Annotated in this window: 105 protein-coding genes, 1 tRNA gene and 1 riboswitch (2 of these 107 running past the window's edge); of the genes, 66 read left to right on the top strand and 40 right to left on the bottom strand. The window is 67.5% G+C overall.

The window, feature by feature from the left end:
- The 10 genes from OXG79_10005 to OXG79_10050 form a co-directional block, all read left to right on the top strand.
- Nucleotides 1-434, top strand: the 3' end of a protein-coding gene (locus OXG79_10005; protein ID MCY3784106.1) for an ABC transporter ATP-binding protein. It extends 538 nt beyond the left edge of the window; 434 of the gene's 972 nt are visible here — the last part of the coding sequence; its start codon lies off the left edge, out of view; it ends in the stop codon at nt 432-434.
- Nucleotides 435-845: 411 nt separating this feature from the next.
- Entirely contained in the window at nt 846-1,670 is an 825-nt protein-coding gene (locus OXG79_10010) for an FCD domain-containing protein (protein MCY3784107.1), read from the top strand.
- 288 nt (nt 1,671-1,958) lie between these two features.
- Nucleotides 1,959-3,653 (top strand): ABC transporter substrate-binding protein, encoded by a 1,695-nt coding sequence (locus OXG79_10015; protein ID MCY3784108.1) that lies wholly within the window; start codon nt 1,959-1,961, stop codon nt 3,651-3,653.
- A 160-nt stretch (nt 3,654-3,813) separates the two neighbouring features.
- Nucleotides 3,814-4,830 (top strand): ABC transporter permease, encoded by a 1,017-nt coding sequence (locus OXG79_10020; GenBank protein MCY3784109.1) that lies wholly within the window; start codon nt 3,814-3,816, stop codon nt 4,828-4,830.
- A gap of 49 nt (nt 4,831-4,879) precedes the next feature.
- Nucleotides 4,880-5,734, top strand: a complete 855-nt coding sequence (locus tag OXG79_10025; GenBank protein MCY3784110.1) for an ABC transporter permease — start codon at nt 4,880-4,882, stop codon at nt 5,732-5,734.
- Nucleotides 5,731-6,729 (top strand): ABC transporter ATP-binding protein, encoded by a 999-nt coding sequence (locus tag OXG79_10030; GenBank protein ID MCY3784111.1) that lies wholly within the window; start codon nt 5,731-5,733, stop codon nt 6,727-6,729. Before OXG79_10025 ends, OXG79_10030 begins: the two co-directional genes overlap by 4 nt.
- Nucleotides 6,710-7,726, top strand: coding sequence for an ABC transporter ATP-binding protein (locus tag OXG79_10035; GenBank protein MCY3784112.1), 1,017 nt, complete (start codon nt 6,710-6,712; stop codon nt 7,724-7,726). The genes OXG79_10030 and OXG79_10035 overlap by 20 nt, the downstream gene beginning before the upstream one ends.
- Nucleotides 7,723-9,762 carry a hydantoinase/oxoprolinase family protein gene (locus tag OXG79_10040; protein ID MCY3784113.1) on the top strand — a complete coding sequence of 680 codons (2,040 nt, stop codon included), beginning with the start codon at nt 7,723-7,725 and terminating at the stop codon, nt 9,760-9,762. Before OXG79_10035 ends, OXG79_10040 begins: the two co-directional genes overlap by 4 nt.
- A complete protein-coding gene (locus OXG79_10045; protein ID MCY3784114.1) occupies nt 9,752-11,554 on the top strand; it encodes a hydantoinase B/oxoprolinase family protein in 1,803 nt (600 codons plus the stop codon). Before OXG79_10040 ends, OXG79_10045 begins: the two co-directional genes overlap by 11 nt.
- Nucleotides 11,551-12,525: an amidohydrolase family protein gene (locus tag OXG79_10050; protein MCY3784115.1), complete on the top strand. Its 975-nt coding sequence runs from the start codon at nt 11,551-11,553 to the stop codon at nt 12,523-12,525. Before OXG79_10045 ends, OXG79_10050 begins: the two co-directional genes overlap by 4 nt.
- Before the next feature lie 129 nt (nt 12,526-12,654).
- Here OXG79_10050 and OXG79_10055 read toward each other — a convergent pair whose 3' ends face one another.
- On the bottom strand, nt 12,655-15,495 hold the full coding sequence (locus tag OXG79_10055; GenBank protein ID MCY3784116.1) for an FtsX-like permease family protein: 2,841 nt from the start codon (nt 15,493-15,495) through the stop codon (nt 12,655-12,657).
- Between the two features lie 2 nt (nt 15,496-15,497).
- Nucleotides 15,498-17,111: an efflux RND transporter periplasmic adaptor subunit gene (locus OXG79_10060; protein MCY3784117.1), complete on the bottom strand. Its 1,614-nt coding sequence runs from the start codon at nt 17,109-17,111 to the stop codon at nt 15,498-15,500.
- A 237-nt stretch (nt 17,112-17,348) separates the two neighbouring features.
- Between OXG79_10060 and OXG79_10065 the strand changes: the two genes are divergently transcribed.
- Nucleotides 17,349-19,298 (top strand): hypothetical protein, encoded by a 1,950-nt coding sequence (locus OXG79_10065; protein ID MCY3784118.1) that lies wholly within the window; start codon nt 17,349-17,351, stop codon nt 19,296-19,298.
- Here the strand turns inward: OXG79_10065 and OXG79_10070 are convergent.
- The 5 genes from OXG79_10070 to bcp all read right to left on the bottom strand — a co-directional run bounded on the left by OXG79_10070 (nt 19,295) and on the right by bcp (nt 25,226).
- Nucleotides 19,295-20,335: an ABC transporter permease gene (locus tag OXG79_10070; GenBank protein ID MCY3784119.1), complete on the bottom strand. Its 1,041-nt coding sequence runs from the start codon at nt 20,333-20,335 to the stop codon at nt 19,295-19,297. The genes OXG79_10065 and OXG79_10070 overlap by 4 nt on opposite strands.
- 100 nt (nt 20,336-20,435) lie before the next feature.
- Nucleotides 20,436-21,446, bottom strand: a complete 1,011-nt coding sequence (locus OXG79_10075; GenBank protein ID MCY3784120.1) for an ABC transporter permease — start codon at nt 21,444-21,446, stop codon at nt 20,436-20,438.
- A 494-nt stretch (nt 21,447-21,940) separates the two neighbouring features.
- Nucleotides 21,941-24,079, bottom strand: coding sequence for an ABC transporter substrate-binding protein (locus OXG79_10080; GenBank protein ID MCY3784121.1), 2,139 nt, complete (start codon nt 24,077-24,079; stop codon nt 21,941-21,943).
- A gap of 569 nt (nt 24,080-24,648) precedes the next feature.
- Nucleotides 24,649-24,721: transfer RNA gene (locus OXG79_10085), tRNA-Thr, on the bottom strand.
- 40 nt (nt 24,722-24,761) lie between these two features.
- Entirely contained in the window at nt 24,762-25,226 is a 465-nt protein-coding gene (gene bcp, locus OXG79_10090) for a thioredoxin-dependent thiol peroxidase (protein ID MCY3784122.1), read from the bottom strand.
- A 125-nt stretch (nt 25,227-25,351) separates the two neighbouring features.
- On the opposite strand from bcp, the gene OXG79_10095 reads away from it, so the two are divergent.
- Entirely contained in the window at nt 25,352-26,128 is a 777-nt protein-coding gene (locus tag OXG79_10095) for a glucose 1-dehydrogenase (GenBank protein MCY3784123.1), read from the top strand.
- A gap of 135 nt (nt 26,129-26,263) precedes the next feature.
- Here the strand turns inward: OXG79_10095 and OXG79_10100 are convergent, their stop codons facing one another.
- Together OXG79_10100 and moaD are read right to left on the bottom strand one after the other, a co-directional pair.
- Complete coding sequence (locus OXG79_10100) at nt 26,264-26,683, bottom strand: molybdenum cofactor biosynthesis protein MoaE (GenBank protein MCY3784124.1); 420 nt, start codon at nt 26,681-26,683, stop codon at nt 26,264-26,266.
- Nucleotides 26,680-26,985: a molybdopterin converting factor subunit 1 gene (moaD, locus tag OXG79_10105; protein MCY3784125.1), complete on the bottom strand. Its 306-nt coding sequence runs from the start codon at nt 26,983-26,985 to the stop codon at nt 26,680-26,682. Before moaD ends, OXG79_10100 begins: the two co-directional genes overlap by 4 nt.
- 74 nt (nt 26,986-27,059) lie before the next feature.
- On the opposite strand from moaD, the gene OXG79_10110 reads away from it, so the two are divergent.
- A complete protein-coding gene (locus OXG79_10110) occupies nt 27,060-27,590 on the top strand; it encodes a molybdenum cofactor biosynthesis protein MoaB (GenBank protein ID MCY3784126.1) in 531 nt (176 codons plus the stop codon).
- 9 nt (nt 27,591-27,599) lie between these two features.
- On the opposite strand, the gene def is transcribed toward OXG79_10110, so the two are convergent.
- Nucleotides 27,600-28,151 (bottom strand): peptide deformylase, encoded by a 552-nt coding sequence (gene def / locus OXG79_10115; protein MCY3784127.1) that lies wholly within the window; start codon nt 28,149-28,151, stop codon nt 27,600-27,602.
- 115 nt (nt 28,152-28,266) lie between these two features.
- On the opposite strand from def, the gene OXG79_10120 reads away from it, so the two are divergent.
- Genes OXG79_10120 through OXG79_10145 form a run of 6 tightly spaced genes read left to right on the top strand, consistent with a single transcriptional unit; the run spans nt 28,267 to nt 32,542 of the window.
- Entirely contained in the window at nt 28,267-29,634 is a 1,368-nt protein-coding gene (locus OXG79_10120; protein MCY3784128.1) for an aminotransferase class III-fold pyridoxal phosphate-dependent enzyme, read from the top strand.
- Nucleotides 29,631-30,203 carry a GNAT family protein gene (locus OXG79_10125; protein MCY3784129.1) on the top strand — a complete coding sequence of 191 codons (573 nt, stop codon included), beginning with the start codon at nt 29,631-29,633 and terminating at the stop codon, nt 30,201-30,203. Before OXG79_10120 ends, OXG79_10125 begins: the two co-directional genes overlap by 4 nt.
- Nucleotides 30,200-30,790 carry a GNAT family protein gene (locus OXG79_10130; protein MCY3784130.1) on the top strand — a complete coding sequence of 197 codons (591 nt, stop codon included), beginning with the start codon at nt 30,200-30,202 and terminating at the stop codon, nt 30,788-30,790. The genes OXG79_10125 and OXG79_10130 overlap by 4 nt, the downstream gene beginning before the upstream one ends.
- On the top strand, nt 30,787-31,380 hold the full coding sequence (locus tag OXG79_10135) for a GNAT family protein (protein ID MCY3784131.1): 594 nt from the start codon (nt 30,787-30,789) through the stop codon (nt 31,378-31,380). The genes OXG79_10130 and OXG79_10135 overlap by 4 nt, the downstream gene beginning before the upstream one ends.
- On the top strand, nt 31,377-31,949 hold the full coding sequence (locus OXG79_10140; protein ID MCY3784132.1) for a GNAT family protein: 573 nt from the start codon (nt 31,377-31,379) through the stop codon (nt 31,947-31,949). The genes OXG79_10135 and OXG79_10140 overlap by 4 nt, the downstream gene beginning before the upstream one ends.
- The gene (locus OXG79_10145; protein MCY3784133.1) at nt 31,946-32,542 is read left to right on the top strand and encodes a GNAT family protein; all 597 of its coding nucleotides are present in this window, start codon (nt 31,946-31,948) and stop codon (nt 32,540-32,542) included. Before OXG79_10140 ends, OXG79_10145 begins: the two co-directional genes overlap by 4 nt.
- Nucleotides 32,543-32,708: 166 nt before the next feature.
- Here the strand turns inward: OXG79_10145 and OXG79_10150 are convergent, their stop codons facing one another.
- The gene (locus OXG79_10150) at nt 32,709-33,575 is read right to left on the bottom strand and encodes a cytochrome c biogenesis protein CcdA (GenBank protein ID MCY3784134.1); all 867 of its coding nucleotides are present in this window, start codon (nt 33,573-33,575) and stop codon (nt 32,709-32,711) included.
- Nucleotides 33,572-34,354: a TlpA disulfide reductase family protein gene (locus OXG79_10155; protein MCY3784135.1), complete on the bottom strand. Its 783-nt coding sequence runs from the start codon at nt 34,352-34,354 to the stop codon at nt 33,572-33,574. Before OXG79_10155 ends, OXG79_10150 begins: the two co-directional genes overlap by 4 nt.
- Nucleotides 34,355-34,569: 215 nt before the next feature.
- On the opposite strand from OXG79_10155, the gene OXG79_10160 reads away from it, so the two are divergent.
- Nucleotides 34,570-35,205: a TlpA disulfide reductase family protein gene (locus OXG79_10160; protein MCY3784136.1), complete on the top strand. Its 636-nt coding sequence runs from the start codon at nt 34,570-34,572 to the stop codon at nt 35,203-35,205.
- 205 nt (nt 35,206-35,410) lie between these two features.
- Here the strand turns inward: OXG79_10160 and OXG79_10165 are convergent, their stop codons facing one another.
- On the bottom strand, nt 35,411-35,722 hold the full coding sequence (locus OXG79_10165) for a hypothetical protein (protein ID MCY3784137.1): 312 nt from the start codon (nt 35,720-35,722) through the stop codon (nt 35,411-35,413).
- A 215-nt stretch (nt 35,723-35,937) separates the two neighbouring features.
- Here OXG79_10165 and OXG79_10170 point away from each other — a divergent pair, with 215 nt between their 5' ends.
- A complete protein-coding gene (locus OXG79_10170; protein ID MCY3784138.1) occupies nt 35,938-36,696 on the top strand; it encodes an endonuclease/exonuclease/phosphatase family protein in 759 nt (252 codons plus the stop codon).
- Here the strand turns inward: OXG79_10170 and OXG79_10175 are convergent.
- The 4 genes from OXG79_10175 to OXG79_10190 form a co-directional block, all read right to left on the bottom strand.
- Complete coding sequence (locus OXG79_10175) at nt 36,693-37,766, bottom strand: Gfo/Idh/MocA family oxidoreductase (protein MCY3784139.1); 1,074 nt, start codon at nt 37,764-37,766, stop codon at nt 36,693-36,695. The two genes, OXG79_10170 and OXG79_10175, sit on opposite strands and share 4 nt — an antisense overlap.
- 84 nt (nt 37,767-37,850) lie before the next feature.
- Entirely contained in the window at nt 37,851-39,065 is a 1,215-nt protein-coding gene (locus OXG79_10180; GenBank protein MCY3784140.1) for a hypothetical protein, read from the bottom strand.
- Nucleotides 39,062-41,263: an MMPL family transporter gene (locus OXG79_10185; GenBank protein MCY3784141.1), complete on the bottom strand. Its 2,202-nt coding sequence runs from the start codon at nt 41,261-41,263 to the stop codon at nt 39,062-39,064. The genes OXG79_10180 and OXG79_10185 overlap by 4 nt, the downstream gene beginning before the upstream one ends.
- Complete coding sequence (locus OXG79_10190) at nt 41,264-41,494, bottom strand: hypothetical protein (protein ID MCY3784142.1); 231 nt, start codon at nt 41,492-41,494, stop codon at nt 41,264-41,266.
- Here OXG79_10190 and OXG79_10195 point away from each other — a divergent pair.
- A complete protein-coding gene (locus tag OXG79_10195; protein ID MCY3784143.1) occupies nt 41,482-42,735 on the top strand; it encodes an MFS transporter in 1,254 nt (417 codons plus the stop codon). The two genes, OXG79_10190 and OXG79_10195, sit on opposite strands and share 13 nt — an antisense overlap.
- Here the strand turns inward: OXG79_10195 and OXG79_10200 are convergent.
- Complete coding sequence (locus OXG79_10200; protein ID MCY3784144.1) at nt 42,710-44,122, bottom strand: aldehyde dehydrogenase family protein; 1,413 nt, start codon at nt 44,120-44,122, stop codon at nt 42,710-42,712. The genes OXG79_10195 and OXG79_10200 overlap by 26 nt on opposite strands.
- Before the next feature lie 276 nt (nt 44,123-44,398).
- Between OXG79_10200 and OXG79_10205 the strand changes: the two genes are divergently transcribed.
- The 31 genes from OXG79_10205 (at nt 44,399) to OXG79_10355 (ending at nt 76,307) form a co-directional block, all read left to right on the top strand.
- Nucleotides 44,399-44,695, top strand: coding sequence for a hypothetical protein (locus tag OXG79_10205; GenBank protein ID MCY3784145.1), 297 nt, complete (start codon nt 44,399-44,401; stop codon nt 44,693-44,695).
- A 48-nt stretch (nt 44,696-44,743) separates the two neighbouring features.
- Entirely contained in the window at nt 44,744-45,325 is a 582-nt protein-coding gene (locus OXG79_10210) for a cytochrome c3 family protein (GenBank protein MCY3784146.1), read from the top strand.
- 13 nt (nt 45,326-45,338) lie between these two features.
- Nucleotides 45,339-47,543 (top strand): molybdopterin-dependent oxidoreductase, encoded by a 2,205-nt coding sequence (locus OXG79_10215; GenBank protein MCY3784147.1) that lies wholly within the window; start codon nt 45,339-45,341, stop codon nt 47,541-47,543.
- A 94-nt stretch (nt 47,544-47,637) separates the two neighbouring features.
- Nucleotides 47,638-48,342: a 4Fe-4S dicluster domain-containing protein gene (locus tag OXG79_10220; protein MCY3784148.1), complete on the top strand. Its 705-nt coding sequence runs from the start codon at nt 47,638-47,640 to the stop codon at nt 48,340-48,342.
- Complete coding sequence (locus OXG79_10225; protein ID MCY3784149.1) at nt 48,339-49,697, top strand: hypothetical protein; 1,359 nt, start codon at nt 48,339-48,341, stop codon at nt 49,695-49,697. Before OXG79_10220 ends, OXG79_10225 begins: the two co-directional genes overlap by 4 nt.
- Nucleotides 49,698-49,704: 7 nt before the next feature.
- Nucleotides 49,705-51,081: a polysulfide reductase NrfD gene (nrfD, locus tag OXG79_10230; GenBank protein ID MCY3784150.1), complete on the top strand. Its 1,377-nt coding sequence runs from the start codon at nt 49,705-49,707 to the stop codon at nt 51,079-51,081.
- Between the two features lie 9 nt (nt 51,082-51,090).
- On the top strand, nt 51,091-51,648 hold the full coding sequence (locus OXG79_10235; protein ID MCY3784151.1) for a DUF3341 domain-containing protein: 558 nt from the start codon (nt 51,091-51,093) through the stop codon (nt 51,646-51,648).
- A complete protein-coding gene (locus OXG79_10240; protein MCY3784152.1) occupies nt 51,648-52,181 on the top strand; it encodes a cytochrome c in 534 nt (177 codons plus the stop codon). Before OXG79_10235 ends, OXG79_10240 begins: the two co-directional genes overlap by 1 nt.
- A gap of 136 nt (nt 52,182-52,317) precedes the next feature.
- On the top strand, nt 52,318-52,782 hold the full coding sequence (locus tag OXG79_10245) for a hypothetical protein (protein MCY3784153.1): 465 nt from the start codon (nt 52,318-52,320) through the stop codon (nt 52,780-52,782).
- A gap of 32 nt (nt 52,783-52,814) precedes the next feature.
- Entirely contained in the window at nt 52,815-53,282 is a 468-nt protein-coding gene (locus tag OXG79_10250) for a cytochrome c maturation protein CcmE (protein ID MCY3784154.1), read from the top strand.
- Between the two features lie 47 nt (nt 53,283-53,329).
- Nucleotides 53,330-54,700: a heme ABC exporter ATP-binding protein CcmA gene (ccmA, locus tag OXG79_10255; GenBank protein MCY3784155.1), complete on the top strand. Its 1,371-nt coding sequence runs from the start codon at nt 53,330-53,332 to the stop codon at nt 54,698-54,700.
- A 12-nt stretch (nt 54,701-54,712) separates the two neighbouring features.
- Nucleotides 54,713-55,489 (top strand): cytochrome c biogenesis protein CcsA, encoded by a 777-nt coding sequence (gene ccsA / locus OXG79_10260; protein MCY3784156.1) that lies wholly within the window; start codon nt 54,713-54,715, stop codon nt 55,487-55,489.
- Complete coding sequence (locus OXG79_10265; protein ID MCY3784157.1) at nt 55,486-55,647, top strand: CcmD family protein; 162 nt, start codon at nt 55,486-55,488, stop codon at nt 55,645-55,647. Before ccsA (OXG79_10260) ends, OXG79_10265 begins: the two co-directional genes overlap by 4 nt.
- Before the next feature lie 133 nt (nt 55,648-55,780).
- Entirely contained in the window at nt 55,781-57,778 is a 1,998-nt protein-coding gene (gene ccsA / locus OXG79_10270; GenBank protein MCY3784158.1) for a cytochrome c biogenesis protein CcsA, read from the top strand.
- Nucleotides 57,775-58,251 (top strand): cytochrome c-type biogenesis protein CcmH, encoded by a 477-nt coding sequence (locus OXG79_10275; GenBank protein ID MCY3784159.1) that lies wholly within the window; start codon nt 57,775-57,777, stop codon nt 58,249-58,251. Before ccsA (OXG79_10270) ends, OXG79_10275 begins: the two co-directional genes overlap by 4 nt.
- Nucleotides 58,248-59,501: a hypothetical protein gene (locus tag OXG79_10280; protein MCY3784160.1), complete on the top strand. Its 1,254-nt coding sequence runs from the start codon at nt 58,248-58,250 to the stop codon at nt 59,499-59,501. The genes OXG79_10275 and OXG79_10280 overlap by 4 nt, the downstream gene beginning before the upstream one ends.
- Entirely contained in the window at nt 59,492-60,700 is a 1,209-nt protein-coding gene (locus OXG79_10285; GenBank protein ID MCY3784161.1) for a hypothetical protein, read from the top strand. Before OXG79_10280 ends, OXG79_10285 begins: the two co-directional genes overlap by 10 nt.
- A gap of 29 nt (nt 60,701-60,729) precedes the next feature.
- Nucleotides 60,730-62,529 (top strand): fumarate reductase (quinol) flavoprotein subunit, encoded by a 1,800-nt coding sequence (gene frdA / locus OXG79_10290; protein ID MCY3784162.1) that lies wholly within the window; start codon nt 60,730-60,732, stop codon nt 62,527-62,529.
- The gene (locus tag OXG79_10295; protein ID MCY3784163.1) at nt 62,526-63,284 is read left to right on the top strand and encodes a succinate dehydrogenase/fumarate reductase iron-sulfur subunit; all 759 of its coding nucleotides are present in this window, start codon (nt 62,526-62,528) and stop codon (nt 63,282-63,284) included. Before frdA ends, OXG79_10295 begins: the two co-directional genes overlap by 4 nt.
- Nucleotides 63,281-63,676 (top strand): fumarate reductase subunit C, encoded by a 396-nt coding sequence (locus OXG79_10300; protein ID MCY3784164.1) that lies wholly within the window; start codon nt 63,281-63,283, stop codon nt 63,674-63,676. Before OXG79_10295 ends, OXG79_10300 begins: the two co-directional genes overlap by 4 nt.
- Complete coding sequence (locus OXG79_10305; GenBank protein ID MCY3784165.1) at nt 63,673-64,035, top strand: fumarate reductase subunit D; 363 nt, start codon at nt 63,673-63,675, stop codon at nt 64,033-64,035. The genes OXG79_10300 and OXG79_10305 overlap by 4 nt, the downstream gene beginning before the upstream one ends.
- A gap of 203 nt (nt 64,036-64,238) precedes the next feature.
- A complete protein-coding gene (locus OXG79_10310; GenBank protein ID MCY3784166.1) occupies nt 64,239-65,126 on the top strand; it encodes a xanthine dehydrogenase family protein subunit M in 888 nt (295 codons plus the stop codon).
- Complete coding sequence (locus tag OXG79_10315; GenBank protein MCY3784167.1) at nt 65,116-65,613, top strand: (2Fe-2S)-binding protein; 498 nt, start codon at nt 65,116-65,118, stop codon at nt 65,611-65,613. Before OXG79_10310 ends, OXG79_10315 begins: the two co-directional genes overlap by 11 nt.
- A gap of 2 nt (nt 65,614-65,615) precedes the next feature.
- A complete protein-coding gene (locus tag OXG79_10320) occupies nt 65,616-67,928 on the top strand; it encodes a xanthine dehydrogenase family protein molybdopterin-binding subunit (protein ID MCY3784168.1) in 2,313 nt (770 codons plus the stop codon).
- Nucleotides 67,929-67,997: 69 nt separating this feature from the next.
- Entirely contained in the window at nt 67,998-68,339 is a 342-nt protein-coding gene (locus OXG79_10325) for a MoaD/ThiS family protein (GenBank protein ID MCY3784169.1), read from the top strand.
- A 12-nt stretch (nt 68,340-68,351) separates the two neighbouring features.
- Nucleotides 68,352-70,622: a xanthine dehydrogenase family protein molybdopterin-binding subunit gene (locus OXG79_10330; GenBank protein MCY3784170.1), complete on the top strand. Its 2,271-nt coding sequence runs from the start codon at nt 68,352-68,354 to the stop codon at nt 70,620-70,622.
- 60 nt (nt 70,623-70,682) lie between these two features.
- The gene (locus OXG79_10335) at nt 70,683-72,449 is read left to right on the top strand and encodes an ABC transporter ATP-binding protein (GenBank protein ID MCY3784171.1); all 1,767 of its coding nucleotides are present in this window, start codon (nt 70,683-70,685) and stop codon (nt 72,447-72,449) included.
- A gap of 37 nt (nt 72,450-72,486) precedes the next feature.
- Nucleotides 72,487-73,245, top strand: a complete 759-nt coding sequence (locus OXG79_10340; protein MCY3784172.1) for an SDR family NAD(P)-dependent oxidoreductase — start codon at nt 72,487-72,489, stop codon at nt 73,243-73,245.
- Between the two features lie 218 nt (nt 73,246-73,463).
- The gene (locus tag OXG79_10345; protein ID MCY3784173.1) at nt 73,464-74,630 is read left to right on the top strand and encodes an NAD(P) transhydrogenase subunit alpha; all 1,167 of its coding nucleotides are present in this window, start codon (nt 73,464-73,466) and stop codon (nt 74,628-74,630) included.
- Entirely contained in the window at nt 74,631-74,915 is a 285-nt protein-coding gene (locus tag OXG79_10350; GenBank protein MCY3784174.1) for an NAD(P) transhydrogenase subunit alpha, read from the top strand.
- A 3-nt stretch (nt 74,916-74,918) separates the two neighbouring features.
- Nucleotides 74,919-76,307, top strand: coding sequence for an NAD(P)(+) transhydrogenase (Re/Si-specific) subunit beta (locus tag OXG79_10355; GenBank protein MCY3784175.1), 1,389 nt, complete (start codon nt 74,919-74,921; stop codon nt 76,305-76,307).
- A gap of 6 nt (nt 76,308-76,313) precedes the next feature.
- On the opposite strand, the gene OXG79_10360 is transcribed toward OXG79_10355, so the two are convergent.
- From OXG79_10360 to OXG79_10375, 4 genes are all read right to left on the bottom strand, one after another.
- Nucleotides 76,314-79,424 carry a protein kinase gene (locus tag OXG79_10360; GenBank protein ID MCY3784176.1) on the bottom strand — a complete coding sequence of 1,037 codons (3,111 nt, stop codon included), beginning with the start codon at nt 79,422-79,424 and terminating at the stop codon, nt 76,314-76,316.
- An 84-nt stretch (nt 79,425-79,508) separates the two neighbouring features.
- Nucleotides 79,509-80,300, bottom strand: coding sequence for an ABC transporter permease (locus tag OXG79_10365; protein MCY3784177.1), 792 nt, complete (start codon nt 80,298-80,300; stop codon nt 79,509-79,511).
- A 20-nt stretch (nt 80,301-80,320) separates the two neighbouring features.
- A complete protein-coding gene (locus OXG79_10370) occupies nt 80,321-81,280 on the bottom strand; it encodes an ATP-binding cassette domain-containing protein (protein ID MCY3784178.1) in 960 nt (319 codons plus the stop codon).
- A gap of 158 nt (nt 81,281-81,438) precedes the next feature.
- The gene (locus OXG79_10375) at nt 81,439-83,241 is read right to left on the bottom strand and encodes a molybdopterin-dependent oxidoreductase (GenBank protein MCY3784179.1); all 1,803 of its coding nucleotides are present in this window, start codon (nt 83,239-83,241) and stop codon (nt 81,439-81,441) included.
- 295 nt (nt 83,242-83,536) lie between these two features.
- On the opposite strand from OXG79_10375, the gene OXG79_10380 reads away from it, so the two are divergent.
- Complete coding sequence (locus OXG79_10380) at nt 83,537-83,950, top strand: DUF1761 domain-containing protein (GenBank protein MCY3784180.1); 414 nt, start codon at nt 83,537-83,539, stop codon at nt 83,948-83,950.
- Between the two features lie 21 nt (nt 83,951-83,971).
- Nucleotides 83,972-84,868 (top strand): dTDP-4-dehydrorhamnose reductase, encoded by an 897-nt coding sequence (gene rfbD / locus OXG79_10385; GenBank protein ID MCY3784181.1) that lies wholly within the window; start codon nt 83,972-83,974, stop codon nt 84,866-84,868.
- A gap of 16 nt (nt 84,869-84,884) precedes the next feature.
- Here the strand turns inward: rfbD and OXG79_10390 are convergent, their stop codons facing one another.
- The 8 genes from OXG79_10390 to OXG79_10425 form a co-directional block, all read right to left on the bottom strand.
- Entirely contained in the window at nt 84,885-85,703 is an 819-nt protein-coding gene (locus OXG79_10390; protein MCY3784182.1) for a hypothetical protein, read from the bottom strand.
- Between the two features lie 16 nt (nt 85,704-85,719).
- Nucleotides 85,720-87,147, bottom strand: coding sequence for a dihydrolipoyl dehydrogenase (gene lpdA / locus OXG79_10395; protein ID MCY3784183.1), 1,428 nt, complete (start codon nt 87,145-87,147; stop codon nt 85,720-85,722).
- A 6-nt stretch (nt 87,148-87,153) separates the two neighbouring features.
- Entirely contained in the window at nt 87,154-88,467 is a 1,314-nt protein-coding gene (locus tag OXG79_10400; GenBank protein MCY3784184.1) for a dihydrolipoamide acetyltransferase family protein, read from the bottom strand.
- Nucleotides 88,468-88,510: 43 nt separating this feature from the next.
- Nucleotides 88,511-91,210: a pyruvate dehydrogenase (acetyl-transferring), homodimeric type gene (gene aceE / locus OXG79_10405; protein ID MCY3784185.1), complete on the bottom strand. Its 2,700-nt coding sequence runs from the start codon at nt 91,208-91,210 to the stop codon at nt 88,511-88,513.
- Nucleotides 91,211-91,365: 155 nt separating this feature from the next.
- The gene (gene lipA, locus OXG79_10410; protein MCY3784186.1) at nt 91,366-92,262 is read right to left on the bottom strand and encodes a lipoyl synthase; all 897 of its coding nucleotides are present in this window, start codon (nt 92,260-92,262) and stop codon (nt 91,366-91,368) included.
- Nucleotides 92,252-92,938 carry a lipoyl(octanoyl) transferase LipB gene (lipB, locus tag OXG79_10415; protein ID MCY3784187.1) on the bottom strand — a complete coding sequence of 229 codons (687 nt, stop codon included), beginning with the start codon at nt 92,936-92,938 and terminating at the stop codon, nt 92,252-92,254. Before lipB ends, lipA begins: the two co-directional genes overlap by 11 nt.
- A 79-nt stretch (nt 92,939-93,017) precedes the next feature.
- Nucleotides 93,018-94,430 (bottom strand): CUAEP/CCAEP-tail radical SAM protein, encoded by a 1,413-nt coding sequence (locus OXG79_10420; GenBank protein MCY3784188.1) that lies wholly within the window; start codon nt 94,428-94,430, stop codon nt 93,018-93,020.
- Nucleotides 94,430-95,698, bottom strand: coding sequence for an ATP-grasp domain-containing protein (locus tag OXG79_10425; GenBank protein ID MCY3784189.1), 1,269 nt, complete (start codon nt 95,696-95,698; stop codon nt 94,430-94,432). The genes OXG79_10420 and OXG79_10425 overlap by 1 nt, the downstream gene beginning before the upstream one ends.
- Nucleotides 95,699-95,754: 56 nt before the next feature.
- Here OXG79_10425 and OXG79_10430 point away from each other — a divergent pair, with 56 nt between their 5' ends.
- Nucleotides 95,755-96,408, top strand: a complete 654-nt coding sequence (locus OXG79_10430) for a NifU family protein (GenBank protein ID MCY3784190.1) — start codon at nt 95,755-95,757, stop codon at nt 96,406-96,408.
- A gap of 13 nt (nt 96,409-96,421) precedes the next feature.
- Here OXG79_10430 and OXG79_10435 read toward each other — a convergent pair whose 3' ends face one another.
- The 5 genes from OXG79_10435 to moaA form a co-directional block, all read right to left on the bottom strand.
- Complete coding sequence (locus tag OXG79_10435) at nt 96,422-97,213, bottom strand: DUF1365 domain-containing protein (protein MCY3784191.1); 792 nt, start codon at nt 97,211-97,213, stop codon at nt 96,422-96,424.
- Nucleotides 97,210-98,451 carry an FAD-dependent oxidoreductase gene (locus OXG79_10440; protein MCY3784192.1) on the bottom strand — a complete coding sequence of 414 codons (1,242 nt, stop codon included), beginning with the start codon at nt 98,449-98,451 and terminating at the stop codon, nt 97,210-97,212. Before OXG79_10440 ends, OXG79_10435 begins: the two co-directional genes overlap by 4 nt.
- 71 nt (nt 98,452-98,522) lie before the next feature.
- Entirely contained in the window at nt 98,523-99,527 is a 1,005-nt protein-coding gene (locus OXG79_10445) for a cyclopropane-fatty-acyl-phospholipid synthase (GenBank protein ID MCY3784193.1), read from the bottom strand.
- A gap of 37 nt (nt 99,528-99,564) precedes the next feature.
- Nucleotides 99,565-100,356: a DUF1295 domain-containing protein gene (locus OXG79_10450; protein ID MCY3784194.1), complete on the bottom strand. Its 792-nt coding sequence runs from the start codon at nt 100,354-100,356 to the stop codon at nt 99,565-99,567.
- Between the two features lie 49 nt (nt 100,357-100,405).
- Complete coding sequence (gene moaA / locus OXG79_10455; GenBank protein MCY3784195.1) at nt 100,406-101,434, bottom strand: GTP 3',8-cyclase MoaA; 1,029 nt, start codon at nt 101,432-101,434, stop codon at nt 100,406-100,408.
- A gap of 119 nt (nt 101,435-101,553) precedes the next feature.
- Here moaA and OXG79_10460 point away from each other — a divergent pair, with 119 nt between their 5' ends.
- The 6 genes from OXG79_10460 (at nt 101,554) to OXG79_10485 (ending at nt 106,943) form a co-directional block, all read left to right on the top strand.
- On the top strand, nt 101,554-102,423 hold the full coding sequence (locus OXG79_10460; GenBank protein ID MCY3784196.1) for an SMP-30/gluconolactonase/LRE family protein: 870 nt from the start codon (nt 101,554-101,556) through the stop codon (nt 102,421-102,423).
- A 140-nt stretch (nt 102,424-102,563) separates the two neighbouring features.
- A riboswitch (TPP riboswitch) is annotated at nt 102,564-102,679 on the top strand.
- Nucleotides 102,680-102,729: 50 nt separating this feature from the next.
- Nucleotides 102,730-103,035 (top strand): thiamine-binding protein, encoded by a 306-nt coding sequence (locus OXG79_10465; protein MCY3784197.1) that lies wholly within the window; start codon nt 102,730-102,732, stop codon nt 103,033-103,035.
- A gap of 325 nt (nt 103,036-103,360) precedes the next feature.
- A complete protein-coding gene (locus tag OXG79_10470) occupies nt 103,361-104,155 on the top strand; it encodes an ABC transporter permease (protein MCY3784198.1) in 795 nt (264 codons plus the stop codon).
- Entirely contained in the window at nt 104,152-105,144 is a 993-nt protein-coding gene (locus tag OXG79_10475; protein ID MCY3784199.1) for an ABC transporter substrate-binding protein, read from the top strand. The genes OXG79_10470 and OXG79_10475 overlap by 4 nt, the downstream gene beginning before the upstream one ends.
- Nucleotides 105,145-105,160: 16 nt before the next feature.
- Complete coding sequence (locus OXG79_10480; protein MCY3784200.1) at nt 105,161-105,949, top strand: ABC transporter ATP-binding protein; 789 nt, start codon at nt 105,161-105,163, stop codon at nt 105,947-105,949.
- A gap of 382 nt (nt 105,950-106,331) precedes the next feature.
- Complete coding sequence (locus OXG79_10485) at nt 106,332-106,943, top strand: hypothetical protein (GenBank protein MCY3784201.1); 612 nt, start codon at nt 106,332-106,334, stop codon at nt 106,941-106,943.
- A gap of 48 nt (nt 106,944-106,991) precedes the next feature.
- Here OXG79_10485 and OXG79_10490 read toward each other — a convergent pair whose 3' ends face one another.
- The gene (locus OXG79_10490) at nt 106,992-107,837 is read right to left on the bottom strand and encodes a creatininase family protein (protein MCY3784202.1); all 846 of its coding nucleotides are present in this window, start codon (nt 107,835-107,837) and stop codon (nt 106,992-106,994) included.
- A 212-nt stretch (nt 107,838-108,049) separates the two neighbouring features.
- Between OXG79_10490 and OXG79_10495 the strand changes: the two genes are divergently transcribed.
- Nucleotides 108,050-108,976 carry a polysaccharide deacetylase family protein gene (locus tag OXG79_10495; GenBank protein MCY3784203.1) on the top strand — a complete coding sequence of 309 codons (927 nt, stop codon included), beginning with the start codon at nt 108,050-108,052 and terminating at the stop codon, nt 108,974-108,976.
- A gap of 29 nt (nt 108,977-109,005) precedes the next feature.
- On the opposite strand, the gene OXG79_10500 is transcribed toward OXG79_10495, so the two are convergent.
- Entirely contained in the window at nt 109,006-109,977 is a 972-nt protein-coding gene (locus tag OXG79_10500) for an aldo/keto reductase (GenBank protein ID MCY3784204.1), read from the bottom strand.
- A 243-nt stretch (nt 109,978-110,220) separates the two neighbouring features.
- Between OXG79_10500 and OXG79_10505 the strand changes: the two genes are divergently transcribed.
- Nucleotides 110,221-111,015 (top strand): sugar phosphate isomerase/epimerase, encoded by a 795-nt coding sequence (locus OXG79_10505; GenBank protein ID MCY3784205.1) that lies wholly within the window; start codon nt 110,221-110,223, stop codon nt 111,013-111,015.
- On the opposite strand, the gene OXG79_10510 is transcribed toward OXG79_10505, so the two are convergent.
- From OXG79_10510 to OXG79_10520, 3 genes are read right to left on the bottom strand one after another with little or no spacing between them, the layout of a single operon-like run.
- The gene (locus OXG79_10510; protein MCY3784206.1) at nt 111,012-112,121 is read right to left on the bottom strand and encodes a mandelate racemase/muconate lactonizing enzyme family protein; all 1,110 of its coding nucleotides are present in this window, start codon (nt 112,119-112,121) and stop codon (nt 111,012-111,014) included. The two genes, OXG79_10505 and OXG79_10510, sit on opposite strands and share 4 nt — an antisense overlap.
- Before the next feature lie 53 nt (nt 112,122-112,174).
- On the bottom strand, nt 112,175-113,074 hold the full coding sequence (locus tag OXG79_10515) for a dihydrodipicolinate synthase family protein (protein ID MCY3784207.1): 900 nt from the start codon (nt 113,072-113,074) through the stop codon (nt 112,175-112,177).
- Nucleotides 113,067-113,852 (bottom strand): SGNH/GDSL hydrolase family protein, encoded by a 786-nt coding sequence (locus OXG79_10520; GenBank protein ID MCY3784208.1) that lies wholly within the window; start codon nt 113,850-113,852, stop codon nt 113,067-113,069. The genes OXG79_10515 and OXG79_10520 overlap by 8 nt, the downstream gene beginning before the upstream one ends.
- A gap of 82 nt (nt 113,853-113,934) precedes the next feature.
- On the opposite strand from OXG79_10520, the gene OXG79_10525 reads away from it, so the two are divergent.
- The gene (locus OXG79_10525) at nt 113,935-114,798 is read left to right on the top strand and encodes a TIM barrel protein (protein ID MCY3784209.1); all 864 of its coding nucleotides are present in this window, start codon (nt 113,935-113,937) and stop codon (nt 114,796-114,798) included.
- Nucleotides 114,795-115,343: the 5' portion of an SDR family NAD(P)-dependent oxidoreductase gene (locus OXG79_10530; GenBank protein ID MCY3784210.1), read on the top strand. It continues 195 nt past the right edge of the window; only the first 549 of its 744 coding nucleotides appear in the window; the start codon lies at nt 114,795-114,797; its stop codon lies beyond the right edge, outside the window. The genes OXG79_10525 and OXG79_10530 overlap by 4 nt, the downstream gene beginning before the upstream one ends.

A 115,343-nucleotide genomic window follows, 5' to 3' on the forward strand; every position in this document is an offset into this window, starting at 1 on the left:
TCGTCGCCGACGAGCCGCTCTCCGCGCTCGATGTGTCGGTGCAGGCGCAGATTCTGCGGCTGCTGGAGCGCATTCGCGAGCGCCGGCATCTCGCCATGCTCTTCGTCTCGCACGACTTGGCGGTTGTGCGCTACCTGTGCGATCGCGTCGCCGTCATGTACCTGGGCCGAATCGTCGAATCGGGCCCGGTCGACCAGGTGTTCGAGCATCCGCGTCATCCTTACACGGTGGCGCTGCTTTCGGCGGTTCCCAGCACCCGCCGGCGGACGGACGTCCCGATAGAGCTGGCGGGCGAAGTGCCCAGCGCGGCAGACATCCCGCCCGGCTGCCCCTTCCATCCACGGTGCTGGAAGGCGCAGGACAAGTGCCGCACCGTGCTCCCGCAGCTCGACCCGCTCGATCGGGCGCACGTCGCGTGCCATTTCCCGGAGTAGGCCGGTAGGGGCCTCGAAGTCAGAGTCCCGCACGTCACCGACCCCGAGCCGCATGATCGCGACCGCCCACACCCAGAATTGAACCAGGGACCTCGTCCTTGCCAAGGATTTCGCTGCCAGCGCTGTGGCACCCACCGGTAGACCCCGAGCGAATCGCGCCAAACTATGGTGTGGTGGGTTTTCGGCAGTCTCTGGTTGCCCCGCTCGAGCGACCCGAAAGGGCGTGCAGGCGACTTGGATGTGTCTGAAATCCCCCTCAGCGACCGTGGACACGACCCGATAGTCGCCGCAAACGGAAGACCCATGCGCCCTGAGTCAGCATGAATCATTATCTCGTTCCCGAAATTCTTGACAGCTGAATAGTTCGGGTGCCATATTCAGCATGTCATCTGATGACCCAATGACCTCAAGATGGCGCGGCCGATTCGATCCCGTCTGCATGACGAAGTCGTGGTGGCGTATACCGGCCGCATCGTGCGGGAAGAGCTAGCTCCCGGCGACTTTCTCCCCCCCGAGCCCATCATGGGCGACGAGTTCGGGATCAGCCGCGCGGTCGTGCGAGAGGCCCTTCGGATCCTCGCCGCTCGCGGCCTGGTGGGAGTTCACCACGGCATCGGCACGATCGTGCGCGAGCCGCATGACTGGAACGTTCTCGATCCTGGGGTCACCGAGGCGTTTCACGAGAGTCCACAGTTTCCCGCGCTGGTGGACGAGATGCTCGAAGCGCGCCGCGCGGTTGAGGTCCAGGCAGCGGCGCTCGCGGCGCAGCACGCCGTGCCGGAACACAAACGCAGGATCGATGAAGCGCTGGCGGCAATCCCCACGGCAATTGGCGACGATCCGATGCTCTTCAACCAGCGGGACATCGAGCTCCACGCGGCAATCCTCGAGGCGACGGAAAACCGTTTTCTCTACCGTGCGCTCTCGCCGCTGTTTCCGCTGCTGCGAACCGTAATCCGGCTATCCACGCAGGGGAGCGAATCGGACCCCGTGGCCTACGCCGCCCAATCTCACGCTGAGATCGTCGCCGCCATCACTCGCGAGGACGCCGACGCGGCCGCGGATGCAATGTCGCGACACCTTTCGCGGACCGAGTCCGACATTCGCCGCGCGATGAATCGACTCCTTGACGAGTCGGAAGACGGAGGGCGGATTCGCGCCGGCCGGCGGCCGAACGCGATCAAATCGATGGACCAGTCGCTAGTGCTGGAAGGAGGCGCCCATCGCGAAGCCTGAGAGGTAAATGGCCGACGTTCGGGATTGTGACGACGACCAAGGCGCAGGAGTCGATGGCTCTCGGCCAGATCGAGGAAATGTGGCGGGAACTCAGGCGCTCTGCCAGCCGCCCACCGGCGGGCAGAACGAGCGTTTTTGTACCCGAGAAGATTTACGGCGCAGCGAGAGACTCCCACCCCTGATGCGGGTCGCGCACACCCGACGGCGTTGATTGGGAGGTTGGAGATGCATGCGAAATTGATGTCCCGACGACAGGCCCTTCGAGCCGCGATTCTCGGAACGGCCGGAATGGGAGCAGCCGCCGTCTTGGCTGCCTGTGGCGAAGAAAAAGTTGTCGAAAAGGTCGTGACGCAGGAGGTGATCAAGGAAGTCGAGGTCATCAAGGAAGTTCCAGTTGAAGTCATGGTCCCCGGAGGCGCCGAGGAGCAGGTCTTGCGTTTCGGTACTTCGGCGGAAATGGGCTCCTTGGACAACCAGGCCGACCCGAACTCCGAGCCGAGCCGGGCGGTGATCGCCAACATCCTCGAGAACCTGACGCGCTACGGCTACAAGGCCACGAGCAAGGGAACCCGCACGAAGGACCACAACTCGGTGGTGCCGTGGCTGGCCGAGGGCTACGAGATTGCAGACGACGCCAAATCCGTCACCTATCGGCTACGCCAGGGAATCACCTTCGGTGACGGCACGCCGCTGACGGCCCAGGACGTCGCCTACAGCATGGAGCGATCGCTCACCATTCCCGGAATTCCGGCCTTCATTCTGGGCGTGATCGGCAACTTCACGGCGGAGACCAAGCCGGAAGTCATCGACGACATGACCGTGAAGATGCACCTCACCCCAGGGGCAAATTCGTTCACCATTCTGTCAGCGACCGAGATGGGCCCATATGCGCCGATCATGAACAGCAAGGCGCTGCAGGCCCACGCGACCAGCAACGATCCCTGGGCGCAGGAGTGGGCGGCGACCGTGGAGGGCGCGGCGTCAATCGGCACCGGCCCTTGGATTGTCGAGGAGTTCGAGTCGACGCGCTTCCTCTTGCGCGGCCGGCAGGACTACTGGGGCGGCTCCGACTACTCGGCCCGGCCCGCCGTCGGGGCGATCGAGGGCACCGTGATCACCGATGCCACCCAGCGGGCGCTGCTGCTGCGCGAGGGCGCCATCGACATGACGGAACAACTCCTGCTAAAGGATTTGAAGGAGTTTGACGACGATCCGGCCTTCACCGTGCATCACGCTCCGGGCAGCGAGCATCACTACCTGGCGCTGAACATGAGCGAGCCGCCGTTCGACGACGTGCGCGTGCGTCAGGCGCTCAACCACGCCCTGCCGCGACAGCAGCTCGTCGACCAGTTGACGTTTGGGTTCGCCCGCGCCGCCGAGGGTCCGGTGCCGTCAATCTGCTTTGGCTACCAGCCGTACTACCAGCAGTACGAATACAACCTGGACAAGGCCAGACAGCTGATCCAGGACGCCGGCCACTCGGATGGCTTCAGCTTCACCGTGAGCCAGGACGAGAGCTCGGCCATTCAAGGGCAGGCTCTCCAGGTGCTGGCGGGCGAGCTGAGCAAGATCAACGTCAACATGGAGATCCAGCGGCTCTCGTCGGCGGCGGTGTTGGAGGGTTGCGACCTGCGAGAGGATGGGACCCAGCAGGCCCAGTGCGTCGCGGCGACCATGAACTGGCCGCCCCTGATTTTCGACGCGGCCTATTTCATGATCTTCGGCTACAAGTCCGACTCGCGATCCAACTGGAGCCGGTGGGGCACGTCGGAGACCGACGACCTGATTACGGCTGCCGTGGCGGAGTTGGATGCGTCGAGCAAGTTCGAGCAGGTCGCCGAGATCCAGCAGCGCATCGCCGACCAATCGCCGCGCGTGCCGTTCCTGGACGTCGACTCACACGTGGTCAGCACGAACAACGTGGAGGACGTCCGCATCATGGACGTGTGGCCGCGGTTCGAGGACATCCGTGTGACGAGTTGAGGCGCGATTCGGGGAAGTCTCCCGGGCGAGGGTCTTGCCAAACAGGGGGAAGGCCCTCGCCCATCCCCAGCGTTTCCCGCAGCGCCGTGTCGCTGCACGGCTCGACCAGTTTGGCTGATTGCGGTCGTGGAAGGGTGCGAGATCAGGAGATGCGAGCACGATGACGCGACGACGATATTTGGCGCGGCGGCTGGCGCTGCTGGTGCTCGTCGTCTTCGGCATCTCGATCGTCGCATTCCTCCTGGTGCACGTGCTCCCCGGCGACCCCGCGCGTTCGCGGCTGGGGGTCTTCGCCACGGAGGAGCTCATACAGCTGAAGCGGGCCGAGATGGGGCTCGACAAGTCGCTGCCGGAGCAATACGTCACCTACATGGGCAACGTGTTTCGGGGGGATCTTGGAGATTCCTGGCGCACCCACAATCCGGTGGCCGAGGACTTCGTCGAACGGTTCCCGGCGACCATTGAGCTGGCCCTCGCCGCGTTGCTGATCGCCGTGGTGCTGGGTGTTTCCCTCGGCGTCGCCGCCGCGCTTCGGCGCAACGGTCCGTTCGATCACCTGGCCACGTTGCTCGGCATCCTGGGCATCTCCGCGCCGGTGTTTTGGATCGGCCTGCTCCTGATCATCGCGTTCGTGACCCAGCTGCACCTCCTGCCGGCGCCGCTGGGCCGACTGGCATCGGACGTGGAGGCGCCCGCGCAGATCACGGGTCTCTACGTGGTCGACAGCCTGCTGACCGCCAATTGGGAGGCCCTGAGATCGAGCCTGCTCTATCTGGTGCTGCCGGCCGTCACGCTGGGCATCCTGCCGCTGGCGCCGATCACGCGCATGACGCGCGCCGCGATGATCGAGGCTCTGGATTCGGACTTCGTGCGCACAGCGCGAGCGTTGGGTCTCTCGCGCATGCAAGTCGTGGTCAAGATCGCCTTGCGCAACGCATTGATTCCGGTGGTTTCCATGGTGGGCCTGCAGCTCGGCTACCTGGTTGGGGGCGCGGTGCTGGTTGAGATCGTTTTCACCTGGAGCGGTATTGGGCTCTATCTCTACCGCAGCGTGATCGGGCTCGACTTTGCACCTATCCAGAGCCTGGTCCTCGTCGTGGGGGTCTTGTTCGCGCTGATCAACCTGGCGGTCGACATGCTCTACTTCGCCATCGATCCGCGGATCCGAGTGCGCTGACGTGGCCACCGCCGAACTCTCCCCGAGCCGACGACGCGGTGCTCTCGATGTGTCGGGCCGGCGCGTTGCCGCCGTGTGGTATCAGCTGAGCCAGAACACGCTCACGGTCGTCGGTCTGACGCTGATTGCGATCGTGGTGGTGTTCGCCATTTTCGCGCCCCTGATCGCTCCGGCGAATCCGGTGAGCGGCGACCTGCTCAACACCACGCAACCGCCTTCGTCGGAACACCTCATGGGCACGGATCAGTTCGGCCGTGACATCTTCTCGCGGGTGGTGCACGGGGCGCGGGTCGACCTGGCGGTAGCGGGCATCGTGGTGTCCGTCGCCTTCGTGATGAGCGTGGTGCTGGGCGCCCTGGCCGGGTTCGCCGGTCGGGTGGCGGACGAACTGGTCATGCGAGCCATGGATGTCGTGTTTTCGTTTCCGCCGTTGATTCTGGCCATCGGCATCGCAGTGACGATCCAGCAAGGCGGCATGCTCAGCTTGGTGGTGGCGCTGACGGTCATTGCCATTCCACCAATGGTGCGGATCACGCGGGCCGAGATTCTCCACCGCAAAGAGAGTCTCTATGTGGAAGCTGCCCGCGCCATCGGCAGCTCACCGCTACGGGTGCTCGCGGTTCACTTGGTGCCCAACTCGCTGCCGCCGCTGGTGGTGCAAGCCACGTTGACGTTTGGCTACGTGATCCTGGAAACGGCCGGGCTGAGCTTCATAGGCGTCGGCGTCAAACCGCCGGCGCCCGAGTGGGGAATCATGGTGAGTGAGGGTTCGCCTTACGTCCGCACGGGCGAGTGGTGGATCTCGCTGTTTCCCGGGCTGATGATCTTCGTGACCGTGCTCGGGTTCAACCTGGTCGGCAACGGCTTGCTGGACGTGCTCAACCCCCGGCGGCGCCGACAATGAGCGCCAACGGCCCGCTGCTCCGAGTCTCCGAGCTGCAGGTGCACTTCCGCACCCGCGACGGCTCCCTCGAGGCCGTGGACCGAATCAACTTTGAGATCGGGGCCAACGAGGTCTTTGGTCTCGTCGGCGAGAGCGGTTCCGGCAAGTCGGTCACCGCGCTCTCGATCCTGGGGCTGGTGCCATCTCCCGGGCGCATCGTCGGCGGCGACATCGTGTTTGGCGGGCGCAACCTGCGCGAGCTCCCGGAGCGCGTGGTACGCACCATCCGCGGAGGCGAGATCGGGATGATCTTCCAGAATCCCCGGGCCTCCCTGGATCCGGTGCGCACGGTGGCGGTGCAGTTGTCCCGCGCGCTGCGCGCCCATCATGATCTTGGCCGCGGCGAAGTCCGTCGCCGGTCGGTTCAGATGTTGCGGGACCTTGGCATGCCCGACCCCGAGTCGGCGCTCACGCGATACCCGCATCAGCTCTCGGGGGGAATGTGCCAGCGTGTGATGGTCGCCATGATGCTGTCGTCGCGTCCGCGACTGTTGATTGCCGATGAGCCGACCACGGCGCTGGACGAAACCGTGGGCGCACAGCTCTTGGAGCACCTCCGGCGATTCAAGGAGGAGCACGCCGCCTCGATCCTGTTGATCACCCACGACATGGGCGTGATTGCCGAGATGTGTGATCGCGTTGGCGTCATGCACGCCGGGCACATCGTCGAGGTGGGGCCGGTCGGCGCCGTCTTTCGCGATCCCCGCCACCCGTACACGCGGGCGCTCTTGGATTCGACCTTGCGTATCGACCGCGACAGCCCGCTGTCGGACATCGAACGCATTCCCGGCGTCGTGCCCAACCTGCTGCATCCGCCGCCGGGCTGCCGTTTCGCCGACCGCTGCGCGCACGTGCTGCCGGCCTGCCGGCCGGCGAAACCCCCGAGGCTTGAAGTAGCGCCCGGGCACCACGTCCTCTGCCAGGAGACGGTTATCCGTGAATTCGCCGCTGCTTAGCGTCACCAAGCTATTCAAGTATTTCGCGTCGCACGGTCAGCGCGAGCTCCGGGGGACGCCCGAGCAGTTGCGACAGGACGGGCCAGTGCGCGCGGTGGACGGAGTGACGTTCGAGGTGCACTCGCACGAGACCTTTGGATTGGTGGGGGAAAGCGGGTGCGGCAAGTCCACCCTGGGGAGATGCATCCTGCGGCTGCTCGAGCCCACGTCTGGATCGGTGGCGTTCGGCGAGGTGGACGTGACGCGGGCCGCCGGCCAGCAGTTGCGCGACCTGCGTCAGCGGATGCAGATCGTCTTCCAGGACGCGGGCCAATCGCTGAGCCCGATGCGCACCGTGCGCGCCACGCTGGCCGAGCCGCTGCGCATTCACGGCCTGGCACGCGGCGAGAACGCGGCGCGGCGCGTGCTCGAGCTCCTGGGCCAAGTGGGGCTCGAACCGATGCACCGCAGCCGCTATCCCCATCAACTGAGCGGGGGGCAGCAGCAGCGGGTGGCGATCGCGCGGGCGCTGGCGACCGAGCCCGACTTCATCGTCCTGGATGAACCGACCTCGGCGCTGGACTCATCCCTGAAGCTCACCGTGGTCGATCTGCTCCAACAGGTCCAAGATGCGACCGGGGTTTCCTACCTGCTGATCTCGCACGACCTCACCATCGTGCGGCACACGTGCGACCGCGTGGCGGTGATGTATCTCGGGGCAATCGTGGAAATCGCCGCCACCGCGCAAGTCTTCGACGACGCCTTGCATCCGTACACGCAGGCACTGATCGCGTCGATCCCGATCCCGGATCCTTTCACCAAACGCGAGCGCATTCTGCTGCCGGGAGAACCGCCCAGCCCCGCCAACATTCCCACCGGATGCCGGTTTCAGACGCGCTGCTCCTTCGTGATGGAGCGCTGTCGGCACGAGGAGCCGTCGCTGCTGGACGCCAAGCCCGGCCATCGGGTCGCCTGCTTCCTCTATTCCGAGGCCGAGCGCGAGGCGGCGCCAGCATGAGCCGGAGCCTGGCAGTCGACATTGGAGGCACATTCACCGACCTGGTGCTGTTGGACCACGAGACGCGGGAGCTGCGAGTCGCCAAGTCGTCCTCGAGCCCCGACGCGCTGGCGGAAGGCGTGCTGGCGTGCCTGGCGAGCGCCGGCGCGGAGCTTGCCGAGGTCGAGTTTTTCGTTCACGGCACCACAGTTGGTCTCAATGCCGTTCTCGAGGGAAAGGGCGTCCCGACTGGGCTGGTGACCACCCGGGGCTTTCGCGATATCTACGCGATCGGGCGCATGGACAAGCCCGACATGTACAGCTACGTCTACGAGAAGCCTCGACCGCTGGTGCCGCGGGACCGAGTGTTCGAGGTCGACGCGCGAATCGACGCGTTCGGCCAGGTGCTCGTGCCGCTGGACGCCGCCGAGGTCGAGGCACTGGCGGAGGCGCTCGAGGATCGCGGAGTGCGCTCAGTGGCGGTGTGCACCCTGCACGCCTATGCCAATCCGGCGCATGAGCTGGAGATCAGGCGAATCCTCGCACGGCGCCTCCACGGGGTGAGCATTTCGCTTTCTCACGAAGTGAGCGGGGAATGGCGCGAATACGAGCGCACCAGCACGGTGGTGATGAACGCCTACTTGCAGCCGTTGATCACGGCGTACTTGGAGGACCTGGAGCGACAGCTGGCCGGGCGCGGGTATCACCGCTCGCTGTATGTGATGCAGTGCAACGGCGGCATCATGAACGCGGCCTTGGCCAAGGCCCGGTCGATCCAGACGCTGCTGTCGGGCCCGGCGGGCGGCGCAATCGGCGCCTCGCAGGTGGCGCGTCGGCTCGGCGACGCCAAGATCATCAGCCTGGACATGGGCGGCACCAGCTGCGACGTGAGTCTGGTCATCGACGGCGACGTGGGCTTGACCACCGACACCGAGATCAACCGGCTGCCCGTGCTGGTGCCCATGCTGCAAGTGAACGCCATCGGCGCGGGCGGAGGCTCGCTGGCGCGGGTGGAGATCGACGGCTCCCTGCGAGTGGGCCCGCAGAGCGCCGGCGCGCAGCCGGGTCCGGCGTGCTATGGACGCGGCGGACGCGAGCCGACCGTCACCGATGCCAACCTGGTGTTGGGGCGCATCGGCGCGGATACGTTCGCCCATCTCGGCCTTCAGATCCAGCCCGATCTGGCCGCCGAGGCGGTGACCCGCGGGGTGGCTCAGCCCCTCGGCATGAACGTCGAGCAAGCGGCTGAAGGGATCGTGCGGCTGGTGACGAACCACATGGCCAACGCCGTGCGCGAGATCACCATTGGCCGCGGGCTGTCGCCCAAGGACTTCAGCCTGCTCGCGTTCGGCGGGGCGGGACCAATGCACGCCGTGGGCATCGCGCGGGAAATGGGCATTTCGAAAGTGATTGTTCCGCCGGCGCCGGGAACGTTTTCCGCATGGGGCATGTTGTTCGCGGATTTTCGGCAAGACTTGGTTCGCACCGTCGTACTCGCCGTCGAGCCGGGCTCGCTGGGCGAGATCGAGTCGCTATTCGCCGAGTTGGAGGCCGGCGGCCGCACCCTGCTCATGCGGCAAGACGTGCTCGAGGACTCGCACGAGTTCGTGCGTCAGGTGGACCTGCGCTACCGGGGACAGGAGCACACGTTGACACTGCCGGCACCGCCGGAGTTTGGCCCGAGCTCGGTCAAGGAATCGTTCGATGAGGCGCATCGCCGCGTCTACGGCTACGACCTGGCCGAGCCGATTGAGATCGTCAATCTGCGCCTGGCCGCGCGCGGCGCCACTGACCGGCCGGAGCTCAAGCCGATTGAGGCCGCCGAGCCGGGTTCGCGACTAACGCCCTTTCGCCGGTCGCCGGTCTACTTCGAGGACGCCTATTGCGACACGCCGCATTTCAATCGCGGCGATCTGCGCGCCGGTCACGCACTCAGCGGTCCGGCAATCGTCAGCGAGGCCAGCAGCACGACCGTAATACCGCCGCGCGCACGGCTGACCGTCGACGCCTACGGCTTCTTGATCGTCGACACGGAGGGGGGCGCGCATGGCAGCTGACGCAGTGACGATCGAGTTGATCCGCAACGCGCTGATTTCGGTGACGGGCGAGATGCGGACCAAGATCATGCGATCAGCGTTCAGCCCGATCATCTACGAGTCGCTGGATTTCTCGGTCGCGTTCTTCAACGAGCGGGTGGAGACGCTGGCCCAGGCCGACGGACTGCCGTACTTCCTGTGCGACCTGCCCAACGCGGTGCGGGCGGTGATCGAGGACGTGGGCGGGGTCGAGCACATGCACGCCGGCGATGTCTTCCTCGTCAACGATCCCTATCGCTGCTCGCAGCACCCGCAAGACGTCAGCATCGTCAAGCCCGCCTACTACCGGGAGGTGCTCTTCGGCTTCACCGCGGTGCGGGTGCATCTGATCGATCTGGGCGGCAAGGCCGGCTTCGCGAGCACCGACGCCACCGAGATCTTCCAAGAGGGCCTGGTGATTCCGACGGTACACCTGCACGTCGAAGGGCGGCTCAATGAGGAGATCGTGCGGCTGATGTCGGCCAACAGCCGCATGTCGCGGTCCACCATGCTCGGCGACCTGCAGGCGCAGGTGGGCGCCTGCATCGTGGGTGAAGAGCGTCTCGTCGAGGTGATCGACCGCTACGGCTACGACCTGTACCGCGAGTGCTGCGACGCGCTGCTGGTGCAGGGCGAGGCCTACGCCCGCGCCAAGGTCCAAGAGATCCCCGACGGCAGGTACTCGGCGGAGCTGTTCTTGGATGACGACGGAGTCAACCGCGACGTGCCGGTCCGAATCGAGGTGACGCTGATCGTCGACGAGTCGGACATGGTGGTGGACCTGACCGGTTCGAGCGGCCCGTGCGCCGGGCCCTACAACATGAACCCGAACTACACCAACGCCATTTGTCGGATTGCGTTCAAGAGCCTGACGAGCCCGCATGAGCCGTCGAACGAAGGGCACTTTCGGCCCGTTCAAGCGCAGGTGCCTGCCGAATCGGTCTTCAACGCCCGGCGGCCGTCGCCCGTGTTCTGGGGTTTCAAAACGGCGGGCACCCTGGTCGATTGCATTCGCCGCGCCGCGACGCAGGCGGTGGTTGAGCAGCCGATGGCGGGCAACTACGGCTGGAGCTGCGGCGCCCACGTGTTCGGTGAAGATCCCTCCGACGGCAGCTTCTTCGCCATGGTGGACGAAGCCGGCGGCGGCTGGGGCGCGCGGCCAGGCGCCGACGGTGAGGACGCCATGGTGATGGGGGGCATTCGCAACAACCCGGTTGAGGTCTCCGAGCGAAAGTTCCCTGTGAGGGTGGAGGCCTACGAGCTCCGGGCAGGGTCGGGCGGGGCCGGAGCGTTTCGCGGCGGCCTTGGCGTGCGGCGAGCGACCCGCCTGCTGGCCGACGTGCGCCTGGTGGCGAACTTCGAACGCTCGCAGTGTCTGCCCTGGGGGTTGCACGGCGGACAGCCGGGGCGGGGCAGCTTCATCGAGCTTCACTCCCCGGACGACCACGTGGAGCGGGTGCAGAAGTGCACCAACCATGCACTGCCAGCCGGATCGCGCATGGTCTATTTCACCGGTGGAGGCGGCGGCTACGGGGACCCGCGCGAGCGTGCGATCGAGCGGGTGGTGGACGACCTGCGTCGCGGCCACATCACGCCGGCTGAGGCGGAGTCCGACTATGCGGTGTGCGTCGACCAGGACACCGGGCAGGTCGATGAGGCGAAGTCGCGCTTGCTGAGAGCCGGACAGGGACGATCTGACGAATCAGGGGAGTTAGCCGCGGAGGGTGCCATCGAGGCGCGCCACCCGCTCGCTGGAGAAACGAGGGAAGGATGATCATCGACACCCAAGTGCACATCTTGGAGAAGGCCCACGCCAACGATCGCGGCGTGCGGATGCACTACACCTGGCACCCGATGTCGGCCGAGCTGCTGCTCGACGAGATGGACTACGCCGGCGTGGATAAGTGCTTCTTCATCAGCTACACGGCGGAGGACATCTGGCCGGACCTGGGCGACGCCTGGAACGATCCGACGGCCAACCGCATCACCAAGGAATATTTCCTCGACGCGCTGCCCGGAAACACCGACCGCCTGATCTGGTTCACCGATCACATCAACCCGGATCGACCGGGGTATCTCGACCGGATCCGGGAGGACCTCGACGCAGGGGCTGTGGGGCTCAAGATGTTCCCGGCCTATAGGGGACACTTGCCGTCCGATCCCGGCCTGTGCAAGGTCTACGAGCTGTGCGCCGAGCGCGACGTGCCGATCATCATGGCATGGGAACGCTGGAACGATCCGCGCCTGCGGGCCTGTGTGTCGGACTACCAGGAGTTTCTGGACCTGTTCGAGCCGGTCGCGCGTGACTTCCCGACGGTGAAGTTCCTACTCACCCATTGGGGCTGCTTCACCTGGGGCGACCTGTGGCTGCAAAACTGCCGCCCGCCGTTTCCGCTGCTTGACCCGTTCGTGCGGTTGCTGAACCGGCACGAGCACCTCTACACCGACATCGCCGCCGTCACGATCTTTTTCGGCGATGAGATGGCGTGGACCAACGGCCGCATGGAAGGCGCGGAGTGGGAGTACCCCTACGCCAACGGTCTTGCCCTGCTCGAAGGGCTGGTGAAGGGCGCGGGCGCGGAGCGTGTCATGTGGGGCACGGACTGGCCGTGGACCGACGGCCGCTGCACCTACAAGCAAAACCTCACTATGGTCTCCACGCATGCGGACTTTCTATCCGACGAGGAGAAGCGGCTCGTCCTGGGCGTCAACGCGGCGAAGTTCGCCGGGCTGTCTATCGACTGAGGGCTGATTGCGGCCGCGGTAACAGCGGCCACGGTCACGGCGCTAAAGCCATGCGTTTCTGCCCACGGGCCAAAGCCGCCGACGTCGACGCTACGGACCGCTGGTGCTCGGAGGAGGGAAACGCGAGGTCTACTCGTCCCCGAACTTGATGGCGGCATGCGTGCGGATGCCCCACAGCCTCCGCATGGTCACGGCCAGCACCAACGCAAGCGCGATGCCGAGCACCACGAATAGCTTGCCCAAGTCATCCCAGGCCGTGACAGCCACGAAAGGCGGCATTCTGTCCAGTCGTTCTCCGTGGAGCTGCATGAATGGCGTAAACAGCGCGCCCGTGAGGATCCCCAGCGCGGTGCCGGCCGCCGTTCCCAGCACGACCAGGAAGCCGTGCTCGAAAACGATGAGCGCCACCATCTGGCGCCGTGCAATCCCCATGGCGCGCAGGATTCCGAATTCCGGGAGTTGACGCCGGAACGATATGAGGGCGTAGGTCGCGAGGCTGGCCACCGTCAGCAGCACGGAAATCACAAACCCTGCCGAGAGAATCCCGAACGTTCCGATCCGCGTGGCGTCGTTGCGGGCGCTCGCGAGCAATTCCCGCGCATCGAACGCCTTAATCACGCGGTAGCCCAGCTCTCGAAGACCGCTGACAAGCTCGCCGGCTCCCACGCCAGGATGAAGTCGCGCGAGCACGTTCCACGGAGATTCCCCCAAGTACCGTTCGAGGCGCCCGAGGTCCGCCACCACGAAGAAGCCGTCGTTGGGAAAGTGGGTGGGGAACGTGTCGATGACGCCCGCCGCAAAAAACCCCAGCTCAACCTCGCCGACTGCGACGTTCACGGAGTCGCCCACTTGCAGATCGGGGAGCTCCGCCAGGAGTCGGCGATCGACCAGCAAGGCCCGATCGTCGATGATCATCGCGTTCATCAGCGCCTCGAGTGACGCGGGTGCGAAATCCCGGCGCCACGCCACCGTCTGGGCGAACGGACCCGGGTCCACGCCGTAGACCGTCACCGTGCGGGAGTAGGCCAAGGGTCCGCCCAACAGTCTGACCACAGCGTCATCGCGCCAGAGGCGAGCCGCCCGGTCCACCGCGGCAGCGCCCCCGGCGTTGGCGTCCAGATGCCCCTCGATCGGGGGCATGTGCCAGATCCCCTGGCCGTCATCGAACTCGCCGTACTCCTCGAAGAAGGCATCCGCGCCGATCTGGTAGTACGCGCCGTCTTCCAGATTCCGGTTGATGGTGGCCGCCATCGACGCGCCGAACGTGCCGGTGGCAAAGGTCAACATGAGCAGGATCATCAGTCCCGTGAATGGACCCGCGCGCCGTCCCATCTGCCGCAAGCCCAGAAACAACACGACGCCACCCATGCGCGACGCCGCCCATGTCAGGCAACGGACGATCCACGGGACCAGCCGCAGGAAGACCAAGGCGCTCGCCAGGATGAAGACGATGGGGATGAGCACAAGCAGGGTTCGCGAGAAGGGTTCGGCCTCGGGACCTAAGTCCGGCAGGGCATCCCAACTGCGCAACGTGGCGTAGCCATAGAGAGCCAGCCCCAGCAGCCCGAGGTCAAGAAAGAATCGCTGATAGAACGGCCCGCGCCGGGCCCGCGCGACCTGCTGCCGATGGGTCACGATCGATCGACGCGCGGCGCCGACTACCGGCGCCAGGATGGCGAGAATCCCCAACCCCGCGGTGGCCGCGGCCAGCCCAAAGTGGCCTGCCGTCAGCTCCAGTCGCAGGTCGGCCCGATTCGTAAACTCGAGGAAGCCGAGCGTCTTTCCAATCGCCTGGGCGATTCCCATGCCCAGAAACGGCCCCACGGCGATCGCCAGTCCGGCCAGCGGAAGAGTCTCAAGGAGATAGACGGCGACGACTTGCCGCGTGCTGGCGCCGCGGCTCTTGAGCACGGCGATCTCGGCACGTTGCCCGTCCACGACCATCCCGGTCGAGAGCGCCATGAAATAGAGGACGAGGCCCACGACGGGAGCGCTGAGGACGAACAACGTGAGCTCGACCGTCATTCGCTGCTGGTCCGCGGCGACCAGAATGCGGTCCAGGCGCGTTTCCACCCTCGCGTTGGGTGCCACGGTCCCCGCCAGCGGGTCGAGTTGGCGCAACCCGCCGATGATGCGCTGGTAGTTGGCGGCACGAATGGCGTCCGGGTCGAAGTTCGAGTACCAGACCGCCTCGCCGTAGAGGCTGGGTCGAAGGACGAGGAGACCGCTCACGAACGCATCGCGGTCAACGATCACCGCGCCTTGGTCGAAATCGCCGGGCTCTTTGAACCAAAAGATCGAGTCGGAGTCCGTGGGGACGAAGCGGCCCACGATCTCCACACGGACGACAAATGACCCGGTGGCGCGGGCGTCGCTGTGGGTCAGCTCGATGTGGTCGCCAAGCAGCAGACCGTGGTCATCCATCGCGCGCGACGACATCATCCCTTCGAGGAGCACGAACCGCGCGCCGGATGCGCCCTGGGCCGTCCTGACCGGATCGGCCGGCAGCCGCCCTTCCAGCAGCTCGACGTTGTCGGCCATCCCCGTCATGGTGGCGAGGTATCCGAAAATGAATGAGGACGGCCGCAGCGGCTCACCGGTCGACGCAAACGCTTCGACGGGCATCCGGTCCGACTCGAGATAGCTCACCCGTTGGCGTTCGGGCAGTCCGACGCGATCGGCGAGCTGCGTACTCAACACCTCGGAGGCGCGCTGATACCCCTCTCGCCCCATCGCCGGCTGGCGGGTCCGGCCTTCGGAGTGGCGCACGACGACGCTGGACGCCAGCGGGAGGCGCGCGTGCTCGATCTCGCGTCTGAGCAAGGCATCGCTGAAACCCGCGGCAAACAGCGGCACCGCGGTCACCAGGGCCACGCTGACCCACATGCCGACGGCCACGATCAGGATCGCGGGCCCACTGCTGCGCAGGCGCCGAAGCACCAGTGCCGCGAGCGCCCGCGTGAACGTCACGGTCAGTAGGACTCGAAGATGACGGCGCCTTCCTCGACCCCGTCAATGATCTCGATCTCGGAGTCACTGCGAATGCCGGTGCGCACCGGCAGGCTGCGGCGCCGCCCATCGATGAGCGCCTCGACGAAGTGGCGCAAGTTCACGGTACGGACGGCCGTGATGGGGACCTTCAGGACGTGATCCTTGACCTGCAGGGTGATCGTCATGAACGCGCGCATCCCGATCTCGACATCCGCGTCGGCCCAATCCGCGGTGATCTTCGCTTCGTCGATGCGCACGGTGCCGCCGCCCGGCGTCCCGACCTCGTGCGGCAACACGGCAACCCGTCCCTGGAAGACCGTCCCCTCCAGTCCACCCACGACCACGTCCACCGCCTGGCCCACCGCAAGCTGGGACTGATACCCGCGAGGCACGCTGGCGCGCACCACCAGCGTGCTTGCATCGGCCATCTCAACGATCGCCTCACCCGGTTGCACTTGGGTGCCGGGCACGCGCGGCACGTACGTCACCACGCCGTCGAACGGAGCCGTGAGTTGGTGGTCGTCCGTGGGCGCGGTCAACTCCGCCAGCCTCGAACGGGCAGCCACAGCCGCTTCGCGTAGCGTCGCGACATCATGAGCCGCACCAAGCTCGGCATTCTCGATAGCAGCGAGGGATCGCTGGGCCGCGTCGCGCCGGAGAACGGTGGCCTGCTGGACCGTCCGCGCATGCTTGATCGTGGCCTCGTCCGCTCCGGACCGGAGGGCTTCCAATTCGGCTTCGGCGCTGGCAAGCAAAGCCTCGGCGCTTGCCGTCGACGCCCGCGCGACCTGCAGCGCGGGCGGACCCTCCGAACGCTCAAGCAGGGAGAGTTCGTAGCGCGCGCCGGCCAAGGCGAGCGTGACGGCGGCCACGGACTGCTCGGCCGCTGCCAACGCTTCGGCGGAAGCCGGCGGGCTCTGGCCTTGCAGGCGCCGCAGCTCGTCCTGGGCGCTCATCAGCCGGAGCGCATGGAACTCAACGTCGGCGCTGGCGGCGTCGATGGCCGCCGGCAGCGTCTCCTCGATGCGGCGCACCTCCGCCCGGCGACCGGCAACCGCAGCCTCCGCCGTGGCAACCGCTGCCTGCGCGGAGGCAAGGCTTGCCGCCGAAGGTCCGGCGAGCAACGCCTCAAGCGCTTGCTGCCGGGCAAAGACTTGGCTCTGGGCCAGCAGCAGCGCCTCTTCGGCCGCCGCCTGTTGCTCGAAGAGCTCGGTTTCGGCGGTGGTGAGCTGCTGCTCGGCGCTCTCGAGCTCCTCCCGCGCCGCCGCGATTTCTTCCGCCCTGGCACCGGTGTCCAGCTCCGCTACCACCTCCCCGGCCCGCACCGCATCGCCACGCCGCACGTGGACCACGTCGAGCAGTCCCGGGACGTCGAACGCGAGAGCCGTCTCCAGTTCGGCCGCCACTCGGCCGTCCAGCCGGATGTCTTGCTGGATGCGGCCTCGCTGGACCTCGACCGTGGGACGGTCGAGATAGCTCGGGGGCGCCATGATCAGCGCCGGGGCGCTCGATTCGCTCTCGGTAACGAAGTCGCAGCCGGTCACAGCGAGACACGCCAGGGCCAAAGCCCCGAGGGCGCGGATGCCATTCCTCACGTCGGCCACCCGAGTCACGGACCGCCCGGCAACGCTGTTCTCGCCGGTGAAGTCGATTCTACCGGCAGGCCCGGTGCCGCAGAATCCGTGGAGACCGCGTTTGCTCGCCGCCGCTAGAAAGCCCGTGGTGTACGCGAACGGAACGTCCCGGCGCCTGGCGGACCCTCCAGCAAGTACTCTCCACATGCGGATCCCGCACGAGAGTCAACGACCGTGCGGCCGGGTCTGGAGTCGCTGATGACGCACCCTGAATCGCCGCAGGCTTGGACGCCGCTGACGACGGCCGAGGGCGGCACGGTGACGACACTGGCAGCTGGCCCGCCCGGTGCGGACGGCCAGGTCGTGATCGCCGGAACCCTTGGTGGGCTATTTGTAGGGCGCGACTGTGGGAATTCATGGGAGAAGGTGGGTGCGCTGGGCGGCCGCTTCATACAGGCGGCTGCCGTCTCACCCGCGTTTGACGCTGATTCCACGCTGATTGTCGGCACCGCCGGCTCTGGCGCCTTCCTCTCGGTGGACGGCGGAGCGTCGTGGCGTGTGCAGGAGTTCTGGGGCCAAAGGCCCGACGTCACGGCCCTGGCGTTCTCACCGACTTTCGCGAGCGACGGCATGATCCTGGCTGGTACCAGCGAGGACGGCGTGTACGTCACCACCAACCGGGGGCGCACCTGGAATGCCGCCAACCTTGGTCTCGCCAATCTATCCGTCAATGCGCTCGCCGCTTACCTCGCGCCTGAGGGGGACGGGTTGCTGTTCGCCGGCACGTCGACTGGCCTGTATCAATGGGTCGGCGAGGCACGGCAATGGTTCGCCGTCGCGGGCTATCCGGCCGGCCAGCCAGTCCAGGCCATCGTCTTCGCGCCGAGCCCAAGCGAGCGTGCGCTGTTCGTGGGAACCGAGGGTAGGGGGCTCTGGCGGTCCATCGACGGCAACGCGGTGCATCGGCTGGAGACCGTGGACGCCGATTCCAGCGTCAATGCCATCGCCGTGTCGGCGGACTTCAGCGCCGACGGGACACTGATGATTGCCACAGCCGAGCGTGGCCTCATGCGGTCGCACGATCGAGGGGACTCGTGGCAGCCGCTGGCGGGTGCCGCGGATGCGAATGCGGCCCTCGCCCTTCTTAGCTGCGGCAGCCCGGACGGCCCGGTGTGGCTGGCCGGTCTGCATGAGCGCGGCGTCTTGCGTTCGGCGGACTGGGGCAAGTCTTGGCAGCCTTCAAACGTTGGTGTGTCGAGCCGGCCAGTCCTAGCGCTGGCGTTGTCCCCTGGCTTTGCGTCCGACGGCACGCTCCTTGTCGGCACGGCGGCCGAAGGCGTGCTGAGATCCATCGACGACGGACTGACCTGGTCCCCCGCCAGTGACGGGTTGGAGGAACCGAGCATCACGTCGCTGGCCTTCTCACCGACGTTCCCGGCTGATCGCCGGGTATTGGCGATCGCCGGGGCGAGCCTCGTGGAAAGCCGCGACGGCGGGCAGGCGTGGGCGCCGGTGGCCGGTCTGCCAGGAGACGTCATGCCGCTGAGCCTGGCCGTCGCATCGGATGCACCCGCCGGCCATGCCATCGCGGTTGGGGGCTCGGACGGCGCCTTGGCGCTATCGCGCGACGGCGGCAAGTCGTGGTCGCGGTCCGCTGAGGACTTCGCCAGCAAGAGCTTGGTGACCGTGGCGTTCTCGCCGAACTACGCCTTCGACAGCACGCTGTTTGCGGCCACCGCGGGCGAGGGAACCGTTGCGGTGTATCGCTCAACGAATCGCGGCGCCACCTGGAGTCAGATCCTCGAACACGCCGGCGACGGCTGGGTCTCGCTGGCAATCCCAGTCGCCTACCGCGCCAAAGACGACTTCATAGCCGTCGCCACCGGTCGTGCGGTGATCACACCGGCTGGGCGCCAGGTGCAGTCCTGGCACGCGACGCGACTAACCGAGGAGCGCCCATCCGTCCTCGCGGTGAGGGCTTCGGCGCGGTTCGCCACCAACGACACCCTATATGCCGCCACGAGCCGCGGCGTCTGGCGATCGTCGGACCGCGGCCGCAATTGGCGCCGACTCTCGGCCGGCATGGGAGCGCCGCCGGTGACCAGTCTGGCCCTCGCGCCTGACCAAGCGGGCAAGGACATGCTGGTCGCCGGAACACTCCAGGGCAGCGTGTGGCGCCTGCGGGATGCCAGTGCGTCGCGGGACTAGGTGTATGGATCGGCTGCGTCGCGCAAGCCATCACCCATGAAGTTGAATAACAGCACCACGACGATCACGAAGATGCCCGGAATGAGCATCCAGGGATAGAGAGCAATGCTGCGCACGTTCTGGGCGTCTTGCATCAGGCTTCCCCAACTCACCGAGGGCTCACGAATCCCCAGCCCCAAGAAGCTCAGCGAGGTCTCGGCGAGGATCATGTTCGGCACCGTCAATGTCAGGCTGACGATCAAGTAGCTCATGAAACCGGGGACCATGTGGTCGAAGATCAGCCGCATGTGCCCAGCGCCGGCGACCTTGGCCGCCATGACGTAGTCGTGCTCGCGCAACTCAAGAATCTTGCCCCGCACCACGCGCGCCAGGCCGGCCCAGCCGATCACCGACAGCACCACCGTGATTGCGAAGTAACGCTGGATGGGTGTCCAGAACGGCGGGATTGCCGCACCGATGGCCATCCACAGCGGGATCGACGGAATGGAGATCACGACCTCGATAAACCGTTGAATCAGGATGTCGGTCGTGCCGCCGATATAGCCGGACACGGAGCCGATGACCACGCCGAGCACAAAACTGAGCAAAACTCCGATGAGACCGATCGAGAGACTGATCCGAGCACCCGCCATGACGCGCGAGAACAGATCGCGTCCCAGCCTGTCCGTCCCAAAGAGAAATACCTTGCCATCCTCTACACCAAAGAAGTGGAGGTCCATCTCCCAAAGGCCCCAAAATTTGTACGGCTCACCGCGTTGAAAGAAGACAATTCTGTTTATCACGGAAAGATCGTCTTCGTAGACTCGCTTGAACTCCACCGGGTCCAGCTCCGACTTGATCCCGTAGACGAACGGTCCCTGAAAGTTGCCTTCGCTATCCCAAAGGTGGATGCGCGAAGGCGGAGAGTTCAGAAATCCGTGGTCTGAGGTCTCCTTATATGGAATCCAAAAGTCATAGGTCAGCGCAAAGAAGTAGGCGATCGCCAGCAGGCACAGGCTAACCATGCCCAGCCTGTGCCGACGCATTTTGCGCCACATGAGCGTCCATTGGCCGGCGGTGTAGTGGCGTTCCTCGTCGGTGAATTCGCGAATGTTCACCCGCTCAGACGCAACCTCGGTGTCCGCAGAAACTGCCATCTCAGACAGCCGTTCTTTCCTGCCGAATTCGAGGGTCCACGATCACCAGCAGCACGTCCGAAAGGAGGGTGCCAAAGATCGTGAGCGCCGCCTCGACCATCAGGATGCTGCCGGCCAAGTGCATATCCTGAACACGCAACGCCACCAGCAGGACCGCCCCGGTCATCGGGATGTTGAGCACGATGGCTGTGATGGCGCTGCCCGAGACAATGGCCGGCAACGTCCATCCCACGGTGCTGATGATGGGGTTCAATGCCATGCGGACCGGGTACTTGAACAGTAGTCGTCGCTCAGGAACGCCTTTGGCGCGCGCCGTGATGACGTATTGCTTGCCCAGCTCATCCAGAAGCACGCCCCGCATCACACGAATAAGGCCCGCCGTTCCGGCTGTGGCGACGACGAACACCGGAACCCAGAGGTGATTGATCATGTCCCAGAGCTTCGCAAGACTCCATGGCGCAAGGAGATATTCGGGCGAAAAGAGCCCGCCTGGACTGACATTGAATACTTGAAATAAGAAATACATGAGCATGAGTGCAATCATGAAATTAGGAGTAGCAAGTCCAATAAAGCCAATCGCAGTGAATGCATAGTCTCCAATGCTATATTGATTAGTTGCTGAGTAGATGCCTATTGGCACGGCGATCAAATACGTCAAGGTGAGAGAAATCGACGTAACCAGCATCGTTGGTGGCACTACTTCTTGCAGGATCGAGAGCACGGTGCGGCGCGAGCCTCCACCGTAGCTTCCGAATGACCGCCCCATGTCGCCCCGCACGAAACGCGTGATCCAATTCACGTACTGTTCGACGGGGGTTCGGTCCAATCCATAGTAGATGCGCAGATTCTCAATCTCTGACTCGTTGAGGGTTAATCCCTCAGCCTTGAGTGCAGCGAGGTGGGTCGAAAGGTAGTCGCCCGGAGGCAGCTGAATGACAATGAATATCAGAGCGCTCAGAATCCACCAGGCGAGCACCATGTAGCCGATGCGCCGAACAAGGTAAGCCCTCACGGCGCTAGGTCAATGAGCCTGGCGAAATCGTCCGGGCGCCGCGCGGCACGTGCGACTCCATGCCAATTTGGGAATGAGGGCTCGGCGGCGCGCAAATCTTGGTTGGATGGTCGGCACTCGAGGTCACCTCGGCGAATGCGCCGACTGGACCTGCACTGCCACGGCGCCGCCGGAGGTTCGGCAGACCGGCATCGATCCACGAGGGGCGTCGGTCCGACCAACGACGGAAGCCGACAATTTCCCTGGCAAGAGGCTGGCTCGACGGTCGACGGCCGACCACGGGCAGCATCGCCTCAGATTGGCGATGTCTCCAGAATCTCCGGGGATTGGTCGCGCCGCTCATGTTCACGTCCCCCTGACACCACCGATATCGTGACCGCCGTTGGTTTCATGCCCCGCTCGTCGGCACCGTGAGCGGCCCCGCGTCGGTCGCGCCCCCCGCCCTTGGAACTCCAAGGACGGGGGACGCAGCGAGCCTATTCAGCCGACCGACTCTACCCGTCGTAGTAGAACTGCGGGAAGCCGTAGGGCCGCACGAAGTTGATCGCGGCAGCGAAGTTAATGCCTGTCGGCACGTTACGCAGCGACTGATTGACGATGGTCGGCTGCGGCGGATAGCCGACGGTGCCGATAATGGGGTACTGGTCGTAGAAATAGGACCAGAACTTCACGCCGAGATCGTCGTACTCGGCTGAGCCCGGCACTGCCCGGCGCCACTCCTCACGCAGGCGCTTGGCCTCTTTCATCCAGTCCGGCGGCTCCTCGCCTTCCGCGCCGTCGGTTTGGATCCATTGAGCCCAACTGCCGGCCCAATAGCTCTCATACGTGTCCATGCCGTAGTGCCAGGACGCCCAACGTGTGAAGTAGGCCGCCGCTTCACTGATGTCCTGGGGCATCATCACTTCGGTAAACGTCTTCGCCCGTTCGCGGAAGAGCGCTTCCTCTTCAAACTGCCACTCGGCATGGAGACCCACCGCTTGCCAGTCCTTCACGATCAACGTGGCCATGTCTTCCTTGGGGCCCTCTTGGTCGGAGACCGTCAGCAAAATGCTGAACCGCTCACCGTCGGGCCTCAGGCGCCAGCCATCGCTGTCGCGCTTGTCGAGCCCAATCCCATCGAGCAGGCTATTGGCCTGGTCGGGATCGTACTCGGTGTGGAGCGTGCCCCACTCCGGCTTGAAGAAGCTGTACGACTCAAGCAGGTAGGGCGTGAACGGCCGCGCCAAGCCAAAGAACAAGGTCTCGTTGATGGCCTCGCGGTTGATGGCCACTGAAGCCGCGACCCGGAAGTCCTTCTCCCGAAAGATGGCGGCGACCGCCGGATCCTTGTACGTCTGGTTCGGGAACAGGGACATGGCCGACGTTCGCAAGCTGGAAGCAACCAACGTGCGGTATCCGCCGCGGTCCTCCTCCGCCCGATACAGCTCCATGTTCTTGAGGTCGAGCACGAACTGTGCAAAGTCAAGCTCACCAGCCGTGACCTTGATCTGGTAGACCTCCTTGTCCTTGATCCAGAAGTGGTTGACGTAGTCGATGTACGGCAACTGGTTTCCGGCCGTATCGACCGCGTGGTAGTAGGGGTTTCGCGCGAACTGCGTGACGTCGGGCGAGGCGCCGACGTTGACCCAGGGTCCAAGCGCAGGCCGGAAGGCCGCATCCTCACGCGACAGCGACGTGCTGGGCCCGTAGTAGAACTTGGACTTGAAGTGATCGGCCCAGGTTTCAAATCCGGCTTTCTCGGCGAGCCGCTGCGCGTCCGAGTTGTACTTCTCGTGGAAACGCTCGAGGTAGTGCCGCGGTGAGAACACCCATGGATCGCCGGAGTACCGTCCCATGCGATCCAGGTACTGGGGCGCGGGCCGGTCGAACTTGAACTCGACCACCGTGTCTTCGACCTTCACGATCTCGCGGAGTCCGATCCTCTCGGCGCCGTGCTGAAGACTGCCGCTCGGGTTGGCGAGGTCGTTGCCCCAAAAGTCCTCGTAGGTGAACATGAAATCGTCAGCCGTAAACGGCGCGCCGTCGGACCACTTGTGGCCTTCCCGAATCTCGAAGGTGAACGTCTGCAAATCACTGGAGACATCGAGGTTCTTGGCGAGGTCGAGAAACAGCTCGGTACCCGTCATGGCGTAAGCCATGAGACTGGCGTCGCCCCCGTAGCCGATCTCAATCGATCGGCGAATGCCGCCCAGCCGCAGCGTGCCGCCGTAGTTCCCGACTTGCTCGACCGGCTCGATAACCCACGGGTCCTTCGGCAGACGGCTATCGACTGGAGGCAGCGAGCCCGCCTGGACCCTGGCTGCCAGCATCGGCGCCTCCGAGAAGCGGGACGGCGTCGCCACTTCCTTGATGACGACGCGCTCGACGGGAATTTCCTTGACGACTTCCTTCGTGACAATCGTCTCGACCTGAACCTCCTTGACGACCTCGACCGGAACTTCCTTGATGATTTCCTTGGTCACCACCGTCTCGATCGGGACTTCCTTGATGACCTCTTGCCTCACCACGGTCTCGACCGGAACTTCCTTGATGACCTCTTTGACTTCGGTGACCGTCACCGTCACGGTCTTTTCAGTGACCTCGGCCTCGCCGCATGCCGCCAACACGGACATGGCCGCTGTCCCGGCGGTCATGGTCAGAAATCTTCGACGACTGAGCTTTGGCATACTAAAAATTCCTCCCCAGACTATTAGCCGGTCATAATCATACGTGAGCCGGGCAAACTCGGCGAGCGAAGCGGCTCGTCGCCGGCGGACCCGTGAGCCCAGATCTCGCGGCCCGCTTCTCTGGTGAACGAGGCTCTGCTTGAGCTCCGAGGCTCGTCGTCTCTCGACGGTGAAGGTCGTGTCCCCGAGTCTCGCGTCGGCGTCCCCGAGGCGCCGCAGCCGTGGGGCTGGTGAGCTCGGGCGCGTTGTTGATCACCGCGGTGGCAGAATGGCTGACCGGGTTGCAATGCGGCAGGTCGACTGCGGCCAGCCGAGAGCGACCCGCACGCCCGTGATCGTCGGCATGCGGCGACGGGTAGCCACCGTCCGCGTCGCAACCGCCCCACAGCGTGCGAGACCGGCGCCAGGGCGATTCCGAGGGCAACGACCACCCTGAACAGTTATCACAGTTATGGTGTGGCCAAGCGCTGTGGCAGGTTCTCCCACCACGCCGCTGGTGGCGAACAAAGCTTTCCAAACCTGTTAGGGCTGCTGGGAGCCCACACCCGGAATTGAACCGGGGACCTCGTCCTTACCAAGAACGCGCTCTTCCAACTGAGCTATGTGGGCCTGGCGCCGAGACTGCCGTGAGGCGGCAGAAGCGCGTGGACTAGGCGTCGAGGGCTTGCACCACCTCCTCGGCATGGTCGTCGGGCTTCACATCCGGCCAAACGGCGCTCACCATGCCGTCCTCATCGATTAAGAACGTGGCGCGCTGGGTGCCCATGAATGTCCGGCCACGCATAGTCTTCTCCACCCACACGCCGTAAGCTTCGATGGCCTGGCGCTCCACGTCGGCCAGCAGCGGAAAGTTCAGGTTGAACTTGCTGCTGAAGCGCTCGTGCGATTCGACCGGGTCGTCGCTGACACCGAACACGGCGGTCCCGCGGTCCGCAATCTCGGACATCCGATCCCGAAAGCCGCACGCCTCGCGGGTGCAACCGGGAGTGTCGTCGCGCGGGTAGAAGAACAGCACCACCTTCCGACCCCGCTGCTCATCGAGCCGAACGAGGCTGCCGTCGGTCGACTGGAGCTCGAAGTCGGGGGCGCGGTCGCCCACGCGCGGCATCGCCATGCGCAAACCCCTCAGGACGTAACGTCCCATCATCGCATCCTCGACCCTCCAGGGCCGACCCTCGCCGGAGGTCTGTGCGACCATCGGCGACACCAACCCCCGCCCCCACCGAAACGCTGACGCGCATGAGCACCTCCGCCTCTGGACCGTCATTCGATCTGACCGGCCGCGTGGCCCTGGTGACCGGCGGCGGTCGCGGCATCGGGCGCGGCATGGCCCTGGCGCTGGCGCACGCGGGCGCGGACGTCGTGCTGGCGGCACGCTCAAAAGACCAGCTCGAATCCACCGCCGACGAGATCGAGGGCATGGGGCGCCGGGCCCTGGCCGTACCCACGAATGTACGGGACCTGGACGAGTTGGCCGCCCTCTTCGACAAGACGGACAACGAATTCGGCCGTCTCGACATCCTGGCGAACAACGCCGGCATCGGTCTGCGCACGCCGGTGCTCGAGGTCACGCCCGAGGAGTGGGACCGGGTGCTCGACATCAACCTGCGCAGCCTGTTCTTCGCGTCGCAATACGGGCTGCGCCTGATGGTGCGCGGCGGCTATGGCCGCATCATCAACACCGGGTCGCTGACCAGCTTCCTGGGATTCAAGCCCATCTCGGTCTACGGCGCGTCGAAGGGCGGCGTGGCGCAACTGACCAAGGCCCTCGCCGTGGAGTTCGCCGAACAGAACATCACCGTCAACGCCATCGCGCCCGGCTACATCCTCACCGACCTCACCCAGCCGCGCTACGACGATCCGGTGTGGAGCAACTGGATTCTCGGGCGCACCCCGATGAACCGCTGGGGTATGCCGGATGATCTGGCCGGTGCGGTGGTGTTCCTGGCGTCCGAGTCTTCCGCGTTCGTGACGGGCCACGTCCTGCCGATCGACGGAGGCTGGCTGGCCGGGTAGAGGCCCGGGGACAAACTGGTGACCCGCGCTGCCCGTCCGGTGGCCCATGCTGCGTGCAGCACGGGATCTTCAGTCACACACAGTTGACGACGAACTGGACTCCGGCTCAGGCCCGAAGCGCCGAACCCCGCGGTCCTAGCCGGCGGCGGTCGGCTCGATCCAGACCGCCCCGTCCCGGTACCACTCCTTCTTCCAGATCGGGACGGTGGTCTTGAGCGTGTCGATGATGTAGCGGCAGGCCTCGAAGGCCTCGGCGCGGTGCGGCGCGCCGACCGCAATCACCACGCTGGCCTCGCCGATCCCCAGCTCGCCGATCCGGTGCACGATCTCCACGTCCGTCAGGCCCCAGCGCTCCTCCGCCTGCCGCCCGATGCGCTCCAACTCCTGCAGTGCCATCGGCTCGAACGCCTCGTACTCCAGCTTCACGACCGGGCGGCCGTCCATGTTGTCGCGCACGATGCCGTGAAAGGTGCATATGCCGCCATTTCCGGGCAGCGTCACCCGCTGGATCAGCGCGTCGGCGTCGATGGGCTCATGCGTGAGCTTGATGTTCATGCGCCCCCCGAAACCGGCGGGATCACCGCCAGCTCATCGCCATCCGCAAGGACCGTGTCCGGCGGCACGAACTGCTGGTTGCGCGCGAAGGAGACGTGATCGGCGCGGCCCGCCAGCGCCGGCACGTCGGCCGCCAATTGTTCAAACAGGCCGCGGGCCGTCGTGCCCTCGGGCACGCGCACCTCACGCCGGCGCTCGCCCACGGCTTCGGCCACCGAAGCGAACAGCAGCAGCGAAACCCGGATCGCCGCGCCGGCCGGCGCGGCGTCCGTGGCCGCCTGCGGCGCCCTTGAACCACTCATACTTCGAGCCTAGCAACAACCCCGCCGAGGGGCTGTGCGACCATCGACGTGATCGCAGCCGACAGGCCACGCCAATGACGCACGCGCACCACGGGTCCCGCTCAACCCAGGAGCACCGTCACGAGTCCGAGCGCATCGGCGCCGTCAAGTGCGCGGTGCTCGTCATCAGCGACTCGCGCACCGAGCGCACCGACCGTTCCGGGCGCACGGCCGAGCGGCTCATCACCGACGGCGGGCACGAGATCGTGCACCGGGATCTGGTGGTCAACGACGCCGACCTCATTCGCGGCGCGATCGACGCATCGCTGGCGGCAGGCGCCCAGTTCGTGTTCTGCACGGGCGGAACGGGGCTGGGCGACCGCGACATCACCGTGGACACGGTGACGCCGATGCTCGACAAGGTGCTCGACGGCTACGGCGAGTGGTTCCGCCGGGCCAGCTGGGACCAGATCGGACCCGCGGCCATCCTGTCGCGGGCCGTAGCGGGCAAGCTGGGCCGGGCGCTGATCGTTTGCTCACCGGGATCGACGGCTGCGGTGGAGCTCGCGTTGGGCGAACTGCTGGTGCCCGAACTGCGGCATTTCATCCGCGAGGTCTCGCGCTAGCGCAAAGACCTACGCGGCTTCGGCCTCTGCCTCTTCGGTCCAGTCCAGCATTTCGGGCGGAATCTTCTCCAGGTCCAGCAGCGAGTTGAGATGGTCGATGAAGAGCACGCCGTTGAGATGATCGGCCTCGTGCTGCACGGCATGGGCGAAAAGCCCGCGCGCGTCGAGCGAGACGCGCGACCCGTCGAGCTGCGTGAACGCCACCGTCACTCCCTCGGCGCGATTGACCATCGCACGGAATCCGGGCAGTGACAGGCAGCCTTCCACCATCTCCTTGCGCGCGCCGGTCAGTTCAATTTCGGGATTGATCAGCACGAACCGGCGGCCCGACAGCGAGTCCTCATCGTCGGGCGGCAGCTCCAGCACGAACAGGCGCGCGTGCACCCCGACCTGCGGCGCGGCGAGCCCAACTCCGGCATTGGCGTGCATGGTGTCGAACATGTCGCCCGCCAGGCGCACGAGGTCGGGCGTGATCTCGGCAACCGGCGCGCACGGTTCACGCAGCCCCGGGTCCGGTATTTCAAGAATTCGGCGGATCACCGGGCCAACGCGGGAGAGCAAGCGGGCGAGTCTAGCAACGGCCCTTTTGGCATCCGGCAGCGCCGGCGCTACCTTGAACCTGCGCTCCCGGCAATGGCAACCCTATTCCCGTACCCATCGGCAAAGGCGGCATGACGTGAAAGACCCCCGCACGCACAACGTAGCCAGTTCGTACGCGCTGTGGGAGCGCGCCAACCAGATCATTCCGGGCGGCTCGCAGCTCATCAGCCGCCGGCCCTATGCCTTTTCCAATGGATTCGCCCCGGTATACGCCGAGCGCGGCAAGGGCTCGCGCATCTGGGACGACCAGGGCGTGGAATACATCGACTTCGGGATGTCGGTGACCTCCGCCATCCTCGGTTACGCCGACGACGTCGTGGACGAGGCCGTGATCGAGCAGATCGGCAAAGGCGCGACCTACTCGCTCAACAGCGAGCGCGAGATCGAGCTGGCCGAGCTGCTGATCGACCGCATTCCGTGCGCCGAGATGGCGCGGTTTTCCAAGGGCGGCGGGGAGTCGTGCGCCATCGCGGTGCGCATCGCCCGCGGGGCCACGGGCCGGGACGTGGTGCTGTTCAGCGGCTACCACGGCTGGCACGACTGGTACCTGGCCGCCGGCCACCTGAAAGAGGGCGCGTTCGATCCGTTCGCCCTGCCGAACATCCGCGCCACCGGAGTGCCGAAGGCGCTCGAAGGCACCTCGATTCCGTTCCCCTGGGGCGAGCTCGAGCCGCTGGAGCGGCTGCTGGAGCAGCATCGCGGCCAGGTGGCCTGCATCATGATGGAGCCGATCCTGCTCGCCACTCGCCCGCCCGAGGGCTATCTGGAGGGCGTCCGCGAGCTGGCGACGCGCGAAAACGTGGTGCTGATCTTCGACGAGGTCACCACAAACTTCCGCTACGGCGCCAACGGCATCCAGGACTTCGTGGGCGTGGTCCCGGACCTGGCGTGCTTTGCCAAGGCCATCTCGAACGGCTACGCCATGGGCGCGGTGGTCGGCAAGCGCTGGGTGATGGAGCCGGCGGCGGACATGTTCGTCAGCAGCACCTATTGGAGCGATCTGGTGGGCATCACGGCGGCGATCACCACGCTCACCGAGATCGAGCGTCGGGACGTGCCGGGGCAACTGGCCGACTTCGGCGAGCGCTTGCAGTCGGGCATGCAGGAAGTGCTGGATGAGGTCGATCTGCCGGTGACGATCTCGGGCATGCCAGCGACTCCGGGCATCACCTTCACCGATCCGTTCGACGCCGACGAATCCAAGAAGCTGAACGCGCTGGTGGCGCAGGAAGCCGCCAAGCGGGGCATCTTGTTCAACACGCACCCGCGCCACAGCACAGCGCACGACGACCGCGACCTCGGCATGACGCTGGAGGTATTCCGCAAGGCCCTGCTGGTGACCAAGGAAGCGATCGGTCGGAACGCCGTCGACGACGTGCTGGAGGCCAGCCTGGCGCCGGCGATCATTCCGCGACCGACCTTGAAGCCAAGCAATTCGGGATGACTTCCGAGGAGTGGCCGCCGCTGCCGGAGTCCATCCAAACGCCGCGGCTGCTCCTGCGGCGGTACAGACTCAGCGACGCAGAGGATGCCTACGCCTACGCGCGCGACCCGGAGTGGGGACGCTTCCTCCCCCCTGTCCCACAGCCCTATGAGCGGCATCACGCCGACGAATTCGTCGCCGGGCAGGTGTTAGCGAATTGGAGCAAGGAGCCCGCCTGGGCGATTGAGCATGACGACCGGGTCGTCGGCGGCGTAAGCCTGCGGTTGTCTCCCCGAAATGGGCTGGCGGAGCTCGGCTATTCGATGGCCCGGTGGCTTTGGGGCCGCGGACTCACAACCGAAGCCGTGTCGGCAGTCATCGACGCAGCGTTCCGATGCCTCCCGCTTCGCAAGATCGCCGCCCGCGCGGCAGCCGCGAATCTCGGTTCGATTCGTGTCATGGAGAAGGTCGGGATGCAGTACGAGGGTCATCTGCGGCAGCACTGGGTTGTCCACGGCCAGACGTACGACTCCGTGCACTACGGCCTTTTGCGTGAGGAGTGGGAGCAGCAAGCGGACGCCGCGGAATGACCACCGGCGACTGGCCGCTGCTGCGGGAATCGATCCAGACGCCGCGGCTGCTCTTGCGACCGTTCAGGTTCGACGACGCGGATGACATATACGCCTATGCCAGCGACCCGGAATGGGGACGCTTTCTTGCCCACGAGCAGCCCTACGAACGCCGTCATGCGGAGGCCTTCTTGGCCGAGCGCGTGTTGGCGAAATGGCGCAAGAATCCTGCCTGGGCGATGGAGCAGGACGGTCGAGTGGTCGGCGGGTTGAGCTTGTGGCTGGCTCGCCGGAATCGACGGGCGGAGATTGGCTACGAGTTGGCCCGGCGGCTGTGGGGCCGCGGTCTCGCAACCGAGGCTGCGGCGGCGGTCATCGACGAGGCGTTTCGCCTGCTTCCGATCCGCAAGGTGACCGCAACCGCGAGCGCAGCCAACGTCCGATCAACGCGGCTACTTGAAAGACTCGGCATGCAGCGCGAAGCCCTGCTTCGACAGCACTGGGTACATCGCGGCGAATCCCTGGATGAGGTTCGCTACGGGCTACTCCGTGAAGAGTGGCAGCCGCTAGCCGGGCCCGCTTCCACCGAGCGACGCGCTTCACGATGACCACCGGCGACTGGCCGCTGCTGCGGGAGTCGATCCAGACGCCGCGGCTGCTCCTGCGGCGGTTCAGGCTCGCCGACGCCGAGGACGTGTATGCCTATGCGCGGGACTCGGAATGGCGGCGCTTTCTCTTCACGGTTCCGCAGCCCTACGAGCGGCGGCACGCCGACGAATTCGTGGCGGCAAACGTACTCACCGACTGGCGCACCAAGCCGCAGTGGGCGATCGAGCGCGAGGGCCGGGCCGTCGGAACGGTCGCGCTGTGGATCCAGCGCCGGCATGAGCGGGCGGAATTCGGCTACACCCTGGCGCGTTGGCTGTGGGGGCGCGGCCTGATGACCGAAGCCGTGTCGGCGCTCATCGACGAGGCGTTCGCCACGCTCCCGCTGCGCAAGGTCGCCGCCCGTGCGCTTGCCCCCAACATTGGATCGATTCGAGTGATGGAGAAAGCCGGTATGCAATTCGAGGCGGTGCTTCGCCGGCATTTCTCGCACCGCGACGAGGTATTTGACCTGGTGCACTACGGGCTCTTGCGCAAGGAGTGGGAGCAGCGGACGGGCACCGCTCGAAGCAAGCCCGGGTCTCAGCAATGACCACCGACGACTGGCCACCGCCGTCGGAGTCGATCGAAACGCCGCGGCTACACCTGCGACGGTATCGGCTCACCGACGCGGAGGATGTCTTCGCCTACGCGCGCGACCCGGAGTGGGGGCGCTTCATGCCCCCAGTCCCGCGGCCCTACGAGCGGCGCCATGCGAGTGTCTTTGTGGCCGGCCAGGTGTTGGCGAATTGGCGGCAAGAGCCTGCCTGGGCGATCGAGCACCAAGGTCGGGTGGTTGGCCGGGTGAGGCTGCGTCTGGCGCCGCGGCATGGGCGGGCGGATCTCGGCTATTCGATCGCCCGGTGGCTCTGGGGACGCGGCCTCACCACCGAAGCCGTATCGGCAGTCATCGACGAGGCATTCCGATGCCTGCCGCTGCGCAAGATCGCTGCGGGCGCAATTGCCGAAAACGTCGGGTCGATTCGAGTCATGCAGAAGGTCAACATGCAGCGCGAAGGAGTGATGCGTCGGCACTGGGTGTGCCACGGCCAGACTTGCGACTCGGTGCACTACAGCCTGCTGCGCGAAGAGTGGGAGCAGCGAGCGGGCGCCGCCGAATGACCACTGACGACTGGCCGCCGCTTTCGGAGTCGATCCAAACGCCGCGGCTGCTCCTGCGGCGGTATCGACTCAGCGACGCGGAGGACGTCTTCGCCTATGCCCACGACCCGGTGTGGGCGCGCTTTCTCCCCGGGGTCCCCGAGCCCTACGAGCGGCACCATGCCGACGAGTTTGTCGCGTCGCACGTCCTGAAGGACTGGCGCACCGAGTCTCATTGGGCGCTCGAGCACGCGGGCCGCGTGGTCGGACACGTGGGGCTAACACCGGCGCCTCGGCATGGACGGGTGGAGCTGGGCTACGAACTGGCCCGGTGGTTGTGGGGCCGCGGTCTCATGACCGAAGCCGCGTCGGCGGTGATCGACGAGGCGTTCCGAAAGCTCCCACTCCGCAAGATCCTCGCCCACGCGATTGCCGCCAACGTCGGCTCGACGCGGGTGATGGAGAAGGTCGGCATGCGGCACGAGGTAACGCTGCGCCAGCACTGGGTCTTCCGCGGTCAGGCCTATGACGCGGTGAACTACGGCCTCATACGCGAAGAGTGGGAACGGATCGCGGGGAATCCGAGCGGCGGGGAAAACGCACAACGTCCGTAGATTCCTCACGGCGTTTGGAAGAACGCAGCTGGCGCCTCACCGTTGTCATTTCGAGCGCACTACTCCGTCATTCCGAGCGCAGCGAGGAATCCAAGGCGCGAAAAAAGCGCAACGCCCTTAGATTCCTCACATTCGTTCGGAATGATCAGGGCGAATGGCTATTCGACTACAGGAACACCCCGAAAATGTCGGCGAAGACCAGCCAGTACCAGATGAGGTAGGCGCCGGCGCCGAGCATGAAGAATGAACTGGCGCGGTGGACGTGCGGCAGCGCGCCGCGCAGCCAGCGTGATATCGCGTCGCGAAACAGCGCCGCACCCAGCGTCACCGCCACGATCACCACGCCCATGCCCAGCGAATAAGCCACGTATTGGCTGAGGGACTCGAAGAATCCCTCCGTCGCGAGCGACCCGCCCACCACGACCATGAAAATCGGCAGCGTGCAGCTGAGCGATCCGACGGCGTAGGCGATTCCGAAGACGAAGGCGTTGCCAAGGTTGCGGCGCGGCGTCACCTGAATGCGGCTGGCCGCGAGGATGCCTACGTAGCGATGGGACACGAGTAGAAAGACCCCGAACCCGACCATCGCGATCCCAATGACCAATCCCAGGTAGGGAAAGACCTGACCAAGCGCCGAGCCGCCCGCGGACACGACCGCTCCGAACGCAACGAAGATCAGCACGAACCCCAGGGTCGCCGTGATGGCCACACCCAAGGCGCGGGCCAGGCGTAGTGGCGCCGCAATCTTGTCGTAGCCGGCTTCCTCGGTGCCCAACTGATAGGCGATGTACGACGGCAGCATGAAGAAGCCGCACGGATTCACGCTGGCGACAAGTCCTGCCGCGGCGGCAAACCCGATGGGCAGCGCCCCGGCAAAGTCGGCCAGTGCGGCTTCAGCGTTTCCTTGAACGGAGACCAGGACGCCGATCAGCGCCCCGACCACCGCGGCCGGGATGGCATAGGCCAGGATCGCGGCGCTCTTGGGGCGCTTGCGCGGCTTCGACATCGCCGCCGAGGCGTCGCCGGCGCTCATTGGCCCGCCTCCGAGGCCTCTTCCAGCTCGGCGACCAGGTCGAGCAAGCCGTTCTTGTCGAGCACGCCGTTCCAGGTGCGGACGATCGTGCCGCGCGGGGTGATGAAGACGGTGGCGGGCATGCCGAGGATGCGGTACTCGATCAGGATCTTGTTGTGGAATGTGGTCCCGAGCGGATAGGAAATTCCCAACTCCGACATCAGGTTGACGGCGTCTTCGGTGGAGCCGAGGTTGACGAACGGGCCGACGTCCACGCCGAAGAGGATGACGCGGTCCTTGAACTCCTCGTAGGCCTCCTGGAACTCGGGCATCTCGCGGCGACACGGGGGACAGAGTCCGGCCCAGAAGTTCAACACCACGGGCTTTCCGATTGCCAGGATGTCGGTGAGATTCATAGACATGCGCCCCAGGGACTCGCTCGGCGCGTAGTGCTCCCAGGTGAAGTCCGGGGCCGTCATCTGGTCACCGGCCGGGAAGCTTCTGACGTCGGATTCCGATGTCGAGGACTCTTCGGGTTCAGGGGCGGCCGTGGGCGTTGGCGTCGGTTCGGGAGCGGTCGTTGGTGTCGGCTCGGGGGCAGCCGTAGCCGTCGGCTCGGGCGCGGCCGTAGTCGCCGCGGTCGTCGCAGCGGCTGTCGCCACTGCCGTGGCCTGCGGAGTCGCGGCAACCGTCGCTTCCGCCTCGGCGGCGACCTGCTCGTCGTCTCCGGTCTCACCGCACGCCGCCAGCGCGGTCGCGGCGACCACCGCCCCGCCGATCAGGAATCGGCGGCGCGACATCCACCGCACCGGCATCACCGTAGTCACTGCGCATCCCCCTCCGGGATTGGTTCTATCCAATAGTGCCTGGTTCGCAGGCGTGCCGTCTCAGCCGACCCACTCCGCCTACGCCGAAGCCGATTCATGAGATTACGCCCTGCGAGGTTCCCGTTCAGAGAGGAATACGTAGCCGGGCCGCGATCGGTGCTCGCCGGACCGTGGGTATATTCACAAACATGCGCGAGTCCGAGCCGGCGGAAGCGATTTCGCCCAGCGACGCGGGAAGCATGACGGACCAAACCCCCGTACTTCCCGTGCGCCTGCGCGTGGCAATTGCGGCTGTCTCGGTCGCCCTGCTGCTGGCGTTCATCGTTGTGATGGCGTTGGCGTTGCGCGGACAGACCGACCAGGGGCAGTTCGGCATCTTCGCCACCGGGCGCACGGTAGATCTGGAGCCGCGTCCGGCGCCGGACTTCGTGCTGACCACCTACGACGGAGAGCAGCTGCGACTCTCCGACTTCCGCGGGCAGGTCGTGCTGCTCAACTTCTGGGCGTCCTGGTGCCCGCCCTGCCGGGTGGAAGCCCCGGTGCTGCAGAGCGCCGCCGAGCGCCTGGGCCCGGCGGGACTGGTGGTGATCGGGATCGACGTGTGGGACGACGAGGCGCAAGCCCGGGCCTTCCTGGACGAATTCGACATCACCTATCCCAACGCTGAGGACACCACGCGGTCGATCCCGGTCGAGTACGGGGTGACCGGACTGCCGGAGACATTCGTCATCTCGCGCACCGGCGTGCTCGTGCGGCGCTGGGTAGGTCCGATCGACCACGAACAGCTGGCCGACCTGGTGGCGCCGCTGCTGGAAGGCAACTAGATTTCGTCTATGCGAGCTTTACCCGGTTGGGCGATCCGACTCCGCTCGTGGTGAGCCTGTCGAACCACGCGCTTACCGCAAGCTCGTGCAGCGCCCTTCGACAAGCTCAGGGCGAACGGATAGAGCTGGCTGCCGGTCTGCCGAGACTAGAGACGCACACCGGCCAACCTGGCCTAGGGGCAGCAGACAGGCGGCGTGCCGGGGTTCAGGCGTCGTCGGACGACTCCGGCGATGGCGTCTTACGCAACGCGAATCGCGCTCGACCCCCGCGCTGTTCAATGGTCAGCGTATGTCCGCTCAGCACCGCCGCCGCTTCGGCATCCGCGGCCAGGATGGGCCGGTTGTCGAACGTCACGGTCTTGTCGCCGTCCAGCAGCTCGTCGGGCTCGAGACGCACGTCCAGCTCGCCGGCGGCGTTGCGAAAGGCATGCGCGCGGATGACACGCTTCTCCGCAAGCGACGCGTCGTCGACGGCGGCGCGCAAGGCAAGGGCGGCCTGATGGGTGACCACAAGCATGATTGGTTGGCACGGTACCGCAGGCGGCATGTCTGGCTGGGCGCTGCCTCGGCGATTGCGCCGAGGAAGGTCAGCAGGACGCTCGGGGTTGGAGCCCTGGGAAGATCCGAACGTCCCCAGGCTGACGATGGGTGGATTCCCGCCTCCGCGGGAATGACGAAGTCTCAGCGACCAATCGGCGAAACTGGCGCCGTCAGGAGCCAGCCGTGCGTGTGATGACGGCCAACGTTCGCAACGCCGACCGCGCCGACGACGGCCATTCCTGGGAAAGCCGAAAGAAAGTCTGCGCGCGCGTGATCGCTGCGTGCAAACCCGATGTCGTGGGCGTGCAGGAAGCGACCATCGACCAGGTCGAGTGGATCGCGGCGGCGCTGCCGGAGCACGCCTGGCATGGGCTGCGGCAGGATCCGCATGGGCATCCCCGCAACGCAGTCTTTGTCCACAGGTCCCTGGAGCTCGTGGACCGGGGAGGCTTCTGGCTGTCGGGCACGCCGCATGTGCCGGGCTCGACCGGATGGGGCGCCAAGTACGCCCGCCACGTGAATTGGCTGGTGCTTGCGGACGACTCGGGTAGCGAGTGGCGGGTCTCCAACACCCACCTCGACCACATGAGCGAGCAAGCGCGGGCGGGCGCGGCGCGGCTGCTGGCCGAGGACGCCGCCGCCTGGCCCGATGAGACGCCCCAAGTGCTCATGGGCGATTTCAACGCCGGCGCCGGCAGCACGCCCCTGACGACGCTGGAACGCGCGGGCTGGCGCGACGCCTGGGCGATCGCGAACCCACACCAGACGGACTCGGGCCTAACTCGGCACGGATTCGGCCAGGAGGCCGCGGCCCATCCGCAGCGCATCGACTGGATCATGGTCCGGGGTCCGGTGGAGGTCCGCGCCGTCCAGGTCATCCGCGACCGGCCCGACGGCGCGTGGCCCTCGGACCACTACTTCATGTGGGCCGACGTCGAGGCCGCTCGCTAGTCGTACAGCTCGCTGACCGAGACGACGCTGCCGCCGTCAGCCGCCGAGCGATAGGCCGCGTCCAGCAGCTCCACGCTGCGCAGGCCGATCGTTCCCGGCGATCCGTTGGGCGCTCGCCCCAGGCACACGTCGACCAGGTTGGCCGCGGTCTCGAAGCGCGGATAGGTGTCGTCCGGGTTGGGAATGCTCACTTCCTCGGTCGGACCGTCGTGGCGGGTGATGGTCAAGTGACCTTTGATCGCATCGAGCAGGACGTACCCGTTCTCGCAGTAGACGCGCACGTCGAGCTGGCCCGCGTCGCCGGTCGGCATATTGCCGGTTCCAGACACGACGCCCACGGCGCCGCCCTCGAACTGCACGCTCATCGCGTCGACCAGGTCCAGCGGCACGTCGTAGTTGTTCATGACCGCCGATACGCGTTCAGCGCGCAGGCCGGAGACGAAGAACATCAGGCCGGACGAGTGCGTGATCTGCAGGTGACCCTCGCCGCCGCCTGACACCCGGGGATCGTTGTAGACCGCGTCGGGGCCAAGGACCTTCCAGTCAAACACCGGGCGATAGGCCTCGGAGTTGCCGCGAAGGAACTCGATGATCATCGAGGCGTAGGCGTTCACCACGTGCTGGGGCTCGCCCAACTCGCCGCTTGCGATCACCTCGCGAGCGCGCAAGGCGGTGCGCGTGAAGTGCCAGGGATAGCCGATGATCAGCTCCCGCTCGGCCGCGGCGGCCCGGTCGACCAGGTCGCGCGCATCGGTCGCGGTGAGCGTCATGGGTTTCTCGAGCATCACGTGGCGCCCCGCGTCCAGGCAGGCGGCGGCGACCGCGTGGTGCGCCGCGTGGGCCACGGCGACGATCACGCCGTCAAGCTCCTCTTCGGCCAGCAGATCGTTGACGTTGGAATACGTGGCGTGTCCGGGGAACGCATCCGCTGCCTTTTCGAGACGCTCGGGGTTCGCGTCGCAGATGGCGACGAGCTCGGCCAGCGGGTTGTCCCGCAGTCCGGGAATGTGGGTGTAGGTCGACCACCAGCCGGTGCCGATGACGCCGATGCGTGCGCGCTCGCTTGACATGCTCAGGCCCTCGAAACGGTTATCTACGGCGCATCGTACGCCGCGCGTCGATCGACTTCAGTAGGGGCGACGCATGCGTCGCCCCTACGAGGCCTTGCCGGCGCACGCACGGGCAGGCTTGAGCTCGGCGGACACCCCCGAAACGCCGGGGGCCTTGGCATAGCCCGTGAGCTCGACGTAGCCGTAGCCCGCGGTGCGGCCATTCTCGATTATGTCAACCAGGCCTTCCCAATAGATGTTGCCCGTGCTGTGCCGCGTGTCCAACTCCTGGTCGGCCACTACCGGTTGCACGAGCACGTCCAGGCCCAGGACCGGAATCAGCACTCGCCAGGCCGCGGGGTAGGTCGTGCCGGTTCTGGGACTCATCCAGATGCCGAGCGGAATCGTGGTGAAATCGTCGCCGGTCAAGTGCAGCGGCGGCCCCCGACCGCTGAGGGTGGCGTACGCCAGCACCTCGCGCCGGCGCTCGTCCCAGATCTCGGTGAGCATGAGGTCGCGTCCGTCGTCGAACCGCAGGCTCATCCAATCCCATCCACCCGAGCTCACGGAGATGAAATCGCCCCATTGATGGTCGAACCAGGCGGTGCCGCTGACGCCGACCTCGCCGCCGGCATCCACGAGTCGCCCGGTCACGCTCATCCGCGGGTAGGAGTAGTAGTAGCTCCAGCCAAGCGGACCGAAGTCGAGCAGGCCGTCGTGGTGCTCGACGGCCGGATACGCGGGATCGAATTCGAGGCTCACGGCGTAGCCGGGCATGTCGGCGTCGACGCTAAACCGATCGCCGTCGAAGGCGAGCCGCCAGCCGTCGACGCATAGGTCCAGGTCGTCGGGCGGTCCCGCGCTCAGTCCGAGCGCGGTGCGCTCGTCGAACACCACGCGGTCGCCCGCCGGATCCGTGATCGCGAAGTGCGCCGCATAGGCCGGGGGACCGCCGCCACGCACCGCTTGAAAGATGACGAATTCGAAGCCCAGGTCGCGGCGGTCGCCGGTGGTCAACCGGCCGGTGAAGTACCACCACTCGCTCAAGTTGTCGTGCGGCGCCTCGTCGGCGGGCAGGTCGATGGGCGGGAACGTGCGCTCGTCCGAGCTTGGCGTCGGCGCGGCTGTCAGCGGAGTCGGCGCCTCGCCGCAGGCGGCGGCAAATGCCGCGAGGAGAAGGGCGAATCCCGCCAGGGAAACCCCGGCACGTCTCGGGCCAGCGAAGAACCCGCGAGGAGGTGTTCGTCGCTTCCAGCTTGAATTGCCGGTGGATTCCCGCCTCCGCGGGAATGACGGAGGGATGGCGCAGCGGCGCGTCATCGCGGGAAGAGCCTTGGCGGCTCGAACAGCCAGGACGGCGCCCACCAATTCCACCGTCCCAGCAGCCGCATGGTGGAGGGCACCAGCAGCGAGCGCACGATCGTGGCGTCGACGAATACGGCAACCGCAGCGCCAAGCCCGATGGCCTTCACCAGCACCACGTCGGCGCTGGTGAACGCCAGGCTCACCACGATCACGACCAGCGCGGCATTGGTGATCACCCGACCGCTGCGCGCCAGGCCCTGCGCCACGCTGTCGGCGTTGCTCAGCCCTGCGTCGCGGCCCTCCTTGATCCGCGAGAGCAGGAAAACCTCGTAGTCCATGCTCAGCCCGAAGAGCACGGCAAACAGGATGATCGGCGCCGTGGACTCAATGAAGCCCAGCGGTTCGAATCGCAGCACGTTCTCGAGCCAGCCGTCCTGGAACACGAGCACCAGCGCGCCGAAGCTCGCCAGCAGGCTGAGGACGTTCATCACCACCGCCTTGAGCGGCAGCACCACCGAGCGAAACTGCGCGACGAGCGCCACGTAGGTCACCAGCAGGATCAGGCCGACCGCCCGCGGAAAATCTCCGTAGAGACGATCGACAAAATCCCCCAGGCTGGCAGCCCCGCCGCCGACGAGCGCATCCAGCCGGTTGGCGTCGCGGTAGTCGCGGATGGCATGCACGAGTTCGCGTGCCTCGTCCGATGTTGCCGACGCCCGCGGCTCGACGATCATCAAGACGGTCCGGTCGTTGGTCAGCCCCTCGACGGTGGCGGCGCCGAAGGCGTCCGGAATCGCCGTGGGATCGCGGTAGAGCAACTGGTACTGCTCCAGCGTGATGCGCGGATCGATGGTCACGTGGCTGTAGACCCGCGCCACGCGCGGGTCGGCCAGGAGGGACTGTCCCAGGGCGTGCATGCGGGCAATCGATTCGGGCGCGAGCGCCGGAGCATTCAGCCGGGTCACGATGGCGAGCGGAGCGGGCTGGCCTTGACCGAATTCCTCGCTCATGGCGTCGTAGGCCGCGCGCGCGGGGCTGTTCGACCCAAGAACCGAGGCGTCGGCGCCGCGGACGCGCACGTGGAGGAACGGCACGCCGAGGAGAATCAACAGCGCGCTCACGGCCAGAAACACCGGCAGCGGCCGCCGCATGACGGCGTGCGCCAGTCGGGTCCATCCGTCGCGAACTCTGAATCGCGGGCTCGGCACCGCCCAGCGGTTCACGTTGGGTCCCAGCTCGGCCAGGATCGCCGGCACCAGCGTCAGCGCCGCCGCAACGGCAATGAACACCGCAATGGCGCCGCCGATGCCGATGGATCGCAGCATCATGAACTCGAACACGCTCAGCGACGCCAGCCCCACCAGCACCGCGAGGCCCGAATACACCACCGCGCGGCCCGCCGTCCGCATGGTTACTCGCACGGCGTCTTCAACCTCCCGGCCCCGCCGCAGCTCCTCGCGAAACCGGCTCACGAGGAATAGCGAGTAGTCGGCGCCGAGGCCGAGGCCGACCAGGGTGACGACGTTGAGGGCAAACACCGAAAAGTCCGTCACCTGGCCCACCACCCAGACGGCGGCCAGCCCGAGCACGACGGTGGCGCCGCCGGCGACCAGCGGAATCGCCGCCGCCACGATCGAGCCGAAGACGAGGATCAGGACCACCAGCGCGAAGGGGCCGCCGATGAGCTCCGCGCGGCGCAGGTCGCCTTCGCTCAGGGTCTGGATGTCGCTGTAGAACACGGCGGAACCGGCCACGTGCGTCTCCAGCTCCGGGGTCGCCACCAGCTCGCGAATCGTGGGCACGAGATGATGGGCCTCTTCGATGTCCAGGCTGATGAACACCGTGGCGTAGCCCGCGCGGCCGCTGGGCGCGATCTGGGTGAAATTCTGCCAATGGGGAATGACGGCCACCACTTCGGGCAGCGCGGCCAGTGGCTCGAGCGCCGCCGCGGCCGCCGCGATGAAGCGAGGGTCGGTGGCGTCCAGCTCGTCGCTGCGAAAGAGAACTTCGATCGGCGTGCCGGGGTCGTCCAGGTCGTTGGACAGACGCTCGAGCGCCAGCTCGGCTTCGAGTCCGGGTGCCGAGAATCCCCCCGCGCGAAGGACCGAACCCACCTGCGTCGCGGCGATCAGCGCAACCGCCGCGACAACGATCCATAGCCCGATGACCACCCGGCGCCGGTCGATCACCCACGACGCGAGGGTGTCCAGCATCTAGCGCATATGGGCCCCGGCATGCAGGTTCGGCAGCACGCGCCGGGCGCCCGTCACTGGGTCCTCCATCACCCGAGCATCCACGTCGAACACCGTTTGGAGCAAGGCGGAGTTGCTGAGATTTCGCGGTTCGTCGACCGGCACGACTCGCCGCGCGGCGCAGCCCGGACGTTCGTAGGAAGGTGCCGGGATGTTCGCCTGGGAGTGACGCCGATCGGGTGGCAGCGGCACGAGGCGTACCCTCTGGTGGCCCAGCGTCTCGGAGCATTTGCGTCAACGACCCGCGTCCCGGCAGTCCGCGCGACCTGCTGAACCGCCAGTACGTCGTCGTCATCGCCGCCATGTCGATCGGCGTGGCGGGCTGGCTGCCGGTCAACAACTTTCTCTCGCTCTTCGTGCGGGACGAGCTTGGCGGCGACTTGCTGGGCGCCGCCTTGTTGCTGATCGCCATTCAGGGCGGCACGGCGACGCTAGGTCTCGCAGGCGGTCTGTGGATACACCGGGTCGGCAGCCGCTGGACCTATGCGCTGGGGCTGGCCGGCATGACGGCGTTCGTGCTCGTGATGACGGTTGCGGCCGGCGCCGCCGTCGTACTGGTCGCGGCGCCGTTCCTGGGCGTAGCGCTGGCGTTGCACTGGGCCGGATCGCAGACCTACGTGCTGGAGGTGTCGCCCGCGGCCCGCCGCGGGCTTGCCACCGGGATCATGAGCTTCGCCATCATCGCCGCGCCGGGGATTGCCGGCATTGCCTTTGGGCAAATCGCCGAGAGCGCCGGACTTCGGGCGATGACCGGGGTCGCCGGCGGAATGATCGGCGGGGCGCTGCTCCTGGTGGCGCTCTTCCTGCCGTCCACCACACGTCGTCAACGCGGACCAAGCCGCTCCGCCGGTGACGTGTTTCACGCGCTGCGCACCGTTCCGGCTCTCGCCATGGTGGCGGCTCGGTCCGGAACGACCGTCGCCTTCGGCGTGATCGTGTTGCTGACGGGTCCCAAGCTGGTGGCCGCCGGCGGCGACCTGCGCTCGGTTGGGCTATTCACGCTGGTCAGCGCGTTGGGCGGCGCGGTCGCGCAGATCGGCATCGGCCGGCTCTCGGACGCCATCGGGCGGACGGCCATATTCGCGCTATCGCTGGTCGTCGGCGCCGGCGCGGCCATAGGCTTTGCGCTGGCCGACGACGTGGTCGCCTTGCTCACGCTCTCCGGCGTGATCTACCTCGCGTTCGGGACGCACCAAACGGTGCTCCCGGCGATCGCCGGCGACATCTCACGCCCCGGCCAGTTGGGCACCATGATGACCTTGCAGACCAGCGCCTTCGCGCTGGGCATGATGTTCGGCGCGGGCGCCACGGCGGCCCTTGCGGCCACGGCGCCCGACGCGGCGTTCTACGTCGGCGCCGCGGGCATGGGCGTGGCGCTGGCGGTGACGCCCTGGCTGCGGCCTAGGCCTACAGGTGCATCACCACCATCTTGAGCTCGGTCATTTCCTCGACGGCGTACTTCGGGCCTTCCTTGCCGAGGCCGCTGTCCTTCACGCCGCCATAGGGCATCAGGTCGGTGCGCCACTGGGTGCCCCAGTTGATGTGGATGTTGCCCGAGTCCACGTCGCGGATGAATCGCATGGCCGAGTCGAGGCTCTCGGTGAAGATCGAGGCGCTGAGACCGTAGTTGGAGTCGTTGGAGATCGCGATGGCCTCCTCGATGTCCGCCACGCGCGTGACGCCGACGGCCGGCCCGAACAGCTCGTCGCAGGAGAGCCGCATGTCCGGCGAGACGTTGGTCACGAGCGTCGGCTCGAACATCTGGCCGTTGCGGCCGCCGCCCACCAGCACCTCCGCGCCGCCCGCCTGGGCCTCGTCGATCCACTCGCCGACGCGCACGGCGTCGCTCTCGCGAATCATGGGGCCCATGCCCGTGGACTCGTTGAGCGGGTCGCCGGTGGCGATGGCTTCAACCTTGGGCTTGAGCGCGTCGATCAGATCGCCGTAGACGGAGCCGGTCGCCAGCAGACGCTGGGTCGAAATGCACACCTGGCCGGCGTTCGCGAACGCCGTCTGCGGCAGAACCTCCGCCACCTTGTCGAGGTCGGCGTCGGGCATCACGATCGCCGCCGAGTTGGACCCCAGCTCCATCGTGACCTTCTTGATGCCGGCGGCCTTGCAGATGCGCTCGCCGATGTCGCGGCTGCCGGTGAACGTCACTTTGCGCACGCGCGGGTCGGACACCAGTGCGTCGCCGATCTCCGAGCCCGGACCCGTGATGATGTGCACCGCCTCTTCCGGCACGCCGGCCTCGAGCAGCAGCTCGATCACGCGCACGCCCATCAGCGGGGTGTCGGTGGCCGGCTTGACGACCACGGCATTGCCCGCCGCAATCGCGGGGCCGACCTTGTGGCAGACCAGGTGCAACGGGAAGTTGAATGGACACACTGCGGCCACGACCCCACAGGGCACGCGCACGGTGAATCCGAACTTGTCCTTCACGCCCGGGCCACCGTCGAGCGGGATCACCTCGGCGCCGAGGCGCTTGGCCTCCTCGGCGGACAGGTACAGGATCTCGGCAGCGCGAGAGACCTCGAAGCGGGCCTCCGAGATGATCTTGCCCTCTTCCTGGGTCAGCATGCGCGCCAGCGACTCCTGGTCACGCAAGATCAGATCGCCCGCCCGATGCAGGATCTCGTAGCGCTCGAACCCGGTCAGCTCGGCCATGACTTTGGCGCCGCGCTCGGCGCTCGCCAGCGCGCGGTCGACGTCATCCGCCGAGCCACGGGGCACGGTGTCCACCACCGACCCGTCGTACGGGTTCAGCACGTCAATCGAGTCGCGACCATTCGTCCACTGACCCGCCACATACATCTTCATCAGGCGTCATCCCATGGCAATCGGATCCGATAGCGAATGGTGGCACATGTACGGGCCGCGCGCCGCCCCGCACACCTACCCGGCAGGCGGTCGACTGCTTGCAGCCCGCCTGCATTTGTGAAACATTTTGCAAACGGTGCAGAACGCTAGGTTCAGGGCACTGATGTGGTCTCGCGCCGCATCTCCCGCACGCAGCTTCCTGAGCGACGCTCGCGTGCCGCTACGCACACTCTTGGACAACTGCGCCGGTTGCGCGCGCTCGCATGAGGCGGTGGTGTGGAGCTAAGGGAGCTCACCGCGAGCGACTGGGCCCAGTTGACCGAGTTGAACGTGCATCTCTGGATTCTGGCGGCCGTGCTCATTGGAACCGGGCTGGTGTACGCGCTGGCCCATGCCCTGATTCCGTCGCTGGTGCTTACCGGCGACATCGAGCCACAGCATGGGCGCATGATGCGCGCGCCGCTTTACGCCGTCATGACCGCCGGTCTCGGCGCTCTGACGGCCATCATCATCAAGGCCACGCTGCTGGCCCTGGACTTTCTCCCGACGTTGCTCCCGCGGCTGGCCATTTGAGTGTTGGACTCATTCCGGGCGCTCCTACCTCGCCTCTCCCCGAAGCAGTTGATCGTCATCAGCGGCCTCGGGGCCGTGCTGGGCGGCGGCGCCATTGCGCCGGTCATCCTGCTGATCGTGCTTGGGGCCATGGGCGGAACCATCACCGGGCCGCCGGAGCAGCCGATCGCGTTCGACCACGCCGTGCACGCCGGCAAGGCCGGCATCGCCTGCGAGTTCTGTCACCGCGGCATCCCGGTCGTCGAAAACACAGCGACCGCGCTGGGTACGCCGGTTTCCGCCGCGGCCACCATCCCTTCCGTGGAGCAGTGCATGTTCTGCCACTCGGTGGTCGCCACCGAGAGTCCCGAGGTGCAGAAGATTCGCGCCGCGTGGGAGACCGGCACCCCCATCGAGTGGATTCGAGTACACCGCCTCCCGGACCACGTGGACTTCGTGCACGACCCCCACATCCGCGCCTTGGCCGAAACCCATCCGAGCTTCAGCACGGCGCAGATTTGCGCGACGTGTCACGGCGACGTGGCGTCCATGACCGAGGTCGAGCAGGTGCGGGCGCTCAACATGGGCGACTGCCAGGGCTGCCACCGCGAGAACAGCGCCCCGCTGGATTGCGCGGTATGTCACAAATGATCGAGGCCAGGCGATGAGCGGAATCGCACGACGTCGATTTCTCACCGGTGCGGCGGCGCTGGCCGGCGGCGCCACCGTGGTCGCCTGCGCGGCGCCCGAGCGCGAATCGCGCGTGCAGAGCTTCGTGCACTCGCCCGAGCAGACCCTGCCCGGCCAGGAGCTGTGGTTCGCCACCGCCTGCGCCCATTCCACGGGCGGCAACAGCGTGGTGGTACGCACGGTGGATGGCCGCGCCAAGAAGGTGGAGGGCACGAAGGGCTTCCCGGTCAACCTGGGCAAGACCAACGTGCGTGGGCAGGCAGGCGTCCAATCGCTGTACAACCCGGACCGGCTCAAGACCCCCCTGCGCCGGCGTGGCACGCGCGGCGAGGGCCGGTTCGAGGCCATCGGCTGGCCCGAGGCGCTCGATCTGCTGACGGAGAACTTTGGCTCCGCGAAGAATCCGCTTGTCGTCACCGGGCCGATCAGCGGCACGCGCCTGCACGTGCTGGCGCAATTCCTCGCCAACAGCGAAGGCCGTCACCTTGTCTACGAGGCGCAGGACACGACCACCATCCGCGAAGCCGCGCGGCTGATATTCGGCTACACCCAGCTGCCGCACTTCGACATCGCCAACGCGGGGGCGGTCCTCTCGTTCGGCGCGGACTTCTTGGGCACGTGGCTGTCGCCCGTCCACTACAGCACCGCCTACGGCAAGTTCCGCGAGGAGCCCAAGCGGGGCCGGTTGATCCAGATCGAGTCCCACATGTCGCTGACCGGAGCCAACGCGGACCGGTGGATTTATGTCAATCCGGGACACGAAGGCGCGCTGGCGCTCAGCATCGCCCAGGTCATTGCCGCCGAGAACCTGACCGGCGACGACCGCTGGTTCGATCCGGTCAACGCCGTGGGCGGCATTGACGCCCTCAACGCCTATGCGCCCGAGCTGACGGCGGCGCGCACCGGCGTGGCGCCCGACACCGTGCGCGAGATCGCGCGGGACTTCGCCACCCATCCGCCCGCGCTGGCCATCGCCGGCGGCGCCGCGCTCGCCCAGACCAACGGCCTCGACAACGCCGCGGCCGCCTTGCTGCTCAACCGCATCGTCGGGAGCGCCGGTGCGGCAGGCGGCGTGCGACCAAATCCCGCCGCCCCGGCGGCGGTGCCGGCTGCGGCGGCGGGAACGCCGTTCAACCAATGGGGCGCGCTGGCTACCGGGCTACTCGACGGCAGCGAGGAAATCGACGCAGCCTTCTTCTATGACGTCGATCCGGTCTACGGATTGCCCGCGTCAACGCGCTTCGCGGACGCCCTCGGCAAGATGTCGTTCGTGGTCGGCATGGGCACGTTCCTCAACGAGACGCTCGCGCGCGCCGACCTGGTGCTACCCGCCACCCATCCCTTCGAGGAATGGGGCGACTATGTGGCCGATCCCGCGCCCAACATGCAGGTCGTCGGCTACCAGCAGCCCGTGGTCACCTCGTGGACCAATGCGCGCAGCTTTGGCGACGTGATGCTGGCGTTGACCTCGGAGCTCTTCCCCGACGCGCCGCCGCCCTGGACGACCATGCGCGACGCCGTCCGCGACGGCGCCCAGGCGCTGATCGGCCAAGATGGCTTCGACCGCGGCTGGATCGAGCTGCTGCGCACCGGCGGTCGATGGCAGGACGGAGAAGGCCGCGAGGCCCAGGCCGACCAGCCCGATTGGCACATCGGCCTGCTGGCCGAGCCGGCGTTTGCCGGCGACACCACGGAGTTCGATCTGCACCTCATGCCCTTCGAGAACGTGGCGTTTGGCGCCGGCAGCGAGTCGGCAAACCCCTGGCTGCAGGCCACGCCCGACCCGCTGACGACCGTCACCTGGACGACCTGGGCCGAGCTGAACCCGGCGACGGCCCAGCGCCTGGGCGTGAAACGCAACGATGTGGTGCACATCGACACGCCGAATGGCACGCTGCGGGCGCGCGTGTACGAATCGCCGGTGGCGCCGCCCAATGTCGTGGCCGTCCCAATCGGGCAAGGCCGCGAGTTCGGCAGCCGGTGGAATGTCGATCGGGGAGCGAACGTCATGCAGACCCTGGCCGCCCAAGCCGTTGCCGGCTCCGGGTCGCTGGCCTGGGGAGCGACGCTGGCGCGCGTGCGACCGGCCGGCGAACACGAGCGGCTGCCAACACTTGAAGTCATCGAAGATCCGCGCAACGACGGGGAGGCGCCACCAGTGCGAGTAACCAGTGGCTAGCGCCACCGACACGGCAGAGCTTCCGGTGGTCGCAGCCGCCGCGACCCTGCCCACCGACGATCCGCATCCGGAGACGGACGGGCATCGATGGGGCATGGTCATCGACGCCGACAAGTGCACCGGCTGCCAGGCCTGCGTGGTGGCCTGCCAGTCCGAGAACAACCTGGCCCTCAACGAAGAAAACCGCGTCATCGAGCGAAGGGCGAAGACCTGGATTCGCATCGAGCGCTACTGGGAAGGCGAATGGCCCAACGCCAAGGCGCGCTTCCTCCCCGTGCTCTGCCAGCACTGCGGCAACGCGCCCTGCGAGACGGTATGTCCCGTGTGGGCGACCTACCACAATCCCGACGGGCTGAACGTGCAGGTCTACAACCGCTGCATCGGCACGCGGTTCTGCGCCAACGCCTGCCCTTACTCGGTGCGCTACTTCAATTTCTGGGAGCCCGAGTGGCCGTCGCCGATGGACCGGCAACTCAACCCGGACGTGACGGTTCGCACCAAAGGCATCGTCGAGAAGTGCACCTTCTGCATCCATCGCATCAATCGCACCAAGCGTCAGGCGGATCGCGACGGCCGACCGGTGGCCGACGGCGAGGTCGAGCCGGCGTGCGTGCAGGCATGCCCGACCACGGCGCTCGTATTCGGCGACTTGAACGACTCGGACAGTAAGGTCAGCGAGCTGTCCCACTCCAAGCGCGCCTACTCGCTGCTGGATTCGCTCGGCACGGCCCCCGCCATCACCTACCTGAAGAAGGTTGATCCCAGCCACGTCGACGAGCATGAGGAGCACGGCCATTGATTAAGCCCGAAGCCGTCGGCCTCAGCTTGACGCTGCGCCCGCCGTATCGGCCGTCGACCATCGCCATCAACCGCAAGAGTGCGGCGGTGGTTGGCGTGGGCCTGCTCGCGGCGCTCGGCGTAGTGATGTACGTGGTGAAGCTGTTCAACTGGGGGGACCGGGCCGAGTGGGCCTATCCGGCGGCGATCACGCTGTTCGTGCTCTCAAGCGTGTCGGCCGCGCCGTTGGTCGCCTTTGCCTCGCGCATGGCGCGCGGCTATTGGGGTCTGCCAGCCCGTCGCGTCGTCGAGCTCTTCGCGCTCCCGTCGATGCTGCTATTCGCCCTGCTCATCCCAATCCTGGGCTCGCTCCCACCGTTCGAGCAGGACGGCGTCACGCGAGCGAATCTGTGGTTCGGGTGGGGCGGCGGCGCACCGTTTCTCACGGATCAGTTGGCCGTTTCGGTGATGCTGCTGGCGGGCGGCGCCCTCATGTGGTTCGCCGCCGTGCCCGATCTCGCCGGCCCACCCAGCCGAGTCCGCGCCATGCCGGCCTGGAAGCGCTTGCTGTTCCTGAATTGGACCGGCACCAAGCGGCAGTGGATCGTCTTGCGCACGTCCATGCGCTGGATCAGCGCCTTCTACCTGATGATGTACGTCTTCGTCACGATGATCCTGACCACGGATCTCGGCCAGAGCCTGCTGCCCGGCTGGCGATCGGGAATCTTCCCGGCCTATCACGTGATCACGTCCTTCCAGGGCGCGATCGCGCTCATCGTCATCACGCTGTTCCTGCTGCGCCGCTACGCGCCGAGCGTGGGCCAGTTCATCGGCGACGAGCAGGCCGCCAGCCTGGGCAAGTTCTTGCTGGCGCTGACGCTGTTCTGGTTCTACTTCTTCTGGTCGGACTTCCTGCTCGTCTGGTACGCGCGCCTGCCCAGCGAGGTGGCGGCCGTCCAGACCAACGTGGCGGTCACCTACATCGTGCCCTTCCTCATCGCGATGTTCGGCCAATTCCTCATTCCCTTCGTCACGCTCATCTTCAACCCCATCCGCCGAAAGCTGGCGCGGCTGACCGCGGTGTCCGTCGTCGTACTGATCGGGCTGTTATTCGACCGAATCCGGCTGTTCGTGGCGTCGATGTCCAGTGAGAATCCGTTCTCGCATGGCCTGGCCGAGCTGCCGGAGCCGTACTACCCGAACGCGATCGACATTCTGTTCATGATCGGCGTGGTCGGCATGGTGGCCGCGATCTACCTATGGGTGCTGACACGCATCCCCACGCCCGGCGGCTGGGAGATGCGCGAAGGGGCCATGTACCGCCGGGAGCAGAAATACATGCACGCCGAAGTGCTCGTGCTCGGCAAGCCGGACTGATCCAGGCATGCAAGAACCCGTAACCGTCGATCGGGAAACCGCAAACCGCGAGTTGCTGGACTTCGTGTTCGCCTGGCCCAAGTGGTTCTTCGCAACCACCGGCCTGCTCGGCGCCGTGATCACGCTGGGCCTCATCATCTTCCTGCTGCTGATGATCTTCGGCCTGCAGCTGTTCGGCTACGCCCATCCCGTCTATTGGGGCTTCCCGGTGGTGAACTTCGTGTTCTGGATCGGGGTCAGCCACGCCGGAATCATGGTGTCGGCCATTCTGCGGCTGGCGCAGGCCGAGTGGCGGCGTCCGGTCACCCGCGCCGCGGAAGTCTTGACGATCTTCTCGCTGATGACCGCCATGACCTTCCCGATCATTCACAGTGGACGCCCCTGGCGCACGCTGTACTGGGAGTTCCCCTACGACTGGATGCGCGGCATTTGGCCCAATCCGCGGTCGCCGCTGGTGTGGGACCCCGCCGCGATCTTCACCTACCTGACTTCGACGGTGATGTTCGTCTACATCGCCCTGCTGCCCGACTTGGCCTTGGCCCGCGACCGCGTCAAGAACCCGATCGGCAAAGCCGTTTACGGGGTGCTGTCGCTGGGCTTCCGGGGCACGTCTCGGCAGTGGCGCATCCAGGCCATCGCCGGCATCTTGCTCTCGGCGCTGATTCTTCCAATCTTCGTCTCGGTGCACAGCATCGTGTCGTGGGACTTCGCCGTCACGATCATCCCTGGATGGCACAACACGGTGTTCGCGCCGTACTTCGTCATCGGGGCCGTCCACTCCGGCGTGTCCGCCGTGGTGACCGTGATGATCGTGATGCGCTACGCCTTCGGGCTGAAGAACTTCATCACCAAGGACCACATCGACTCGCTGGCTCGCCTGCTGATCATCGTGGCCACGGTGTGGCTGTTCTTCTTCATGCTGGACTTCATGTTCGGTCTGTACGGCACCGAGCCCGCCGAGGTCGACACCTGGCAGCGCCGCCTGATGGAGCCGCCGTGGACGGCCATCGCCATCATCTTCATCATCACCGGCTACATCATTCCGGTCGGCGCCTGGCTGTTCCGCCGCGTGCGTCGCAACTTCTTCCTGATGTTCGTGACGACGGTGCTGGTCAACATCGGCATGTGGCTCGAGCGCTACATGATCGTGATCCCGGGCCTCGAGCGGAAGTCGAACCTCACGTTCCAGTATGGCGACTACCTGCCGTCGGCGGCGGAGTTCGGCATCATCGCCGCCCAGCTGGCGTTGGTGATCGCCGGGTTCCTCGTGTTCTCCAAGCTGCTGCCGATCATGCCGGCGGCGGACATCAAGGAAGGTCAGATTCTGCGTGACGAAATCAAGGTCGGCCGTGCACGGGTCCCGGCCACGATGCGCGAGGCGTAAGGGGGACTCATGAGCGCGAGAGATTCGGACCGAAAGCGCGAGCTGCTCGGGCTGTATAACGAGCCCGACGACGCCGCCGACGCCGTGTCGCGGCTCCGCGGCGCGGGCTTCGGCGGCAACGACATCGAGATCATCTCGGCCACGCCTTACCCCGAAGGCGCGTTCGGCGAGCAGCACGCGAAGCATCGGTTGTTCGCGTTCCCATTCGCGGGCGCGGCCTGTGGGCTGGCCGTCGCCATCGCCTGGCACATCGGCGCCCAGATCGCCCTGCCCATCGTGACCGGCGGAAAGCCGATCGTCGCGGTCCCGGCCATCATCCAGGTGCTCTATGAGGGCACTATGCTCGGCGCGGTGCTGTTCACCGTGCTGGGCGTGCTGTTCGAGTCCCGCCTGCCGGACGGCATCGGCGTCTACGACGACCGCATTGCCGACGGCCTCATCGGCGTATCGGTGATGGCGCGCGAGCGCCGGATTCCGGACGCCCAGATCGCGCTGGAAGAAGCCGGCGCAGTCGACGTGCTCAGCAAGGACGGCAGCCTCATGCGCCCGGCGGCGGCCTCACCCTGATGTCCGCCGCACGCCGCGCCGGACGCGCCACCAGCCTGACCGTTGGGCTGGTGTTGGCGGCGTTTGTGATCGCGGCGTGCGAAACCGGGGCCTATCCGGCAGACCTGTTCCCCGAGATGCACTACCAGCAGTCCTACCGCACCCAGGAACCGCCGTACGAGGCGCCGCCCGAGGGCCAGGTGTCGACGCTCGGCGCCGAGCTGCCGGTGACGGACTTTGTCGCAACTATCCAGCTCGAGAATCCCGTGCCATTCGACGGTCCGTCCATTGATCGCGGAAAGGCGCTGTTTGCCGTCAACTGCGCCATGTGCCACGGCGCCGACGGCCAGGGCGACAGCTACGTCGCGGACGCCTTCGAGAGCTACGGCGACAAGCGCCCGGCGCCCCTGGTGTCGGACAACGTGAAGGCCCAGGCGGACGGCGCGCTCTACTGGACGATCACGAACGGCGTCAACAACATGCCGTCCTGGCAGTCACTCCTCACCGAGGAAGAGCGTTGGCTGCTCGTCACCTACATCCGATCGCTTAACTAGCGCCGGCCGGCACTCCCGGCAGCGGGACGGCAGCCTGCCGCCCAAATCACGCGATTGCGCTGGCGAACTTGGCGCGCCTCTGATCGAATCGGCCAAACTGGTCCGCGGGCAGTCACCAACGAAAGGCGCCAGTTGAATGGCTGAAAGCCCGGCGGTCTTTCTCGTCATCCTGCGCTGGCTGCACGTCGTGGCCGCCGCGCTCTGGCTGGGCGGGGGGCTGCTGCTGCTGGCGCTGCGCGCCGGCGGACTTGGTCCGGGCGCCTCCCCGGCGATGCCATGGGGGAGGGCCGCCGGCCACACGCTGCGACTCGGCGTGGGGGTCTTCATCATCACCGGCGCGCTGCTCACGGCGGCGCGGCTCAGCGAGCCGAACGTGCCGGCCGCCTACGTCGTCCTGCTCGCCGGCAAGACCGCGCTGGCCTTTGCCATGTTCTGGCTGGCGCTGCCCCGATCGCGCCGCGGCCCAGAGCCGCCGGCCGAAGGTTGGTCGAGGTGGACGCGGGACCGCACGTTTTGGATTGTGGTCATCGCCCTTGCCGTGTATTTGCTGTCGGTGATCCTCAACGAGCTGATCGAACGCGCCGTGCTGTCGATCGGCTAGGCTAATTTCGACCGCTCGCACGTACTGACGCCTTGACCGACGCCTCCGAACCCGCCAGCGCCACCGCGCCCGAGCCCATCCGGAATCGGCTCTTGTCCGGCAAGTTCCTTTTCGTCGGCGGCGCACTTGCCGCGGCGCTCGGCTTCTTGATCTGGACTGCCACCCAGGGCGCCGCCGTCTACTACCACACCGTGAGCGAGCTGCACGCCAAGGGGGACGAGATCGAAGGCCGCCTCGTGCGCGTGAACGGGATCGTCGTGGACGGATCCATCGAGGAGTCGGCGGACGGGGTCATCCGCTTCGAAATCGAGGACGCCACCGGCGTGCTGCCCGTTGAGTTTCGCGGGTCGCCGCCCGATCTCTTTGGCTATGCCGAGGAAGATAAGTACTCCGACGTGATCGCCGAAGGTCGCCTCCTCGGCACCGGCGTGTTCGAGGCGCGCAACCTCATCGTCAAGCACGGCCCGGAGTTCGAGCCTCGCGAGATCCCAGCCCAGTGAATCCGGTTGCCACGCGGCCGACGCCGCTGGCAACGGCTAAACCGATCATGCAGCCATCCGTCCTCACCCTGAATCGACTGACGGTTGGATTCGGTCGACGCCACGTGGTTCGCGACGTCTCGCTGTCCCTGCGCCCCGGCGAGCGAGTGGCCTTGCTGGGAGCCAATGGCGCCGGCAAGACGACCCTGCTGCGCACGCTGGCGACCCTGCAGCCGCCGTTGGGCGGGCAGGCGACCGCCGGCGGCGCGGATGTCGTGCAGCGCAAGCGCGAGGCGCGCCGTCACGTCGGCTTTGTCGGGCACACGCCGCACCTGATCAGTCACCTCACGGCCCGCGAGAACCTCGCGTTTCTGGCCTCGCTCTACGGGCTGTCAAACGCCGGCGCGCGGGTCTCCGAATCCCTGAGCGTGGTGGGGCTCGATGAGATCGCCAACCGACGCGCCCGCGAGCTTTCACGCGGTCAGCTCCAGCGGCTGGCCCTGGCGGCGGCAGGGCTGCATCACCCGGCGGTGCTGTTGCTGGACGAGCCCGACGCCAGCCTCGACCGCGACGCCGTCCGCGAGCTGCCCGCCATGCTGGACGCGCTGTGCCCAGGCTCGGCCGTGCTGCTGAGCACGCATGATCCCGATGTGGCCGCACGGGCGGCCGGGCGAAGCATTCTTGTGGACCAGGGCCGGGTCATCGAACCGGATTCGCCCGGAACGCCAGCGCCGGAGCTACCGCTTCCGACCGGAGCAACGGACGTGTCGTTCATCACCACGGCGTGGACGCTCCTCCGCAAGGACGCGCTGGTGGAGTGGCGCGCACGTGAACAGGCGCCGGCGCTGCTGGCCTTCACGCTGCTCATCACCGTGCTGTTCGACATGGCGTTCGTCATCCTGGCGCAGGCCGACGCGCCGGCGGTGGCCGCTGGCGTGGCCTGGTCCACGCTCTTGTTGGTGGCCAGCCTGTCGGGCGTCCGGCTCTTTGGATCCGAGCGGGACGCCAACACGCTCACCTGCTTGCGCCTGGCGCCCATCGATCAGAGCGCCGTGTTCGTGGCCAAGTACCTCCTGCTAGCCGCGCACGTGCTGGCCGTTGGACTGGTGCAGTTGGCGCTGCTGAGCGTCCTGCTCGATTTGCAGCTCTTCCAGGGCGGGATGCTGGCCACCTTGGTTCTCGTGACCATCGCCTTGAGCGCGGTAGCGGCCATGCAGAGCGCCCTGGCGTTGGAGAGCCGCGCGCGGGAGGTCCTGATGCCGCTACTGGCGGTGCCGCTGGCGATACCCGTGATGCTGGCCGGTGTCGGCGCGACCCTCGAAACGCTGCAGGGCGCGCCGGCGGGGGGCGCCGCGCCGTGGCTGGGTTTGCTGGCGGTGGTGGCCGCCGTATTCTTAGCCTTGAGCGTCCTGCTCTACCCGCTCGCGGTCGACGGCTAGGAGATCCTTCGCATGAGCCTTGCCAGCTTCGTGCTGCGCCGCCGGGCCAGCAGGCAACCGCCGCTCTTCGGGTGGCGGGGCCTTGTGGTCTATGCGTCGCTGCTGGTCCTGATGTCGGCGGCGCTCTACATGATCTTCATCTACGCGCCGGCGGAACGCGTCCAGGGTGACGCCCACCGCCTGCTCTACGGCCACGTCGCGGTGGCCTGGCTTGCCTTTCTCGCGTTCGGCATCGTCGCCGTCGCCAGCGTGCTGTACCTGTGGCGGCGAAATGCGCGCTGGGACAGCCTGGCGGTGGCGTCCGCCGAGGTTGGCGTGCTGTTCACCACGCTGACGCTGGCCTCCGGTTCCATCTGGGGTCGCCACGTGTGGGGCGTCTGGTGGACCTGGGACCCGCGGCTGACCACCACGCTGGTGCTGTGGTTCATCTACGTGGCTTACCTGGCGCTCCGGATGTACATCGACAACGTCGACACCCGCCGGCGCGTCGCGGCCATATTCGGCATCGTGGGCGTCGTTGACGTGCCCATCGTGTGGTACTCGGTGGAATGGTGGCGCAGCCTGCACCCGGTGCAGTCGGTCACGCGCGCGGGACTGACCCCGGAGATGGTGCTCACGATGCTGGTCACCGTGGTCGCGTTTACCGTCTTTTGCTTCGTGCTTATCCGCCAGCGCTATCTCTTAGAGCGTGCCAGCGACGAGGGAGAGGATCTAAGGGATATCGTCCGCAATCGGCTTGAGGAATTGCGGATGACAGGCGCCAAGTCGACGCCGGAGGCTGGGAAATGACGCAAGAGCTCGTGTATCTGCTCATCGGATACGGGGTTATCTGGGTGCTGCTGTTCGGCTACCTGGTGTTCGTCACGGGGCGGATCCGCAGCGTGCAGGACGCGGTCCGCGACATGCGGCAGGAGCTCGACGCTCAACGTCACAAGACCTCGGAGTAGCCTCGACATCACGCGTCCTCCACGCGGCGGCGCCGGAAGCGCGCTCCGGCATTGGAATGGGCATGTCAGTGCATAGCTCCGGTCGGGCATCCGCATTCGCCGTCACCTCTTCGAATTGCCGGGAGCTGAAACTGTGATCGACCTAGTGGTGGTCGGCCGCCTGGCGCTCGGGCTGGCGTTCGGCGTGGCGGTGCTGCAACTCACGATGAGCGGACTCGCCGTCTGGCGTCGCAGCCCGGACTTCACGGACGCCGCGCGCAACGCCGCCGTCATCCTGGCCGCCGTCGTGACCATTGCCGTCTCCACGCTCGCCGCCGGATTTCTCAGCCAGGACTTCTCGATTGCCTTCGTCGCCGACACGTCCAGCCGCTCCATGCCGCTCGGCCTCACAATTTCCGCCCTGTGGGGCGGCCAGGAGGGCTCGCTGCTCTTCTGGGCCTGGGGGCTCAGTCTTTTCAGCGCCCTCGCGGCCTGGCGCATGACCAAGCGCGACGACGCGCTCGCGCCCTGGGGCATTGGCACGCTGGCGGCCATCGCGCTCTTCTTCATCGGTGTGCTCGTATTCGTTTCCAGCCCGTTTCAGCGGCTGGTCGTGGCGCCCGTCGACGGACGCGGGCTCAATCCCTTGCTCTGGGACAGCGGCATGCAGGTGCATCCGCCCATGCTGCTCACCGGGTACATGTCGTTCACGATTCCCTTCGCGTTCGCAGCGGCCATGCTGGCCGCGGGGCGCCTCTCCCAGGATTGGCTGCGCGAGATGCGCAATTGGATGCTCGTGGCCTGGGCCATCCAGGGCGCCGGCCTGTTGCTGGGCGCCTGGTGGGCCTATCGCGTGCTGGGTTGGGGCGGCTATTGGGGCTGGGATCCGGTCGAGAACGTCGCGCTGCTGCCCTGGCTCGCGGCCACGGCTTACATCCACTCGGCGCTGGCGCAAGAGCGGCGCGGACAGTTGCGGGCCTGGTCCGTGGGACTGGTGCTTTTGGGATTCGCCCTGGCCGTTTTCGGCACGTTCGTCGTGCGCAGCGGGATTCTCACTTCGGTGCACTCGTTCGCGCTGTCGGACGTGGGGCCGATCTTTCTCACGTTTGTCGGCATCGTCATGGTGATCGCCGTCCTGGCCTTCCTCTATCGGCTCCCCATGCTGCGGGCCCCGATGGCCATCGAGTCGCTGGCGTCCAAGGAAGCCGGAGTCCTGCTCAACAATCTGCTGCTCATGGCGGTGCTGGTGGCGGTGCTCTGGGGCACCGTGTTCCCGATCTTCTCGGAGCTTGTGCAAGGGGTGCGCATCGCGGTTGGGCCGCCGTTCTACGCCCAGGTCACCGTGCCGTTGCTGCTGATCATGCTCGGGCTGTTGGGCATCGGGCCGCTCCTGGCCTGGCGGCGCACGACGGGGCGCGCCGCGTGGCGGGCCACCCGCTGGCCGATCCTCGTCGCCATCGTGGTCTCTGCCGTCTTGCTCGCCGTGGGCATGCGCGCCGGGCTGGCCGTGCTGGGGTTTGGCCTTGCAGGTCTCGTGGCCGCCGGCGCCTTGCTCGAGCTGGCGCGAAGCGTCCGCGCCCGAGCACCGCAGTCAGCCGGCGAGCCGCGCATCGCGCTCAGCCTGGTCGGCAGCCGGCGACGCCTGGGGAGCCACCTGGTGCACTTCAGCGTCGCGGTCTTTGCCATCGGGATCGTCGGCTCGTCGTCCTTCGGGCAGGAAAGGGCCGTGCGCCTGGCCCAAGGGGAATCGGCGACCGTCGACGGCCACACCGTCACGTTTCGCGGCCTCCGTCCCCTGTCGCAGCCCGGTCTGACGACCGTTTACGCCGACCTCGACGTGGAGCGCGGCGATCAGCCCCCGGCGCGCCTCGCACCCTCGCGCCGGATACACGTCGGGTGGGAGAACCAACCCACGTCCGACGTGGCGATTCGCACCACCTTCCCTGGGCTCGACGACCTCTACGTCCTGCTCGACGATTGGGAGCCGGACGGATCGGCGGCGTCGTTCCGCATCCTGGTGAATCCGCTCGTACCGCTGCTATGGGTTGGCGGCGTGCTGTACTTCGTTGGCGTGCTCGTGATCGCCTGGCCCACCGCCGCACGACAGCCGGCGCAGGCTCCGGCGCCCGCGGGGCATCCGGTGACGCCGTGAGCCCGCGCGCGGCCCTGGTGCTGACGCTGGTCATCGCGAGTTTCGGCGTCGCGATCGCCTACGCCGACGAGCACGATGCCGACGCGTTGTATGCCCGCCAATCTCGCATCGCCGACAAGCTGGACTGTCCCGTCTGCCAGGGCCAATCGGTCAAGGAGTCGAACGCCCCGTTGGCCCAGCAGATGCGCGCGCTCATCACCGAGAAGATCTCGGACGGCGCATCCGATGAGGAGATCTTCGATTTCTTCGAGACGCGCTATGGCGTCGGCGTGTTGCGCGATCCACCGAAGCAAGGCCTGGCGCTGGGCGTTTGGCTGGGGCCGATCGTCGCCGCCTCCGCGGGGGTCCTGGCCGTGGGGGTGGTGCTGCTGCGACGCCGGCCGCAACCGGCCCCAAGGGCCGACGAGAACCTGCACGAGCTCGAAGCCCGAATCGACAGCCTGCGGCAGCCGCCCGACGGCGAGCGCACGTGACGCCGGCCGTCCTGCTGGTTGGGCTGGCCCTTGTGGCTGTCGGCGGGCTGGCCTGGATCTCGACGCCGCTGCTGCGCGACACGGCCCGGCGCGTTCGTCCCCGACGCCAACCGCTCAGCGACGAGGTGCGGCGTTCCCTGGACCTATTGGCTGATCTCGATCTCGAGCGCCTTCGCGGCGCGATCAGCGACACCGAGCACGCCGAGCTGACGGCCGAGTCCCGCCGCCAGGCCGCGCTCGAGCTCGGGGCACACGAGCAGCGGCGCGCCCGCGCCGAGGCGCAGGTCGAGCACCTGCTGGCCGATCGGCCGCGAATGCCCGAGCGCGCCGCGCCCAGCCTGCCGCGAGCGTCGGCGCGCCGCCCGCTGGTCTGGCTGCTCACGGGGGCAACGTTGGTCGTGGGGCTTGTTGCGGTGGTCCTGGTCGTGACCTTGGGCGCGCGCGAGGGCATAGGCGAGCAAACCGCCGTGGGAAGCGTGGGCGTTCCGGCCATCGGGGCCGTGGCAGCCTCACCGACGGACGCTGCCACCCTGGTCGCCGCGCATCCATCGGGGCTGCAAGTCAGCCGCGACGGCGGAGCCACCTGGCGGCCCGCCGACTTTCCGCGCGCGACCCGCTCGGTGGCCGCAACACGCACCGGATTCGTCGCCATCACCGACGACGGGCCGTTTCGCGGCGACGGCACGGCAGCCAGCTGGACCGAGGGCACGTCGTCGCTTGACCTAGCGCGGATTGCGTCCGCGTCCCGCTCCGATCTCCTGGTGGCGATTGACAGCGCCGGAGCAATCCACGCGTCGGACGACCACGGCACGACCTGGCGTTCGCTGCCAATCTCCGCGCCGCCCAACGTGACCGGAATGGCCGTCGTCGAGCAACCGGTACTACAGATTGTGGTGAGCACGTCGTCCGAGGGCGTGCTGGCCGCGGGCTTGGACGGGAGGTGGCGCAGCGCCAACGGCTTCGTCAACGGCGCGCTGCCGACCGTAAACATTCGCTCCCTGCACTATGAGCCAAACTCCGGCGACCAGTACGTGTCTCCCACCGGCCAGGAATTCCAGGGCGCGGTATACGTCGCCACCGATGCCGGGGTCTTCAAGTCCGTCGACGGCATGCAGTCCTGGAACCGCCTGACGCTCGCCGCCGACATCGTCGTCGTCACCGGAAGCGCGGCGGCGCCGCGCGAGCTGTACGCCGTCGCCCGCGACGGCACGGTGTTTCGCAGCCGCGACCTGGGCGCGTCATGGGGCTAGTCATCTCCGGGCCGTCCCGCCGGTCGGTGCCGCGGCTGCTCGCGGCGCTGGCGCTAGCCGCCACTCTGACCGCGGCCTCGCATCCGGCGGTCAGCGCCCAGGACTCGGGGGGGATCCGCGGCACGGTGGTCAACGGCACTTCGGGCGCGGCCATCCCGACAGACCTGGTGGTGGCGCTTGTCGGTCGTCAAGGCCCCGACGCGCTTCCCACTCGCACGACCGGCGTCAATGATGACGGGACCTTTGTTTTCACGGATCTCCCGCGAACGGCGGATGCGGCGTACTTCGCCCACGTCGACTACCAGGGCGTGTCGTATGCCACGGACGGGGTCAGCTTCGACGGCCGAACGGAAGTAGAGACGACGCTCACGATCTACGAATCCACTGCCCAGAATCCGGGCATTTCGCTGCAATCCGTGTCGCGGCTCATGCGGCATCAGACCGCCGACGCCATTGCCATCCTGGACGTGATCGACGTCCTGGTTCCCGGCGACCGAACGTTCCTGTCTACCGCCTCGACGACCGCCCCACCGCCGCTGCGGTTCGCCGTGCCCGACGGCGCGTTTGGCCTCCAGCCCGTGAGCGGGTTCACTTCAAATGAGCTGGTCATTGGGGGACCGGGATTCGCCGTGCTGGCTCCGCTGCGACCTGGCGTCACGACTATCGCCTACGCCTATCAGCTGCGTCTCGTCGACGGCGCGGCCTCGTTCGACTGGCTCATCGGGCTGCCCGCAGGCGTCGTGCGGCTACTCAGCGAGCAGGACGTATTGGTGACGACTCCGCAGGGCTTGGCGCCGGGCGACGCCACTTCGTTTGCGGGGATCGCGGTGGACCGCTGGGAAGCCCGAGACGTCGCGGCCCGGACGACGTTCGCCATAGAGGTTGCCGACACCACGCTGCCCGGCATCGTGCGCGCCATTCGCACCACCACGGCCGACCGTTGGGCGCTCATTGCGGCCGGAGTCGGTATCGTCCTGACGCTCATCGTCGCGGTGCAGCGGCGCGTCTGGCGCGCGCGCCCCGCGCCGGACGACCTCGCGCGGGCGCGGGGACTGCTGGCAAAGCTGCACGACTCACATCAACGCACCGACCCTGAGCATGAGGCCATGCGCGAGGAGCTTGTCGACTTGATCGAGCGTCGCCCCGACCTCGCGGTCGAGCTGCGCCGCGACCGGGCGGCGCAAGGGCCGGGGTCTTAGCTTTGCAGCGCGCTAACGAGCTACCTACCATGAGCGCCGTGGACCAACTGCAGCACGACGTGCTCATCATCGGCGGCGGCGGCGCCGGCCTGCGCGCCGCCATTGCCGTGGCCCAAGAGCACCCCGACCTCAGCATCGGCATCGTGTCCAAGGTCTATCCGATGCGCAGTCACACCGTCGCCGCCGAGGGCGGCATGGCGGCGGTCATCAAGGACAACGACAGCGCCGAGGACCACATCTACGACACCATCAGCGGCTCGGACTGGCTGGCCGACCAGGACGCCGTCGAGATGTTCGTCGAGGAAGCGCCCCGCGAGCTGATCCAGCTGGAGCATTGGGGCTGCCCTTGGTCCCGCGAGGCGACCGGCCACGTGGCCGTGCGCCCCTTCGGCGGCATGAAGCTCCAGCGCACCTGGTTCGCCACCGACAAGACCGGCTTCCACGTCCTGCACAGCCTGTTTCAGACCTGCTTGCAGTTCCCGTCCATCACCCGCTACGACGAGTGGTTCGCGACCAAGCTGCTGGTTGACGACGGCCGCTGCCAGGGCTGCACGGCCATCGAGCTGCGCACCGGCCAGCTGCGGCCCATCTACGCCAAGTCGGTGATCATCGCCACGGGCGGCTTCGGGCGCATCTTCCCCTTCACCACCAACGGCGCCATCAAGACGGGCGACGGCCTGGCCATCGCCTATCGCGCCGGCGTGGCGCTCAAGGACATGGAGTTCGTGCAGTACCACCCCACCGGCCTGCCCGGCACGGGCATCCTCATCACCGAGGCGTCGCGCGGCGAAGGCGGCGTGCTCCGGAACAACAAGGGCGAGCGGTACCTGGCCGACTACGACCTGGGCGAGCCGTTGCCGCTGGACGACCCGCGGCATCCGCAGCTTCGGACCATGGAGCTCGGCCCGCGCGACCGTCTGTCGCAGGCGTTCATCAAGGAGCAGGAGAAGGGGAATACCTACTCCGGGCCGTATGGCGACTACGTGCACCTGGACATCCAGCACCTCGGCGAGCACCGCATCGACACCAAACTCCCCTTCGTGCGCGAGCTGGCGCGGAACTACGGCGGCATCGACCCCGTCACGGAGTCGATTCCGGTGCGGCCGGTGGTGCACTACATGATGGGCGGCATCGACACCGACATCGAAGCCGCCACCACTCTCCCGGGGCTCTACGCCGCCGGCGAGTGCGCCTGCGTGAGTATCAACGGCGCCAACCGGCTCGGATCGAACTCGCTCACCGAGCTGGTGGTCTTCGGCGCGCGCGCCGGGCGCAATGCGGCCAAGTTTGCGCACGCGTCCGATCCGGCGGCGGTCGATCGCTTGGAGTCGCAGGTCGATGACGAGCGGGCCCGCATCCGCCGCATCCTGGAGCAGCCGTCCGGCGGCGAGCGAGTCGCCGAGCTGCGGCGTGAGATGACCACAACCATGGAGGAAGGCGCCGGCATCTACCGCACGCAGGCGGGCATCGAGCAGACGTACGCCACTCTCAGCGACCTGCGCGAGCGCTTTGGCAGCGTCGATCTCGACGACCGCACCAACGTCTACAACACCGATCTGATCAGCGCGCTGGAGCTCGACTACATGCTCGAAATCTCGCTGGCCCTGGCCGCGAGCGCCCGCGACCGCACCGAGTCGCGCGGATCGCACCAGCGCACCGACCACCCGGATCGGGACGACGACCATTTCCTGAAGCATTCCCTGGCCATGCGCGGGGACGACGGCACGCCCGAGGTGTCCTTCCGCGACGTGGTGATCACAAAATGGCCACCCGGATCGCGGACGTACGGATCCTCCAATCAAGCAAAGGCGGCGACGACCGAATCATGAGCACGGCCATCGAAACCACGATCAAGTTCGAGGTGTTTCGCTACCAGCCGGATTGGGACGAGCCGACCTACCAGGTCTACGACGTGCCCTACCGCGAAGACTGGGTCGTGCTGGACGCGCTCAACTACATCAAGGACACGGTGGACGGAACGCTGACCTACCGCTGGTCGTGCCGCATGGGCGTTTGCGGATCGTGCGGGGCCATGGTCAACGGCTACCCCAAGCTCACCTGCGCCGCCTTCCTCTCGGAGTACATGCCCGGACCGATTCGGGTTGAGCCGCTGGTCAACTTCAACGTCGAGCGCGATCTGGTGACCAGCATCGAAAGCTTCATGGAGAAGCTGGAGAGCGTCCAGCCGTGGATCATCCGCGAAGACGGCGCCACGGACGACCTCAAGTCCGAATACCTGCAGACACCCGCCCAGCACGCCGCCTATCAGCAGTTCAGCATGTGCATCAACTGCCTGCTGTGCTACGCGGCCTGTCCGGTTTCTTCGCACAGCGACGAGTTCATTGGACCGGCGGCGCTGGCGCTGGCCCAGCGCTACAACCTCGACAATCGCGACGAGGGGGTAGAGCAGCGCCGCGACGTGATTCTGAAGGACGAGGGCATCTGGGAGTGCTCGTTCGTCGGCGAGTGCTCGGCCGTCTGTCCAAAGCACGTGGACCCGGCCGGGGCCATTCAGCAGGCCAAGATGACCGGCGCCATCGACTACTACCGGCGGCTGCTCATGCCCTGGACGGTGAAGTCTTGACGCAGCCGTTGTTCCGCTCCCTGGGATGGACGTGGTGGACCAAGCGGCCCTCATATCTGCTGGTGTTTCTGCGCGAAACCTCGTCGGTGTTCATCGCCATTCAGGTGGTGCTGGTGCTGGTGCTGCTGCACAAGGCCGGTCAGCCGGCGGCCGACTACCAGGCCTACCTGGACTTCCTCTGGAATCCGGGCATGGTCGTCTTCCACGTCGTGTCCATCGTCTTCGCGCTGTTGCACACCTACACCTGGTTCAACCTGCTGCCGCAGACGGTTGCGATTCGGATCCTGGGCCGGCGCATTCCCGCGCTGCTGCTCGTGGCGCCACAGTTCGGCGCCTGGGCCGTGGTGACCGGGCTGATCATCGCCTGGGTCTGGTGGGTCGGCGCAGGATGAAGGGCCGGTCGCACGAGCCGATCTGGTGGTCGCTCTTCGGCATGGGCGGGATCATCGCTGCGGTGTTCGTGCCGGTCATCATCTTCGTCACCGGCATCGGCGGCGCCGCCGGGTGGGATGCGGTTACCGGAGCCCTGGCCCACGGCGAGGACGGCATCGGCGCACTGCTGCGGCACGCGCCCGTGCGAGCGGTGCTGGGCCTGATTCTGGCGCTGGCCGCGGTCCACGCCGCGCACCGCATCCGGCACACGCTGATCGACCTGCACGTGCACGCACCGCCGGCAGTGCTCATCGTGGCGAGCTACGGCGCGGCGGCGGTCGTGAGCGTGCTGATAGCCATCGTCCTGGCGCTCTTTTAGGACCGTCCGTCACTCGACTCCGGTCCCACGCTGCGCGCAGCGTGGGATGCGTTCCTAGCCCGCCTGGGGCCCATGACGGTCGCCCGCAGCCCGCGAGTGCCGCTCCCGGAGCAGCGCCCGCGCAGGCGCACTAGCCGACGCCGGTCGGTTTCGGCAACAATGCAGGCGCACTCGCCGTCCTCGCCCCAGAACGGAGCGCTCTCGTGCACGCGATTTCCTACGCCGCGCCCACGACAGTCGCGGACGCGGTTTCCATCCTCGCCGAGCATGGGGCGAACGCCCGCATGCTTGCCGGTGGCACGGACCTCATCGTGCAGGTCCGTGAAAAGCTCCGCGACACCACGGTTTTCGTGGATGCCAAGCACATCCCGGACCTGATGCAGTTGTCAGTCAATGCCGATGGCTCGGCCACGCTCGGCGCGGCCGTTCCCTGCCATCAGATCTACGGTGACGACGCGTTCTCCGCGCAATATCCCGCGCTGGTGGACGCGTGCCAGATCATCGGCAGCACCGGGATCCAAGGACGCGCCTCGGTAGGCGGCAATCTTTGCAACTCAGGGCCCGCGGGCGACACCATCCCGCCGCTGATCGTGCACGGCGCCGTCGCCAACATCGCCGGAGCCAACGGCGGGCGCACCCTGGCGGTGGAAGACTTTTGCACCGGCCCGTCGCAGAACGTGCTCGGTGACGACGAGCTGCTCGTCTCGCTGTTGCTGCCCAAGCCCGCCGCGGGCTCGGGATCGCATTACCTGCGGTTCATTCCCCGCAACGAGATGGACATCGCGGAAGTCGGTGCCGGCGCATCGGTCACGCTGGACGGCGACACCATCACTGCCGCCCGCATCTCGATCGGGGCGGTCGCTCCGACGCCGCTGTTCGTCGCCGAGGCCGGTGAGGCGCTCATCGGGCAGACGGCCGGCGAGGCCGCCTACGAAGTCGCGGCCAACATTGCCCGCGACGCAGCCACCCCGATCAACGACATGCGCGGCACCATCGCGCATCGCAAACACCTCAGCTTCGTCCTTACGCAGCGTGCCTTGCGCGGCGCGGTAGCCCGCGCGCGTGGAATGGAGGTCGGCCATGGCCACTGAGATTCTCAGCGGCAAGGTGCATGTCAGCACCACGATTAACGGGGAGTCGACCGACTTCCTTGCCGAGCCGCGCGAAAGCCTGCTCGAGGTCCTGCGCGAAACGCTGGGCCTCACGGGCGCCAAGGAAGGCTGCAACGACGGCAACTGCGGCGCCTGCAACGTCATCATGGACGGGCGCCTGGTGAATAGCTGCTGCGTGCTGGCGGTCGAGGCCGGCGGCGCGGATGTCACCACCATCGAAGGTCTGGCCGGCCCGTCGGGGCTGCACCCGCTGCAGGAGAAGTTCCTGGAGCACGCGGCGCTGCAATGCGGTGTCTGCACGCCGGGATTCCTGGTCTCGGCCAAGGCCATGCTCGACAGCAACCCCAACCCGACGGAAGACGACGTGCGGTGGTGGCTGGCCGGCAACCTCTGCCGCTGTACCGGGTACGACAAGATCGTGCGCGCGGTGCTGGACGCCGCCGCATCCATGCGCGGGGAGGGCTGACGATGGCTGTTGAAACGCGCGAAGAAGCCGTAACCATCAAGCACCATTCCGAGGACTACAGCGTCGTCGGGACGCGCCCCATCCGGCACGACGGCGTGGACAAGGTCACCGGCGCGGCGCGCTACGGGTCCGACGTGAGCCAGCCGGGGCAGATCTACGGGGCCGTGACGCGCAGCCCGCACGCCCACGCCCGCATTCGGTCCATCGACACCAGCAAGGCCGAGGCGTTGCCGGGCGTGCACGCAGTGATCACCAGCGCCGACCTCGCCGATCCGGGCGAGAAGGTGACCGGCGGCGGCGAAGCCACGGCCGTCCCGTTGAAGCACAAGAGCGCCAACGTCCTGGCGCGCGGCAAGGCCCTCTATCACGGTCACGCGGTCGCCGCGGTGGCGGCGGTTGACGCCCATACGGCCGGCGAGGCCGCGGCGCTGATCGAGGTCGACTACGAGGTGCTGCCGCCGGTGATGGACGTGCTCGAGGCGATGAAGCCCGACGCCACGCTCCTGCACGACGACCTGCACACCGACATCGCGGGCGAAGCGTCCGAGGAGCCCAGCAACGTCGCCGCCAAATTCCTCTTCGAGGAAGGCGACGTCGAGGCGGGGTTCGCCGAGGCCGCGGTGGTCGTCGAGCGCGAGTTCACCTTCGCCACGGTTCACCAGGGCTACATCGAAAACCACAACGCCCTCGCGCTATGGCATGGCGACGGCGAGCTCACCGTGTGGTGCAGCAGCCAGGGCCACTTCACCATCCGCGCCGAGGTGGCCGACATCCTTGACGTGCCCATCTCGAAGGTCAAGGTGATCCCCACCGAGATCGGTGGCGGGTTCGGCGGCAAGACCACGTGCTACCTGGAGCCGCTGGCAGCGGCGCTCGGCCGCAAGGCGGGGCGTCCGGTCAAAATGTCCATGGGCCGAGCCGACATCCTGAAGGCCACCGGTCCGACGCCGGGCGGCTACATCCGGGTGAAGATGGGCGCCGACAGCGACGGCAAGCTCACGGCCGGCGAGGCGTACATGGCGTTCGAGGCGGGCGGATTCCCCGGATCGGTCGTGGCCGCCGGCTGCATGTGCGTGTTTGCGCCCTACAACCTCGCCAACGTGAAAATCGAGGGCGACGACGTGGTCGTGAACCGGCCCAAGACCCACGCCTACCGCGCACCAGGCGCCACGCAGGCGGAGTTCGCCAGCGAAACGGTGGTGGACGAAATCTGCGAGCAGCTCGGGATCGACGTGCTCGACTTTCGCACGATGAACTCGGCGGAAGAGGGCACCTGGCGCGCCGGCGGTCCGGCTTACGGTCGGATCGGTCACATAGAGTGCGTGCAAGCCGCGCGCGACTCCGAGCACTGGAACTCGACGCTCGAAAAGCCGGCGGGCACCTACCGCGGACGCGGCGTGGCCTCCGGGTTCTGGTTCAACATCGGGTTCACGTCATCCGCCATCGCCCGTCTGAACCCTGACGGCACGGTGACGCTGCTCGAGGGCTCGCCCGACATCGGCGGCACGCGCTCGTCGATCGCCATGCAATTCGCCGAGACCCTGGGCATCGGCTTCGACGACGTCATTCCGATGGTCGTCGATACCGACTCCGTTGGGTACACCGACGTCACGGGCGGCAGTCGCGTGACGTTCGCCACCGGCTACGCCGCGCATGAAGCCGCCAACGACATGCGCCGGCAGATGATCGAAGGCATGGCCGACGTCTGGGACGTGGCGGCGGACTCCATCACCTACGAGAACGCGACCTTCACCGCCAACGGCGAGTCGGCCTCGTTCAAGGAGGCCGCGCATCTTCTCAACGAAGACACCCAGCAAATCATCGGCAAGGCCACCGTCACGCCAGAGAAGGAAGGCAACGCCTTCGCGGTGCACATCGCCGACGTGGAGGTCGACGTCGAGACCGGCAAGGTGACGGTCCTGCGCTATACGGCCATTCAGGACGCCGGCGTGGCGATTTACCCGCCGTACGTCGAAGGCCAGATGCAGGGCGGCGCGGTGCAGGGCATCGGCTGGGCGTTCAACGAGGAGTACTTCTACGACGACGACGGTCGTCTGCGGAACGCCACGCTGCTGGACTACCGCATGCCGACCACGCTCGACGTGCCGATGATCGAAACGATCATCGTCGAGGTACCGCATCCGGGCAGCCCGTTCGGCGTTCGCGGCGTGGGCGAGGTGCCCATCGTGCCGCCGCCGGCCGCGCTGGCCATCGCCATCTACGACGCCGTCGGCATCCGCTACCGCGACCTGCCCATGTCGCCCCACCGCGTCTACGCGGAGTTGGCGGCGAGGCAGAACGGCGCTGAAGCGTAGTCCCCAACCGCGGCGCGGCGGCCCTTGCCGCCGCGCCGCGGGGACCACGCGAACCGGCGAGGCGTAGCCGTGGCGAGGGTGCATATCCCCACGCCGCTGCGTGAGTTCACCGACGGCCAGATCAAGGTCGACATTGAGGGCGCCACCGTGCGCCTGGTCGTCGAGAACCTGGAAGCCCGCTTTCCGGGGCTCAAGAACCGACTGGTGCAGGAGGGTGAATTGCGCGCCGGGCTGGCCGTCTTCGTGGACGGGGCCAACAGCCGCCGCGGCCTGCGCACCAAGTTGCGAGAGGACAGCGAGCTGTTTTTCCTGGAATCCATCGGCGGCGGCGCTGGCAACCGTCGTGAAATCCAGCACAATTGGTCAGGACAACATCACGTGCGACCGGACGCCGGCATCGCACGCGCGTAGGAGGACGCCTGCATGGCGGAAACGAACGGCAACTACAACGTCATAGGCACTCGACCCGTCCGGCACGACGGGGTCGACAAGGTCACCGGACGCGCGATCTACGGAGTCGACGCGCACATGCCGGGCATGCTGTGGGGTCAGGTGCTGCGCAGTCCGCACGCGCACGCGCGGGTCCTCTCGATCGACACCTCCCGCGCCGAGGCGCTGGAGGGCGTTCATGCCGTCATGACCGCGGCAGACATCCCCGATCCAGGCGCCGGCGTCGCCGAAGCCAACGAGTCGGGCCTCCAGAGCAAGCGCTACAAGAGCGCCAGCCTGATGGCCCGCGACAAGGTGCTGTTCGAGGGCCACCCCATCGCCGCCGTCGCCGCCACCAACAAGCACGTGGCCGAGGAAGCTCTTGAGCTGATCGATGTCGAGTACGAGCTGTTGCCCGTGGTGCTCGACGTCCGCGAGGCCATGAAGCCCGACGCGCCGCTGCTGCTCGACGACCTCCACATGGACACCGGGGGCGAGCTGGCCGACGAACCGAGCAACATCGCCTCGCGCACGATCCACGAGGAAGGCAATATCGAGGCGGGGTTTGCCGCCGCCGACCGCGTGTTCGAGGGCGAATACACCATGTCGATGGTGCACCAGGGCTACATCGAGCCGCACAACGCCCTGGCTTACTGGAGCGCCGACGGGCACTTGCGCGTCGAGTGCAGCTCGCAGGGACAGTTCGGCATTCGCAGCGAGCTTGCCGACCACCTGCAATGGCCCATCTCAAAAATCAACGTCTTTCCGTCGGAGATCGGCGGCGGGTTCGGAGGCAAGACCACCATCTACCTCGAGCCGCTGGCGGCCATTCTGTCCCGCAAGTCGGGACGCCCCGTGAAGCTCACCATGAGCCGTTCCGACATCCTGCGCGCCACCGGACCGGCGCCCGGCGGCTACGCCTGGGTCAAGATCGGCATCACCAACGAGGGACGGATCACGGCCGCGCAGGCCATGTTCGCCTTCGAGGCCGGCGGCTACCCGGGGTCCGCCGTCGGCGCGGCCTGCCTGTGCGCCTTCGGGCCTTACAAGCTGACCGATTTCCGCATCGACGGCTACGACGTGGTCGTGAACATGCCGAAGTCCCACGCCTACCGTGCGCCGGGAGCGCCACAGGGCGAGTTCGCCGTGGACAGCCTGGTCGACGAGATCTGCGAGGAGATGGGATTCGATCGGCTGGAATTCCGCGCCATGAACGCCTCGGAGGAAGGCGATCTGCGCGCCAACGGCACGCGGTACCACTGCATCGGCAACCACGAGGTCATCGAGGCGGCGCGCACCTCGGATCACTGGCGCTCGCCCATCGGGTCGGCGCCCGGACGGCGCCGAGGGCGCGGCATCGCCTCGGGCTTTTGGATGAACGGCGGCGGGATGTCAACCGCCGTGGCTCAGCTGAACGCGGATGGCACGGTGACGCTGCGTGAAGGCTCGGTGGACATCGGCGGCACGCGCACATCGGTCGCCATGCAGGCCGCCGAGACGCTGGGGATTCCGGTCGAGGACGTCGACCCCATCGTTCCCGATACGGACAGCATTGCCTTCACGGGTGTGACCGGCGGCAGTCGCGTCACGTTCGCCACCGGCTGGGCGGCGATCGAAGCCGCCCGCGACCTGCGGCAGCAGATGATCGATGGGCTGGCCGACCACTGGGACGTGGCCAGCGAATCCATCGTCGCCGACGAGGACGGCACGTTTCGTCAGAACGGCGAGACGGTGTCCTTCAAGGAAGCCGCCGGCATTCTCGACGGCGATGACCTGCGCCTTGTCGGCTCCGCCACGGTGGTTCCCGAAGGCTCGGGCAACACCTTCGCCATTCACATCGCGGACGTGGACGTGGATCTCGAGACCGGCAAAGTCGACGTGGTGCGCTATACGGCCATCCAGGACGCCGGAACGGCCATCTACCCGCCATACGTGGAAGGGCAGATGGAAGGCGGCGTGGCGCAGGGCATCGGCTGGGCGCTCACCGAGGAATACGTCTACGACGACGAGGGCCACATGCGGAACGTGAGCCTGCTGGACTACCGCATGCCCACGACGCTGGACGTGCCGATGATCGAGAGCATCATCGTCGAGGTGCCGAACCCCGGGCATCCCTACGGCGCCCGAGGCGTCGGCGAGGTTCCCATCGTGCCGCCGCTGGCGGCGATCACCAACGCGATCGCCGACGCCACCGGCGCCCGCATGCGGGACCTGCCGGCCTCGCCGCCCAAAGTTCAGGCCGCAATCGCCGCGCTCGATTCATAAGGCGGCGCCATAGTCCACGCCGGGCACTCGCCGAAGTCCCGAACGCGCTAGGCTGCGTCCGTGACGTTCTTGCGCCGGCTTCACGTCTTCCTGCGCGGCCAGCACCGCCTCATGGCCGCGACGATCGTGTTCGGAATCTTGTTCGCGGGCACGGGACTCATCGCCCCGCTGCTCGTGCGCCAGATTCTGCTGTGGCACGCCGAGGGCGCCGTCGAGACGGGCGCGCTCAGCATCATCATCGTGGTGCTGGTTGGTTCGTTCGTGCTGCGGGCGGTGGGACGTTACGGCTACGGCGCCATCTCGCACATCGTGGCCTACCGCGCCCAGCACCTGATGCTGGTCACGCTCTATCGACACATCCAGTCACTGCCCCATCGATTCTTCGAGCAGCGCCGCACCGGCAACCTCATCTCGCGTGCCGTCGGCGACGTCGAGGCTGTCGAGGACTTCATCGCGCACGGCATTCCGGAAGCGACCCTCGCCGCGACCATCCCAACCGCGATGGTCATCGCCCTGGGGATCATCAACTGGCAATTGATGCTCATCAGCCTCATTCCCATGCCGCTGATCCTGCTGCTCACCTGGTTCGTGATGCCCCGGCTGCGAGCCGAGTGGGGAGGCGTGCGTCAGCGCATGGCCGAGTTGACCGGCGCGGTTGCGGAGGGCATTTCAGGGTTCGCCGTGGTGAAGGCCTTCGGCCGAGAGCCCGAGCGGCGAGCGGAAATCGACCGCGCCGGCGCCCAGTTCCGCGACACCATCGTGCGCACCCAGGCGCTCACGCTGATCCCGGTCGGCCTACTGGAAATCATCGCCGGACTCGGGCTGATCCTAATCGTGGCCGTCGGCGGCAACTGGACACTCGAGGGCATCGTGCCCGTCGCCGACTTGTTCGTGTTCGTGGTGTATCTGGGGATGATCTACCAACCGATCATCCAGGTCGCGGCAATCGGCGAGGACATTCAAAAGGCCATCGCGAGCACCGACCGCATCTTCGCGCTGCTGGACGTGCGCAGCAACATCGTGGACCGTCCCAACGCCCGTCCGCCCGAGAATCCTCGCTGGACCGTGGAGTTCGACCACGTGGAGTTCGCCTACGACCGCGGCGCGCCGGTGCTGCATGGCGTGGACTTCACCGTGCCGGAGGGATCGCTCGTTGCGCTTGTCGGGCCCACGGGCGCCGGCAAGACCACCTGCACCAGCCTGATCCCGCGCTTCTACGACATTGACGGGGGCGCCGTGCGCATCAGCGGCGTGGACGTGCGCGACCTGCCGCTGGCCTGGCTGCGCTCCAACATCTCGATGGTGCTGCAGGACGTCTTCCTCTTCGAGGGCAGCATTTGGGACAACATCGCCTTCGGCCGACCCGGCGCGAGCGACGCCGACATCCTGGCAGCCGCGCGGGCGGCCAACGTCGACGAGTTCGCCGAGCGCCTGCCCGGTGGCTACGACGCCCGCGTCGGCGAGCGCGGCGTGCGCCTATCAGGGGGCCAACAGCAACGCATTTCCATTGCGCGGTCCATCCTCAAGGACGCCCCGATCCTCATCCTCGACGAAGCCACCTCGTCGGTGGACACCGAGACGGAAGGCCTGATCCAGGAGTCGTTGTCCCAGCTGACCAAGGGCCGCACCACGATCGTCATCGCCCACCGGCTCTCCACCGTCCGCAGCGCCGACGTCATCGTGGGGCTGTCGGATGGGACGGTCGCGGAAACGGGCTCACATGAAGGACTCCTCGCGCAGGGCGGCTGGTACGCCCGCATGTTCGAGATTCAGGCAGGCACGGCGCGCTGGCAGCTTGGCGAGCGCCAGACCGTGCCGCAGGCATGAGGCAGGCGACCGCGCCTGCGCTCGCGGGGAGGAATCAATGAGCGATCTCTCAGGACGCGCGGCCGTCGTCACCGGCGCGGGCACGGGGATCGGCGTGGGCATTGCCCGGCGCCTCGCCAAACACGGGGCACGAGTCATCGTCTCGGCATCGAGCAGCTTCGAGGGCGCCGAGCGTCTGGCGGCCGAGCTCCGCAGTGCGGGCGCCGACGTGCGCGCGGTGCAGTCGGACTTTCGCCGCGCCGCCAACGCCGCACACGTCGTGGAGGCGGCGCTGGACGCCTTCGGCCAGGTCGACATCCTGGTGAACAACGCCGGTCGCACCATGGTGAAGCCGTTCCACGAGTGCAATGAGCGGGACTGGGACGACCTGTTCAACGTCAATATCAAGTCCATGTTCGTGACCTGCCAGACCGCGCTCCCGGGCATGCTCGAGCGCGGCTTCGGACGCATCATCAACATCAGCTCGGTGCACTCGCAGGTGCACGCGAAGGGCTACGTGATCTACTCGGCCACCAAGGGCGCCATCAACGAGTTCACCCGCAACCTGGCCGTCGATATCGGGCGCGACAACATCACGGCGAACGTCATCGCGCCGGGAGCCATCCACGTCGAGCGGTACGAGCGGGACAACGTGGACGAGTCGAACATGATTCGCGGCATCCCGTCGGCTTCCGTCGGTACGCCCGCCGACATCGCCGGCGCCGCGGCCTTCCTGGCATCCGAGGACGCGCGCTACGTCAACGGCGCGGTGCTGTTCGTTGACGGCGGCCTCACCGCACGCATGAGCATCGAGTAAGGCCGACCCGTCCGGTAGAAAACGGTACATCTCGGGCGGCGGCTGTCGAGTAGCATTGGGCAGCCCCTGAAGGCTCACTCAAGCGAGGTCCCGACGACGCCTGACACCGGCTACACACGCGATGGCTTTAGGGCCAGTATTGGTGTATCGGGTATGGCATTCAGGCATCCGGTCATCGCCGCATTCGACCAACGGCCGACGCCCGAGCAGTTGCGATCATGAGCCTTCGGCTGGTCGTTCCGCGTGAGCTGCGCCTGGGCGAATCGCGAGTGGCGCTCGTGCCCGATGCAGTCGCCCAGCTTGTCGACGAGGGCTTTGCCGTCGTGGTCGAACGCGGCGCCGGAGTCCGATCGTTCGCCGACGACGACGCGTACCGTGCCAACGGTGCGAACGTCATCGACGAGCGAGCCGCGCTGCTTCGTAACGCCGACGTGGTGCTCACGGTGCGCGGGCTCGGCGGGAGCGACGACGAGTCGTTCACGTGCGACTTGGCGTGTCTCCGACACGGCGCGGCGGTCGTGGGCCTGCTCGATCCCTACAGCGACGAGGACCGCATCCAGGCCATGGCTGATCGGGGCGTTCTGGCATTCGCGCTCGAGCGCATGCCGCGCATCACCCGAGCGCAGAGCATGGACGTGCTCAGCTCAATGTCCACCATCACCGGCTACCAGGCGGTCCTGCTGGCCGCGCGGACCTCGCCGCGCATGTTTCCCTTGCTGATGACCGCCGCCGGGACGCTGGCCGCGGCCCGCGTGCTGGTCCTGGGGGCGGGCGTGGCCGGTTTGCAGGCCATCGCGACCGCCCGGCGCCTGGGCGCCCTGGTACAGGCCTACGACGTGCGCCCGGTCGTTCGCGAGCAGGTCGAGAGCCTGGGCGCCACGTTTGTCTCGTTCGATGGCGAGCACAGCGGCGACACCGCCGGCGGCTACGCCACCGAGCAATCCGAGGTCTTCTACGCCCGTGAACGGAAAATGCTGGCCGACGCGCTGCGTGACGTGGATGTCGCCATCACCACCGCGCTCGTGCTGGGACGACGCGCCCCCACGCTCATCACGGCCGCCGCCGTGGCGGGGATGCGGCCGGGATCGGTCATCGTCGACCTGGCCGCCGAGCGCGGGGGGAACTGCGAGCTCAGCGAGCCGGGTGAAACCGTCGTTCGCCACGGCGTATCGATTGCCGCGCCGCTTGACCTGGCGTCGAGCGCGCCGGTCCACGCGAGCCAGATGTACGCCCGCAACGTGTCGACCTTTCTGCGCCACATCGCATCGCCGCACGGACTAACGCTCGATGCCGACGACGAGATCGTGCGCGAGACCATGGTGACCCCGACCTCGCTCCTCCCCGAGGAGTCTCCCGCCGACGTGGCCTCGGTAGCGGGAGCGTAGATGGAAGTCTTCATCCTCGCGCTCACGGTGTTCCTGCTCGCCGCGTTCATCGGGTTTGAAGTCATCACCAAAGTCCCGCCGACCCTGCACACGCCGCTCATGTCCGGCGCCAACGCGATCTCCGGAGTCTCCATCGTCGGAGCCATCATCGCCGCCGGCGCGCAGCAGACGACGCTGGCCGCGGCCCTGGGCGTGGCGGCGCTGATCCTGGCCACCGTGAATGTCGTGGGCGGATTCCTGGTCACGCACCGCATGCTCTCGATGTTCCGGTCGCGGAAGAAGTAGCGCGTGCCCGAGGGCGTCGTCAACGGCGCGTATCTGGTCGCCGCGACGCTATTCATCCTCGGCCTGCGCGGACTGGCGACCATTCGCGGCGCCCGTCGCGGAAACGTGCTCAGCTCCCTCGGGATGCTGGTGGCCATCGTCGTGACCTTGCTCGACCGCAAGATCATCGGATTCGAGTTGGTGGCCATTGGCTTGGGCGTCGGCGCGGCCCTCGGCGCCATCCTTGCCCTGCGGGTGCACATGACCGCCATGCCCCAACTGGTCGCGGCATTCAACGGGTTCGGCGGCGGAGCCTCGGCGCTCGTCGCGGGCAGCGCCATCGCCTCTGGCACGGTGATGACGGCGGCGACGGAGTTGCAAGCCGTGGCGGCGGGAGCGATCAGCGGTCTGGTCGGCGCGCTGACCTTCGCCGGTAGCGCGGTGGCCTGGGGCAAGCTGCAGGAGGTCCTGCGCTGGCAGCCAGGCAACACGTCCCTCCACCACGGCATCAATGGGGTCCTGGGCGCAGGGACGCTCGCCCTCGTTGCCCTGGTCATTGTCGACGTCTCGCTGCAATGGCCGTTTTGGGCGCTCGTGGCCGCCGCGGCGATCTTGGGGGCGCGACTCACCCTGCCCATCGGCGGCGCCGACATGCCGGTGGTGATCGCGCTTCTCAACTCGGCCTCCGGCCTCGCCGCCGCGGCCACCGGCTTCGTGCTGAGCAACAACGTGCTGATCATCGGCGGTGCGCTGGTGGGCGCGTCGGGCTTCATCCTCACCACGCTCATGAGCCGCGCCATGAATCGCTCGGTGCTCAGCGTGTTGTTCGGCACGCTCGGACCCTCCGAGGGCGGTCCGGGCGACGAGATATACGAGGGGCGCATCAAGCGGACGAGCCCCGAGGAGGCCGCCCTGCTGCTGCGCGACGCCCGCAGCGTCATGATCGTGCCCGGCTACGGCATGGCGGTGGCCCAAGCGCAACACGCCGTGCGCGACCTGTCGGCGGAGCTCGAGCGGCGCGGCGTGGACGTGAAGTACGCCATCCATCCGGTCGCGGGCCGCATGCCCGGCCACATGAACGTGCTGCTCGCCGAAGCCGACGTGCCCTACGAGCAGCTCTTCGACTTGGAGCAACTGGTCGGGACCTTTGCGCAGACGGACGTGGCGCTGGTGATCGGCGCCAACGACGTCGTCAATCCGCTGGCGCGTGAAGACCCCACCAGCCCGATCTACGGCATGCCGATCCTCGACGTCGACAAGGCCCGCACCGTCGTCGTCATCAAGCGCAGCCTGAGTCCGGGATTCGCGGGAATTCCGAACTCGCTCTTCGCCGCGCCGAACACGGCCATGCTCTTCGGCGACGGCGAGGAGGCGTTGCGAGAGCTGATCGGCGAACTGAAGGCGACCGGCTAGAGCAACCTACCCCGGCGCGGCCGCCACGCCCCACAGGCGCGCGGTGCCGTCGAAGGCGGCGCTGGCTGCCAGGTCGCCGGCCGCGCTGAGCTGGATGTTCACGATCGGGGCACCGTGCCCCTCGTGGACGCGCAGCGGCTCACCCGATGCCGTGTCCCACCAGCGCAGCGTGCCGCTCCGATGTCCTGAAACCAACAGCGCGGAAATGGGGCTGAACGCCACGGCCAGCGTGCCGGATTCCGGGCTCTCCAAGCGCCGGATCGACGCGCCCTCCACGCCGTCCCACAGGATGACCGCGCCATCATCGAGCGCTCCCGCGATCGGCCCGCCGTTCGCGTGGATCGCAACCGCCCGCACGGGCACGCCATTGGACGGCAACTGGACCGGTGTCAGGCTGGAGAGATCCCAGAGATTGACCAGACCATCGATATCGGAGGTGACCAGTCGATCCCCTGTGGGAGCGAACTGCAGCGCATCCACCAACGTCGTGTGCGCGGACAGGGAGGTCACCAGGCTCCATGTTTCCGTGTGCCAAACCCGGACGATGCCGTCGCTCCATCCGGTTGCCAGCAGGCCGCCGTCGGGGCTGAACGCGGCGGCGCCGATGGTCGCCTGCGGCAGCGCCTCCGGCGCAAAGCTATCGACCGCGGTGCCGCTGGAGGCGTCCCACATGCGAAGCGGCGGACCGTCCGCCGAGCCGCCGCTGACGAGCCGCGACCCGTCTGGACTGAACGCCAGCGCGTGCGCCAATCCGGTGTGGTAGTCAATGGACCCGGCGGTGAGCCCGCTCGGAAGCCCCACCAGCTGGATGGTTCCCGCGGGATGTGATGCCGCCAATTGCCTGGCATCGCTTCGCAACGCGACGCGGGTGGCGTCGCCATAGGCGCCAAGTCGATGCCGCAGCCGTCCGTCAGGCAGGCTCCACAGCGCCACGGCCAGGTGCCTCACGGCACACGCCAGGGACGCGCCGTCGCCCGTGACCGCCAGCGACCCGCGACTCACGGCGCCGGCCCGGTCCTGCAAGTCCAGGAGCACCGCGCCCGTGACCGCGTCCCACACGAGGACTCGCTCCGTGCCGTCCGCGGCCGCGATCCACCTTCCATCCGGGCCAAAGACCACGTCGTCCGCATCGAACCGGAGTCCGCTCAGCGTGGTTTGGCGCGTCTGGCTGGCCAGGTCCCAAATGCCCACCGATCCACCGGCCTCGGCGGCAGCCAATAGCGTGCCCGCCGCATTGAACGCCAGCGCGCGAATCGGGCGTGTGGCGTCGCCGAAAGCCGCCTCCACCGTGCCCTGCCGCACGTCCCAAATCGCAATGTTTCCATCGTCGCCGCCGGCGGCCAGCAGCGGCCGCGCGGGATGGAACGCCACCGCACGCGCGGCCGCGGCTTCCGGCGCCAGTTGCCGATCGACCGCACCATCGCTTCCCTGCCACACGCCGACCGTCCCAGCGGCCCCCGTGGCCGCCACCGCGGCGCCGGTGTCGTCGATCGCCAGACCGGTCACCTCGGAGTCGAGTCGAGACGACCACCGACGCATGCCGGTGGAGGCGTCCCAGGCGCTGAGCGTGCCGTCGGAGTGGCCGCTGATCAGGGCGCCATCACAGGCGGCCAGCGCCGTGACCGCGGAACCGGGCGCATCGTTGGTTCCGGTCGACCAGCGCCGAACTTCTCGGCCTGACTCGCCGTCAAAGACGCTGATCAAGCCAATGCTGGAGCCAACGGCAATCTCTCCGCCCGGCAACGCCGCCACCGCCTGCGCTTTCCCCAAACCCACGCGATGGAGTTGGGCCAGGCGGGCCAGGTTGTCCGCGCGTATCGGTTCCAGGTCGGCGGGAAGCGCCTGACTTTCACGATCGAGCGGAAACCGCCCGCCGGCATCCGCCACCGTCACCCCGGCCGGAGCCGGAGTAGGCGTCGCCGCCGTTGGCTCCGGCGTCGCTTGTGGGGTCGCCGTGGGCGAGACGGTTGGCGTCGCGGGCGGCTCCGCCGGACGCTGCGGCGCCACCTCACGGATGATGGTTCGTGTGACCGGAACCTCACGCACCACGTCACGCGTCACGACGCGATCTACCGTGACGACCTTGACCACTTCCTGTGGCAGCAGGCGCTCCACCTGCACCACCGGTTGCCGCCGACCCACCAGCACGCCAATCGCCGCGGCCCCGGCGGCGACGGCGGCCCCACCCAGGGCCGTTGTTGATACCGCCAGAAGCAGTTGGCGGCGCGAAACCGCGCCTCGGGACTCCTCGTGCCCCCGCCGCGGTCCGGCCCGAAACCGGTCGCTTGCGGGGGCCGGCGCCGCCGGGGCGAGTGCACGCTCCGTGGCCTTGATGTCCTCAATCCGCGCCCGCACCTCGTCGGCCGATGGGGGCCGGTCGTCGGGATCCTTGGCCAGCAGGTGGAGCATCAGCTGCTCGACAACCGGCGGCACGTCGTCGCGATGCGACGCCAACGGTGGCACGGACGCCCGCCGGTGCAGATCAAGCACCGCCAGCGGCGTATCGGCCCGGAACGGCGGCACGCCGGCCAGCAACTCGAACAACACCGTGCCCAGCGAATACAGGTCGGCCTGGGCGGTCGCGCGGCGTCCGGCCGCGCGCTCGGGCGCGATGTAGGCCGTCGCGCCCGACGGGTCGAGCTCATGCTGCGGGGCCGTGCCGGCGTCGAGGATCTTGACCCGGCCGTGCTGGAGCTTGACGTTCTCGGGCGTCAGATTGCGATGGGAAAGGCCCAGGGCATGCATCGCCGCCAGGCCAGCCGCAATCGACGCGGTGATGTCGAGCGCTTCCGTCACGCTGATCGGACCGCGAGCTTCCAGGTATTGCCGCAGCGTCAGACCGCCGGCCAACTCCATGACGACGCACCAGCGACCGTCGACTTCTTCGGCGCGGTGGACCTGCGCCACGCAGGGATGCTCGATGCGCCGGGCGAGTTTGACCTCGCGCTCGAGCTGCGCCATCAGTTCCCGACGCTGCGCGAGATGCTCGTGGACGACGAGCACCGCCACGTCGCCGCTGCCATCGGATCGGGCGGCGCGGAACACGGCGCCGCGTGGACCGGCGCCAATGCTCACGCCGCGCTCGAGACCCTCGAGCGGCGGCCAGGCGTCAATCACGCCGGCGCCAGGCGCGTTGGCATTGCGGAGTCACAGGTTCCGATTGTAAAGGCGGCTTCACCAACCGCCACGAAATCGCGTGCGCTAGGAAAGTCGTCGGTACTGCGTGATGGCCACGGTCGAGAACAGCACCACCAAGCCGACGGTCCAGGCGGCCGCCTGCCATAGCGACGGCATGATCTCGCCGCCCTGCGACAACCCTCGCAACAGGTCCACCGTCACCGTGATCGGATTGACGCTCGCGAAGGCTTCCAACCACCCAGGCATCGTGTGCACCGGCACGAACATCGAGCTCATGAAGGTGAGCGGAAAGATCCAGATGAACCCCGCCACCTGCGCCGTCTCGGCTTCGCGCACCGACACGCCGATCGCCGCCGAGATCCACGAGAACGCCTGCCCGAAGATCACGAGGATGATTGGAACGGCGATGATCGCCGCCGCGTTCGCATTGAAGCGAAAGCCGATGGCATAGCCCACGCCGATCATCAGCAGCACCACGAAGACGTTGCGCACGGTATCGGCGAGGATCCGCCCCGCCATCACCGCGGACCGCGCCATCGGCAGCGAGCGATAGCGATCGACCATGCCGGACGAGAGGTCCTCGGCCAGGCCAACTCCCGTCTGCACCGCACCGAACACTACTGTCTGCACCAGGATTCCCGGCAGCAGGAAGTCGATGTAGTTGACCGACCCAACGTCAATGGCCCCGCCGAAGACGTAGGTAAACAGCAGCACGAACATGACGGGGTTGATGGTGGAAAACACCAGCAGCTCGGGCGACCGCACATAGCGAATGAGGTTGCGCCGAGCCATGGCCAGCGTGTCGGCCAGGGCCCACCGCGCCTCGATGCGCAGCGCCGTCAGGGTGTCATGCACGGCCCAGTCGTCCTTTCGCGCTATTCCGCACGGTCGGCCCCGGCGGTATGGCCCGTCAGGGCAAGGAACACGTCGTCGAGCGAAGGTCGGCGAACGCCGATGTCCGAAATTTCCACGCCGGCGTCGTCCAGATCGCGGATGACGGCCGCCAGCATCGCCGCCCCACCCGCGACGGGCATGGTGACAGTGACGCCATCGTCATTAATCCGCGCATCCCCGCTGCCGTGGCCCGCAATGACCCCGAGCGCGGCGTCGGCCTGTGCGGGATCGTTGACGACAACGCTCAGGACGTCGCCGTGCGTGCGCTGCTTGAGCTCCTGGGCGGTGCCCTCGGCGATCACCCGCCCCAGGTCCACGAGTGTGATTCGATCCGCCAGTTCATCCGCCTCTTCCAGATACTGCGTCGTCAGCAGCACGGTCGTGCCGTCCGACACGAGTTGCCGAATCACCGCCCATAGCTCGCGGCGCGCGCGGGGATCGAGGCCGGTGGTCGGCTCGTCGAGCAGCAGCACCTCCGGATCGGCCACCAGGCTCGCGGCCAGGTCGAGCCGCCGCCGCATGCCGCCGGAGTAAGTCTTGGAGCGACGGTCGGCCGCTTCAGTCAAGTCGAAACGTTCGAGCAACTCGGCCGCGCGCCGCCCGGCGGTCGAGCGATCCAGGTGGTAGAGACGCCCGACAAGCTCCAGGTTTTCGCGGCCCGTCAGGTACTCATCGACCGCGGCGCTCTGGCCCGCCAGTCCGATCTTCGACCGGAGCTGCGTGGCCTCGCGTTCAACGTCGAATCCGGCCACCCAGGCGCGCCCGCTGTCCGGCGGCAGCAGCGTGGTGAGAATGCGCACCAGCGTGGTCTTGCCGGCGCCGTTGGGCCCCAGCAGACCGTGAATGGTGCCCGCCGCGACGTCGAGGCTCACGTCGTCGAGAGCCTGGACCTTGCCGTAGGCCTTCGACATGCTGCGCACGACAATCGCGTTCTGCCGCACGCCAGGCGACATTTCGCGCTCCGGCGCTTCGCGCACTTGGACCAAGGTCCACCCTCCTGGATTGGGGCGCGCGCGGCGTCAGCGGCCGCGCGGGCGTTCCCCATCTAGGTATAACCGGGCAGGCGCCCGGCGCCAAGCGCTGTTTTGTGCCGCGGCGCCTATCCGTCGGTGACGCGGAAGTTGACCTGGTGCCAGCCCTCGGCGCCGTTCGGCGCCGGACTCTTGGGCCCCTTGGCCTGCAGTTCGCCGTCGGAGTCGGTCGCGCGCACCCGGACGAAGTGCGAGCCCGGTGTGAACTCGAATTCGCTCACCCACTGCACCCAGGTGTGCTTGCTGATCGGCGAGGAGAGCTTCGCTTCCTTCCACTCACCGTCGCCGTCAAGCTGCACTTCGACCTTGCTGATGCCACGGTTCTGCGCCCATGCCACGCCCGCAACCGCCTGCAGGCCCGGCGCGGTGTCGAACGAGAACGGCTTCGGCACGTCGATGCGGGATTGCGTCTTGATGGGCCCTTCCTTCGACCAGCCACGCGGGATCCAGTAGCCGTCGAACCCTTCCCAGGTGGTGAGCTCGATCTCCTGCAACCATTTCGTCGCGGAGACGTAGCCGTAGAGGCCCGAGACCACCAGGCGCGCCGGAAAGCCGTGCTTGAACGGAAGCGGCTCGCCGTTCATGCCGACGGCGACCAGAACCGGGCGCCCGTCGAACGCCACCTCGCGCGGAAAGCCGGCCGAAAATCCGTCCACCGACCGACCGACGATCTGGGTGGCCTCATCCTGGATGCCGGCGCGATTGAGCACGTCGGCCAGCGGGATGCCCTGCCACTTGGCGTTGCCGATCAGACGGCCTCCAACCTCGTTGGACACGCAGCAGAGCGTGACGTAGTCCTCGTCCGTGGCCAGATCGAGCAGCTCGCGGTAGGTGAGGGAGTAGGGGCTGTCCACCAGGCCGGTGATCTTGAGCTCCCAGTCCTCAACGTCGACGCGCGGAATCGAGAACGCCGTGTCGATGCGATAGAAGTCTCGGTTTGGCGTGACCAGCGATGAGATGCCGCGCACGTCCAGCATCGTCTCCGAGGGCAGCGAGCCGGTGGCCGCCTCCACCTCGATCGGGGTGGGCGTGCCGGTCGCGGCGACGGTCGCTTCGGCCGACGCCGCCTCGGGGGCGGCCGGCGTGGCCACGGGGGCCGGAGTCGTCAGCGGAGCCTGAGTGGCGGACGGCGCGGCCGTTGCCGCCGGCGCCGGGGTTGGCGCGGGAGTCTCGGCGGCGGCAGCCGTCGCCGCTGGCGCCGGAGCGGCCGCGGCCGCTCGGCTGCGCGCAGGCGGCAGCACAATGTCATCGCGGCTGGCCACGGCAACCTTGGCGCCTTCGATCAGGTTGCGGCCAAGAACCCCGGTGACCACCGCGGCCAGCGCAACCACCGCGCCGCTGCCGAGAAAGACTCGGCGCTGGCGCTGAAATTGAAGGTCCGCCGCCTGGTCGCCAGCCGTTGCCGCGACCGGATTCGCGCGGGTGAACCACAGGAGCGCCACGATGGCCAGTCCCGCCGAGACTGCCGCCATGGCCACGCCGTGCGCCGGCGTCGACTGTGCGTCAAACCCATTCGCGAAGCCCGCGAGCAATCCAAACGCTGCAAAGCCCGCCACGGCAATCGGCCGGGACCGGAGGGCCACGACCCCAAGGATGAAGCCGAAGATTCCACTGAGCACGACTAGGAAGATGACCAACGCCAGCTTGTCGCTGGTGCCGAACACGCTGATGGCGAACTCCTCCATCGCGCGCGGGCTCAGGTCCACGATCCGTCCGCTCATCGAAACGAGGAGCGACGGCAAGCCGCCGAAGATTCCGGCGTAGAGTTCGCTCACGCCCACGGCCAGCAACGCGGCCAGCAGCCCCGCCAGTCCGCCGCGTCCCCAGTAGCTCAACATGCGGGAAAACCTCCCGGCGCTCGCGTCAGCCATCCCTATCTCCTATGCAACAAGCTCTCTCGACCATTGATACGTGAATGGAGCCGGGACGGTTGCCGAATCTGCGAAAGACGTGCGCTGTCCCGGAAGAAGTGACCATCGGCGTCATCCTCGCCCTGCGGCCGCACCGGCGCGGCCATGACCCATTCTATGGCGCGAAAGGGTGGTTCCGGCGAGCGCCGGTGCCATATCTCACGCTTGTTGCGGCGCCCGCGCTGGCCGGCGTTGACACCGCCGAGCGTCTTTGGCACGGTCGCAGCCCGCGGCCAGAGAAAGATCGGGGACTCCTGTGTGGACGGCTGAGATCAACTACGCGGCAATGATCGTGGCGGCCCTTGTGCCGCTCGCGGTCGGCTTCAACTGGTATTCCCTGCGGGTGTTCGGCAAGGCGTGGATGCGCCTGATCGGCAAGACCCAGGAGCAGATCGAGGCCGAGGGGAACATGGTGCGGGCGCTGGTGGTGAGCAACGTCGGCGCGCTCGTGACCTCATATCTGCTCGCGCAGATCGTGGCCTTCACCGGCGCGGAAGGATTCGGCGAGGGCTTCGTGATCGGCATCTGGGGCGCGATTGGTCTCGTGGCCACGGCCTTCGCCTCATCCTACGTCTACGAGAACCGGCCCCGGTCGCTCTACCTGATCAACGTGGGCTACCACGTGGTGACGCTGCCGATCATGGCGGGCATTCTGAGCGTTTGGAGCTAGGCGGCGGCAGCAGGCGCTTCGATGAGCGGTCGTGACGACGCCGCGCGCACTCTGATCACCGGCGGCGGTGGGCAGCTAGCCAGCTATTTGGCCCAGCAGTTGCCGGCCGGCTCAACCGTTGCGCTGCCGCGCGCCGAACTGGACATTACCGACGCCCCGGCGGTTGAACGTGCGTTCACAGAACACGCGCCGGCGGTCGTCATCAACACCGCCGCGTACAACCACGTGGACCAGGCTGAGACGGAGTTTGCTCGCGCGTTCGACGTCAATGCCCAAGGCCCATTGAACCTGGCACGGGCCTGCGCCGCGGCCAACGCCACGCTGGTCCACGTGAGCACCGACTACGTCTTCGGCGGACAGGCGGCGCGCGAGCCGCTGCCCGAGGACGCCCTGCCGGCGCCCCTGAGCGTCTACGGCTCCTCCAAGCTGGCCGGTGAGCACCTGGTTCGCGGCACGGGCGTCCGACACCTGATCGTGCGCACCTGCGGGCTCTACGGCTCCCGGGGCTCGGCCGTCAAGGGCGGAAACTTCGTGCGCACGATGCTGCGGCTGGCGCGGGAAGGCCGTGACCTCCACGTCGTCAACGATCAGCACTGCACCCCCTCGTATGCGCGGGACGTGGCCGAGGGGATCATCGGACTAATCGAGGCCAACGCCCGGGGAACTTTTCACGTGGTCAACAGCGGGTCCTGCACCTGGTTCGAGTTCGCCGAGGAGATCTTCGCGGCCGCCGGTCTCGCGCCCTCACTGACGCCGATCACGACGGCTGAATACCCCACGCCGGCCAGACGCCCGCCGTATTCGGTGCTGGCCACGGATCGCATGGTGGCCGTGCGCGGACATCCGCTGCGGGACTGGCGCGCCGCCGTCCGCGCCTACCTGGCTGAGTTGGGGGAGTTGGCAGACTTCGCCGAATAGTCGCGCCTTCGGGGAGCTATGCGACTCGGATGTCCAGCCGGCAGTGGTCGCTTGGCCCCCACTGCTCCGGCTCATTTAGGGCGCGCACACTGACGGAATCCGACAGGTCCCGCGACGCAAAGACATAATCCAGTTGACGCGTGGCGGTCGCCGGCGTCTGGCGATTCGAGTGAAACGTGGGGACGTTCTTGCTTCCCTTGGGCAATTCATCTGGCCAGGGATCGGCCTGCCGGCCATGCGGCGCCTGCGGTCCGACCAGCGGCACGCCAAGTGCGCCCATCCGCGTGAACACCGTCTGGTAGCGGGCCGCCCAGTAGACATCGCCATGGGGGTGATAGCCGTAGAAGCTGTTCAAGTCACCCGCCGCGAGAATCCGATGATCGCGTTCTCCGCCGATGAATGTGGACAAGTCGGAGACGACGCGGTGCGCCGTGGCGTCCGAGTAGATCCAATTGCCGACCGAAGAGTGGGGATTCTCCCACCAGGCGTACATAGAAAGCACTATGAATGGCTCGCCACCCGGCGGCGTCACCGTGGCGGCGCTCAGCGTGCCGGGCCAACTGGCCGCGAACTCACCCCGCTCCGCCTCTGTCAGGGTCGCCGACGAGATCCAATCCACGCGGACCCGATCCGAGAGTCGGACCACGGCCGTGCGCCAGTTCCACTTTTCTCCGGATATGTCCCAGGGCGCGGGATCAATCTCGACTCGTGCCGCAACCTCCGACGGCGGCTCCGCAGCCTCCTGCAGGAGCGCCACGTCCGCGTCCATATCAAGCAGCCAACGCCAAGGCTCATTGCGGCGGGCGATGTTCCAGCAGACGATCTTGGTGGTCATCGGCAAGCGCCCGCGGCTATCTCTGGGCCCGCCTTCGCGCCATGAAGTGCGGGCTGTCGTCGTCCAGCAGCGCCGCGGCTTCCATGATGGTTTCGGAGAGCGTGGGGTGCGGATGGACGCTCAGGGCCAGGTCGTCCGCCGTGGCCCCCATCTCGATGGCGTGGACGCACTCGCCGATCAGGTCGCCGGCGCCGCGTCCGACGATGCCGGCGCCGAGCACCAGCCGCGTTCGGGGCTCGACGACGAGCTGCGTCAGCCCCTCGATTCCGCCCAGCATGGCCGCGCGTCCCGAGGCCAGCCACGGGAAGCGGCTGACCTCCACCTCCTGGCCGCGCGCGATGGCCTCGTCTTCGGTCAGACCGCACCAGGCAATCTCCGGATCGGTGAAGACCACCGCGGGTATCGCCTGCGCGTCGAATGCCGACGCCTCGCCCGCGATCGCCTCCGCGGCCACGTGACCCTCGTGCGTCGCCTTGTGCGCCAGCATCGGCTCGCCCGCCACGTCGCCGACAGCAAGGATCGTCGGCTCGGCCGTCCGTTGCTGCGCATCGGTCTGGATAAACCCCTTGGCATCGACCTCGACGGCCGTGTGTTCCAGGCCCAGGTCGCCGCTGTTGGGCGTCCGCCCCACCGCCACCAGCACGCGATCGAACACGCGCCGCGACTGCTCCACCGACGGCCCGCTGAGCTCCACCTCGACTCGATCCGCCGCCGGTCGCAAGGCGGTGACTCGCGTGTCCAGCAAGACCTCGCGCAGCACGGCGTCCATGTGCGCCGCCAGCGGCTTCACCAGCGCCCGGTCGACACCCGGCAATAGTCCCGGCGTCATTTCGACCAGCGTCACCTGGGACCCCAGGGCCGCGTAAACCGATCCCAGCTCGAGTCCGATGTAGCCGCCGCCAACGACCAGCAGCGTGGCAGGCACCTCGTCGACGGCCAGTGCGGCGGTCGAGTCCATGACGAGCGGCGAGTCGCTGCGAAGGCCCTCGGGCGCCGCGGGCGACGAGCCCGTGGCGATGATCGCGGCGTCGAACTCGATGACTTGCGACGTTTCGCCCGTGACCTCGAGCGAGTGGGCGTCGCGGAAGCGGGCGCGCCCCTGCACGTGTCGCACTCGACGCGCCCGCGTGAGGCTGGCGAGGCCGCGCGTCTGCTTGACGACCACCTCGTCCTTCCACGCGCGCAGGCGGTCCAGGTCCACGCGCGGCGCGCCGAACGTCAGCCCCATGGCATCCGCGTCGCTCGCCGCCCGCATCACCTCCGCCGCATGCAGCAGCGCCTTGGAAGGAATGCAGCCGCGATAGAGGCACACCCCGCCGGGAAGCGCTTCCGGGTCGATCAGCGTCACGCCAAAACCCAGCTTGGCCGCGCGGAACGCCGCGGGATAGCCCCCGGGTCCGGCGCCAATCACGACGACATGGCGCCGTCCGTCTGAACTGGTCACGGCGCCCTAGGGCTCCATCGCCAGCATCGTCGGCCGCTGGAGCGCATCGACAACCGAGGACAGGAAGCGCGCGCCGTTGGCGCCGTCGAGCGCCCGATGATCGAACGACAGCGAGAGCGGCAGCATGAGGCGTGTTTGCATCGCGTCGTTGTGAATCGTCGCGCGTGGAACGGCGCGGCCGACGCCCAGGATGCCCACCTCGGGCGGGTTCACGATCGGGGTGAAGAATCCGGTCCCCAGCCCGCCGAGGTTGCTGATGGTGAAGGTCGCGCCCTGCATCTCGTCCGGCGTCAGCTTGCCGGCGCGCGCCCGCTCGGCAATGCCGGTCAACTCTGCCGCGATTTCGATCACGCCTTTGGTGTCCACGTCACGGATTACGGGCACCAGCAGCCCGCGCTCGGTATCGGCCGCCACGCCCAGGTGGAAGTAGCCCTTCCGCACGATCTCGCCGGCGGCCAGGTCCAGGCTGGCGTTGAGCTCGGGATGCGCCTTCAGCGTCGCCGCGACCACCGGCAGGATGAAGGCCGTGATCGTGAGCTTGGCGCCTCGGGCCGCGGCACGCGCCTTGTACTCGGCGCGCAGCGCCTCGACATCGGTCACGTCGGCCTCTTGGAACAGCGTGACGTGCGGAATCGTGGTCCACGACCGCGATAGATTGTCGGCCAGCGTCCGTCGCAGGCGGCTCAGGCGCACGCGCTCGATGGGTCCCCATTGGGCGAAGTCGGGCAGCGGCGGCGCGATGTCCGGCGCGGGCGCCGCGGGTCGACGGCGCGCATGCGCCTTGACGTCATCCATGGAGATCCGGCCGCCAGGGCCTGAGCCCTCGACCTGGCGCACGTCCACACCGATTTCCCGCGCGAAGATCCGCACCGACGGCGCCGCGGCCACCGGCCGGCCGTCGGCCTCGACTTCGGCGTCTGCGAAGGGCGGCGCCACGTGAACGTCCGGGCCGGCGCTTGCCGGCTCCGGTTCGATCCCCGAGCGGCGCGCCGCAGCCTCGGCGCCGTCGGCGGGTGGCCCTGGCGCCTCGTCGACCTGAGGCTGGGCCTCCGATGCCGCCTCGGCCGGCGGCGTCTCCGCGCCCTCAGGTTCCAGCGTGAGCACCGGCTCGCCCACGGCGATCGTGTCGCCCGATTTCACGTGAATTCCGGTGACGGTGCCTGCGGCGTCCGTGGGCACCTCCAACGTGGCCTTCTCGCTCTCGATCTCGATCACCGAGTCGCCGGCGTCCACCACCTGGCCCACACTCACCAGCACGCTGAGTACGTCGGCTTCTTCGATTCCCTCGCCGAGGTCCGGCAGGCGCAGGTCGACGCTCATGGCCGGCGCCGCACGTCGCCCGCACCCGGGTCTGTCGCTCGCATCAGCTCAGCCGCGGATTCGGTTTCTCGGCGTCGATGCCCAGGTCCTCGATCGCCTCGGATACCAGTTCACTGTCAATTCGGCTTTCTCGCGCCAGCGCGTGCAGCGTCGCCAGAGTCACGAAGCGAGCATCAACCTCGAAGAAGTCGCGCAGGGCCGCGCGCGTATCGCTGCGCCCGAAACCGTCGGTGCCCAGCGCCACCAGCCGACCCGGAACCCATTTGGCAATCAGGTCCGGCAGCGACTTCATGTAGTCGGAGGCGGCCACGACCACGTCGGGCGCATTCGCCAGGCAATTTGCCACGTATGACGTGCGCGGCGTCCGGTCTGGATGCAGCATGTTCCAGCGGTCGGCGTCCAGCGCCTCCCGGCGCAGCTCGGTGTAGCTCGTCACCGACCACACGTCCGCCGCCACGCCGTAACGCGCCGCCAACATCTCCTGCGCCTCGAGCACCTCGTTGAGGATCGCGCCGCTTCCCAACAGCGTGGCGCGCGGCTGGCCGGGCGCCGCATCGGCGGCACGCAGGCGATACATGCCCTTGAGAATGCCCTCCCGCACTCCGTCGTCCGCCGGCAGGCTCGGGTGCGGATACGCCTCGTTGCCCAGGGTGAGGTAGTAGAACACGTCCTCATCCTGCTCGTGCATGCGGCGGATGCCCTCGCGGATGATCACCGCGATTTCATAGGCAAACGCGGGATCGTAGGCCAGGCACGTCGGCACCACCGAAAACAAGAGATGGCTGTGGCCGTCCTGGTGCTGCAAGCCTTCGCCCGCCAACGTCGTCCGTCCCGCGGTGGCGCCCAACAGGAATCCACGCGTCCTTGCATCGGCCGCGGCCCAGACAAGGTCGCCAACGCGCTGAAAGCCGAACATCGAGTAGTAGATGAAGAACGGCAATGTAGCGACGCCATAGGTCGCGTGGGAAGTCCCGGCGGCGATAAACGAGCTCATCGCTCCCGCCTCGGCGATCCCTTCCTCCAGGATCTGGCCGTCGGTGGCCTCCTTGTAGTAGAGGAGCGACGCCGAATCGACCGGCTCATAGAGCTGTCCCACGGCCGAGTAGATGCCGACCTGACGGAACAGCGCCTCCATGCCGAAGGTGCGGGCTTCGTCGGGCACGATCGGAACGACGCGCGGACCCAGCGCCGGATCGCGCAGCAGTTTGGACAGCATGCGCACGAACGCCATGGTCGTGGAGGCGGGCCGCTCGCTCCCGGCCTCGAATTCGGCGAAGCCGTCTGCCGGCGGAGTCGAGATCTGGCTCTTCTCCGCCCGGCGCATGGGCATGAATCCGCCGAGCTCCTCGCGGCGGACGGTCAGATAGCGGACTTCGCGACTGTCGGGCCCCGGGCGGTAAAGCGGGGCGCGACCGAGGTCCTCATCGGAAATCGGGATCTTGAAACGATCGCGGAACGTCAGCAGCTCGTCCTCGTTCAGCTGCTTCTGCTGATGCGTCACGTTGCGGCCTTCGCCGGCCTCGCCGAGCCCGTAGCCCTTGATCGTGCGGGCCAGCACGACCGTCGGGGCGCCCTTATGGCGCACGGCCGCATTGAAGGCTGCGTAGACCTTGCGCGCGTCGTGTCCGCCAAGGTTCATTCGCACCAGCTCGTCGTCGCTGCGGTCGGCCACCATGGCCAACAGCCGCTCATCCACCCCGTAGAAGTTCTCGCGGATGTAGGCCCCGCCGGCCACGCTGTATTTCTGGTACTCACCGTCGACGATTTGACCCGCGCGGCGGGTGAGCAGGCCGTCGCGATCGTTCGCGAACAGCTCGTCCCAATCGCGGCCCCACAGGACCTTGATCACGTTCCAGCCGGCGCCGCGAAACAGCCCTTCCAACTCCTGCACGATGTTGCCATTGCCGCGCACCGGGCCGTCCAGACGCTGCAGGTTGCAGTTGACCACCCAGGTGAGGTTGTCCAGGTACTCGCGCCCGGCGAGGGAGATTGCCGCGATGGTCTCCGGCGCGTCGGCTTCGCCGTCGCCCACGAAGGCCCACACCCGCTGGTCGGAGGGCTGCTTCAGCCCCCGATCCTCCAGGTAGCGCATGAACCGCGCCTGGTAGATCGACATCAGCGGGCCCAAGCCCATGGACACTGTGGGGAACTGCCAGAAATCGGGCATGAGCCAGGGATGCGGGTACGACGAGACGCCGCCGCTGGGCATGAGCTCACGCCGAAAGTCGTGGATTTGCTCGGCGGTCAGTCGACCCTCGAGATACGCCCGCGCATAGATGCCCGGCGCCGCGTGGCCCTGGAAATAGATGATGTCCGGCCCCTCGGGGTGATCCGGCCCGCGGAAGAAGTGGTTGAAGCCGACCTCGTAGAGCGTCGCCGCCGACGCATAGGTGGAGATGTGCCCGCCGATGCCGTCTGCCTCGCGATTCGCGGCCACCACCATGGCCATCGCGTTCCAGCGAATGATGCTGCGAATCTGCCATTCGAGCGCCTCATCGCCGGGATAGGCCGGCTCGCGCTCCGGCGGAATGGAGTTGGCATAGGGCGTGCGCGCGGTGACCGGTAGCACGCCGCCGGCTCGCTGCGCGTGGATCTGCAACTCGCGCAGCAACTCACGCACGCGCTCGTTGCCGGATAGCCGCCGCACGTCGTGCAGCGCGTCCAGCCAGTCTCGCGTCTCGACCGCGTCAGCGCCCTGACCGCCGTTCAAGACGCCGTCGCGGTGGGTGTCTAGCTGTGCCATGGGCTCCGCCTAGAGACTACGCAAGGGTAGTACGCCCGGCGCTGGGCGCTTTGCGAACTGCCAGACGGTCGGCATTGGCCTGGCGCTTCACGCGGCCGCTCGGCCGCAGCGAGGCGCCTCCGGCGGGACAAGCGTGCCACGCCGGGCTCGGTTGTTCATCCCACGCGCGCGCGGTTCATGGACGCGGCGAGGGCTTGACGCCCGGCGTGGTACGAGCTGCGCACCAGGGGGCCGGATTCCACGTGGACGAACCCCAGCGCTCGGGCCTCCTCGGCGATTTCGACGAACTCGTCCGGGTGATAGAAGCGTTGCACCGGCAGGTGCTTGCGTGTCGGCTGAAGGTATTGCCCCACGGTCAGCAGCTCGCAGCGATGCTCCACCAGGTCGGCAAGCGTCGCGCGCAGCTCGTCACGAGTCTCACCCAGGCCCACCATCACCCCCGACTTGGTGGCCACGTCCGGCGCCATGTCGGCCGCTCGGCGGATGAGCTCCAACGTGCGCTCGTAGCGCGCCTTAGGCCGCACCCGGGCATAGAGGCGCGGCACCGTCTCGGTGTTGTGATTGAGCACGACGGGGCGCGCCTCCATCACCGTCGCCAGCGCGTCCCAGTTGCCCATGAAGTCGGGAACGAGCACCTCGACCTGGCACGAAGGGCGCACCCGGCGCACAGCGCGAATGCAGTCGGCAAACACGCTTGCGCCGCCGTCAGGCGCGTCGTCGCGGTTGACGGAGGTGATGACGCAGTAGTCCAGCCCCATGCGCTCCACCGCGGCCGCCAGGCGCAACGGTTCCAACGGGTCAATGGCATCGGGTCGGCCCGAGGTGACGGCGCAGAAGCCGCAGGCGCGCGTGCAGGTGTCGCCCAGGATCATGAAGGTGGCGTGGCCGTCGTTCCAGCACTCGCCGATGTTGGGACAGCGGGCCTCCTCGCACACGGTGTGCAGCGACTGCGTGCGCATCAGCCGCTTCAGACCGGTGTAACGGTCTCCGGTCGGCGCGCGCACTTTGAGCCACGCGGGCTTGGGGAATCGGGGCCGGACCTCAGTGGCCATTGGCAAGGGCCTTGTCCGCGGCAACGTCCCGCAACGCTACATCGAACGTCTGCGCGAAGGCGGTGATGAATGCCTCCTTGGCGGCCTCGTGATCGGGCGCGGCCCCACAGTAGCGCTCCACGGACGTGATGCCCGCGTCCTGGATGCCGCAGGGCACGATGGCCTCGAAGGCCGCCAGGTCCGGCGCGAGGTTGAGCGCGATGCCGTGCATGCTCACCCCGCCGCGTACGTGCACCCCCAGCGCGGCGATCTTGTCGTTGCCCACCCACACGCCGGGCAGGCTCTTCCGCGGCGCCGCGGGCACGCCGAGCGCGGCCAGGGTGGTCACCAGCGTTTGCTCCAGGCCCCGAACGAAGCTGATCGGGTAGATGCCGCGGCGGCGCAGGTCCAGGATCGGATAGGCCACCAGCTGGCCCGGACCGTGATAGGTCACGTCGCCCCCGCGTTCGACGTCAACGACCTCGACCCCCTGGGCCGCCAGCCGCTCCGGCAACGCCAGCAAGTTCGCCGGGTCGCTGCGGCGGCCGCAGGTGTACACCGGCGGATGCTCCAGCAGCGCAAGCGCCTCCGCCGCCGTGCCGGCGCGAACGTCGTCCGCGCGCGCCTGCTGCCAGGCCCACGCGTCGCGATAGGCCACCCGGCCCGGTCGGTGCACATCGACGGTGGTCGACACCATGACCCGAGCGTACCCACCACGTCGAACCGATCCAAGCCCCGCCAAGGTCTCGAATTACGGCAAGTGAAGCGGGCGGGCGCTAAATCCCCGCCAACTGCGCGAATTGCAGCTCCGTCGGCTCGGCGCAGCAGAACCAGGCCTCGGTGAGCCTTGGCCGCGCCGCCGCGCGCTCGGCGTTGACGAGGACGTCGCGCGCACGTCCGTCGGCGGCTGCTCCGGCAGCGTCGATCACAGCCGCCCGCACGGCGGCATAGGACGTGGCAATATCCGTGTCCTCGTCGGCAAGGTTCGCCACCAACGTCGCGAGCTCTGCCTGGAGCGCATCGACCGCCGGGTCGGCCGCCTGCCACGTATAGCTGAGCTGCGCCTCGTCGTACGCCCCCAGGTGGCGTTGCATGTCGGGCAGATCGAGCAGCAGCGACCCCTTGGGCAGCAAGAGCCGAATGCTGTACTGCACCGGATCGACGTTCCCCACGAGGTCGTGCCGCGCGACGAAATCGAGAATGTCCAGCACGTCGGTGAAGGTCGTCCATGGCGTGAACGGCAGCCAGGAGGGCCGCGTCTCGATGCCATGGCGGCGAAGCAGGGTGATCGCCTGCTCGGCCTCGGCGGCCACGTGACCCTTGTCCAGGCACTCCAGGATCTCGTCGTTGAGCGACTCGAACGCCGAGATGACGAACAGGCACCCCGCGTCGGCGAATTCGGGCCACACTTGGGCGTGCTCCAGGATGTGCTCGACCTTGGTCGTGCAATCGAATGTGAGTTCCGGAAACCGCGCGTGCATGGTGCGCACCACCTTGCGCGAGTGGCGCCAGCCGTTGAGGAAGTCCGGATCGCCGAAGGTGATGTGGCGCGCGCCCGCATCGACCAGCCGCGCAATGTCGTCCAGCACGGTGTCCGCGCCGACGATGCGAATGCGTCCGTCATAGACCACCGGCACCGGACAGTGGCGGCACTTGTGGACGCAGCCGTGACTGGCCTCGACATAGCCCGCCAGACGCTCTTCGCCGTCCACGGCAAGCCGCGCATAGCGGTCGATCGGCGGCAGCAGCTCGCGCGCCGGGGCGTGAAAGTCGTGTTTGGTGAGTTGGATGACCTCCGGGACAACGCTGGGCGTCCCGTTCGCGCCCGCCAGGGCATCCACCCAGGCGACGAGCTCCGGCTCGTACTCCCCGGCAAGCGCGCGGTCCATGGAATGGCTCGGGTCCAGCGCCGGCGCCATCTCGCCATAGAGGCCGTAGAAGCAAATGGGAACGTCCGGGTGCGTGCGACGCGCCGCCTGCGCGGCGCTCACGGCAATGCGCATGGCCGTGTGCATCGGAACGGAAAACGCCAGCGCGTCGATGCCGTCCAGCGCGTCCGGGTCCCACATCTCGACGGCCAGATCCATCGCGTGCACCTGATGACCCGCCGCCTGCAGCGCCGCGGCCGGCGACGCCGCATGCACGGGCTGGTGCCCGAGCTCGTAGGTCGAGACGATCAACACCCGCATCAGCGTCCCGCCTCCGAAGCCTCCGTGCCGCGCCGCCTCGGCGCGCGGTCCGGATCGATCTCAACCTCAAGCTTCGCATGCGCGCGCCGCAGGGCCGACTCGACGGCATCGGGAGTGTCACCCCGAGCAAACATGAAGCCAAGATAGCGGTCGCCCTCCGGCAGCGGCTCGACCCAGCCGCCCGGCGCGATCGTGATCTCCAGCCCCACGATGCCGGGAAGATCCAGCGCCGCCTCGCGCCCGCGCACCTCGACCAGCACGCCGGCCCGGGGAATGAGCAGCATCATCACGCCCGACGCGGCGTGCGCGGCCGTGGTGTCTCGCAGCGGCAGGTTCAGCGCGTGGCGCAGGATCAGCGACTCCAGCGACACGCCCAGCCCGAATCGCAGCGATCGCGCGCAGAGGCCGCCGATGGAGCGCGCGGCAACCTCGATCACTGTGGCGGCGTCGCCGTCCACACGAATCTCGGCATGAACCGGACCTTCGGTCAGGCCCAGCCCCACGACGGCCGCGCTCGTCACTTCCTCAACCGCACGCTGAACCTCGCCGGGGAGGCGAGATGGCGTGATGTAAAGCGTTTCCTCGAAGTAGGGGCCGTCGAGCGGATCCGGCTTGTCGAAGATGGCCAGCGTATGCAGTGTCCCCCGTCGCAACAGACCCTCAACTGCGATCTCCACCCCCGGCGCGAAGCGCTCGACCAGCAACGGCGCGGGCAGGCCGTCATCAGACCCGCCCAGCATCCGGCGAATTCTGGCCGCGGCGGCCGCCGCATCTGCCGGCGTGTCCGCGCGGATCACGCCGCGACTGGCTGACAACGTCAGGGGTTTGAGCACTACCGGAAATCCGAGTTCCGCCGCCGCGGCCACCGGATCCTCGTCACCGTCAACGAGCGCAAACGCCGGCTGCAGCACGCCGGCCTGCGCCAACCGCCGGCGCATGGCGGCCTTGTCCCGCGTGAGCGCCGTCGCCGCGGGCGGACTGTGCGCCAGACCCAAACGCTCCGCCGCGAGCGACGCGGCCGCGACTCCCGCGTCATCCACCGGCACGATGGCGTTGAGCGGCGCCTCATCCGCAAACTCCACGATGGCGTCCGCTGCGATCTCGGGGCGGTTCAGCGGCAGCTCGATCACGCGCGATGCCATCACGTCATCCAACGCGTGACGTTGCTCGGCGCCGACGACGACCTCCACGCCAAGCTCCCGCGCGGCTTCGAGAAAGTCGCTCGCGCGGTAAGCCCGTGTCGGCAGCAGTAGGAGAACCCGGCGCATCGTCCTATGATGAACCACGAACGGACGACGCGCCGCATGCCCGCCGGATGGGGAACATGACCCTGGAACACGACACCGAAGTCTTCATAAGCGACGCCGCGCGCGACTTGGTCCTCGACTTTCGCGCGCGCTCCGACCGGCCCGACAAGGACGACCTCGCCATGTGGATCGAGGTCACCGGCATTTCGGGCGCGAGCTTCAGCTACGACATGTATCTGAAGAGCTCGAGCGACGCCGGACCCCAGGACGCGGTTGTGGAGGTCGCCGACGGGCTCAATGTGGTCGTTCCCGCCGGGAGCACCGACCAGCTCGACGGCGCCACCATCGACTATCGCTCCGCCCCGAATGGCGGCGGCCTGTTCGTCGACAACCCCAACACCCCGAGCCCGGTTGCCGGACCGGCTGCCCGTGACGTCCCCGCGCCGCAGCTCAGCGGCGCAGTGGCGGATCAGGTCGCGCAGATTCTGGAGCAGCAGATCAATCCCGCCATCGCCGCGCACGGCGGGCACGCCGAGCTCGTCTCCGTCGAGGACGGCGCGGCCTACCTGCGGCTCAGCGGCGGTTGCCAGGGGTGCGGCATGGCGTCCGTGACCCTGACCCAGGGCATCGAGGTCGCGATTCGCGAGGCCGTGCCCGAAGTCACGCGGGTGATCGACGTGACCGATCACGCCTCGGGCACCAATCCATACTTCGAGGCGTCGAAGAAGTAGGTCGGCGCGGCCGCTAGTCGGTCCTCCCGAGCGTCCGGTCGCTCGAAGGTGCGCTCCGTCCCGGATGCGGCACGAACGGCACGCCCTTGAGCCTGAGTCGCAGCGCCTGCCAGTAGATCGCCGCGGTCACGCGCGCCGTCATCAACGGATAGCGAATCAGCGCGCCATTGAGCGCGCGCGCAGTCATGGGTCGGCGGCGGAGCGAAAGGGCGGCTTCGAAAAGTGGCGCCGAGTCCCGGATCGCCGCCATCCGCACGTCAAGGTCTTGGCCGGGGGCCGTCGCCGACAGCCGATATTCCAAATCCATGGTCATGAAGGGCGAAACGTGCAGGGCCTTTGAGAAGCGCGCTCGAAGCTGGGCGCCCTCGCCAGCAGGCTCCGGCGCCACCACGTAGACGTGACGCTCGCCCCACGGGGTATTCGTGACCTCGGCCACCAGCGCTTCGAGTCGCTCGCCGCCCGGCGTGAAGCAGTAGTAGACGCTGATCGGATTGAAGACATAGCCGAAGTAGCGTAGGTGGGTGAGCAGCCGGACGGGGCCTTCAGGCCGGTTTCCAGTCGCCTCGTGGACGTGCCGCCGCACGGCTTCGTCCAGCGGCAGCGCCGGATCGCCAAAGTGATCGCCTCGGCGAAACCACGCCAGCGCCGGTCGCCGCGCCGACCAGAGCCAATGCCCATCGAACACTCCGGGCAACTCCGCCAGGTCGACGTAGGCCATGAAGAGCGGGAAGCGAAACTCATGCGCGACCGGGCTCCGGCGCCGGTGCATCACGACGCCGGTGTAGAGGCAGCTCGCGACGCTCACGCGCCGGCCTCGATCGCCCGCGCCACCCGCAGGCCGCTCACCACACCGTCCTCGTGGAAGCCATAGCCCCAGTAGGCGCCCGCGTACCAGGTCCGGCGCCGGCCGTTTACCTCGGACCACCGGCGCTGGGCGGCGAATGCCGCGCGATTGAGCGTCGGGTGGTGGTAGGTCATGCGGGCGATCACGGCCGCGTCGTCAATGCGCTCGTCCTGGTTGAGCGTCACGCAGAAGGTCTCCGGCGCGTCCAATCGCTGCAGGCGGTTCATGTTGTATGTCGTCGCCACCCGGCCCCCGCCGTCCGGGGCAATGTAGTAGTTCCACGCCGCCCAGGCGCGGCGCCGCCGGGGAAGCAGGCTCGTATCGGTGTGCATCACGACGCTGTTGGCCTGGTAGTCGATAGCCCCAAGGACGGCGCGTTCCTCGGGGCTGGGATCGGCAAGCAGGCGCAGCGCCTGATCGCTATGGGTCGCGAGCACGACCTGGTCAAACTGTGCGACATGCCCACCGGCCACGGTGACGTCGACGTGGTCGTCCGCTCGCCGCACGCGGGTCACGGGCGCACGGGTATGAATTCGGTCTCGAAATGGCCGAGCCAGCGCCTGCACGTACTCGCGGGCGCCGCCGGTGATTGAGTACCACTGCGGCTTGCCCCGGATCCCCAGCAGTCCGTGGTTGTGAAAGAAACGCACGAACGAGCGAATCGGCATCTGGCCGAAGCGCGCGGGATCGGTCGACCAGATGGCGGCGCCCATGGGCACCAGATACAGCTCACGGAAAACGCGCGAGAAGTCCGCGCCTTCCAGGTAGTCGTCCAGCGTGAGCCGCCCGTCGGCCTCCAGCAGCTTTGGCGCCTGACGATTGAATCGCAGGTAGTCGCGCACCAGCCGCAAGAACGTGGGGCGCGCCAGATTGCGGCGCTGGGCGAACACGGCGTTCAACGACGCCCCGCTGTACTCGATGCCCGTGCGGTCGCAACGCACGGAGAAGCTCATTTCGGACCGCTGTGTCGGGACGCGGAGGTCATCGAGGATGCGCAGGAACTCCGGATACGTGCGGTCGTTGAAGACCACGAAGCCGGTATCGACCGCGAAGGTGCGGCCACCGCGAGACACGTCAAGCGTGCGCGAGTGTCCGCCCGGTTCGTCGCCTGCCTCGAAGACCGTGACGTCATGGTGCGCATGCAGCCGGCGCGCCACGACGAGGCCCGACACCCCGGCGCCAATGACGGCGATTCTCATGTGTTGCGGCGTCTCACCTCAGCGACCTGGCTTGGCGGTCGCTCGCGATAACTCTTGGTGCGTTTGACACGCTAGGCGATCCGCCGCGCCTGGGCTTCCCCGACCCTGGCGGGGGCGAACAGATGGTGCGCCACTACCCACTCTCGCCCGCCCCGATAGGCGAATAGCTCCTCGCAGGCGATGAAAAAGAGCCGCCACCGCGTCAGCCAGAGGCACGCCGCCTCGTCGCCGTAGACGCCCCGAAAGAGCTCAACGATCTGCGGGCGGCGCTTGTCGACGTTTCCCAACCACGTGCCCAACGTCCGGGCATAGTGCCGGCCATTCACGACCCAGCGGTCGACGGTGCGCACGGCCGGCGCGCACTCGTCAAAGAGGTCGAGGCTCGGCATCGTCCCACCGCTGAAGAACCAGCGCGCCATCCAGCCGTCCTCGGGCTCGAAGGCGTAGGCGTGCCGCACGTGGCTGAAGACGTGGACAAAGATCCGGCCATCCGGGTCCAGCCGATCGGCCAGGCGGGCCAGCAGCGCGCCGTGATCGCGGATGTGCTCCAACATCTCGATGCTCACGATCCGGTCGAAACGACCCGGAATCTCGTCCACGGCGGCATTGGCGTGCAACACGTCCAGGTTGGCCAAGCCGCGCGCCCGCGACTCGCCGACGATGTGGTCGCGCTGCGTGCGTGAGTTGGTCACGGCGGTGATCGTCGATCTCGGATATCGCTCGGCAGCCCACAGCGCAAATGAACCCCAGCCGCATCCCAGGTCGAGCACGCGCTGGCCGTCGGCGAGATCGGCGCGCTGCGCGCAAAGATCCAGCATGGCGTCCTCGGCCTCCACGAGCGTCTCGACGCCCGCAGGCCAAAGGCAGCTGCTGTATTTGAGCCTCGGACCGAGGATCAGGCGAAAGAACTCGGTCGGCACCTCGTAGTGCTGCCGATTGGCGGCGTCCGTGGCAACCGCCGTTGGCCCGTTGCGCAAGGCGCGAAAGCGCTCTTGGGGTTCGCCGCGTCGCAGCGCCCGCAGCCGTCGACGCAAGGCCATCCGCACACCAAGGCGCAGGACGCCGTCGGGAACCATCCCCCGCGCCGCCAGCCGCTCGAACCAGGCCGATTGGCTATCCACGTGGTCCCAGGAAGGGGATTCGCGGGAAGAACGCCGGCGTGGATTCCACGTACTCGCGATAGCCCGGCTTGCTTTCGATCATGCTGCGCTCGAGCAGCGTCACGCCCGACACTCGCGCCAGCAGCACCGTCATGACGAGCGGGCCGATAAGCGTCCACCACGCGCCGACGGCCAGTCCCAAGCAACCGAGTCCCCACCACACCACGGCGTCGCCGAAGTAGTTCGGGTGTCGCGTCAGCCCCCAGAACCCGGTGGCGAGCACCCGCCCTCGATTGGCCGGGTTGGCCTTGAACCGCGCCAATTGCAGGTCGCCGCCCGCCTCGAAGGCCAAGCCGATGGCCCAGAGCGCGATGGCCGCCACGTCCCACGCGGTCGGCAGGGACGGCTGCGGCTCGCCCAGCGCCGCCAGCAACGGCAGCGCGACCACCCACATCACCACGCCCTGGAGCAGGAAGACGGTGAAGTAGCTGCGCCACCAGAAGGCGCTCCCGGCGTTGGCGCGGAACTTCTGATAACGCGAATCCTCGGGCTTGCCGTGATTGCGCCAGCCGATGTGACCGGCCAGGCGCAAGCCCCACACCGCCACCAATACCAGGAGCAGCGCGGAGCGCCCGGCATCGCCCGATCCCAGCCACGCGGCTAGCGCCCCGGTCACGATGAACCCCAGTCCCCAAAACACGTCAACGATTGACGCGTCGCGCAGCAGCAGGCTCAACAGCCACACCAGCGTCATGAAGACGCCGATAGTCGCGGCGGCATATCCCAGGAGGCCAGGATCGGCCATTAGCTCGATTGGAGCGGAGCTTGGCGGACGTCGTGGTCCCGCACAGGCGCTAGCCGCCGATCTGGAACATCTCGACCTTTTGCACGTCCGGTCCGTGGCCGTCGTCGCTGATCAGGCCCGCGCGCGCCTCCGAATAGCGGTCGCGGCGGACCTGCCACACGCCGCCGATCAGCTGGCGCAGCTCGGCGTCCGTGGCGCCCTCGCGCATCGGCGTCCGCAGATCCGTGCCGCCAAACGCAAACAGGCACGTCAGCAGGTGACCGTCGGTCGACAGCCGCGCGCGCGTGCAGGCCCCGCAGAAGGGCTGGCTCACCGACGCGATGACGCCGATCTCGCCGCCGCCGTCACGGTAGCGAAAGCGACTCGCCACCTCGCCCGGATAGTTCGGCGGCAGCGGCTCCAGCGGGAATTCGGCCCCGATACGCTCCACGATCTCATCGGCCGTCACGACCTCATCCACCTGCCACTGGTTGAGGTTGCCGACGTCCATGTACTCGATGAATCGCACCGTGTGCCCCGTGCCGCGATAGCGCCGCGCGAGATCGACGATGGTGTGGTCGTTCACGCCGCGCACCACCACGCAGTTCAGCTTGATGGGCGACAGGCCAACGCGCTCAGCGGCCGCGATGCCCTCCAAGGTCGCGTCCACGCCGAAGCCCCGCCCGTTCATGGCGCGGAACACCACGTCGTCCAGGCTGTCCAGGCTCACCGTCACGCGCTGCAGTCCGGCCTCGGCCAGCGACTCGGCGTGCCGCGCGAGCAGGTGGGCGTTGGTCGTGAGCGCCAGGTCCTCGACCGGCAGGGCCGCCAGCATCGACACCAGGTTCGGCAGGTCCGCCCGCAGCAATGGCTCGCCCCCGGTCAGCCGCAGCTTTTGCACGCCAAGCTCGACGAAGATGCCCGCCAACCGCGTGATCTCCTCGAACGTGAGGATCTGGGACTTCGGCAAGAACGTGTAGTGCTCGCCGTAGACCTCAGCCGGCATGCAGTAGGGACAGCGAAAATTGCACCGGTCCGTTACCGAAATGCGCAGATCGCGCATGTGGCGGCCAAGCGTGTCGACGGGCGTGGTGGCGATGGCGGCAGGCACGCGGGGCATGAGTCTCGGGTTCGCCTTCACCCTGAGTTTACGCAGTGGGCGGCCCCAATCCGCGTCAGGTACCGTGAGCGACCAGACACTCATCGAGGGCGCGCACCATGCCACTACGCGATGTGTCCGAGGTCGAGACGGTCGCCGGCGACTTCAACGACGGCCTGGACCACCCCGAAGGCGTCACCTGGGGCCCGGATGGGCAGCTCTACGCCGGCGGCGAGGCTGGCCAAATCTATCGCGTCGATCCCGACAGCGGGGCCATCACCCAGATCGCCCAGCACGAGGGATTCCTGGGCGGCGTCGCCTGCGACGCCGAGGCGAATGTCTACGTCTGCGCCGCGTATGGCGGCTCGGTGGTGCGCGCCAACGCTGACGGCAGCGTCACTGAGATCACCCGCGGCACCCCCGACCAGCCCATGGAAACGCCCAACTATCCCTGCTTCCATCCCTCCGGCGACCTCTACGTCTCCGACTCCGGCGAATGGGACCACGACACCGGCCGGATCTACCGCGTGCGGCCCGACGGGTCCACGGACCTGGTGAGCGAGGCGCCGCGCTACTTCGCCAACGGCATGTGCGTCGACGCCTCCGGCGAGTGGCTCTACGTCGTGGAGTCGCAAATGCCCGGCGTCAGCCGCCTGCGCGTGCTGTCAGACGGCATGCTCGGCGAGCGCCAGGTCGTGGCCACCCTCCCCGGCGACGTGCCCGACGGCGTGCAATTCGACGTCGAGGGCACGCTCTACATCACCCTCTACACCCCCAGCCGCATCTACCGGCTCGAACCCGCCGGACGCATCCAGGTCCTCGTGGACGACCCCAACCACACGCAGCTTTCGTCCCCCACCAACATCGTCTTCGGCGGCCCCAACCTCACCGACCTCTTCACTGCAAACCTCGGCCGCTGGCACCTCAACCGCCTGCGCATGCCCGTGCCAGGAATTCCGCTGGCGTATCCGCCGCCGATCGCGATGTAGAGAGTCCCTGCCCGAACCCTTTCCCCCTGACAGGGGGAAGGCTGGGGTGGGGATCCTGCATAGATGTCTTCGGTGTGGCGGCTCGGCGTCCTACCGCCGCTCCACGCGACGCCCCGCCGTGTCGTATCCTTTAGATGTCCTGATTGATCGCGGGGAGCTGGGGTAACGCCCGGCTGAGAGGGCGACACTAAAGCGTCGCCGACCCGTGGAACCTGATCTGGGTAATGCCAGCGCAGGGACGTTCACCGCGTTGGCTGCCGCAGGTTCCACCGAATCTGCGGTCTTTTTGTTAATGGCGGTGAACGAATGCCCCGGGCGACGCTGGCTCTCCAGGTATTGCCGCTGAACGCGCCCGACGCGATGGCGGCCGTTGACGCCGCGATTGCGGTGATCCAGGACAGCGGCGTCTCGCATGAGGTCGGCCCGATGGAGACCACCATCGAGGGCGACTCGCTGCGCGAGCTGCTCGACGTCGCAGCGCGGGCGCACGACGCCGCGGTAACGCTGGCCGGCGGCCCCGTCCAGACCAACATCCGCATGATCGAAAGCCCGGCGGGCATCGCCTCGATGCACGAGAAGACGGCGCCGTTTCGCGAGGAGACGTCAGGGTGAACAAGCCCGGCACACAGCAACTGCGCCACACCGGCAAGGGCGGTTCGCGAACCGCCCCTACAGCCTCGTCATTTCGCCCCACCTCCCTGTCATTCCGAGCGCAGCGAGGAATCTCAAGCGCGGGGAACGAGCAACAGCGTCCAAATGTTCCTCACACCGGGACTCCCTTGAACGCATGGTCGACATCCCACACCTATGCCTCGAATGACCCTCACCCTAACCCTCTCCCTTCCAGGGAGAGGGGACCGGACCCGCTCCCCAGTCCCTTCTGCCGGGATGCTGCAAAGGACTCCAGGGGCGGAAATCCCGCCAGAAGGCACCCGGCGTGAAACCACGCCTGCCGCGCAAAGTGACCCGCCAGGTACGCGACTTTGCACCGGCGCTGATCCTGATCGCCGGCCTGCTGGCGCTGTGGGAAGTCGTGTCCCGGGCGGTGGAGATGCCGGATTGGCTGCTCCCCGCGCCCTCGGACATCGCCGCGTCGTTCGGCGAGGCCGCGCCCCTGCTCGGCCCGCACGTGGCCGCCACCGTCACCGCCGCCGCCGCCGGATACGCTCTGGCCCTGGCGTCGGCCATCGTGCTGGCCGCGGCCATCGACCGCTGGGGCCTTGCCCGCCGCGCGATCTACCCGCTGCTCGTGACCTCGCAGACCATCCCCACGTTCGCGCTGGCCCCGCTGCTGGCCATCTGGTTCGGATTCGGCCTGCTGCCCAAGGTGCTGGTCGTGGCGCTGGTGTGCTTCTTCCCCATCGTCGTGGCGACGGTCGGCGGCCTGCGCGCGGCCGACAAGGAGATGCTGGATCTGGTGCGCGGCATGGGCGCCAGCGACCGGCAACTCTTCTTAAAAGTGCGCCTGCCGGCCGCGGTGCCGTCCGTTATCTCGGGCATGAAGATCGCCGCCACCTACAGCGTGATCGGCGCCGTCATCGCCGAGTGGACCGGGGCCAGCCAGGGATTGGGGCTCTATCTGCTGCGGGCGTCGAACTCGTTTCAGACCGACCAGGTTTTTGCCGTGATTGCCGTCATCGCGCTGCTCAGCATCGCGCTGTTCGGCTGCGTTGAGCTTGTGGGCCGCACCGTCGCACCGTGGACGGCGGCCAAGGAGGAGACCTCACGATGATGATTTCGCGACGCCGGACATTGGGGCTGATGCTCGGAGCCGCCGCCGTGCCGCTGGTGGGCGCCTGCGGCGAGGAGGCCAAGGAGCCGGCATCGGTCACGTTGATGCTGGACTGGGTCCCCAACACCAATCACACGGGGATCTATGTCGCCCGCGACTTTGGCTTCTATGACGACGAGAACCTGCAAGTCTCGATCGTCGAGCCGGGCGTATCGGGCGTGGCGCAGGCCGTGGCGGGCGGGGCCGCCGAGTTCGGCATCAGCTTTCAGGAAGAGGTGACGCTAGCGCGCTCGGAGGACGTGCCGCTGGTGTCGGTGGCGGCCATCATCCAGCACAACACGTCGGGCTTCGCCTCGCCGGCGGACCGCAAGATCCGCCGCCCGCGTGACTTCGCCGGCAAGAAATACGGGGCGTTTGGCTGGGGTCCCGAGCGCCAGGTGCTGACGGCGCTGATGCAGTGCGACGGCGGCGACGTCAACCAGATCGAATTCGTGGACATCGGGGCCGTGGACTACTTCGTCGCCTGGGAGCGCGGCGACGTGGACTTCGTGTGGATCTTCGAGGCCTGGGACGGCATTCGGGCCCAGCTGCAGGGCTTCGAGCTCGACTACATCCGCCTGACCGACCTCGACTGCATCCCGGACTACTACACGCCGGTGCTGGCGACCAGCGAGGCGATGATCGCCGAGAACCCGGACGTGGTACAGCGCTTCGTGCGCGCCACGGCCCGCGGCTACGAGCTGGCCATCGACGAGCCGTCGCGCGGCGCGGACACGCTGATCAAGGCCGTGGACGGCATCGACGCCGACCTCGTGCGCGCCAGCCAGGACTGGCTCAGCCCGCGCTACGCGGAGGACGTCGACACGTGGGGCTGGCAGACGCGCGAGACCTGGCAGGGCTACGCCAGTTGGATGGTCAACAACGACCTGCTCGCGAACACGATCAATCCCTCTAACGCCTTCGACAACTCGTTCATCGAGAACGCCTGAGGCCATAGAGGCCGTCATGCGTCCGCCGCCCGATAGCGCCGCGGCGAGCCCGGCTGTGGCGCTGCGCGGCGTTCAGGCGACGTATCTCGAGCGCGGGCTGCGCGTTGAGGCGTTGCATGACGTCAACTTGACTGTCGCGCGTGGTGAGTTCGTCTCGGTGATCGGACCGAGCGGCTGTGGCAAGAGCACCATGCTCAACCTCATCGCGGGCATCGACCGCCCGAGCGGCGGCGAGATTGCGGTCGACGGCCGCTCCGCGATCGGCCGCACGGGCCTGGTGGCCCACATGCCCCAGCGCGACCTGCTGCTCCCCTGGCGCACCACGTTGCAGAACGCCGTGCTCGGACCCGAGCTGCGCGGCGAACCAGACCGCGAGGCGCGCGCGCTGGCGCAATTGGATCGATTCGGCCTGGAGGGCTTCGCCAACGCCTATCCGCACATGCTGTCGGGGGGCATGCGCCAGCGCGCGGCCATCCTGCGCACGATCCTGCTGGACCGCGACACCCTGCTACTCGACGAGCCGTTCGGCGCGCTGGACGCCCTGACGCGCGGCGAGATGCAGGAGTGGCTGCTGGGCATCTGGTCCGAGCTGGCCAAGACGGTGCTGTTCGTCACCCACGACATCGAGGAGGCGATCTTTCTGTCCGACCGCGTGTACGTGATGACCCGCCGCCCCGGCACGATGAAGCTGGAGCTGGCGATCGACCTGCCGCGCCCACGAGAACGCGAGATGACCACGTCGCCGGCGTTCGTGGACGCCAAGCGCACGCTGCTGCACGCGCTTCTGGCCGAGACGCAGCGGTAATCCGGGCCGGGTCGCGTGCTCGTCGAGCCCCTTCTCCCCTTGCGGGAGAAGGACAGGATGAGGGGTTAGCCAACAGGCGCGGGATCGCGTAGTGGTGATTTGAGATGGCACGTGGTTGCGCCCGTGGCACCCTCACCCCCTTATCGAGGACGGGGCAGGCTCTAACCCTCTCCCACCAAGAGACCCTTTCAGAGTCCGGTAGGGGCGGGTCTGCGACCCGCCCGACGCCAAGCATCCGGCACGCCCCCTCAGATCCCACCGGACTGGATTCCGGCCTCCGCCGGTATGACGGAAGGGTTGCGCAAGAGTCTGTCGTTGCGGCGTCCACCGGCGCTTTCTATGCTCCGGTCGGCAACCGACCCACACCTCGATGGAGCATCAGATGGCGCAAGTCTCGGCCGACCGACGGATCCCCGGATATCCCAACGACCCCGTGCGCGAGAAGCGCGAGCTCATGCTCAGGACCTATGAGTACGAGTTCCCGTTCAACTACCCCAACGTCGACGTCGATCGCGTGTGGATCGGCGGCGAGCGGCACGGCATGGAGCTGTTTCCGATCAAGACGACCGACGGCTCCACGGCGTCGACCCAGACGCCATCCGACTGGATCGTGATCCACGAGGACGAGCCGATGGTTCGAGTGGCCGTTATGGGCAGCGCCTGTACGCCGCCGGGATCGATTCTGCTCGAGGCCGATCCGATTCCCGGATTCCGCCACGACGGCGAGGTCGAGCACGCCCTGCCGGTGCGGTATCGCATCGATAACCTCTGGGGCATGCACCTGCGCGCCGATCTGCTGGAGCAGGGCGGTCGCTCGGAAGCGCTGCCCATAGCCGGCATGAGCTGCGCCGTGATCGAGATTCCCCCGTCCAAGACGGTGCGCGTCGCCGGTCTGGGCGCGATTCCGGCGTGGGCGACCGACTCCTGGCCCGACGACACGCACTATTCGGTGCGCTACATCCGCACCACCGTCGCCGAGGGCTACGAAATCTAGCGATATGGAGTCCCGCCGGGCGCTTGTACTGCCCGGCGGGACCTCACGCTAGCCCGGCGGGCTGAATGTGGGCGGCGTGACGTGGTGGTCCACGCGCGGGCACATCTCGCGTGCGGCGAACTCCTCGGCGAACTCGACGATGTTGTTCACCGACTCCTCGAAGATCCGCCGGCCCTTCTCCGCGGTCGCGAGGGTGGGCGTGCCCTGCGTGCCGTCGGTGGTGTAGGTGCTGGTCCAGCTATCCATCCGCACCGGACCGGTGGCCCACAGGTCGACCCAGTGGTACTTGGACTTGCGCTGGTTTGTCTCGGTGATCTGGTCCTTGGCGAGATCCATGTACACCATGTCGGGATCGAAGAAGAGCGCCAGTGACGTCTCGGCCTCGCCGGCGTGAGCGCAGCCGCCGGGAAACTCGGACTCGCGCCAGGTCGACATGAAGTCGGGATCGGCGGCCATGAAATGCCACCAGCCGCCGATGCCCACCCAGGCGTCGCTCTCCAGCATGGCGCGCCTCGCGGCAAGCTCCAGCGGATTGATGTTGGAGCCATGTCCGTTGACCATGATGATCTTCTTGAATCCCTGGTAGGCCAGGCTCTTCAGGATGTCCACCACGTAGCGAATGAACGTCTCATGATGGATGGTCACGGTGCCGGGAAAGTCCATCACGTGTGACGTGTAGCCGTAGCTGACGGACGGCATGACCATGATGCGGCCGTTGGATCGCCGGGCCGCCTCCTCGCAGATCTCGGTGGAGGTCCAGTTGTCGATCTTGACCGGCAGGTGGTGCCCGTGCTGCTCGACGGTGCCGACCGGCAGCAGCGGGATGACGCCGCGGCTGACGGCCTCGTTGACCTCCGGCCAGGTCATGTCCTGGAATCTGTGCGTGACGGCCATGTTCAATCCTCGGGAGCGGGAAGCGGTTCATAGTACGCGCCCAAACCGTTCGCCCCTTCGGTGAACTCAGGGCAGGCTCTGAACTTGTCGAAGGGCGCCGGTCGTGGTTCGACAAGCTCACCACGAACGGGACCACGCTCACCGCGGACAGGGCAGGCGCCGAGCCGGCCAACCGGGTACCTTCCACAGGCGCTGGAGACGCGGAGACCGCAATGCAGGTTCGCGTGGAGCTGCCCGAGGGCGTGCGCTGCGCGATGGCGCTGAGCTACGACCTCGAAATGTGCGCCGGCTATTCCCCGGTGCTGGTCAACCATGGCCGAATCATGCCGCCGCTGCGCGACTACACCCTGCGGCTGTGCACTACGGCGGAAGACTTCGGCGTGCAGTTGCACTTCTTCTACGTGGTCAACGGCCTCGAAGACCCCGACATCGACTACCTGCGCGAAATCCTGCGGCGCGGCCACGTGATCGACAACCACACCTACAGCCACATGCTGCTGAACTATGCCGACCCGGCGCAGCTCGGCTGGGAGCTGACCACGGCCAACCGCGAGCTGGATGTCAAGCTTGGCGTGCAATCGACCGTGCTGCGTGGCCCGGGCGGACTGCCGGCCGGCCTGGACCGCCTCCTGCCCAACCAGCGGACCATCCTCGACAGCGGCTTTCGCTGGGTGAGCAGCCACATGGAATCGACCATGGGCAAGTACGGCTGGGCGCACGATGTCGCGGCGCCGTCGCGCTTGCAGCCCTACGTCTATCCCACCGGCCTGATCGAGATTCCCATCCAGGGCTGGATGGACCGCCTGTTCTTCGACTTCGAGCGCAACCGCGACAACGACGCGATGGAAGCGTGGCGCATTTCAGAAGGCCACCAGCCCGTGCCGGACGGCTGGGAGTGCCCCTGGACCGACGCCGCGGCCCTGGACGACTGGATTGCCTACAACCTGGCCGCGCTCGATCACGCCTACGACCACGGCCTGCTCTGGGTGCCGACGTGGCATCCCTACACCCACTACCTGCACGACCCGGCCAACCGCGCCCTGCCGGCGCTACTGGCCCACGCGCGCTCCAAGCCAGAGCCGGTGGCCGTGTGCACGGTGCGCGACGCCGCCGCCATGTTGCGCGTCGAGGACGGCTGACCGGGCGACTCAGGACGCGCCGGCTGAGGCTACGTCGGCGACCGGTCGATGGGCTTTCCGGAAGCGCCCAGCGGCACCGATGAAGACTCTGGGATGCCTCGGATCAACTCGAGCTCGTCCGCCGTCAGCGCCACGTCCGCCGCGGCGGCGTTGCCCCGCGCCTGGTCGGGCGTCTTCATGCCGGGAATCACGGACGTCACCGCCGGTTGCGCCAGCAGATAGGCCAGCGAGACCTGCGTCATGCTGCGCCGCGCGTTCGTTAGCGGTCGCATTTGCTCCGCAGCGTCCAGCTGCGCCAGGAACTCTGCCCGCGCGGCCTCGTTCCAGGCCGACCGGTTCATGTCGTCGAAGACAGTGTCCCGGTCGAACTTCCCGGTGAGGATGCCGCGCTCCAGCGGCACGCGCACCAGCGTCCCGATATCCCGCTCGGCGCACAGCGGCAGCAACTCGCGCTCCGCCGCGCGATTGAGGGCGCTGTATCCGAGCTGGCAGACACCGTTGCCGCCGCGCTCGTCGAAGGCCCGCAGGACCGCCGGGTCGTCCGTCGAGACGCCGTAGGACCGGATCTTCCCGGCCTGGATCAGCTGCTCGAAGGCCTCCACCAGCACTTCCGGGTGCGCCGGATTGGGCTGGTGGCACTGGTAGATGTCGATCACGTCGGTGCCCAGGCGGTAGAGGCTGGCGTCGCAGCAGTTGTGGACGTGCTCCACCGACTCGTAGCTGAGCAAGTGCCCCGTGTTCCAGCCGATTTGGCCCACCTTGGTCGCGATTAGCACCTCGTCGCGCACGCCGCGCAGCGCCTTGCCGAGCATCAGCTCACTCAGGCGAGGGCCGTAGGCGTCGGCGGTATCGAACAGCGTCACGCCCGCGTCGATGGCCGCGTGTACCGTCGCATTGGCCTGCGCCTGCGACACGTGGCCCAACCCGCCGCTGAGACCCCAGCAGCCCATGCCCACGACGGACACTTCGAGTCCGGTCTTGCCCAACCGTCGATATTCCACGTGGGATCCCCCTCGGTCAGCCGCCAACCTGACAATAGCGCGACACCGGCAGGCGCGTATCTCCCAGGCAATCCCAGTCCGAGCCCCTTCCCCCTAGCAGGGGGAAGGTTGGGATGGGGGTCAACGGCTGACGGCTCAACTCGCTCGACCGGCCGCACCGGCGCCGATACCCCAGCCGCCGCCAGTCGGAGTACGTCAGACCTTTCCTAAACTTCTCCTACCCACACACCCGCAAGTCATCACATGCAAGTCTCCCTGGCGATGATGGGATTCGGCTGGACCCAAGACGTGGCCGAGCGCTGCATCGAGGTCGCCGGCGGCCTCGGCTACGACGGCATTGACCTCTGGAAGCAATACCTCGACACGGCCGATCTCGGCTGGGTCCGCGACGCCTGCGCGGCGCAGAACCTGCAAATCGTGCAGCTGAGTCCGTATTTCGACTTCACCACCAGCGAGGCGACGGCGGCAGACTCCCTGCGCGAGGCGGCGACATTCGTCGGCTACGCGGAGACGCTGGGCGCTCCCTACGTGCGCGCCTACACCGGCGTCACGCCCAGCGCCGAAGCCGACGACGCCATGTGGGCGCGCTGCGTCGCGGGACTCCAGGAAGCGTGCGACATGGCGGCCGCGTCCGACGTGACCCTGCTGCTCGAAACGCACCAGGTCATCCACAGCGGACCGTGCCTCTCCGACACGAGCCCGACAACGATCCGGCTGCTGGAGCTGGTGGACCGCCCCAACCTCCGCGTCGCGATCCAGACGCCGCTCGTCGGCGAGACGCCCGAGGACAGCGCGCGGCAATTGGGGCGCTACACGGACCAAATCCAGGCCCACAACTGGATCGGCGCCACCGAGTCCACCTGGGGCCAACTCACGTTTCTGGACGCCGGCGACCTCGACTTCCGGCGCTACCTCCGCATCCTGCAGGAGGAAGGCTTCGACGGCTGGATCAGCATCGAGCACGCCAACCACCATCCCTGGGAAGAAACCGCCACCCACGAGATCGCCTACTTGCGCGAACTGCTCGCCGAGAGTTAGGCCACCCCATACCGCTCCAGCGTCGCCTCGTTGATGGTCACGCCCAGGCCCGGCGCGTCGGATGGGCCGACCCAGCCGGCGTCGAGCTCGAAGTCTTCGTAGGTCAGTTCGTGCCGGATTGGCGACTCGGTCATGGCGTATTCAAGCACCTGCGTGTTCGGCACCGCCGCCAGCACGTGCAGCGAGGCCGCGATCGACACGCCGGTCTTGAAGGTGTGGTTCACGAAGCCGCGCTGATGGCGTGCCGCGAGGCGCCCAATCTCAACCATGGTGGTAATGCCGCAGCGGCCCGGGTCGGCCTGCACCCAGTCCAGCCCGCCCACGAGGATCAGCTCTTCGAAGTCGAGCAGGCGGGACTCCGACTCGCCGCCGGCGATCGGAATCTCGCTCACCGCCGAGAGCTTGCCGTAGCCGGCGACGTCTTCGGGGTGCAGCGGCTCCTCCAGCCAGAATGGGCGGTACTCGGCGAACTGCCGCGTGCGAACCAGGGCCGTGCGCCAGTCCCACGGCTGACCCGCGTCCACCATCAGGTCCACTGCGTCGCCGAGGCCCCGGCGCGCCTCGCGCACGAGGGCGATGTCGTTGGCTTCGCTCTGCCCCATCGGCCCCCAGCCAAACTTCGCGGCGGTGAATCCCCGGTCGGCCAGTCGCGCCGCCAGCTCGTAGGTGTCGGCGGGCGTGTCCTGAAACAGCACCGACGCGTAGGCCCGCACCTGGCGCTGCGCGGCGCCGAACAGCCGGTAGATCGGCTGACCGTAGGCCTTGCCCGCGATGTCCCACAGCGCGATGTTGACCCCGGCCACCGCGTGGGCGCCGGCGCCGTAGCGCGTGTAGTACTGCGTGAGGTCGTAGATGCGTTGCATGCAGGCGTCGATGGCGAGCGGATCGGAACCCTCCAGCGCGCTCGCGAGGCCGCGCGTGATGCCGTTCGACAGCGGCGCCTCCACGGCCGCGCGCACCACGGTCGGCGCCGAGTCCACCTCGCCCCAGCCGGTGATGCCGGCGTCGGTCTCGATGCGGATCAGGCAGGTGTCCTGGGTACCGTCGGCGGCGGTGGTGACGTCGGGCAGTCGGAGAACGATGGCCTGGACGGACGTGATCTTCATGGCGAGGTCTCTGGCTGGGGGCGGGGCATTGTGACCGATGCCCCGGCCCGGCGTCAGGCGCGCAGCAGCGGCTGCAGGTTCTCCAGGATGGCGTCCAGCTCCGCATGATCGTGGTCGTCGGGCTGGAGCGCGCCCGGCTGGCGCATGCGCGCCGACGTGAAGACGCCCCGCCGCACCAGCACTTCCTTCAGCAACGGCGTTTCCAGCAGCACCGACAGGTTGATGAGCGGCAGCAGTTGGTTGAAGACTTCGCGCGCGCCGATCTTATCGCCGCGCTGCCAGGCATCCCACACCTGCACGTGCACGTCCACGGTGTCGGCGGCGGGCATGAATCCGGTCGCGCCGCGCGCCAGCTCCGAGAGCATCCAGCGGCCGTAGTAGCCACCGAACACCCCCACCGAGCCCGCCGGCAGCGCCTCCAGCACGCCGCTGATGTAGTGCGCGCTCGGGTGCATTTCCTCTTTGATGTAGTGCACCGACTCGATGTCGCGCACCAGGCCGGCCAGGAACTCGGCGTCCATGCCCGCCTGAGAATGCTGCACGAACAGCGGCAGCTCGGCAGCCCGCGCGATGCCGGCGTAGTAGTCCCGCAGCTCGTCCGGCCGCGCCGGCGACAGGATCGGCGGCAGCGCCATCACGGCGCTGGCGCCGGCGTGCGCGGCGTGCTCGGCGTAGACCGCCGCCTGCGCGCCGCTGGCGGAGGCGACGCCCGCAACCACGGGAATGGCGCCCGCGGCCGCGGTGACCACTGCCTCCACCCCGGCGCGGCGCTCGTCGTCCGTCAGGTACTGAAACTCGCTGGCGATGGCCGGGAAGACGACACCGTGAACGCCCGCCCGCCGGCAGAAGTTCACCTCGGCGGCCAGCGCGTCCAAATCGAGCCGGTCGGCGTCGTCAAAGGGCGACTGCAACACGGGGAACACCCCCCGCAAGCGCGCCTCGTCGCTAGGCATCGTCGTCGATTTCGAGCGGCATGGCTCGCCGACCCTGGTAGCCGTAGTCCGCCATCAGCGTGGACTCGTCGCGCCAGCGCTCGCCGGTGCGCTCCAGCCGCTTGGTGCGGATGGCCAGCCCGGAGCAATTCTGCGCCAGCGTCTGGAAGATCGTGTGCGCCACCAGCCGGTGCCCCAGGTCGTTGGCGTGCACGCCGTCGTAGTGCACCATCCACGCCGCGCCGCCGTAGGCGTTGTAAACGTCGCTGAAGAGGCAGTTGGTCGCTCGCGCGACCTGCTCCGTCACGAGGTTGTAGGTCTGGAACACCTCGTGGCTGCCTTCCTGAAAGTGCTCCCCGAGGCCAAAGTCGGTCATGTAGTACGGCCCCGGCAGCACGATCAGCGGATCGCACCCCGCCCGCACCTGCTCGATCACGCCCGTCATCTCGGTGCGGAATATCTCGGTCGGCGTGCCGCCGCGCGCGTCGTTGAGGCCGTAGGAAATCACCAGCAGGTCGGGATCGTGGTCGATCACGTGCTTCTGCACGCGCTCGTTGGCCGCCGGCTTGCCGGAGTAGGAGTAGCAGGGGACGCGGGTCGAGATGACGTTCGCCCCGATGCCGGTGTTTACCAACTCGACCGGCTCATCCTGGAAATCCGAGATCAGCGCCGCCAGGACGTGGGGCCAGCTGCGTTCGCGCACCGAACTCCAACCGCCGGCGGTGGTGCTCTCGCCAAGCGTGACGAGCTTTCGGAACGGCTCGGGATGCCAATCGCGTGGAGCTTCGTGATGCGACACGCCAATAGTCCTCCTCCGACGAGCGCGCCGAGTGTGGCACACGCCGTACGATGATCCGGCACACCTGGGGAGCTTGCCGGACATGCTGATCGGTGTCGCAGGCGCATTGCCGGACCGTCCGGCGGACATTTCGCCGGCGGACGTGCGCCGCCTCGCCGAATTGGGGTTTCAGGGCACGAACGTCAAGCTGGGCGGACCCGGCGAGGCCAGTGACGCAGACCTTCGGCACGCGCGCCGCGTCATTGCCGACGCGGGCCTGGTCATCGCCCAATCCAACGGCGCGTATGGATCGCTGGTCGGGCACAGTGACGCCGACCGCCGCCGGGGGATCGACGGCCTGAGCGCGCACATGCACGCGACGACGGTCCTTGGCGCGCGCACGTGCTACGTCCGGCCCGGCGGGCTCAATCCCAACGGCCCATGGTTTGGCCACCCGGACCATCATTTGGAGGCCACCTTCGACCGGGCGCTCGACAGCCTGCGCGTTGCCACCCGGGCCGCCGAGGATCTCGGGGTGGTGCTGGCGTTCGAGGGACACGTGCTGTCGACGATCGACCGGCCCGAGCGCGTAGCCGCGATTCTCGACGCCATCGACTCGCCGGCCCTCACCTTCAACCTCGATCCGGTGAACTTCATCGGCAGCATCTGGGATGCTTGGCGGCCCAATGCGGTTTTCGATCGCCTGCTCGACGGTGCGCGAGGCCGGATCGCGGCGGCACACTGGAAGGACTTCACGGTCCGTGAGGAGCTTGTACTGCACATAGACGAGGTCACGCCCGGTCAGGGCATCGTCGACCACGCGCGCTGGCTGAAGCGGCTCAATGCCACCGAGCCGCACGCATGGGTGCTGCTGGAGCACCTGACCCTGGACCAGCTCGCGCCCGCCAAGCAGGCCGTTGATGCCGCCATGGCCCTCGCCGGTCTGTCCTGGGACGCGACGCCGTGACGTCGCTTGCCGGCCGGGTCGTGGTCATCACCGGCGGCGCGTCGGGTATCGGCGGCGCCACCGCGCGACTCTGCGCGGCCCGCGGCGCGCAAGTTGTGATCGGCGACGTGGACGACGCCAAGGGCGAAGCCCTGGCGCGCGAGCTCACCGAGCTGGGCCTCTCCGCCGCCTTCGAGCACGTCGACGTCACCGCCGAGGCTGACTGCCAGCGCCTGATTCAGGCTGCAATCGCCAGCTACGGGCCGCTCGACGTCCTCATCACCTGCGCCGGAATCCTGCAGGGTGCCTTCGTCGAATTTGCGGAATTGGAACTCGCCACGTTCGAGCGGGTCCAAGACGTGAACGTGCGCGGCACCTTCCTCTGCATGAAGCATGCCGTGGTGGCCATGGACGACCGCGGCGGCACGATCCTGCTGGTCGCGTCGGGCGCCGGCGTGACCAGCCGCAGCTCATCCGTGGCCTACGGCACCAGCAAAGCCGCCGTCCACGGCCTGGGCTTCATCGCGCCGAATCACCTGGCGGGACGCCCCATCCGCGTCAACACC

Source organism: Chloroflexota bacterium (genome assembly GCA_026706485.1).
Lineage (GTDB): Bacteria > Chloroflexota > UBA11872 > UBA11872 > UBA11872 > JAJECS01.

Excerpts from the sequence above, each read along its gene's own strand:
- rfbD (MCY3784181.1), top strand. The coding sequence starts at position 83,972 with ATGAGCGGTCGTGACGACGCCGCGCGCACTCTGATCACCGGCGGCGGT.
- OXG79_10480 (MCY3784200.1), top strand. The coding sequence starts at position 105,161 with ATGCGTCCGCCGCCCGATAGCGCCGCGGCGAGCCCGGCTGTGGCGCTG.
- OXG79_10445 (MCY3784193.1), bottom strand. The coding sequence starts at position 99,527 with ATGGTTCCCGACGGCGTCCTGCGCCTTGGTGTGCGGATGGCCTTGCGT.
- OXG79_10125 (MCY3784129.1), top strand. The coding sequence starts at position 29,631 with ATGACTTCCGAGGAGTGGCCGCCGCTGCCGGAGTCCATCCAAACGCCG.
- OXG79_10495 (MCY3784203.1), top strand. The coding sequence starts at position 108,050 with ATGCAGGTTCGCGTGGAGCTGCCCGAGGGCGTGCGCTGCGCGATGGCG.
- OXG79_10065 (MCY3784118.1), top strand. The coding sequence starts at position 17,349 with ATGACGCACCCTGAATCGCCGCAGGCTTGGACGCCGCTGACGACGGCC.
- OXG79_10095 (MCY3784123.1), top strand. The coding sequence starts at position 25,352 with ATGAGCACCTCCGCCTCTGGACCGTCATTCGATCTGACCGGCCGCGTG.
- lipB (MCY3784187.1), bottom strand. The coding sequence starts at position 92,938 with ATGGTGTCGACCACCGTCGATGTGCACCGACCGGGCCGGGTGGCCTAT.
- ccmA (MCY3784155.1), top strand. The coding sequence starts at position 53,330 with ATGCAGCCATCCGTCCTCACCCTGAATCGACTGACGGTTGGATTCGGT.
- ccsA (MCY3784156.1), top strand. The coding sequence starts at position 54,713 with ATGAGCCTTGCCAGCTTCGTGCTGCGCCGCCGGGCCAGCAGGCAACCG.
- OXG79_10475 (MCY3784199.1), top strand. The coding sequence starts at position 104,152 with ATGATGATTTCGCGACGCCGGACATTGGGGCTGATGCTCGGAGCCGCC.
- OXG79_10525 (MCY3784209.1), top strand. The coding sequence starts at position 113,935 with ATGCTGATCGGTGTCGCAGGCGCATTGCCGGACCGTCCGGCGGACATT.
- OXG79_10100 (MCY3784124.1), bottom strand. The coding sequence starts at position 26,683 with ATGAACATCAAGCTCACGCATGAGCCCATCGACGCCGACGCGCTGATC.
- OXG79_10390 (MCY3784182.1), bottom strand. The coding sequence starts at position 85,703 with ATGACCACCAAGATCGTCTGCTGGAACATCGCCCGCCGCAATGAGCCT.
- aceE (MCY3784185.1), bottom strand. The coding sequence starts at position 91,210 with ATGGCACAGCTAGACACCCACCGCGACGGCGTCTTGAACGGCGGTCAG.
- OXG79_10330 (MCY3784170.1), top strand. The coding sequence starts at position 68,352 with ATGGCGGAAACGAACGGCAACTACAACGTCATAGGCACTCGACCCGTC.
- OXG79_10320 (MCY3784168.1), top strand. The coding sequence starts at position 65,616 with ATGGCTGTTGAAACGCGCGAAGAAGCCGTAACCATCAAGCACCATTCC.
- OXG79_10180 (MCY3784140.1), bottom strand. The coding sequence starts at position 39,065 with ATGACGCGCCGCTGCGCCATCCCTCCGTCATTCCCGCGGAGGCGGGAA.
- OXG79_10345 (MCY3784173.1), top strand. The coding sequence starts at position 73,464 with ATGAGCCTTCGGCTGGTCGTTCCGCGTGAGCTGCGCCTGGGCGAATCG.
- OXG79_10220 (MCY3784148.1), top strand. The coding sequence starts at position 47,638 with ATGGTCATCGACGCCGACAAGTGCACCGGCTGCCAGGCCTGCGTGGTG.
- OXG79_10020 (MCY3784109.1), top strand. The coding sequence starts at position 3,814 with ATGACGCGACGACGATATTTGGCGCGGCGGCTGGCGCTGCTGGTGCTC.
- OXG79_10165 (MCY3784137.1), bottom strand. The coding sequence starts at position 35,722 with ATGCTTGTGGTCACCCATCAGGCCGCCCTTGCCTTGCGCGCCGCCGTC.
- frdA (MCY3784162.1), top strand. The coding sequence starts at position 60,730 with ATGAGCGCCGTGGACCAACTGCAGCACGACGTGCTCATCATCGGCGGC.
- OXG79_10375 (MCY3784179.1), bottom strand. The coding sequence starts at position 83,241 with ATGGCTGACGCGAGCGCCGGGAGGTTTTCCCGCATGTTGAGCTACTGG.
- OXG79_10265 (MCY3784157.1), top strand. The coding sequence starts at position 55,486 with ATGACGCAAGAGCTCGTGTATCTGCTCATCGGATACGGGGTTATCTGG.
- OXG79_10440 (MCY3784192.1), bottom strand. The coding sequence starts at position 98,451 with ATGAGAATCGCCGTCATTGGCGCCGGGGTGTCGGGCCTCGTCGTGGCG.
- OXG79_10010 (MCY3784107.1), top strand. The coding sequence starts at position 846 with ATGGCGCGGCCGATTCGATCCCGTCTGCATGACGAAGTCGTGGTGGCG.
- OXG79_10135 (MCY3784131.1), top strand. The coding sequence starts at position 30,787 with ATGACCACCGGCGACTGGCCGCTGCTGCGGGAGTCGATCCAGACGCCG.
- OXG79_10465 (MCY3784197.1), top strand. The coding sequence starts at position 102,730 with ATGCCCCGGGCGACGCTGGCTCTCCAGGTATTGCCGCTGAACGCGCCC.
- moaD (MCY3784125.1), bottom strand. The coding sequence starts at position 26,985 with ATGAGTGGTTCAAGGGCGCCGCAGGCGGCCACGGACGCCGCGCCGGCC.
- OXG79_10040 (MCY3784113.1), top strand. The coding sequence starts at position 7,723 with ATGAGCCGGAGCCTGGCAGTCGACATTGGAGGCACATTCACCGACCTG.
- OXG79_10315 (MCY3784167.1), top strand. The coding sequence starts at position 65,116 with ATGGCCACTGAGATTCTCAGCGGCAAGGTGCATGTCAGCACCACGATT.
- OXG79_10240 (MCY3784152.1), top strand. The coding sequence starts at position 51,648 with ATGTCCGCCGCACGCCGCGCCGGACGCGCCACCAGCCTGACCGTTGGG.
- OXG79_10505 (MCY3784205.1), top strand. The coding sequence starts at position 110,221 with ATGCAAGTCTCCCTGGCGATGATGGGATTCGGCTGGACCCAAGACGTG.
- OXG79_10150 (MCY3784134.1), bottom strand. The coding sequence starts at position 33,575 with ATGAGCGCCGGCGACGCCTCGGCGGCGATGTCGAAGCCGCGCAAGCGC.
- OXG79_10175 (MCY3784139.1), bottom strand. The coding sequence starts at position 37,766 with ATGTCAAGCGAGCGCGCACGCATCGGCGTCATCGGCACCGGCTGGTGG.
- OXG79_10140 (MCY3784132.1), top strand. The coding sequence starts at position 31,377 with ATGACCACCGACGACTGGCCACCGCCGTCGGAGTCGATCGAAACGCCG.
- OXG79_10030 (MCY3784111.1), top strand. The coding sequence starts at position 5,731 with ATGAGCGCCAACGGCCCGCTGCTCCGAGTCTCCGAGCTGCAGGTGCAC.
- OXG79_10510 (MCY3784206.1), bottom strand. The coding sequence starts at position 112,121 with ATGAAGATCACGTCCGTCCAGGCCATCGTTCTCCGACTGCCCGACGTC.
- OXG79_10155 (MCY3784135.1), bottom strand. The coding sequence starts at position 34,354 with ATGTCGCGCCGCCGATTCCTGATCGGCGGGGCGGTGGTCGCCGCGACC.
- OXG79_10485 (MCY3784201.1), top strand. The coding sequence starts at position 106,332 with ATGGCGCAAGTCTCGGCCGACCGACGGATCCCCGGATATCCCAACGAC.
- OXG79_10215 (MCY3784147.1), top strand. The coding sequence starts at position 45,339 with ATGAGCGGAATCGCACGACGTCGATTTCTCACCGGTGCGGCGGCGCTG.
- OXG79_10490 (MCY3784202.1), bottom strand. The coding sequence starts at position 107,837 with ATGGCCGTCACGCACAGATTCCAGGACATGACCTGGCCGGAGGTCAAC.
- OXG79_10450 (MCY3784194.1), bottom strand. The coding sequence starts at position 100,356 with ATGGCCGATCCTGGCCTCCTGGGATATGCCGCCGCGACTATCGGCGTC.
- OXG79_10400 (MCY3784184.1), bottom strand. The coding sequence starts at position 88,467 with ATGAGCGTCGACCTGCGCCTGCCGGACCTCGGCGAGGGAATCGAAGAA.
- OXG79_10045 (MCY3784114.1), top strand. The coding sequence starts at position 9,752 with ATGGCAGCTGACGCAGTGACGATCGAGTTGATCCGCAACGCGCTGATT.
- OXG79_10080 (MCY3784121.1), bottom strand. The coding sequence starts at position 24,079 with ATGACCGCCGGGACAGCGGCCATGTCCGTGTTGGCGGCATGCGGCGAG.
- OXG79_10295 (MCY3784163.1), top strand. The coding sequence starts at position 62,526 with ATGAGCACGGCCATCGAAACCACGATCAAGTTCGAGGTGTTTCGCTAC.
- OXG79_10340 (MCY3784172.1), top strand. The coding sequence starts at position 72,487 with ATGAGCGATCTCTCAGGACGCGCGGCCGTCGTCACCGGCGCGGGCACG.
- OXG79_10070 (MCY3784119.1), bottom strand. The coding sequence starts at position 20,335 with ATGTGGCGCAAAATGCGTCGGCACAGGCTGGGCATGGTTAGCCTGTGC.
- bcp (MCY3784122.1), bottom strand. The coding sequence starts at position 25,226 with ATGGCGATGCCGCGCGTGGGCGACCGCGCCCCCGACTTCGAGCTCCAG.
- OXG79_10130 (MCY3784130.1), top strand. The coding sequence starts at position 30,200 with ATGACCACCGGCGACTGGCCGCTGCTGCGGGAATCGATCCAGACGCCG.
- OXG79_10170 (MCY3784138.1), top strand. The coding sequence starts at position 35,938 with ATGACGGCCAACGTTCGCAACGCCGACCGCGCCGACGACGGCCATTCC.
- OXG79_10245 (MCY3784153.1), top strand. The coding sequence starts at position 52,318 with ATGGCTGAAAGCCCGGCGGTCTTTCTCGTCATCCTGCGCTGGCTGCAC.
- nrfD (MCY3784150.1), top strand. The coding sequence starts at position 49,705 with ATGCAAGAACCCGTAACCGTCGATCGGGAAACCGCAAACCGCGAGTTG.
- OXG79_10350 (MCY3784174.1), top strand. The coding sequence starts at position 74,631 with ATGGAAGTCTTCATCCTCGCGCTCACGGTGTTCCTGCTCGCCGCGTTC.
- OXG79_10420 (MCY3784188.1), bottom strand. The coding sequence starts at position 94,430 with ATGCGGGTGTTGATCGTCTCGACCTACGAGCTCGGGCACCAGCCCGTG.
- OXG79_10460 (MCY3784196.1), top strand. The coding sequence starts at position 101,554 with ATGCCACTACGCGATGTGTCCGAGGTCGAGACGGTCGCCGGCGACTTC.
- OXG79_10110 (MCY3784126.1), top strand. The coding sequence starts at position 27,060 with ATGACGCACGCGCACCACGGGTCCCGCTCAACCCAGGAGCACCGTCAC.
- OXG79_10235 (MCY3784151.1), top strand. The coding sequence starts at position 51,091 with ATGAGCGCGAGAGATTCGGACCGAAAGCGCGAGCTGCTCGGGCTGTAT.
- OXG79_10285 (MCY3784161.1), top strand. The coding sequence starts at position 59,492 with ATGGGGCTAGTCATCTCCGGGCCGTCCCGCCGGTCGGTGCCGCGGCTG.
- OXG79_10160 (MCY3784136.1), top strand. The coding sequence starts at position 34,570 with ATGCGCGAGTCCGAGCCGGCGGAAGCGATTTCGCCCAGCGACGCGGGA.
- lipA (MCY3784186.1), bottom strand. The coding sequence starts at position 92,262 with ATGGCCACTGAGGTCCGGCCCCGATTCCCCAAGCCCGCGTGGCTCAAA.
- OXG79_10015 (MCY3784108.1), top strand. The coding sequence starts at position 1,959 with ATGGGAGCAGCCGCCGTCTTGGCTGCCTGTGGCGAAGAAAAAGTTGTC.
- OXG79_10515 (MCY3784207.1), bottom strand. The coding sequence starts at position 113,074 with ATGCCTAGCGACGAGGCGCGCTTGCGGGGGGTGTTCCCCGTGTTGCAG.
- OXG79_10185 (MCY3784141.1), bottom strand. The coding sequence starts at position 41,263 with ATGCTGGACACCCTCGCGTCGTGGGTGATCGACCGGCGCCGGGTGGTC.
- OXG79_10200 (MCY3784144.1), bottom strand. The coding sequence starts at position 44,122 with ATGAAGATGTATGTGGCGGGTCAGTGGACGAATGGTCGCGACTCGATT.
- OXG79_10050 (MCY3784115.1), top strand. The coding sequence starts at position 11,551 with ATGATCATCGACACCCAAGTGCACATCTTGGAGAAGGCCCACGCCAAC.
- OXG79_10430 (MCY3784190.1), top strand. The coding sequence starts at position 95,755 with ATGACCCTGGAACACGACACCGAAGTCTTCATAAGCGACGCCGCGCGC.
- OXG79_10305 (MCY3784165.1), top strand. The coding sequence starts at position 63,673 with ATGAAGGGCCGGTCGCACGAGCCGATCTGGTGGTCGCTCTTCGGCATG.
- OXG79_10145 (MCY3784133.1), top strand. The coding sequence starts at position 31,946 with ATGACCACTGACGACTGGCCGCCGCTTTCGGAGTCGATCCAAACGCCG.
- OXG79_10425 (MCY3784189.1), bottom strand. The coding sequence starts at position 95,698 with ATGCGCCGGGTTCTCCTACTGCTGCCGACACGGGCTTACCGCGCGAGC.